The following is a 115,343-nucleotide window of genomic DNA, read 5'->3' on the forward strand; positions in this document are numbered from 1 at the left end:
ACTATCACTTTTACGTCTGCAGTAACAGGAAGTGGAGTTGCACCATCATTAAATTGTACGACTACAGCGGGCATCAATTTTATAGATCCAGCGATAATAGGGATAAGCTGTAACCCAACAGCAGATGATTACCAAGAAGCCTTAGCAAACGATGGAAGTATCGCAACCAATGCCAACCCGTTGGTATATAGCGTAACAGGCGATACCTTTATAGATACAAACAATGATGATATCTTGGATGCAGGCTTTAGCATAAGCAATTTACCATCAGGACTCACAGCACGATTTATATTGAGTAATTCAGATACCACAGCCACATTAGAACTAATCGGAAATGCTATAAATAACAACATTGCTGATAATGTGGGGGCATTAACTATCACTTTTACAGCTGGGGTAACAGGAAGTGGAGTTGCACCAACAGTAAATTGTACGACCACAGCAGGCATCAATTTTATAGATCCAGTAATAGGAATAAGCTGTAACCCAACAGCAAATGATTACCAAGAAGCCGTAGCAAACGATGGAAGTATCGCAACCAATGCCAACCCGTTGGAATACAGTATAACAGGCGGTACCTTTATAGATACAAACAATGATGATATCTTGGATGCAGGCTTTAGCATAAGCAATTTACCATCAGGACTCACAGCACGATTTATATTGAGTAATTCAGATACCACAGCCACATTAGAACTAATCGGAAATGCTATAAATAACAACATTGCTGATAATGTGGGGGCATTAACTATCACTTTTACAGCTGGGGTAACAGGAAGTGGAGTTGTACCAACAGTAAATTGTACGACCACAGCAGGCATCAATTTTATAGGTCCAGTAATAGGAATAAGCTGTAACCCAACAGCAAATGATTACCAAGAAGCCTTAGCAAACGATGGAAGTATCGCAACCAATGCCAACCCGTTGGAATACAGTATAACAGGCGGTACCTTTATAGATACAAACAATGATGATATCTTGGATGCAGGCTTTAGCATAAGCAATTTACCATCAGGACTCACAGCACGATTTATATTGAGTAATTCAGATACCACAGCCACATTAGAACTAATCGGAAATGCTATAAATAACAATAGTGCTGATAATGTGGGGGCATTAACTATCACTTTTACAGCTGGGGTAACAGGAAGTGGAGTTGTACCAACAGTAAATTGTACGACCACAGCAGGCATCAATTTTATAGGTCCAGTAATAGGAATAAGCTGTAACCCAACAGCAAATGATTACCAAGAAGCCTTAGCAAACGATGGAAGTATCGCAACCAATGCCAACCCGTTGGAATACAGTATAACAGGCGGTACCTTTATAGATACAAACAATGATGATATCTTGGATGGAGGCTTTAGCATAAGCAATTTACCATCAGGACTCACAGCACGATTTATATTGAGTAATTCAGATACCACAGCCACATTAGAACTAATCGGAAATGCTACAAATAACAATAGTGCAGATAATGTGGGGGCATTAACTATCACTTTTACAGCTGGGGTAACAGGAAGTGGAGTTGCACCAACAGTAAATTGTACGACCACAGCAGGCATCAATTTTCGAGATAATTTTAATATAGACGCACGGATGCGCCATGGCAAGTTTTTCCTAAATGGTAGCGAACAACCCATGGTAACTGGTACTGGTAGAAATGCGAACTAAAAAACATGGTAAAAGGTTAACATATTATAGGGTGGTATCATTGGTTAGTAGTCAGTAGGTTGCTCTGCTATCTTACTTGTAAAAAGGGAAAGTAGGTTTGTAAGTAAGACCATCCATGGTTAAGGTAGGGGCTCTTAATAGAGAGCAATCAAATACCACCCTTATATTAAGAATAATGAATAATTAAGTAGTACAATATACTAATAAGTAAATATTATGAATATAAAAGCGCAAATAAAGCGATTACCAATATTAGTAATGCTCTTACTAATATTGCAAACACAGGCACAGACGACCAATACTGGAGAGATGGTGATATTGCCAAATACACAAGTGAGCCTTGTTAATAATTTTAATAATACCACAAGTGGAAATATGCTTAATGATGGAGAGCTATTTGTTTACGCGAATTTTAATAACGACGGCGCGGTAGATTTTATAAACGAAGGGCTTACAAGTTTTCAAGGCACCAGCACGCAGCAAATAACAGGCGCTAATGAAAGCTTTTTTTACAATGCCATATTCTCTAATACCAGTGCCATAGCACCGTTTCAATTATCTGGAAAAATAACTATAGATAATGAAAGTGAGTTTGATGAAGGCGTTATTGATAATGCTAATTTTGGAGGCAGCTTTACTTTTTTAAACGATGCAGACCATGTTAGTGCCAGTGATAATAGCCATGTAGATGGTGAAGTGGTAAAAGTAGGAGATACCAGTTTTGAATTTCCTGTAGGCAATGGCGGGTTTTATAACCCGGTAAACATGAACGCGCCAGATTTAGCAACAGACACGTATACAGCACAATACTTTTTAGAAGATAGCAATACCACGGCGACGCCTCATAATTTAGCAGCAGGCATTATAGAACAGATTGATAATACCGAACATTGGGTTGTAAATCGTACCAGTGGAAGTTCGGATGTCCTAATAACCTTAAGATGGGATGCCGATACATCGCCGGCATTTATTAACGATGCAGATCCAGAGGCCATACATATTGTACGTTGGGATGATGCCCAGGGTTTTTGGGTAAACGAAGGGGGCATTCCAGATGCCGCTAACCAAACCATTACAACCATAGCACCAGTAACGGGCTATGGCATATTTACTTTGGGAACAGTAAAAACAGATTTAGTATTACCAGACGATTTGGTTATTTATACAGCAGTATCTCCTAATAGTAATGATAAGAATGACTTTTTCTTTATAGATGGTATTGACCGATACCCAAATAATACCGTTAAGATTTTTAATCGTTGGGGTGTCGAGGTTTTTAAAACAAGTGGTTATAACGAAACAGATAATGTGTTTAAAGGATTTTCAGACGGTCGTATAACGGTTAGTAATTCAAAATTACTACCAACAGGGACTTACTATTATATTTTAGAGTATGAATTTCCAGGTAATGCAACTGTAGCAGCACAACGCGTAAAAAAAGCCGGGTTTCTTTATATAACAACAAATTAACAATTAGAACAATAAGCAAGACAATTTTTAAATAGATAATATATGATCTTTAAGAATAAAAATATAAAATGGGTAGTATTTTTAATGCTACTCTCATTACCAGTGCTAGCGCAACAAGACCCCCAATACACGCAGTATATGTATAATACAGCTGCTATTAACCCGGCGTATGCAGGTAGTAGAGGCATGCTTAGTATCAATGGCATTTACAGAAGTCAATGGGTAGGTTTGGAAGGGGCCCCAAAAACAGCTCAATTTTCTTTAAATACACCAATAGGAGAAAGAGGTGTTGGTTTGGGGTTCTCATTTTATAATGAAGAAATTGGACCATCTATTCAAAACAATTTGGTTGTAGATTATTCATACACCATCCCATTTGCTGGTGATGATACAAAATTTAGTTTTGGACTAAAAACAGGATTTCAATTATTAGATGTAGATTATACTAAATTGTTAATTTATAATCCCACAGAGCCGGTTTTTCAAACCAATATAGACAATAGATTTCAACCTGTTATCGGACTAGGAGGGATGTTGCATACAGATAGGTGGTATGTCGGTGTATCGGTTCCAAATGTTTTATCTACCGAGCATTACAGTAATAATACCATTTCTACAGCATCAAGCCGTCCGCATATTTTTTTAACAGCAGGCTATGTGTTTAATTTAAGTGATACCTGGCAATTTAAACCGGCTTTTTTATCAAGGTATGTATCCGGAGCGCCTTTAGGTATAGATATGTCGGCAAACTTTTGGTATAACCAAACACTTACTTTAGGAGCTGCCTACAGGTTAGATGCAGCAGTAAGTGCTTTAGCTGGGTTTCAGGTAACAGACCAGCTCATGGTTGGCTATGCTTACGATTGGGATACTACAGATTTGGGACGCTATAATGATGGGTCTCATGAAATATTTTTAAGATGGGAACTATTTACCAGAACCCGTAATAAAGTGTCACCAAGGTTCTTTTAAAAACCTGTCATAATAAATGAGTGAAAACAAAAAATATAATATATGAAAATCAAAATAGTTACACTTAAACTTTCTTTAGTACTAGTACTGTTTATGATATATCAGTACAGTCCAGCACAAACTGAGAATAGTAAGCTCATTCGTGCAAATAAAAAATATAATGAGTACGAATATGTTAACGCAACCGATATCTATTTACGCGTTGTAAATTCAGGATACACATCCGAAGAAGTATTTCAAAAACTAGGGAACACCTATTATTTTAATTCAAAATACGAAGACGCATTAAAATGGTATAAGGAATTGATGCAGTTAAATGCCAACCCCGAAGATCCCATTTATTTATTAAGATATTCGCAAACATTAAAAGCTTTAAGCAAACATAAAGAATCTGAAGCCGTGTATAATAGCTTTTTAAAACGCATAGATAATAACGATTCAAAATTCTCTACAACAAAAAGTTATTTAGACATTATAGCAGAAAACTCTAACCGGTATGCAGTAACTCCAGCCTCTATAAACACTTCAGAGAGTGAATATGGAAGCACCATTATGAATAATAAATATATATATGCCACTGCCCAAAGATCTGGTAGCCTTTCAAAGACTATAGATAATTGGACAGGAAAATATTTTTTAGATTTATGGGAAGCCAGCTATAACGAAGATGGTAGTTTAGGAAAAGGAAAGAAGATGAAAAATGGACTTAATTCTAAGTATCATGAGTCGTCTTTAACGTTTACTAAAGATCGTAAAACCGTATATTTTACACGAAGCAGTAACACGTCTAAAACGAGTAAAAAAAAGAAGCAAAGTAGTAACTTAAAAATTTATCGCGCTACAAAACAAGCGAATGGTGACTGGGGAAATATTGAAGATTTATCCATAAATGGGGATAGCTACTCTACCGCACATCCATCATTAAGTCCCGATGAAAAAACATTGTATTATTCATCTAATCAACCAGGGGGCTTAGGAGAAACAGATATATATATGGTTACTATAAATAGTAATGGGTCGTTTAATGTGCCAAAAAATATGGGACCTAGTGTAAACACCAAAGGAAGAGAGGCTTTTCCGTTTATAAGTAAAGATTATGAATTGTATTTTTCTTCAGACGGCCACTATGGTTTAGGAGGCTACGATGTTTTTTATTTAGATCTTAAACAAAAAGTACTACAAATGATAAATGTTGGCGTGCCAATTAATAGCCCGGAAGATGATTTCGCATTCTTTATAAATAATACCACAAAAAAAGGCAGCTTTAGTTCTAATAGACCTGGAGGTCAGGGGGCAGATGATATTTATTTATTTGAAGAACTTAAAACGATTAAAGAAGCCACCAGAGCCATTTTAGTGGGAACTGTAGAAGATGAAGATACGCTAGAACCCTTAGCAAATGTTCTTGTACAGCTTAAAGATGAACAAAATAATATAATAGACGAAATGACGACCACTAGTGGTGGCGTTTATAATTTTGATTATAACCGGTATTACAATCATATAGTAGAAGCTAATAAAACCGATTATGTAGGAACTAACGAATTTGTAAAAGCCAATATTACTGCTAAAAAAGTTGTTAGAGATTTAAAATTAAAACGAAACATTTCAGAAGTTAAAGACAATACAGAAATTACCGATGCGGTAGATTTACAACCTATATACTTTGACTTTAATAAAGCGACCATACAGGAAGATTCAAAAATTGAATTAATGAAAGTGGTTGCCTTTATGAAGGAACAACCAACTGTTAAAATAAAAGTAGGAGCCCATACAGATAGTCGCGGAAATGATGCCTATAATTTAGCATTGTCTGAGCGTAGAGCTAAGTCAACAATAAATTTTATTATAAAACAAGGCATCTCAAAAAACCGTATTATGGGTGAAGGATATGGTGAAAGTCAATTAAAAAATAATTGTACAAATAATTCTAATTGTAGTGAAGAAAAACACCTTCTAAATAGAAGAAGTGAGTTCATTATTGTTAAATAAAAACGAAGTAAACAAACAAAAGAAGAAAGAATTTTTAAAGCAATCATATTCTCTTAAACAATGCACTATATAATAAACTAATTTTTTTTAAGTAAGTAAGGTTAATTTAGTTTGGGTTAGTTTAATGCTAGTTTGTTTAGAGATAAGGCGCACAATTTTTTTGTGCGCTTTTTGTATGTTTTTTAAAAATGATGAGTAAAACTAATTTTTTATTGAACCAACCCCTGTTGCAGAACAAGGATGCTTTTGTAGGAAATCATATAACCTCAAGATGACTTCATTAAAAGAATAGTTAAAAAGTAATGAAAATTATAGTTTTTCATACAGAAAAGTTAATTATTATATGTAGTTTTATACTTATAAATAAACTATTTAGTCTTCAAACAACAATAAATGCTTGTAAGGTCGAGCATTTGTATAAAAATCATGTAAGCCATGATATTTAGAATCAATTTTATTTAGTGTTCTGTTTTTGAGAGATACAGGTTCATCTTAAAAATACATAAAAAACTAAAAACACATTGAATTTATAAGGAATATCAAAAACCTCAATAACCTTTAATTTGAAGTATTTCTTAGTTTAAAAAACGATTAGTTCAACGAAACAAACCGCAAATTTTACTTATGGAAGAATATACCGCCATCGTTATTGACGACCACAATGATTCAATGGAGCTTTTAAGGCTCTGTTTGAAAAAATATTGCCATAATATTAAAGAAACTTATGGCGCTACAGATATACCAGACGCTTTGCTAAAAATACAAAAGTATGAACCAGATATTATTTTTTCAGATATTATGCTAGGTGAAGAGACCGCTTTTAACCTTTTGGATAGATTAGGAAAGGTTGATAGCGAAATTATTTTTACAAGCTCATTTAAAGAGTTTGCTTTAAAAGCTATAGATTATGACGCCTCTAATTATTTATTAAAACCTATAGATGTTAAAGAGTTGGTTGTAGCCGTTAGCAGGGTATCAGAAAAATTAAAGACCAAAACGTACCTGAAGGAATTAGAGCAGAGCAACGGCAAATTAAAAAAATATAGTAACAAAGATATTATTGCTATTCCTTCTACTATGAAGGTAGAGATTATAAAAGTTAATGATATTATTTTTTGTGAAGCCGAGCGTAGTTATACGATGATATACCTTATAGACGGCTCTACTAAAGTGTCCAGTAAAAACTTGTTAGAATACGAAAACTTGCTAGTATCAAGAGGTCCTTTTTTTAGAATCCATCATAAATATCTAGTTAACTTAAATATGGTGGAGAATATTAATAAGGCAGCAGGTAACTATTGTGAGATGATTAATAAAAAATCATTGCCCATTTCGAAACGTAAACGTGAAAAACTATTTAAGTTTTTAGGACTCTCATAAAAGATAAGGTTGTACACATATTCTTCATAACGCCCACTTATCAATTTATATTATCGTTTGTAGGAAATGCTTGTTACTTTTATTTAAGCCAATTAACAAAAATGGTTTATTGGCTTAATTATTACTATACAAAATTTAAGTACAAACATGGAGAATAATATTAATTTAACAAATAATGAAAAGTATTTTTTGAGGTTATTGGTTCATAATTTCGATGATGACTATATTTCTGATTTTCTCAAAATACAAAAAAGCGATTTAGGATATATAAGAGGTAAATTAAAAATAAAATTTAAAACTAAAGATTGGGTTGTTTTAATTAAAAAAGCATTTGCGCTTGGAATTTTAAATAAACAAGATTATATAGATCCAACTATAAATAAAATAGCATTAGGCTATGCATCAAAAATCTTTGACGATTTTAAAAACAGACCCTATGGTTATAAACTGCCGCAAGAGGTTTTATCTGATTTTGATCACTCTTGTAACAACTTTTTGTCTAAAACGGTTAAAATTACTTTAAAATGATGGAACGTTATACAGTAAAACTATTTAATAATAAAGAGCTAGACTATTTACGTTTAACATATAAAGGTGTAGATAAGGAAGAAATAGCTAAAGAATTAGAATTTAAGCACAAAAGAGAGCATAAAGATATGGAACAATTGATCTGGAACAAGCTCTCTGTTAATAATTGGTATAATGCTTATAGGAAAGCATTTCATTTACAGTTGCTAAACAGAAAAGACTTTCTTTTTCTAAATATTAGAGATGAGGCGTCAACATTTTCTACAAAAATTACGAATATTTTATTTTCTGTAGGGCTTAGTGATAAAGAAAAAGAACTTAAAGTGTATTTGGCTTTATTATCCTTTTACATTAGGGTAGAATATAGTTATTTATTAAAAGGAGAAACGCATTGACTTGGTAGGTTCGCTTTTACAAAGCTTATAGTTAGTCTATAACACCCTTAAGAATTACGAAAAATAAACATGACATGACAGTTATTCCTTAAATCGACTACGGTATTGTTTAGGGATCAATTGTCATGTCTTAACTTTTTTGATATTACTTTTAAGATTGTTATTGGCAACTAGCGATGTAACATGCTATGCCTTACCATATTTTCTTATATATAGATGGCATTGAACTATAATAGCCATGGGTTTAAGTTAACGTTGAGGCTAAAAAGGAAGCCTTGTATCTCTCTTTAGTTAGTTTGGGTTTACAGGGCTATCCGCCTCTTCTTTGAGAAATATATTAATATTATAAGCTTACCCATAAAAGAGTACTACGTTAAAGAACACAAACCTTTAACACAAAATATAAATGTATAAATTAAATGAATAAAATGATCATGCACCAATTACAAAAAAAAATACAGGGACTCACCCTGTTGTTATTGTGCTCTATGGGGGCTATGGCACAAGCAGAGTATATTACCACATGGAACACGGAAAACTCTGGAACATCTAATAATAACTCTATAATCATACCAGCTATTGGCCGCTATGATGTGGATATTGGTAATGATGGAAGTTATGAGTTGCTTAATCAAACAGGTACAATTACTATTGATGTTACAACACATGGTTATCTTGGGGGAGAGATACAAATAGCTATGCGTAATGCAATTTCTGGAGCAGGAAATTTAGAGCGCATTTTATTTGGTATTGGTAGTACTGATGCCGAAAAAATAATCTCTATAGATCAATGGGGGAGTAGCATTGCATGGACTAGCATGGAGTCTGCTTATGCAGGATGTATTAATTTGGATGTGCTAGCTAACGATACGCCAAATTTAAGTATAGCAACAGATTTGAATCGTATGTTTTTTGGTTGTAGCTCAATGGTGGGGTCTTCGGTATTTAATTCCTGGGATGTCTCTAATGTGACTATTATGGCTAACATGTTTAATACAACGCCCTTCAATCAGCCTCTAAACAATTGGGATGTCTCTAGTGTTACTACTATGTTAACTATGTTTGAAAGAACTCCTTTCAACCAGCCTCTAAATACTTGGGATGTCTCTAATGTGACAAATATGAGAGGCATGTTTTTTAAAAATACAGCATTTAATCAACCTATAGATACTTGGGATGTCTCTAGTGTTACTAATATGTTAGCTATGTTTCAAGGAACTCCTTTCAACCAGCCTCTAAATACTTGGGATGTCTCTAATGTAACTCTTATGCAAGGTATGTTTCAAGAAACTCCTTTCAACCAGCCTCTAAATAATTGGGATGTCTCTAGTGTGACAAATATGGGAGTGATGTTTTTTAAAAATACTGTATTTAATCAACCTCTAAATACTTGGGATGTCTCTAATGTGACAAATATGAGAGGCATGTTTTTTAAAAATACAGCATTTAATCAACCTATAGATACTTGGGATGTCTCTAGTGTTACCAATATGCAAGTTATGTTTCTAGGAACTCCTTTCAACCAGCCTCTAAATAATTGGGATGTGTCTAGTGTTACCAATATGGAGAGTATGTTTGCTTTTTCTCCATTTAATCAACCTATAGATACTTGGAATGTCTCTAGTGTTACTAATATGGAGAGGATGTTTTCTGGTAATCCATTTAATCAGCCTATCGATGTTTGGGATGTCTCTAATGTGACTAACATGAGAGGCATGTTTTTTACAAATCCAGGATTTAATCAACCTATAGGTACTTGGGATGTGTCTAGTGTTACCGATATGCGAGGTATGTTTAATACAACTTCTTTCAATCAGCCTATAGATGCTTGGGATGTCTCTAACGTGACTAACATGAGTGATATGTTTTTTCAAAATGCTATATTTAATCAACCTCTAGATACTTGGGATGTCTCTAGTGTTACTACTATGGAATCCATGTTTACAGATGCTTCAGTATTTAATCAATCTCTAGATTCTTGGGATGTCTCTAATGTGACTAATATGAGAATCATGTTTCGTGGTGCTTCAGCATTTAACCAAAATCTTGGTAGCTGGGATATAGATAACGTAACTGATGCAAGGGGTTTTTTAAATAACAGTGGTCTTTCAATTGCCAATTGGGATGCCACGTTAACAGGCTGGCATGCACAAGGTTTTAACAATTCTAATGTTGAGGTAGGTGCCAGAAGACTGCAATTTTGTAATGCACAAGCACAGCGTGAAGCTATGGAAACAGTTGGTATATTTACGTTTGTAGACGATGTTTTAAACTGTAGTACACCAATTAATTTGAATGTAGACGCAAGGTTGCGCCATGGGAAACTTTTCTTAAATGGCAAAGAACAACCTATGGTTACTGGTAGAAATACGAACTAAAGGAGATGGTAAGTAGTCTCCTTTTACATTAAGGAGAACATAGTTATTTATTAAAAGGAAAGACTCATTGACTTGGTAGCTTCACTTTTACAAAGCAATATAGTCAGTCCACAACACCCTTAAGAATTACGAAAAACAAACATAACACGACAGTTATTTCTTAAATCGACCACTTATCGTTTAGTATTGTCATGTCTCAACTTTTGATTTTACATTTAGTATTGCTATAGGCAACTAGCTATGGAATATTAAATTATTTAAACCTCAAAACCATTATGGAACGATCCAGAATTATAAAAATAAAAAGAAGTAGAATAGATAGTTTGTTAAACTATATGTTATCTAAAACAAATGACTTTATAAAGAGTTGGTCTATTCATAATGACTATAATGAAAACACCCGTGTTTCTAAGTTTTCAAATACACAAGATGATCTTATAGACACCTATAGTTCTCTACAGATTAAATACCATATTAATACGAGCTGTATTTTAAAGGTCATGGACTATAAATTAATTGAAAATAGTTCATTTAAGTATGAGAAAAGAAATGGTTTTAACGCCATTCCATGTCGATTTTATTATACACTTACAGATCGTAAACAAAAAATTGTAGATAAAGGCGCTTTGTTAGAATTAAGGAATTTTCCTTCTTTAAAAACGACTCTTTTTAATATTGAGATTCCGCTTAGAAACCACGGAAAAAGAATAAATATTTATAGAGATGATACGCTTTTAATATCTCATTTGGTACCAACATCTGAAATGAAAACGAAATTTCACTCATTTATATAAAAGTAGTATCATATTCTTATCATTCATGTTTACTTATACAGATGTGCCTGATCGTTTAAATTCCTCAAAAGGTCTAATATTAGGTTTGAAGTCAGGTCTATATGGTTCACATCGCAACCCCACTAGTAATAGTGGGGTTTCTTTGTTTTTGGCATTTCTTTATATTTTAAAAAAAATTGCTTTTTAGGGTAAAAATGGGTGAAATTACAGTAAGAAATGTACGTAATTTGAAAGCTTCTATTAAATTAATTACTACTGAAAAACCAACTGCAGATGGGTATCCTGTTTATGTAAGGTTAAACAATAAAAGAGTGTCCTTTAAGAGAATCGAAAAGCCTCGTTTAACAAATGAGGATTTTAAAAAGATAGCCACGTTTGATTTAAGAAATAATATTACTTTAGAAGTGTATAGAGATCTTTTTTTATTTCTCTGTTATACGGGGTTAAGTTTTTGTGATGCTATCGATATAAGTATTTACAGAGTAACGTACAGCGATGCAACAATCTCATTAAAGAAATGGATACTAACAATTAACTACCTTAAAACATATAAAAAACTATTCAAAAAAACAGTTTTGTAAAATCCCATAAAACTTCTTTTTAGTCCCTCTTTTAATATGATTCAGCACTTTTTTTATCAAAGTAATCAAATAGGATGAATCTTCGCTTTAAAATTAAGATAAAGATAGAATTGATACGGTTACAAAACATACAAGCAATCCTCTTTTTAGTACTAAGTTTTACCTGTTATGCTCAGGCTCAAATAACTGTAAACACTAATAAAACTGTCGTTGTTATAGCATGAGTTTGTCAGGCAATGAAAACATCATGGCTATAGGAACCCATGAAGCCAATAATAACAGTACAAAATCGTGGCGTATACGCATATATAAAATAATTCAGGAGTATGGGTAGGAGCACATCAAACAAGGAAATGTGTTAACAGGTTATGTAAGCGTGTATAAAAACATATCAGGAAACTGGGAGCAAATAGGAAACGATATTGCAGGAGAACCAAAAGGTAATTTTTTAGGATGGAATATCAGTTTGTCCAATAATGGTACTACTGTGGCTATAGCAGCATATAAGAATAATAAAAAAGGAAAAAGACATGCGTACGTCCGTATGTATCAAACCAAAGGAGGGACTTGGGTTCAAAGAGGTACAGATATAGACGGTAAAACAACGGGCTATGACGTATCAGGCTTTAATAATATAAACTTAGGTAGGGATACAATCACCCTCCTGGGAGCCTATGATAAAGATAGTAGCCTAACATACACCAATTATAAACTATGTACGTGTGTATAAATGTAACAGTTCAGATATATGGAAGCAGATAAATACAAATATATAAACCCTTGGGTGGTATAATTGAGAGTATAGGTTGCTCCGATCTTACTAAATATTGGATTTATTAATTAATTATAATAACTATTAATGGTAAGATAAGAAGATCAAGTTATTGGTTGATTAGCTTTCGAGTCTTTTAGTGAGCAACCTATGTACCACCTGATACATAACAACTGAAAATATAAAAACATGAAAAGACAATTACAATTATCTGAGATTCAGGAATGAAGAGACGCAGAGTTGAGTTTGGCTTAATGCGCCGTAAAGAAGCATTAAAATTCCTATCGAAAAGTCGAAATGAGTTCGTAAACAACATGTAATAATATTATATAATAATGCCCAAAAACTATCGAGACGAAAACGTCTATATCTCAGCTAAAAAGCGTATGCAAGATATATTTAACACCTTTCCAAAGGTATATGTAGCATTTAGTGGCGGTAAAGACAGTACCGTTATGCTACATTTAGCCTTAGAAATAGCCAAATCCGAAAACCGCTTACCACTTGATGTCTTATTTGTTGATTTGGAAGGACAATATGATACCACCATTAAGCATATTGAAGAGGTGGCTGTAAAAAAATCAGAAGAAATTAACCTACATTGGGTTTGTTTACCTTTAAACCTTAGAAATTCGGTGAGTGTTTTTCAACCACATTGGCGCTGTTGGGATCCAGAACAATCTGAAGCATGGATTCGTCCCATGCCACAACATCCTCAGGTAATATCAAACCCAGAACAGTATCCATTTTTTAAATATGGAATGGAATTCGAAGATTTTGTATATCAATGGGGCAATTGGTTTTCAAACGGCGAATTATCCACATGCTTATTGGGAATTCGGTCAGACGAAAGTTTAAATAGATTCTTTTCGGTAACCACCAACGGTTGGCGCAGAAGAAACTGGATGAGTAAAGCGTCAGAAAACCTCATATTTTCATATCCTATTTACGATTGGCGAACCGAGGATGTCTGGCGTTATGTAGGCAAGAAAAAAATAAAGTATAATAAACTCTATGACTATTTTTATTTATGCGGAATCTCCATTCATAAAATGCGTATTTGCCAACCTTATGGAGATGATCAGCGTCAAAGTTTAGTCTATTACCACCAAATTGAGCCAGAAACCTGGAATAAGGTGGTAAGACGTGTTCATGGCGTTAACTTTGGTGCGTATTACAGTAAAACAGCTGTTCTTGGAAGAGTTAAGGTAATACTTCCCGAAGGCCTAACATGGAAAAAGTACGCTTATATTTTACTAGAATCCATGCCGGAAATCACCAGAAAGCATTATACAGGCAAAATCAAAACCTTTCTCAGATGGTGGGAGAATAATGGATTTTCTTTAGAGCTTATCCCAGATCAGGGCAACTTAAAATTAGAAAACTCAGGAAAGTTACCGTCTTGGAGAAGAATATGTAAATGTATCATTAAAAACGATTGGTGGTGTAGAAGTTTAGGCTTTACCCAAACCAAAAATACATATAAAACTCTGTATGCTAAAAAGATAGCCTAATGATCAAGAATATCGAACAAGAGGTCCTCTCTATTCTAAAGGAAAGTCAAGATATCCCAGAAGAAAACAAAACGGAGTTAATAAAGAAGGTCTTAGACGTCTGTAATCAATTTGTAGAACCTGTTTCACAAGTGTTGTGGGTACCCATAAATACCATTATGCCAAATGCTTACAATCCTAATAAAATAGCCATGCCAGAAAAGCGTTTGTTACTCCGTTCTATGCTAGATCATGGCATGACTTTACCCTTAATAGTATCAGTTAAACAACAACAGCACTATATGTTGATTGATGGCTACCACCGTTGGAATCTCATTAAAAAAAGTAAAGTATTGCAGCGTAGATTAAACCATAAAGTACCAGTAGTAATATTAGATCTTCCCAAAACAGAACAAATAGTGGCTAGCATACGGCACAATAGGGCTAGGGGAAAGCATCAAATAGCAGAGATAAGCGAGGTAGTAAAAACATTATCAGTCAATGGGTGGTCGTCAAAAAAAATTATGGAAGCATTAGGGATGGATGCAGATGAGGTACTAAGACTTAAGCAATTCAAAGGTCTTGGAGAATTATTTAAAGACGAAGATTATTCTCAATCATGGTATTGAGTTGTCATCTTATTGACTTTACCAATAAGTATGAATACAAAAGAAAACACATCAGAAGAAATAGATTTAGGACAGTTATTCAAACTTATTGGTAATGCGATAAATACTTTTTTTAATCGTATTGCTTTTATTTTAAAAACGATATTTCATCTTTTCATAGTTACTTTGCTGTTCTTTAAAGGTCATTTTTTAAAGTTTAGTTTGGCGACTTTCTTGGGTGTTGGGGTCGGAGGGTATATAGATTATACAGCATCACCGCTCTATAAATCCGTTATGATTATTCAGTCTAATTTTAATAGTACGAGACAACTTTATAGTAATATTGATTTTTATAATCAGTTAGTAAAAAATCAAGAAACCAAGGAGCTATCTGAAGTATTGCATATATCCCAGTCAATAGCAAAAAGTATAAAAAATATAGAAATAACAGGAGTTTCAGATGAAATACAAAAACTAAAACAATTTGGCGAGTTTATTAAAAACCTAGATTCTGTAACATTAAAGAATGTAGATTATCAAGACTACTTGCAGGAGTTTAATGATATAAATGCAGAATTTCACCAAGAAGTCCAAATAGAAGCTACAGCACCCGAAACGGCTAAACAATGCCAAAAAGGAATCGTTACATCTATAGAGAACAATGAATACTTCAAACTTCAGAAAAAAGTTAATGAAGATAATATCATGGTCATAGACTCCATGATAAAGAAGCAGCAAAGGGAAATCAATAAATTACAATCGTTTTATAAAGAGATAAGACTCTTAGAAGCGCAACAACCGGTAGGAGCAACTAATATTAATTTAACAGATAACAAAATTGAGCGAATATCAGAAATAGAACTATTTAATCAGATAAAAAAATTAAAAGAAGAGGAAGTAAAACTAAACATAGAGAAAGCAAAAACAAAAAGTACTGTTAATATAATTTCAGAATTTCCTGAAAGAGGAATATTGAAAAATGATTTTTTTTCTAAAAAAATAATCCAGATGCCACTCTTTTTTATAAGTGGGTTATTTTTAATATTAATAATGTATGTTTTTAATAAGTACTTGGCCAACTACACTAAATAATAAACCTATCTGTTCACACTCAGCATTATTGCTAAAAACAAAATAAAGTAGCTAGAAAAGCTAGTTGGGGTAGGTTTATTTTGCATCAAGGCTAATGTTTTAGCATTCATTAACTCATATCAATTTTGCTTAAAACACAAACATAAAACACTAATCCCTTAAAACTTATAGTTAATCCCTAGGTTTCCCACTGTCGTAACATTTTATTTTCTTTTTGGTTCAGTTAGGCTTGTTTTGAGATAAAACAAGATAAATGAGAGCACCATGGAAACTATTACTACCGCTATTACTTATAGATTTACTTTCCTGTTCAACAAATGAAATGGAACAAAACCCAACTCAGGAAAAGATTGATTTAGCATTGGTAAATGAGAATGAATGGGACATATCTAATGCCATTTTAGAGGCTATAAATAGGCATCGGGAAAACATGGGAATAAACATATTATTAAAGGATACATCCTATGCAACAGCTTATGCTGTTCGCCATAGTAAGTATATGGAAGCCACCAAAAGTGTAAACCACAACAACTTTTTTATTAGAAGTGCAGCCTTAAAAGAGAAAGGAGCAAAAGAAGTGAGTGAAAATATAGCCTATGGGTATAGCACAGCAGCAACAGTAGTGAACGCTTGGTTAAAAAGTGATGCACACAGGAAAGTTCTAGAAGGTAATTTTTCGCATATAGGATTTGGAGTTATAAAATCGTCAGATGGCAGGTACTATTATACAACCCTATACTATAGTTTTGGCTAGTAAAAAATAAAGGAACGGCAGACTTCCTGCCACCATGGTTCCCGAACAAAAGCAAAAGACCCTTTTTTAATAGAGGTGTTCTATTTACTGACATACCTATTGCTTAATGCCTCTTTTTATCTTTTTTAGAACATTGATGGATTGTTCGATTACCCATTTGATATTCCAACTTATCAATGCCGACACAACTAAAATTATCAATATCATTAGAATCATAAGAATACTAGGGGCTAAAACATTTTGGCTCAAAGCTTCCATGATGTCAGCGGTTATTTAGACATCTTGTAAATGTCAATGGCACATAGTCGGTAACCTCCACGAGTACCGAGTTTCCATTTTCCAAACGTTCCATCATATGTTGTTTTCCCGTTCTTTTGGTTTTCAGGATACTTCTTTTATTCATGTAATATTTTGGTAATATCTTTTTTTCCATTGTTATTTTTTTTTCATAAACGGGTTTACATTGAATTACATTTTGACTTCCTTATATTATTGAATAAACTTCCCGAAGATCAGACAGTACAAGAAGCTATTATTTGGGTCTAAGAGCTGAACTACCAAAAAGAAGCAAGTAGGAACCTAATCAATAGCTTCGTTTCAATGTTTATGGATTCATCTGTTAGCCTTTTTTATATTGATTTGAACCGATCCTCGGTCTTTGAACAATCGTTTGTGCTACCTATAAGGATCACCAAATCCCATCATCACGATTTTTGAAAAGAGCTCTTTACTTTTCTTGTTATTACTACCTATCATTAGGGAAGCGGGAAGATTAATAATTGACATATATCATTTTTGTTTCGTGTCCCAGCTCTGGTTCGTTGTAGTCTATAACACATACATAGGAGCCAACGGGCACCCGTCCGCCTTTATGGGTGCCGTCCCAGGCATCGCCGGGGCCGCCATAATGGGCGCTAAACAGCAACCGCTGGCTTAGGTTATATATTTTCACCACATTGTTTCTATACTTTTCAAGGCCTTCGATCACCAGGGTATCGGCAATGCCATCGCCGTTGGGAGAAAACCCTCTATTGAAATCCGCAAGAGGTTGGTCCTCACAATTGTTGGTAGTTTCTACGGTAACCAGAGCCATCGCTGTGGCTGTATTGCTGCCTTGTTCAGCGGTAAGGGTCACCGTTACCGGGGTACCAACATCGTCACAGGTAAAAGTACTCTTGTCCAGGCTCAATTCCGGGATGTTGCCACAGCCATAATTGGAACCATCGTTCACATCTTCTGGTGAGATGGTCGCCTGCCCGCTGGCATCCAGCTGCACGGTAATATCTTTTGCAATGGCCACTAGATTGTCCAAAGGCACTTCCACGGTCACCAAGGCCCTCGCTGTGGCTGTATTGCTGCCTTGTTCAGCGGTAAGGGTCACCGTTATCGGGGTGCCCACATCATCACAGTCAAAGGTATCCCTGTCCAGGCTCAATTCCGGGATGTTGCCACAGCCATAATTGGAACCATCGTTCACATCTTCTGGTGAGATGGTCGCCAGTCTATCGGCATCCAGCCACACGGTGATATCTTTTGCAATGGCCACCAAGTTGTCCAAATGTTCTTCAATGGTTACCACAGCGGTCGCCGTATCTGAATTATTGCCCTGTGTAGCTGTAAGGGTCACCGTTATCGGGGTACCCACATCATCACAGTCAAAGGTATCCCTGTCAAGGCTCAATTCCGGGATGTTGCCACAGCCATAAGCGGAACCATTGTCCACATCTTCTGGTGAGATCGTGAACTGCCCATTGGGATCCAACTGTACGATTATATCTTTTGCAATGGCTACCAGGTTGTCCAAATGCGCTTCTACGGTTACTGTTGCTGTTGCCGTTGCCGTTTCACTACCCTGTTTGGCCGTAAGCACAACGGTCGCCATGCCCACGTCGTCACAGGTAAAAACGTTCCTGTCCAGACTTAATGAAATGGGGTTGGTGTTGTTACAACCACTCCCGGAACCATTGTCTATTTCCCCGGGGCTGATGGAGGCCTCTCCGTCGGCATTCAATTGAACGGTCATATCTTTGGCCGCTGCCACAAGGTTATTGGTATTATTTTCCACGGTCACCACAGCGGTCGAGATATCCGTTTGATTACCAGAAGTAGCAGTAAGGGTTACGGTTACCGGAGTTCCTACATCGCTACAGGTAAAGGTATCCCTGTCCAGGCTTAGTGTGAGCGCAGCTCCATGGCCGCAGTTATGGCCGGAACCGTCGTTCAGATCCTCTGGTGAGATGGTCGCTAGACCATTGGGAGCCAACTGTACGGTAATGTCCTTGGCGGACGCTACAACCCCGGTGTTGACAACGACCTCCTGCGCTGCTAAATTGGGGATGTTGGAATTTATATCGAATGCCGAACTTGCAGGAATATTAATGGTAATATCGTCATCGTCGCCACATATGGATATAGGTGTAACGGCAACTGTATATGTGGATGCGTTGACGACCGTAAAATTACCAATTGTGGCATTGGTAACAGCAATATCTCCTTCGTTAAAATCGGTAACGCCTCTATCGAAGGTAAAGGTCACTTCAAAAGGATCTGTAGTATTTACTGCTGCCGGTGCGCCCTGTATGGAAACACCAATTTCGCCTATATAGTACATACGTGCCCGACCAATTAACAGATTGTACCCAGTAGTAGTATTAAAACCATGGTCAGAAGCTCCCATGGCTAACACAGCCCCATCTGAAGATAAACTAAGACTGTTACTGCTGCCCAACAGATGCCCTCTATGTTCACCATCAAAATCAGTTACTAACTGCCAGGTATTATAGGAACTATATTTATAAATACTTACTCTGCCCACACTTAATAGATTATTAAGACTGACATGGGGCGTCCCTACCACTAAAGTATTTGCATCATCAGATAATGCTATGCCATATCCAAAAGCCCCTTTTAGTTCATTGCCTTTCTGGGGCCATTTATCATTATTATTGGCACTTCTTTTATACACACGTACAGATCCATCTACAGCTGAAGTTATGGCCAGGGTATTCCCGTCTCTTGTTAGCCGTACATAGCCCCCTCTATCATCACGGGTAACCGTTCCTTGATTACCTGTAAAATCACCTGCCTGAACCCAAGTGCCGTTATCATTTTTATATACTCTTGTTATTAACCCCTTAGAATCCCATCTTGTTCTATTCTCGACAGTATATGGTGATCCAAGATGAAGCGCTACCATGGCCAGGGTGTTACCGTCATTGGATATGCTCACACTTACCCCCAACCGTTCGCCCTCTGACCGCCCTTCAATATCGCTGCCTATTTGTACCCAATTATCATTGGTATCTCTTCTATATACCCGTACCTGGCCAGCATTAGAAAGGCCGTTAACGTCAAAAAACGGAGCTCCTATGGCCACGACATTACCATCTCCGGACAAACTCACATCAAATCCCGATAGGCTCCATGCTTGCGTACCATCAATATCATTGCCTATTTGTACCCAATTATCAAGGGCATCTCTTCTATACACACGTACATGGCCTGCATCTGTACCCGTTCCATCATTACCTCTGGCTCCTATAGCCAGAACAGTACCATTATGCGACAAGCTTATGGTTCTTCCGAATTCTTCTCCTTTACGGGTTCCTAAATTGGTTTCTGATGCTATTGTATCACCTATTTGTTCCCACTTAAAACCACCCGGAGATTGGGTATCTCTTATTTTTCCATAAACACGTACAGTTCCATTATTACTAAATTGATTTACACTCCAGCATCCTATGGCTACGGTATTGCCATCTGCCGACAGACTTGTGGTTTCCCCCAGACCATGATGATCTTGATCCCCTATGATAGGGTGTCCTATTGGTTCCTGGCCATAACTACTTAAGCTTATGAAGCCCAAGAGGATGGCATATCGTTTTAATTGTAATAGTATTTGGGTTTTCATGTTAGTTATTTGTTTTTTAGGTTTATAGTTTTATAATTATCGTCCTGTTTAAGTTTATTTTAACGTAAATTTTCGACTGATAAAGCTTCTCGATACACTACGCTTATGACGTGGCACTACCATTGACGTCATTTACAAGTAGCTGTTTTTCATAGTATTGATAATGTCTCCTCGAGCATTTCGACTTTGCTCAATATAAACTCCGTCGAGAGGTTGTTAATAGTTCCTAATTTAGAAAGGTCTCGACTGCGCTCGACCAGACATACGTCACTATAACCGCTTGATAAAATTTTTGTCCACAAGCTCGAAGTGCATCTTGAACTTTTAAACAATATTCACGTTATTTTATGCTAATTTTTTTAACAGCTTTAGCGCCTGTTTTGGTTGTTACTTCCAGTATATACATCCCGCCGGATAAATGGCTTACATCTAATGGTGAGGTGTGTGTTGTATACAAATGGGCACCTAGCATGTTGTAGATGTTTACTTGCTCTAACGCTTGCCCATCGCTTAATCGGATGTGGATCTTATCTTGTGCCGGATTGGGATAGACTGTAAAATCCCTGAGCTCATTTGTATTATTTAAAGACATTGTCACATCACCATTGATACTTTTAAACCCTCCCCAGAAATCATCATCTCTATAAGCTTGTTCGGCACTTTCAGGTACTATCAAATCTATTTCATGACGACGGTCTAGAAAATTAAGACTATTGTCTGTTAGTGATACTGATCCTGTCGTAAAGACTTGTTGGTTAATATGTCTACCAGGTATTAAACTACCAAGAGTTGTCAAATCTATAATATGTGATGGGGGGGACTCTGCCTTTATCTCCACTTTCACAAGGGCTGGGGCAATCGAAAAAGCCCATGCCCCAATAGTATCTAGTTCTTTTGGTAAGATTACTTCCTTCAATTTGGTCTCAGCAAAAGCTCTGTTTCCGATAACGGTCACATTATCTGGTATCACAACTTTGATAAATTTTGAGTTTGAGTTCTTACTAAACGTACTATTTGGGATAAATTCCATTTTTTCTGGAATGGTAACTTGTTCAAAGTTGTTTTTGCTAAAAACATTTGTCCCCATATGTCCCTTTGTGATATTTTTTGATATGGTAACACTGGTCAATCCGTTTCCTTCAAAAGCAGCAGCTCCAATAGCTGTTACACTGTTGGGTATAACAACATTGGTCAATGCATTAAACTGAAAAGCAGCAGATCCAATACTTGTTACACTGTCTGGTATATCAACGCTCGTTAACCTGACGACAGGAGCGTTAGGATCCTCTGGTTTTTGGAATGCTGCAGGCCCTATAGCAGTTACCTTAAACTCAATTAGGTTGCCTACCGTTCTGTCTTCAGGAATCTCTATATCGGTATTGGTAGCTGAGTCGTCGTATCCAGATACTCTAACCTCATAATAGGGGTTATTATTTAACGATGTGATTTCGTATTCGATGTTTTTATCATCGGTAAAGGTATCTATAACGTTGTTAAAGCCCGTCCAGCCATCTACAAATTTATCTCTATTATCTACACTTATTATTAAATCTATTTGGCTGCGGGCTGCTGCATCGCCAAAGGGGTTTTCTGAGTCATCCATAGATATAGATGGGGCTCTGGTACTTTTTATGTCACCTTCTACTACCACTATGTCAAGGGCGTTATCCTTAAAAGCATTATTACCAATACTGCTCACTCTGTTTGGTATGGTCACACTGGTCAATTGGTTATTAGAAAAGGCGCTTTCCCCAATACTTGTTACATTCTCGGGTATGTCAATACTAGATAATTGTTTACCACTAAAAGTCCCCGGACCGATGCTGGTGACCTTATATTCATATCCTGTTACCTTATATTCCGTAACATCATTAACATCATCATTATTAATATCAATATAATTATATTCAAATACAATATTACTAACTGTTTCAGGGATATTTACATTAGTTAGTTGTCCCTGTCCCTGATACCCCATTACCATAACCTCGCCACCACCGGGAGTTATTTTTGTTATTTTGTACGTGATATCATTAACGGTAAAGCTCTCTTCTCTAATGGTTTTAAAATAGTTTCCAACATACCAATTTCTATAAACAGACGCTTTCCCTTCGGGCACTATCAAATCTATTACACCATTGCGGGGCAGAGGGGGTAGGGGGTCATTTGTCCCTGCAACTACATATTGAGCACGTGTTGTTGTAAATATATCGCTTCCAACAGTATGAATCTCCGGTTTAGTAATCGGCGTACCCGGCGGTTCAATAGGTTTCATAAACACTGTGACAATCCCACGTTTTACTGGTAGTGGTACACCTTGTCCATGATGACTAGGACCTGAGGGGTTATTTGCAAAAGCCCATTCTTTAATAGTTTTTACATTTTCTGGGATGGTCACACTATTGATTAATTCGTTGGTGCCAAAAGCACTATTTCCGATAGTTTCCACACTATTCGGTATCTCAATACTTCTCAATTTATTGTTCTTAAAAATAGAGTCTTCGATGGTTACCAAATCTTCGGACATAGTAACACTGATCAACAGATTATTTTCAAAAGCTTGTTTTCCAATGGTGGTCACGTTCGATAAATCAATACTAGTTAATTCGTTATTAGCAAAAGCCTCTCTTCCAATACTAGTTACAGTAGGTGGTATGGTTATTTCCTTAAGCCTTTCAGAGCTAGAGGCGGTGGTAGGGTTAAAAAAAGCCTTTGCCCCTATAGCGACTACCGTATAGTTATTAACAATTTCGGGGATATCGACTTCTCTTGCCGTACCATCATAGCCTATAACCTTTACCTCAGTAGTCCCAGAAACAACTTCATATTGAATGTTATTATGAGTAAAGTTTTGTTGTCCATAAGTAGCTATTGATAGTAACAACATACTAAAAAACGTAAAACTCCACTTTTTTAATTTTAATTGTCTTTTCATAACTTTTATATTTATTAATTTATACTGCGTCGTTTATTTTATAATGACTCGCTTCACCACTTTCTCTCCTGCTTTGGTTTCTATTTCCAGCATATACATACCGCCAGGTAAATGGCTTATATCTATTTGCAGGGCGTTTGCCGAATACACATGTCTCCCCAGAGTATTGTATAGGTTTACTTGCTGTAACGCTTCACCATCACTTAATGTAATGTGGATATTATCTTGTGCCGGGTTCGGGTAAACTGTAACAATGTTGCCCGCATTACCTTTATTATTATGGGCAGGTGCAAAGGCATCTTCGCGGAGCGATGGAGGAATGGTTCCCTCTGCTACCACTGTGGCAAGACCTGAGTTGTTCCAAAAAGCCCAATCCCAAATATAGACTACACTGTTCGGTATGGTAACCTCGGTCAATTGATTGTCTAGGAAAGCATAACTCCCAATGCTGGTCACACTGGTCAATCGATTATTGGAAAAAAAACACTCCCAAATATTGGTGACACTGTTGGGTATGACGATACTATCCAATTGGTTGACCACAAAAGCATAACTCCCAATATGTGTCACACTGCCCGGTATGATAACCTCGGTTAAATTGTTAGTGGAAAAAGCCCAATCTCTAATATTAATTATACTGTTTGGTAGAGTCACACTGGTCAATCCTTTTTCTTTAAAAGCGTCGTTACCAATAACGGTCACCGTATAGTCCTGAACCGTTTCGGGGATAGTGACTTCTGTTGTTGTACCCATATAATCCGTAGTCTTTACGGTATTAGGGCTCAACGATGTAATTTTATATTCAAGGCCATCAACGGTAAAGGTGTTTCCTAAGTTGTTTTGACCGTAAGTGGTCACTGTTAACACTATAAAAAGAATGGCAAAGCTCCATTTTAATTGTAATTGTTTTTTCATTTGGTTATTCTTTTTTGACTTCTTGAATATTAATTCAAGGCAAAGAATGACCAAACAGAGAAAATATTCAATAATTAGTGTTAAACTCCTTTAAAAATGGGATATTATACGGTATTTTTGGGATAATAGAAATCCAGATAATCCCCTTTGCTGGTTTGTTTGTCCTGGTTTTAATCGATATGGGCACTTTTTATCGTCCACTCCCGTACTAAAACCCCACCTTTGTTTCCAATAAAGGGCTATCCAACAAAATGTATGCGCAGTGAAGTGATGGCATAGAACTAGATCAACCATTGGTTTATAAGAGTAAAGTGTTTATTGAGTTAGATCTTAGTTCAATTGGCAACGGCGGGGATTTGAAACAATAATTAAACCGTTGAAGCTAGCTTCAACGGTTTAATTTAATTTATTTAAAAACTGCCAACCTATTTTAGGACGGCTCACAGGGTTTACTTGCTTTTAAAAAATAATTGCTTTTGTTGGTGAAAAAGGATTGAATTCTTTCTACCTTTTTACTAATGGTATTTAAAATTATGGTTTATTTATAATAAGTAAGAATAAACTTATTTTAATATAAGATCTCTTGTTTGTCTTAAATTTTGATTATTCACTTTCAATCATTTTCTGCCAATTGTCTAATAGTTCTTTACATACTTTTGTGAATTTATACTTCATTAAAGGATGTACAAGAATGTTTTGTATTGCCTTTTTATATTCGAATTCAAAAATCATTGTGATTTCGTTCTCATTACTTGAAATTGTGTCAACGATCCAAGTGCCTTTTAAAGATCTTAGCGGATAAGGGTAATCGGGTGCTTTTGTATTAACTATAAATGAATACTGTTTTTCATCTTCCCATAACGTGCATGTTTCGGTCCAACTATCTTTACCGTGAGAGCAAGAACGTACCATACCTTTTTTCTCTCCTGAGATTACTTTAGAATCATCAATATTTGGAGCTACTTCATGATAGTTTGCTACATCAGAGATTACTTTCCAAACTTTTGATTTACTGCCATGTACCTTTCTTTTAAATTTAAACACTTTTAGACCTTTTTTACTGCCTTCATCCATTCTTGCTAAACCTTTTGCTTGTCCATAACCTAACACAAGTACTACTAATGCAATTAGGGCTATTATTATATTTCCTTCTGCCGATATATAAAAAGGGTTAAACAGTAATAAAATACTACTTGCTATAACCCATAGTGCATCTTGAATGATAATCCATAAAACAGCTAATGCTCTCTGTTTTTTAACCTCAATAATTATCGTTAAAGCAAAGAAAATTAGTAATATGCCAAGTATAAAGAAAAAGTTGCTAGGTTCTATCTTAAATATTTGTTCTACTTTTTTTTGAAATGTTAATAATAGAGCGCCATTTAATATTGAAAATATGGCATTTGCTGTTAAGCTTTTTTGTAATGTATTCATGCGAGTATTCTTTGTTTTAAAGCTCTAAATTAGTATTATCATCATTTGTTTTGTTGATACTTTGCGCCAAACTTTAATATATTTACAATATGAAAATTTTTGCACCATATTTGCTTAGCTTATTAGATTATGCATCGTATTATAATCTTGATGCTTCTATGTTGAAGCGCCTTTTGGCGAACCAAAATATTGATATCAATAATCATGAAGGAATGGTTGATGCTGAAGCGTACTTAGTGGTATTTGATCAAGTCATTCAATTGACTAAAAATGATTATAGTGGTCTGTATTTTGGGAGTTACCTTAATTTAGGAGCCTTAGGATTAGTACTGAACATATCTTTGAATACCTCTAGTATAGAACAAGGCGTTTTAATTCTTCAAAATTTTCTAGATAATAAGTTTCCATTGGTTTCGGTTGAGGTGGTAGATGACTCACAAAATTATATGTTACAATTGGATAGTTCTGTTAAAGATTCAAAACTAAAGAGACATCTTTTAGATATGGTGTTAAGTATTATATATAGAGAATTAAAACTAATGCTTCCTTATCCTTTTGCACCAAAAATCAGGTTACCATATATTGATGATAAGCCTTATAATGATTCACTAAAATTGGAAGTAACTCATCATTCTAACTATCAGATTGTACTACCATTGGAGATTGTAAATACTGAGATTAATAAAAATAAGATTAAAGAGATTGAGCTTTTATTACCAAAGTTTATTGCTATGCTAAATGAAAATAAGGAAGATGATAAGGCTTTCTCGTATTTAATACGAAATATGACCTTGAATATGTGCTCGCCTGAGATTCCAAATTTCGAGCAGGTTCAAAAACAATTTCCTTATAGCAAACGTACAATGCAAAGAAAATTAACTAATGAAGGTATGTCTTTTAGAGGTATTGTTAATACGATTAAAGAGGAACTTTCTAATTATCTAACAAATGAAAAGCATTTAAAAATTAAGGATGTTGCACATATTTTGGGTTATTCGGAATCTAGTGCCTATTTACATGCGGTAAAATCTTGGAAGCATAAAAGAAATTAGTGTTGGAATTTATTCTTTAGTTTTTAGAGTTATAATGAGGTAGGTGAGTTAGGATTTCATGAATAGGCTTACATATTTTAAGACATATAATTTTTATCTGTTAATATTGTAAAAAACAAAATATCAAACCTTATTTTTGCACACATATTAATAAGAAATGGATACTATAAAGCAGTTACAATGGCGTTATGCTACTAAAAAATTTAATAAAAATAAGAAGCTTTCAGGCGAGAATCTTAATATTTTAAAAGAAGCTTTTAATCTAACGGCGACTTCTTTTGGACTGCAAACTATAAAATTAGTAGTTGTTGAAGACGAAGCTAAACGAGTGCCATTGGTTAAACATTCATTTAATCAGAAACAAGTTATAGAAGCATCTCATTTACTTGTGATTTGTATTCAAAATGATATTACTGAAGAAGATATTAATATGTATTACGGTAATATTAAATCGATAAGAGATACATCAGATGCTATTTTAGATCCTTATAGACTAGATCTTATTAATACCATGAAGAACATGTCTATTAAAGAACGTCAACAGTGGTCAAAAAATCAAGCCTATATTGCATTGGGTAATTTAATGACTGTATGTGCTGTAGAAGGGATTGATTCATGTCCTATGGAAGGTTTTTTACCTAAGGAATTTGACGATGTGTTAGGATTAGATGAAATGAATTTAAAATCTGTTTTATTATTGCCTGTTGGTTATAGAGCAGATGATGATATGTTTTCTGAATTTGAAAAAGTTAGAAAGTCAATTGATGACGCAATTATTGAATTATAAATTAAAATACAACTATATTATTTATGCCAGGATTTGAATTATTTGGAGAATTAGAACGTAACGAGGTTAATGACGTTTTAGACAGCGGTGTTTTAATGCGCTATGGATTCGATGGTATGCGGAACGGCCATTGGAAATCAAAAGAATTAGAAGCTGCATTACAAGAATCGTTTAAAACAAATCATGTACAGCTTGTTTCGAGTGGTACCGCTGCCGTTTCTGTAGCGTTGGCGTCAGCTGGAGTAGGAGCAGGAGATGAGGTTATTATGCCTGTATTTACTTTTGTAGCAAGTTTTGAAGCTATAATGATGCTAGGAGCCGTTCCTGTTTTAGTAGATATTGATGAGACACTTGCTGTAGATCCTAAAGCCGTTGAAGCAGCTATTACTCCAAAAACAAAAGCCGTAATGGTGGTGCAAATGTGTGGTAGTATGGGAAATATGAATGCCATACAAGCAGTTTGCGATAAACATAGTTTATTATTAGTTGAAGATGCCTGTCAAGCCATAGGAGGGAGCTATAATGGTAAACCATTAGGGAGTATAGGTGATCTTGGTTGCTTTTCTTTTGATTTTGTAAAAACAATTACCTGTGGTGAAGGTGGAGCTGTTATTACAAATAATAAGGAATATTACATAAATGCAGATCATTACAGTGACCACGGACACGATCATATTGGGATTGATAGAGGAGCTGAAACACATCCTTTTTTAGGATATAATTTTAGAATTTCAGAATTGCACGCTGCAGTTGGGTTAGCGCAAATAAAGCGATTACCTGAGTTCTTAGAGATTCAAAAGAAAAACTATACCATCATTCGAGATGCTCTATCTCAAATTCCAGAAGTTACCTTTAGAACTGTTCCGGAAGGAGGAGAAGAAAGTTATTCGTTTTTAAATTTCTTTTTGCCAGATTTCGAAACAGCAACAAAAGTGTCACAAAGTTTTAAAGAAAATGGTATTGATGCTTGTTGGAATTATTATAACAACAATTGGCACTATATTAGAAAGTGGGATCACCTAAAAGATTTAAAATCATTGTATCCAATTTCAAATGAAGTTAAAGAAAGTATATCTAAGCTTAAAGATAAAGATTTTTCAAAATCAGATCATTATATAGGAAGAAACATATCTTGCTTAATAAAACTATCCTGGACAGAAGAAGAAATAAGAGATAGAGCCAATAAAATGAAAGCATCAATACTTGAATCATTGTAAAAAAATATAAGAGCTTTGGCTATCGTTTAAGGGACAAAACTTAAAAGCAACAATTTACAACCTTGTATAGTTTTTGTTGTGGTTAATTATTTAAGTTTACATAAAGTAATTCATAGTTTTGAAACTAATAAGTTCAAACTATGGATAAACGTCACTTAGAATTATTTTTAATACTATTTTTTATATCAGGCTTAACATTTGGACAACAAATGCCAATTGATTTTTCTGACGATCCTGCAGATAGTTTTATTGCTTTTGGTAATTCCGTTTTTTCAAAACGAAATAATCCGGAAGATTCAAATGATAGCGTCGGACAATTTTTTAATGATGGATCTGATTTTTGGCAAGGTTTTTTTATTGATTTGGCTTCACCTATTGATCTAGATTTACAAAAAACAATACAGCTAGACTTTTATCAGTTTGATCCAGATGCTCATACCATATTATTAAAACTTGAAAATGGAGGCGCTAACCCAGATGTTCAAGTTAATGTAAATACCAATGGTTTTGGTTGGAAAAATGATATTACTTTTGATTTTGCTAATGCGGTTTTAGGTTCAGACGGTACAACAGCAATTAATGCTTCTGGAACATACAGTAGATTAGTAATTTTTATTGACGGAGGAACTAATAAGTCGGGTACTTACTTAATTGATGATATAGAAGATGTTGCTGTGCCACAAAATCCTAATGCAATTGATGTAGAGTATACAGATCTGGTTTGGGCAGATGAATTTGATATAAATGGTGCTGTAAACTCAACTAAGTGGCATCACCAAACCGTTGGTCCAAATGGAGGGAGATGGTATAACAATGAAGAACAGCACTATACAAATAGCCTTACTAACTCTAAAGTTGAAGACGACTGTTTATACATTACTGCTAAAAGTGAGACCATTACTCAAAATGGCGTTGAATTAGATTATACATCTGCTAGGTTAAATTCTAAGTTTGCATTTACTTACGGTCGAATAGATGTTCGAGCAAAATTGCCAGAAGGAGATGGTACATGGCCAGCTATTTGGACTTTAGGTAAAAATATAAATGAACCTGGAGGTTTTTGGCAACCAACTTACGGTACAGTAGGATGGCCTGCTTGTGGGGAGATTGATATTATGGAACATGGATTAGGTGCAATAAACCATGTATCTAGTGCATTACATACGCCTTGTACAGGTTGTAATGGCAATACAATGAACTACAAGTCGAAAGTACTTACAGATGTGGCAAATAATTTCCATGTGTATTCAGTTAACTGGTCACCAGATCAAATCACATTTTTAATTGATAATGTCGGTTATTACACTTACAATCCATCTGTTAAAGATGCTTCAACATGGCCATTTACTCAAGATCAATATATTTTACTTAATGTTGCTATGGGGGGAACTGCAGGAACTATAGATCCTAGTTTTAATCTGAGTAGTATGGTGATTGATTATGTTAGGGTATATCAAAATAATATATTAAATATAGGGGAAAATTCTAAGCAAGAATTTAAAATATATCCAAATCCTATATCTGATATAATAAATATTAAGGAGATTAGAGATATAGATAAAATTGAAATTTATAATCTAATCGGAAATTTAGTGATTGGTAAAGAAAAGCCAAATCATACTATAAATATTTCTAATATAAATTCTGGAATTTATTTGCTGAAAATTTATTCGGATAACGATGTTACAATCAAGAAAATTATAAAACGTTAATATTTAACATAATCTACGATCTCTAAGCCATAACCAATTAAGCCAACGCGCTTGGTTTGTGTTGAATTGGAAATGAGTCTTAGCTTATGGATATTCAAATCATGAAGAATTTGTGCACCAATACCAAAATCTCTCGAATCCATATTTATTCTAGGTGCTTTGTATATGTCACCAGATTTTTGATTTTCTTTTAAAACGGATAGGCGTTTTAAAATATTCATAGATTGAGACTCTTGGTTAATGAAAATAATAGCTCCTTTGCCTTCATCATTAATCACTTTAAACATGTCAACTAATTGTTTATCGACATTATTTGTTAGAGTACCTAAAATATCGTTATTAACTAAAGTTGAATTTATTCTGGTAAGGACTTCTTCATTATCTTTCCATTGCCCTTTTGTTAATGCTATATGTACTTGATTATTAGTAGTTTGTTTGTAAGCTCTTAATCTAAAGCTTCCAAATCGAGTTTCGATTTGAAAATCTTCTTTTTTATCAATTAGAGAATCGTGCTGCATTCTATAAGCCACTAAATCTTCTATTGAAACAATTTTAAGATCTAGTTTTTTAGCAACTTCTATAAGTTCTGGTAACCGTGCCATGGTACCATCTTCATTCATGATCTCTACTATAACACCAGCAGGTTGTAAACCAGCTAATCTGGCAAAGTCAATGGCAGCTTCTGTATGTCCGGTTCTTCTTAGTACACCACCTTCTTTAGCTACTAAAGGAAAAATATGCCCAGGTCTAGCTAATTCAAAGGGTTTAGTGCCTGAGTCTATTAATGCTTTCACGGTTTTTGATCTATCTCCAGCTGAAATACCCGTAGTAACACCGCCTCCTCTTAAATCTACAGAAACTGTAAAGGCTGTTTCCATAGGATCGGTATTGTTACGGACCATCATATTAAGCTCAAGTTCTTTACATCTGTTCTCTGTTAATGGTGTACAGATAAGACCTCTGCCATGAGTTGCCATAAAGTTTATCATTTGCGGTGTTACCTTATCGGCAGCGGCAACAAAATCACCTTCATTTTCACGGTTTTCATCATCAACAACTATAATTACTTTTCCATTTCTAATATCATCAATGGCTTCGTGTATCGTATTTAATTTGAATTTAGAGGGGGTCGTTTTTTGTGTCATTGTATCTGCTATCATAGTGCAAAGATATTGCTATTTTAAAGAATTTAAACAATTTAGCTTTAAGTCTTCCTTAATTTTTACATTTAAAAAAGCATATGAAATCATATATAAAGGAAGTCCTATTAATAAAAAGAAAAAGTTAGGTCTTTTATCTTTCTTTTTAATATGATTATAAAACTTGAAGGTTTTAATTAAAAGCCTTATATAAAACAGCACAAATAAAACAAATGCACCAATACTGACTTTAATTAATACTGCGGCTAATGATGGTAATTTATTATTGTTACATACAAAAAATAAAATGAGTAATATCGCACCTATAGCATATGAAATAATAGCAAATTTAGCTTGACTCTTGTATTTTTTAACGATGTGTTCTGAGACATCATAATCACCATTGATGTTAACTCCTTTTTCTCTAATTTGTTTTATTGAAAGTCCTCTACCGGCTAACAGTTTTATGGCTTCGTAACGAATGTTTTCGTCATGTCCAAGCGACTCGTAGTTATTAATGACATTACAGAGTTCTTCATCTTTATAAGGAGAAAGAAACTTATAATCAATAGCATCTTTTTCTTTAATATTTAAGACCCTCTTTAATGGTTCAATAATATTTCCTAACTCGAATATACCTCTATCTTCTGTGGCTCGTTTAGTTAAGAAAATACCTAGTGGAAGCATCATTAAAGTTGAAAACCAACTAGCTAAAATAGGGTTAAGGTTTCCGCTTTTAGCACTATTAGTGGCAAAAATACCTATAAAATGGTACGTTAAAAATAACAGTATGGCGATAACCATAGGCAAACCAATACCTCCTTTGCGTATTAAAGCTCCTAAAGGTGCTCCAACAAAAAACAAAATGATACAAGCAAAACCTAAAGCAAATTTTTCGTGCAAAGAGATAAGATGTCTGTTAATTAAAATTTTAGAGTTTTTTCTGGTCTTTTCTTTGGAAATAGTGATTTGTTTTGCACTGGTTATTGATTTCTCGACTTTGTCGACTAACTCAGACTTTTTTGCAGGGCTAAAAAGATCAAAAAGGTTTCCTGTATTAATAGAATCATTAATAGCTTTCTTTGTTTTTTTTGTCCTAATAGTTTTGGTTATACCAGATCGTTGAAATAAATTTTTTGAAAACGATTGATAATCAGTCTGTCTTTTTTCGGTAAGAGAATCAATAGTTTTATTTAAACTGCTAATATTTAGCATACTATATTTATCTGTTTGTGATTTTTTGTCAAAATCTACTTTATTGAAATCTGATAAGTCAATATTAATAATATACTTTTCGAAAGTACTTTTAACAAATGGCTTTTTGTTCTTTGCTTTTGTGGTTCTTGGTAAAATATCCTCATAATAATTACCATCAAAGAGTATAAGCTTTAAAGTATTGGAGTTTTTTTCACTCACTAATTCTCCAGTTTTTGACTTTATAGTTTTTAAGTTTAATCTATTACGATTGCCTCCTTTAATATGAATGGTTACATCGTTAAGTATGCGATCATTATCGCCACTTTTTTTTGCTACTTTAATATTAAAGTTTTCTCCAATGGGGTTAAACTGACCTTCGGCAATAGCCATTGCAGGCTTGGTGTTTTTAATGTTTATTCGTAGATTAAGTATATTATATTCGGCCCATGGAATGACATTATTAGAGAATAAAAAAGTAACAAACCCTAATATGACAATAAAGATGCTAAGTCCAGACATGGCGCGTTGTAAAGATATTCCTGTCGATTTCATGGCAGCAAACTCATAGTTTTCTGCAAAAGACCCAAATACCATAATGGATGCAAGTAGTATAGTAAGTGGTAATACCAAAGGGATTAACTTAGGCATGAAGTAAATCAGGAATTTTGCTATAACTCCAATATCTAAATCTTTACCAGCAAGTTCCTTAATATATAACCAAATGGTCTGTAAAATAAATATCAGCATGAGTATAATAAACACACTGATAAAAGTTCTAAGATATGTTGTTAGTATGTATCGGTCTAATATTTTCACATGTTCAAATTTTACTAATCATTTGTTTAACAAGCTAATTATAAAATTAAGAACGTATATAAGTACTTCGTTCTCATATTAAATCTTTAAAACAAGTCTTTATCTAATCTAATTTATTAATGTAATAATCTTCATATTTACTAGCATCAAAGGTAAATAAGGTTTTTGATAAAGGCTCGTTTGTTTTAAAAGAATTAACAGTGAATGTTGTTTTTGTACTATTTTTTCCAAGTTGGATTAAGTTGTATATGTGCTTAGTTTGTGCATCAATTCCTAACAGAATGTATTTTATTTCAGATTTTGAATCTATTGGTATTAATTTGATATACTGTATTTTTCTACCTTTTATATTTTGCTCAATGTCGGTAGAGTAAATATAACCGTCTTCATAAAAAGATAACATTTTACTAGGTGTGATAGCATCTTCTTCGTTATCATTTTCAGATGAAATGGTTACTTCCTCATCTTCAGGACTTATAGTGTAAAGTGTTTTTCCATCAAAAAGACGTACAATTCCAAGAATGTTCAATTTGTACTGATCTCCTTTCATGATAACATCTCCTCTCGTTTCTTGTTTTATATTTTCAGAAGTATTTTCAAGTGTATATTTAAAGTCTATAGCTATATTTTCATAGCTTTTTACTTTCTGGGACACCTCATTTAATAATGCTTTTGCCTTGTTTTGGGCTAAACTTGTGGTTATTGTAAAAGCTATAAGTAAGTATGCAGTAATATGTTTCATTGTCAAATTTAAATTAAATCTCGTTTTCTAAATGTTGATCTAAAGCTGTTAAGTCGGTAATTAAAACTTGTCTAGCTTTACTACCTTCAAAAGGACCTACGATCCCAGCTGCTTCTAATTGATCTATTAATCTTCCAGCTCTATTGTAGCCTAGTTTTAGTTTTCGTTGTAATAAAGATGCTGAACCTTGTTGTGCTGTTACAATAACAACAGCAGCATCTTTAAATAGTTTATCTCTGTCTGATATGTCTATATCAAGACCTGTGCCACTTTCTTCACCAACGTATTCAGGCAATAGGTAAGCGTCTGGATATGCTTTTTGTGAGCCTATGTAATCTGTTATTTTTTCAACTTCAGGCGTGTCTACAAAAGCACATTGTACACGAATTACATCGTTTCCTTGTGTAAATAACATATCACCACGACCAATTAATTGATCCGCTCCAGATCCATCTAAAATAGTTCTTGAGTCAATTTTAGAGGTTACTCTAAATGCGATACGAGCAGGGAAGTTTGCTTTAATGATACCTGTAATAACGTTAACGGAAGGGCGTTGTGTTGCAATAATTAAGTGTATGCCTATAGCTCTGGCTAATTGTGCTAAACGGGCTATAGGTGTTTCAACTTCTTTACCTGCAGTCATAATTAAATCTGCAAACTCATCTACCACCAAGACAATGTATGGTAAAAATTGATGACCGTCATTCGGATTTAATTTACGGTTTTTAAACTTTACATTATATTCTGCAATGTTTCTACACATAGCATTTTTTAACAGTTCGTAACGATTGTCCATTTCAATACATAAAGAGTTTAATGTATTGATAACTTTGGTGTTGTCAGTTATAATGGCATCTTCACTATCTGGTAATTTCGCTAAATAATGACGTTCAATTTTATTAAAAAGCGTTAATTCTACTTTTTTAGGATCGACTAAAATAAATTTAACTTCGGCTGGGTGTTTTTTGTATAACAACGATGTTAAAACGGCGTTCAAACCTACCGATTTACCTTGTCCAGTGGCACCCGCCATTAATAAGTGAGGCATCTTAGCAAGGTCGACTACAAACGTTTCGTTACTAATAGTTTTTCCTAAAGCTATAGGTAGTTGCATGTCTGAAGTTTGAAACTTTTTAGATGCAATTACCGAACGCATGGATACGATCGTAGAGTTTTTATTAGGAACTTCTATACCAATGGTGCCCTTACCAGGAATAGGAGCAATAATACGAATACCTAGTGCAGATAATGATAAGGCAATATCGTCCTCTAAATTTTTAATTTTTGAAATACGAATACCAGCTTCAGGAACTATTTCATATAACGTAACTGTTGGGCCAATAGTCGCTTTAATACTAGCAATACCAATCTTATAGTTACTTAAGGTTTCAACAATTTTATTCTTGTTTTCTTCTAACTCTTCTTGGTTTATGGTAATGCCTTCGGAGTCATATTTTTTTAAAAGATCGAGAGGAGGAAATTGATATTTAGCGAGTTCTAATGTTGGGTCGAATTGCCCAAAATCTTCAACTAGTTTATTTGCTAAATTATTTGTTTCTGAAAGTTCTTCTGCTACTTTTTCAACTTTCATTTCAAGATCAATTTCTTCTTCCTCTTCTTTTGGAGCTACTTTAACTTCTAGAGGCGCTGTCTCTTTAACAGGGTTCGTTTCCTTTTTTAATGTAGATTCATCATTTTGTAAAGGAATTTCGTATGCAGATTTTATAGCTTCGGCTTCTTCAGATAAGTTATTATCTAAAGGAATAATTAAATCATCTTTTAAGTCAGAAATCTCATTTTTAATATCCTTTTTTGCTGACTTAAATATACTGGCTAAGCTTTCAAAAGTGACTCTAAACCGAATGGCTAAATATGTTATTAACCCAAGTAAAAGGAGTAGGGACGTGCCTATTTTTCCAATATAATCTTGCAGGAACGCGTTAACTTCAAAACCTATGGTACCTCCAAGAATATCAGTCTTGTTTCCAAAGAACCCAAAGAGAACAGATAACCAAACAGATATTAAAATGCCCCAAAACCAATGTTTTCTTAATTTAGCTTTATTAAGGTTCATTAAAACATAAATGCCCGATAAAAAAATCAATCCAGAGTATATAAATGAAGCAACGCCAAAACCACGTTGAATAAAAAACTCACCTACCCAGGCTCCAAATTGGCTTACCCAATTTTGAGTTTTAGAAGTTCTGGAAGGAAACGTATTGATGATACTTTGATCTGCTTCTCCTGTAAAAAAATAAGACACTAAGGCTATGCATAACCAAACACCACATATAACAAGTAGAGTACCAAATACCAACTTTTGTTGATTTGATAGTTTAAAACTTGGCTTTTTGATTTTTTGTTTTGGTGGTTTTTTAGTCTTAGTGCTTCTCTTCGCCATTAATGCGTTGTTAGTTTAAACAAAAATACAAATTACTAACGTTTATCCTAAAGTAATAGTATTTTAAAAAATCTTTGGAAAATAAATAATAAAACCAATAATGATGGCAAAGGAGGAAGCAATGAATACGGCTCCAGCTGCTATATCCTTTATTAAACCTATTTTGTTATGATGTTCGGGGTGAATAAAATCGGCTATAGCTTCTATAGCGGTATTCACACCTTCAATACTCATTACTATACCTATGCACAATAGTTGAATAAGCCATTCTGTTGGTGAAATTTTATAATAAAATCCAGCTATTGTAAGTATGATTGCAATAGCAAATTGAATTTTAATACTGGCTTCTGTTTTTAAAAGTAATAAAGCCCCTTTATAGGCATAACCAATACTTTTTAATCGATTTACTATAAAGGAGTCTTTTTTTGTCATACTTATAATGAAACGTATTAACGTTTTTTATAAAGCTTCAAGAGCTGCTTTGTAATTTGGTTCATCTACCGTTTCCGCAACTTGTTCGGTATATTTCACAGTGCCATTCTCATCTACTATGATTACACTTCTAGAATGCAAAGCTTCTAGTGGCCCCGTAATGAAATTCAATCCATAAGCTTTTCCAAAGCTACCATCTTTATAATCAGATAAACTTATAACATTTTCTAAGCCTTCAGCCCCACAAAAACGAGCATGTGCAAATGGTAAATCGTGAGAAATACATAAAACTTTAGTATTTTCTAATTGACTAGCCTCTTTATTGAATTGTCTCACCGATTGCGCACAAGTCCCTGTATCTATACTAGGAAAAATATTTAAAACTAATTTCTGACCTTTAAAATCGTTTAAAGTCTTAGTAGATAAATCGGTTGCTGTTAATGTAAAATCTGGAGCTGAACTCCCAATTTCTGGTAAATTCCCAGATGTTTCTATTGAATTTCCTTTTAAAGTTACTGTTGCCATTTTATTTTTTTTTATTAAACTTTAAAAGTAAGCATATAAAATTGTTTTGAAATGCTAATTATAAAAATTATTAGCACCATTATTAAAAACTATAATTTTTATATGTTAAATAAATTTTGATTATGATTTTATAATTCATAAGTATAAAAAATAGGTTTAACTTTATTATTTAAAAAGTAAATTTGAGTAAATGAACCAAAGAAACTTAAAATAAATATAAATGGATACAAAAGGAGGAGACATAGGCAAATGCCCATTTATGGGTGGAACTCAAAAAGAAACAGCTGGTAGTGGCACTAGAAATAGAGATTGGTGGCCAAATGAACTTAAATTAAACATCCTCCGTCAAAATGGAGTAAAATCAAATCCAATGGGAGACGGTTTTAATTATGCGGAGGCTTTTAATAGTGTTGATTTTCCAGTTTTAAAACAAGAGGTTATTGATTTAATGACAGATTCTCAAGACTGGTGGCCAGCAGATTACGGACATTATGGGCCATTTATGATTCGAATGGCATGGCATAGTGCAGGGACATACCGTGTTGGAGATGGACGTGGAGGCGCAGCAACAGGGAACCAGCGTTTTGCACCGTTAAATAGTTGGCCCGATAATGGCAATTTAGATAAAGCACGTTTGTTACTTTGGCCTATAAAAAAGAAATATGGAAAGAAAATTTCTTGGGCAGATTTATTGATCCTTGCAGGCAATTGTGCTCTAGAATCTATGGGGTTTGAAACATTTGGTTTTGCTGGTGGACGTGAAGATGTTTGGGAGCCAGAACAAGATATATATTGGGGTTCAGAAACAGAATGGTTGGGAAATAAGGAGCGATTTGAAAAAGAAGATACTATAGAGGGGCATTTAGGTGCTGCACATATGGGATTAATTTATGTAAATCCTGAGGGACCCAATGGGGCATCTAATCCAATAGGTACTGCTAAACTCATGAAAGAGACTTTTGGTCGTATGGCTATGAATGATGAAGAAACGGTTGCTCTAACTGCAGGTGGACACACATTTGGAAAAGCACATGGAGCTGCAGATCCAAATAAATATGTGGGAGCTGAACCAGCTGGAGCTTCTATTGAAGAAATGAGTACTGGATGGAAAAACACATTCGGAACAGGGGTTTTAGATGACGCTATTACAAGTGGTCTTGAAGGTGCTTGGACTCCAAACCCATCACAATGGGATCATGACTTTTTTGATGTTTTATTGAATTATGATTGGGAGCTAACTAAAAGTCCGGCAGGAGCAAGTCAATGGACTCCAACAGCAGCATCGCAAGCTAGAATGGCTCCAGCTGCTGGGGATGCTTCCAAGCGTCAAGCTTTAATGATGACGGATGCAGATATGGCTCTAAAAATAGATCCAACTTATCTGGAGATTTCTGAACGTTTCCATAAAGATCCTAAAGCCTTTGAAGATGCATTTGCCCGTGCTTGGTATAAATTAACACATCGTGACATGGGCCCTGTATCTCGTTATTTAGGTCCTGAAGTACCAGATGAAGCGTTGTTATGGCAAGATCCCATACCTACGGTTGATTATAAATTAAGCAAAGATGATGTATCGTCTTTAAAAGAAATGATTCTAGCTTCTGGTTTATCAATCTCACAATTGGTAATAACAGCTTGGGCATCGGCATCTACATTTAGAGGTTCAGATATGCGTGGTGGAGCTAATGGAGGCCGTATTCGTTTAGCGCCTCAAAAAGATTGGGAAGTGAATAATCCAGAAGAATTATCAAAAGTACTTGCAGTATATGAAGGTATTCAGAAAGATTTTAGCGGAACTATATCTATGGCAGATTTAATTGTTTTAGCAGGATCTGTTGGTGTAGAACTAGCTGCTAATAATTCAGGTTATCATATTACTGTCCCTTTTACCGCTGGTAGAGGAGATGCTTCTCAAGAGCAAACCGATATAGAATCCTTCGGTTATTTAGAGCCACAAGCAGATGGTTTTAGAAATTACATAAAATCAAATCTATCTATACCTGCCGAGGATTTATTAATAGATAAGGCTAATTTATTAACGTTGTCTATTCCGGAAATGACTGTATTAATTGGTGGATTACGTGTATTGGAAACAAATTATGATGGTTCAAACCATGGTGTTTTTACAGACAACCCCGGAAGCTTAACCAATGATTTCTTTACTAACCTTTTGGACTTTACGTATACATGGAAAGCAACATCGGATGATGATACATTGTTTGAGGGAAGTGATCGTAGAACAGGTGTTGTAAAGTTTGCAGGAACAAGAGCGGATTTAATTTTTGGTTCAAATACTGAATTAAGAGCGGTTGCAGAAGTTTACGGAGCCGACGATGCTCAAGAAAAGTTTATAAATGACTTTGTTAAAGCTTGGGTAAAGGTCATGAACTTAGACCGTTTTGATTTAGACTAATTTTTAGTTTTTTTGATATTAAAATTGGGATATGTATTTTGTTATGCTTATCCTAATTTTGTTTTAAAGTAACGTCAGTTTTGATGTTTTATAAATTGATAATCAAATACTTAAAATATTTTAAAGAAGGAGGCATGTCATTCCTGACGCTATCGAAAACAAAATATATTTTGTTTGAAGATATCAAGCGGAGCTTTCGAGGAAGAGTCTTATCGTGATGAGATGTCTCGTCACTCATGCTTCGTTCCGTCGACATGACAAACAGTTGTATTTCATTGGATTATATAAGATGTTTTTAATAAAGTTTACGTCGAACTCAGGCTAAAGTAATACTATATGAATGATACAGATATTTTTTTCAGCATAATTCAATCTGGTAATAAGGACCAGGTTGTGGAGCAGCTTAAGTCTTGCCCAAGTTTAGTTGAAGCTAGGGATGCAAGAGGTTTTACACCATTAATTTTTACAGCATACTTTGACAATGCGTCTATAGTTAAAATATTAGTGGAAAATAAAGCGGATATAGATGCTACAGATGCTTCTGGTAATACAGCCTTAATTGGTGTATGTTTTAAAGGAAATGAGGCTTTAGCTGAATATTTAATACAAAACGAAGCAGATATAAATGCTAAAAACTCAAATGGAATGACTCCTCTAATTTTTGCATCTACTTATAATAAACAACATATTGTCGAATTGTTGCTAAAACATGGAGCGGATAAAAGCATTAAAGATAATGACGGTAATACAGCCTTGAATTATGCTGAAGATAAAGGGTTTGAAATTATTGTTGGTCTTTTGAAATAGCGTCCTATTTTTTGATTCTAAAAGAGGGGAGACGACATTTTTAATAAATAACGTGAATCTTGGATAAGAAAATTTATGTCAGTTTGAGTGATTTTTGCAAAAAATCGTATCGAAAACAAGTAAATTTTTGCCCCAAAAAGTTTCTCGATACAAAATTCTTCCAGAATTTCACTACCATTGACGTTATTTTATAAGTGGTTAATTTAAAGCTATTTGTCAGAGCCTTTCGACTTCGCTCAAGACAGGCTAAAGCGAAGAATCTTTGGATAAATTTCTAGAGATTCTTCAGTCGTTCCTCCTTCTAAATGATATCCGATAACGTCATTTTATGCGCTTGATAAACTTTTTTTTTGTCTAATGTCTACCATTGACGTCATTCTGAGGAGCTCCTTAGAGCGACGTGAGAATCTCTTAAATTGAACTATAATTAGACAGATTGTTACGGTCGTTCCTCCCTCACAATGACACATAATAGCGTCATTTTGTACGCTTGATAAAATCTTTTGTCCCCAATCTCGAAGTGACATCTTGAACTCTTAGGCAAAATTCACCTTAAATAATAATAACTTCAATGCAAATAAAAAGCCGCTCTGCTTTCGCAAAGAGGCTTTTTATTGGTCATTTTTCTTTTTCAATTATGTATCTATAGACCCTAAAACACGTTTCATAAAACTATTTAAGGCTTCTTTTTTTTCTGTACCATCTTGTATCATTTTATTGACTTCAACGGCACCATACATATTAGAAATAAGTTCCCCGATAACATCTAGTTCTTCGTCTTTTAAAGAAGGAACTTCTGTTAAAGCTTCAAGGGTTTCGATAGTTTCTATTACAAAATCTTCATCGTTGTCCTCAATAAATTGAGTAAGATGTTTAATTACTGGTAATTTCATTTACTAATTCTTTTAAAGCTTCAAATTTGTTTGTTTGAACTTGTTTTACAAACTCACCACTTTTAAAAGTAGCGAAAGTTGGTAAATTATCAACAGTTGCTAACTTTCTTGATTCTGGAAACTTTTCAGCATCAGCAATAATAAAAGAAACATCTTCGTTTTCTGAAGCTAGTTTCTTAAACTTAGGTTTCATAATACGACAGTTACCACACCATGTTGCAGAATATTGTACAACTACGGTCTTGTTACTAGCAATTAATTCACCTAAATTATCTTGATTTAATTCTTGTACCATTAAATTAGTTTACATGAGCTGCTAAATACTCAGCAGTTCCTTTAGCATTAGGAGCCATAGCTTCTTTTCCTTCTTCCCAGTTAGCTGGACAAACTTCTCCTTTTTCTTGTACATGAGTTAAGGCATCAACAAGACGAATATATTCACCAACATTTCTACCTAAAGGCATGTTATTGATGCTTTCATGTTGTACGATACCATCTTCATCAATAATATAAGTAGCTCTATAAGTTACATTGTCTCCTTCAACTTGAACTGTACCAGTTTCTTCATCGTAAGTTTCATTAGTAATATCTAGAATCCCTAAAATACTTGATAAATTTCTATTGCTATCAGCAAGAAGCGGGTAGGTAACGCCTTCAATTCCTCCATTATCTTTTGTTGCGCTTAACCAAGCAAAATGAACTTCTGGTGTATCACAAGAAGCTCCGATAACGATCGTGTTACGTTTTTCAAATTCTGGTAAAGCAGCTTGAAATGCATGTAATTCTGTTGGACATACAAAAGTGAAATCTTTTGGATACCAGAATAAAACCACTTTTTTCTTGTTATTAACAGCTTCTTCAAGAACGTTTACTTTAAAAGTATCGCCCATATCATTCATTGCGTCAACGTTTAAATCTGGAAATTTTTTTCCTACTAATGCCATGTGTTTTTTATATTTATTATTAATTATTTTCGACGGTGCAAATATAAAATAGAATAGTGATTTTAATAAGAATAGAAATTTTTATTATTTATTTTATTATAGATTTTGTCTATTTTAAAAATAAGTAACAATAACTTAATCTTATTTTTCAGTGAGTTGCTTAATTTTGATTGAAAAGCCTGCGAATAATAATGTAACGAATGGACTAAGAATACTAAAAAAGACATACGGAATGTATGCAGTAGCTCCAGCATATCCAAATAAAACCTTTGAATGATAAGCGCCACAAGTATTCCAAGGAATTAGGACCGAGGTTACGGTACCAGAATCTTCCAACGTTCTACTTAAATTCTCGGGAGCTAACCCTTTATCTTTATAAGCTTGTTTGAACATTTTCCCAGGGACTACTATGGCTAAATATTGATCGGATGCTGTAAGGTTTAAAGCTAAGCAGCTAGCAACAGTACTTGCAAATAAGCCAAATGTAGTGGTCGCTAAGTTTAATAAAGATTTGGTAATTCTAGACAATGCGCCAATGGCATCCATAACACCTCCAAAAACCATAGCACAAACAATTAACCAAATAGTTCCCAGCATGCCTTTCATGCCTCCAGATGTAAATAAGTCATTTAATTCTTTACTTGAAGTTTCAACAGATGTGTCTATTGTTAAAGCATTCATAACACCTTGATAAGCAGATTGAAAGGTTAATGATTCTGCTCCAGCTATCTTTATTATAATATCGGGCTGTGCTATAAGTGCAGTGATACCTCCAAGTAAAGAACCTGTTAACAATGCAATTAAAGGCGGTGTTTTCTTTACAATCATGATAATAACTAAAACAGGAACAACAAATAGCCAAGGACTTATATTAAAGGCACTTTTAATAGCAGATAGTTTATCATCTATTTGTGGTGTGCCGGTTACATCTATATTTAATCCTATTATTATAAAAATGATAAGCGTTACTATTATAGTAGGTACTGTTGTTAATGCCATATACTTTATATGACTAAACAATTCCCCTCCAGCCATGGCTGGTGCAAGGTTTGTAGTGTCGCTAAGAGGCGACATTTTATCTCCAAAATAGGCCCCGGATAAAACAGCTCCAGCAGTCATGCCAACCGAAATACCTAATGTTTCTCCAATGCCCACAAGAGCGATACCTACAGTTGCAGAGGTTGTCCAAGAACTACCAGTGGCTATCGAAATAATAGAACAAATAATGACGCAGGCTGCTAAAAATATTGTTGGGTTTAGTATTTGTAGACCATAGTAAATCATAGTTGGTATAATACCACTAACTAACCAAGTTCCTGCTAATGATCCTACCATTAATAATATAAGCAAAGCTCCAGTGGTAGATTTTATGTTTTCTGCAACTTCCTCAAGCATTCTTTTATAAGAGACTTTGTTTCTAAAACCAACAATCGCAGCAACTGCAGCTCCTAATAATAAAACAAATTGATTGCTTCCGCTTAAAGCATCATCGCCATAAACATATATATTATATGCTAACATTCCAACTAGTGCAATAACAGGAATGAGTGCTTCCCAAATATTAAGCTCTTTATTATCTATTATTTTTTGATCTTCGATTTTTATTTCTGAAAGATTATTATCGTTTTGCATATTTGCAGTTATGTTTTAGTCACGTAATGTTACAATAATACTTGTCTTTTAGCAAATTGCTGAGCTTCGATTTTTAAATATTTATTAAAAATTATTTATAAATGAGTTAAAAGTCAAGTGACTTTTCTGTAGAATTTGTGTCATACAATTAGTACATAGTTAATCTTTGTATTTATAACAAAATCAAACAACTTATAATGTTGACTTTTTACAAGTGTACTACTGATTTTGATACAATTGATTTACAATTTAATTCTCTCCTCTTGAGTTGGTTTTGCCTTCTAACTTATTAGAAAACTCTCTCGCTTAGGCTTAAAATAAATAAACATATATTTAAAAGTAATGGAACATAATGTAGTATCAAGTAAAAAAATAAGACTTAACGTTAAAGATGTAAAGCTAAAACTTGAAAAGCATAATCGGCAATTATATAGAAGTTTAAAAACTCTAGAATATATTTACGTGATAGAAGTTAATTATGAGAAAACGCATAAAAAGAACCAATTTGAAGAGTTTTTAAAATTCAAAACTAATATTCAAAAGCATATTATAAAGACGACTCAGAAAATAAATTATTATAAGTCTTTGCAAAATAAATTAAAATATTAGAGTATGTAATTACATCTTGGATTAAGTTGTATTTTTATTGCGTACTATGGATTCATTAACTCAAATCGTTTTAGGAGCCGCTTGCGGTGAAGCCACTTTAGGAAAGAAAATAGGGAATAAAGCTTTATTATTTGGAGCTATTGGCGGAACGATTCCAGATTTAGATGTATACATTGGTAGTTTACTTTATAATAATGAAATAGATGCTATGCTATTTCACAGAGGCTTTATGCATTCTATCTTTTTTTCGGTGATAGCTGCATTTCTTTTGGGGTGGGGCATTCATAAATTATATAATTCAGGAAGACGTATACATACAACGACTAAAAATGATTGGATTCGTTTGTTCTTTTGGTCTTTGTTCACACATCCTATTTTAGATTGTTTCACGCCTTATGGAACTCAATTGTTTGCACCATTTAGTAATTACCGTGTGGCTTTTAATACTATTGCTGTGGTAGATCCCATTTATACATTACCGTTCCTTATCTGCATGATTGTTCTCATGTTTTTTAATAGAAAGTCTAACAGAAGAAAACTTTGGTTAAAGTTTGGAGTAGGGATTAGTTCTGTATATATGTTGTTAACTATAGGTAATAAGTTTTATATAGATTCAGTGTTTAGAAAATCTATGGAAGAAAACCATATTAAATTTAATCGTTACAGTACACAACCGGCCATATTTAATAATGTATTATGGTATGGAATCGTAGAAACGGATTCTTTATATTTTATTGCTAACTATTCTTTGTTAGATAGCGAGCATAAGTTTTTGAATTTTAAAGAATTACCAAAGCAGCGTGATTTAAAACCTTCTGAATTTAATGATATTAAAGACTTAGCCTGGTTTAGTAATTATTATTATAGCGTTTATAAGATTTCAGACGATCACTATCAATACAACGATTTAAGGTACCCCATTTTAGATGAAAACGATCCCAATTCTTCCGTTTTTAGTTTAACACTCTATAAAGATAATGATCGATTAAATATAAAACCCTTTGAACCTAAATTTGATAATTTTGAATCTGTTATGTCAGATTTATGGGAACGTATTAAAGGGAATTAACAGTTTTTGTTTTAAAATCCAGAATATTAAGTGATTCCATACATGTTCGTATCGTTTTATAGGTGCGTTCAATGTCTGCGTCTAAACCTATAGAAAAACGAATCAATCCATCACTTAATCCCATTTCTTTTTGTTCTTCTTCAGGAATTTCAGATGATGTTGAACTTCCAGGAGCACTAAATAATGTCTTGTAAAAACCAAGGCTTACAGCTAAATACCCTAGGTTTTTATCTTGCATCATTTCCATAAGTTCATTTGCCTTGTCTAAAGAACCTACATCAATAGTTAGCATGCCTCCAAAACCGTATTTTTCATTCATCATACTTTTGAATAATTCATGAGATGGGTGAGACTCTAATCCTGGGTAAACAGTTTTTAATCCGTCTGCTTCAAATTTATTAGCTAAATATGTAGCATTATGGCTATGTTGTTGCATTCTAATGTGTAACGTTCTTAGGTTTTTCAATATAGACGACGCTCTTAAACTATCCATGGTAGAGCCTAATAGCATAGATGCGCCATCATTAACATTACGTAAATCGTTTATAAATTCTTGAGTCCCGCAAACTACACCACCCACTGTATCACTAGATCCATTAATAAATTTTGTTAAACTGTGTATCACTATATCTGCACCTAACATAGCTGGCGATATTGATAATGGAGAAAAAGTATTATCTACTACTAATTTTAGATTATGCCTCTTGGCAATATCTGCTAATCCTTTAATATTGGCAACTTCTAAAAGGGGGTTGCTTACAGATTCGCAATACAACACTTTTGTGTTTTTTGTAATAGCATTTTCTACAATTTCTAAGTTCGTAATATCTACAAAAGAAGTATTTATATTAAATCGAGGCGTGAAATTTTTCAAAAATGCATAAGTACCTCCATAAATAGTTCTACTAGATATAATATGATCTCCCGCACCACATAATTGAAGCAATACAGGTGTAATAGCTCCCATCCCAGATGCAGACACATTAGCGGTTTCTGTACCTTCCATAGCGGCTAATGCCTCTCCCAAATATAAATTTGAAGGTGAAGAATGGCGGGAGTATAAATAACACCCATCAGCATTACCTTCAAAGGTGTCAAACATGGTTTTTGCAGATAAGAATGTGTATGTTGAAGAGTCTGAAATGGAAGGATTTACACCTCCAAATTCACCAAAATATTGTAAGTCTTGTATATTATTTGCTGGTTTAAAGCCCATGGTGTTTTTAGATTTGATTAATTATATAACAAAACTCAATATTATATGACTATAAAACAATGAATATGTATATATTTAGAAAATAAAACTAAATTATGTTTAAAATTTAGATTATTATGTGGCTGATTCATTGTTTTTATATATTTTAATGAAAAATTTTCAATTATGGTTTTTGATGATATTGATAGAAGATTATTGGATTATTTACAAGTAGATAGTAAACAAACCAATAAAGAGCTTTCTAATAAATTAAACCTTTCAGTAACTGCGGTTTATGAGCGTATAAAAAAGCTTGAAAGAGATGGGTATATTAATAGTTATGTGGCGTTAGTAAATAAGGAGCTTGTGGATAAAGCATTTGTAGCATTTTGTCATATTAAGCTCGTAAAGCATAGTCAGGACTATGTTGTGAAATTTGAAAAAGAGGTTACTAATATCAATGAGGTGTTAGAATGTTATCATGTTAGTGGTGATTACGATTATTTATTGAAAGTTTTAGTAAAAGACATGCAAGCTTTTCGTGAGTTTATGGTAGAAAAGTTAACCACGATTAATCATATTGGAAGTACACATAGTATGTTTGTAATAAATGAAGTAAAGCATACAACAGCAATAAATATGTAATTAGGAGTACCACAACCTATAAAGGCATTGAGTTTTTAATTATTTTTATTCTACTGCCAGTTAGTCTTGCTATTAATTTAGGAAATGAAAACCCATTAAGTGCCGCAAGTGTGTTTTAAAATCTTGCTGAAAAATGATGTATAATCCATTTTTTTTCAGTTTCATTTAAAGTCGCACACATTATTGTTTCTCCATCAGTTCTAACATTGACAAGGCCATAATGGTTTTTTTCCATTATTCTAGAACGCCATGCTCTTTTGTCTGTGGTTCTCGTACCAAATGGAACAATAGGCATAGATAAATGGAAATCAACTCTAATATCATTAGAAGCCATTTTTTCTTCAGTATCCCTAACATGATCTTCAATAGAGTCTCTTAATTCTTTGCTCATTTCATCCAAATTTCGACCAAGTACTGAACCATTTGCTAATGAACCGTCTCCATTAGATGGAAATTTTTTGATTTCTATTGTGTTAAGAGCTCCAAGAGAGACACTTCTTTCAATTTCAGTCATGTATACTAGCGGAGTCAATAGTTTGTCGTTATTTCTGTCTATGGAGACAAAACCAGTTAAAGCACTAGCGCTTACTATTTCTGGTTTCGGGTGAGCGTGTCCTTCAGCATCACCAGATGAAATAATGGTTGCCGCTGGTTTTAGTTCTTCTAAGAATCGATAGGAGATATCATCACTACCATGATGACATGCTTTAGCAACATCACACGCCCATTGCCCCATACGATCTCCGTATGATTTCATAAGCCAATCCATACTTGCTTTATTCAGGTCACCAGTTAATAGAATACGTGCATTTTTGTAATCAACCCTTAAGCAAATACTATGGCCATTACTATTTTTGCCTTTATCACCAATGTCCTTTAAGCCTATCTTTTGGTTAACAATTTTAGTTACTGGGCCTAAAACTTTAACAGAATAATCATGTTTAGAAGATTTCCATAGTTCCGGTAAATTTTTACCTGATTTTAAATCTTCTAATTGCACTCCAACCCGTTCAAAATTTGTTCTTTTGCTATTCTTTAAAACATCTTTAATAAAAGACCTCCAAGGGCCAGAAAGTTTTTCTTCAGAATTCCAATTTACTGCCGCCTCTGCATCATCTCTATTACCTAATAATTGAACAAAATAGTTCTCGTCTACCATGCCTAATCCGTCTCTATGGGGGAGTGGTGCATTAGCGTTTTTAGTCCATCTCGAAAGTCCGGGATGATGCAGTGTTTTCACGTCTACACTATCAGAATCTAATTCCCGATCAGCGAGTTCAGATTCTTTTACCAGGTCATGTAAACCACCAAAATGATCTGTATCAGAGTGAGAGGCCATCATACTATCAAGTCGAACTTTAAAATCGCCGTAATCAGAAAAGAATTTCCAATCAACAAAATCGGCGGCATTTTTTCCTGTTTGTTGACTTTTTCTTTGTAGTCCACCATCTATGAGCATATGCTTTTTGTCGGGGGTTATCATTAAAACACCATCACCTTGAGCAACATCAATAAAATAAAATTCCAGAAGGGCGTCTATTGTTAAATCAGATTTTTTAATCTTACCAAAATGCCCTCGTGCCCGAATATCATAGGTAGTGGAGTTTTTCGCAATTATTTGTACTGTATCCCCCCAAAGTAAAGTCTTTTTTCTATTTCTACTAGTGGTAAAAGTGGTGCTAAAAGGATATTTAGCATTTGAGCGTTTTCTGTCTACATAGGCAATTTCTACAACATGATCACTTTTTAGATATCCAATTTTACCATTATATTTAATTCTAGTCCAAGTGGTTTTAGATAACCCATTAGGTAAGTCAACCGTCCTGCCCCAGCCAATTTCTTGTATGGTAGTAGAACTAGTCTTTGCTTCTTCTTTGAATTCGGTTTTAAACTTTTTTCGAAATTCTGCTTGTTGCTGCTTTCTTTTGTAATAATTAGTAGTGTTAATTGCTGCTTTTTCTTCTGAATACGCACGAATCCATCCTGTAGCCATAATTATGAGTTTTATAGTTTAATACTCGTTTAATAAGAATAAAAGAAAGTCCATTGTACACAAAATTATTGGGAGATAAAAATTTATGTACTTACTAACAAAATACACTATCATTAGTTCCACAAATTAAAAAAGGTAGAAAAATGCCTTTTACTTTTAATTTGTAGTGCTTATAAAGATAGTAATCTTTTTAACACAAAGTAAACGTTGAATATAAATTTTAAAGTATGCAGATAAACGTTGTTTTAAAAAGTCTAATGGTAAGACCTCAATATCCCTTTTTTAAAACTCGCCGTCTTAACCCAAAAACCATAAATAAAAAATGCTGCACCTTATCCTTTAATTTACTTCGCAAAATAGAAAAAGCTCTGGCCATATGGCTCTCAACAGTACTTACGGAGATGTTTTGGTATTCAGCGATTTCGGTATAGGTTAAACCTTCTTTTTTGCTTAGTAGAAAAGTTTGTTTACATTTTTTAGGCAGCTTTTCAATTTCCTGCTCTATAATAGTTTTAAGACCTTTGGTATCACGTTTCTCTTGGTTAACATAAACAGTATCTAGACCCTCAATATATTTTTTTTCTAAAGCGGTAACGGCACTATGCTTTCTATAATAAGTTACAAATTCATTATATACCGATTTATAAAGATAATTCTTAATAGAAATTTGAGCATCCAATTTATGTCTACGTTGCCATAATCGTACAATAACATTTTGCACAAAATCCTCACTTTCAACGCTATCTCTCGCTAGGCTACTCGCATAATTACAAAGTTTGTCATAATAAAGGTCAACCAAGAGGGTATAGGCGGCCTCATCACCTTTTATAAGGTATTCCACTAAATTATCCTCATGTAATGTTGTGTTTTTCAAGATATCAATTTGTAATAAATTAATGTAAAGTTAATTTTTTTTTAATGAAAACTAGTGGTATGGAATTTCAGCCTCGTTATAAAAGTATAAAAGTTACCAAAAAATAATGAGTAAAGATATTGAAAAACTTATTGTAAAGTTCTTGCTGAAAGAAGCCAATTTTGATGAACTACGACAATTGGAGCTATGGGTATCAAACACTAAAAATGAAACCTTGTTTTTAGAATATATAAAAACCAACACTTTTATAAATAATGTGATGAATAAGTACGATAGGGATAAGGCCAAAGAAAAGATTTTATACCGAATAGGAATACTTAGAAAATCTGCACCAATATATAAAAAATCATGGTTTAGGTTTACAGCTGCTGCATCCATACTAATTTTAATTGCAGCTGGACTATGGTTCACAAAGTTGGGTAATACTACGGAACCACAATTTATAGAACCAATCATAGTAAACAACCAAATCCAAACAGGTACCGATAAAGCAACCCTAACATTGGAGAGTGGGGAACATATAGCATTAGCCAAGGGTGCTTTGTTCCAAACACAAAATGCCACCAGTAATGGCGAAGAAATCATTTACAACGATGCTTCTAAAAGCCAACAGCCAACAGCCAGTAGCAATATTACCTACAACTACCTAACAATCCCTAGAGGGGGGCAATTCCAACTAACCCTTTCAGATGGGACACAAGTGTGGTTAAATTCAGAAAGTCGATTAAAATATCCAGTAGCATTTAATAAGGGAGAAACAAGGCAAGTAGAACTGGTATACGGCGAAGCCTATTTCGATATATCACCAAGTACAAATCACCATGGTGCAGATTTCAAAGTATACCATAAAGAACAAGAAGTACAAGTATTAGGTACCGAGTTCAACATCAAAGCCTATAAAGATGAGGCTAATATTTACACAACATTAGTAGAAGGTAAAGTGGCCATTAGTGCAGCGAATCAACATAAAACACTAGCACCAACAGAACGAGCAAATTTAGATATCTCTTCCAATATTATTTCTATTAGTAAGGTCGATGTCTATAACGAGGTGTCTTGGAAAGAAGGTGTTTTTAGTTTCGAAGGTAAAACGCTTAAAGACCTTATGCAAGTATTATCTCGCTGGTACGATATGGAAGTACAGTTTGAAAACAAAGACCTCGAAGATCTTCAGTTTTTAGGAAAATTAAAAAAGAGTCAAAGTATCGAAGAAATACTATCAGCAATCAAAAACTCGAGTATAATCAACAATTTCGAAATAAATAGTAGAACAATAATATTAAAGTAATGTGAATTAAAATAATGAAAACGAAACCACGATTTGAAAACTTGGCCTAATAAAATTTTACGTAAAAAATGAATTGAAGTGAAGGGTCAAGTAAAAATAGTGTGACAATTAAATAATCAATTAGTACAAAAGTTTCTAAGCAAAAACATTAATAGCATATGAAGACAACAGACCATTTTACGCCGAAACGAAAGAAATTTTTAGGAAAATATTATTAAGCCTTGATTTTTTTGGTTCGTTTTTTCATCAAGGAAAAAATGAATAATAAGAATTCTGGTTCGTTTTTTTGGAAAGACAAATGCGAAGCATCCATGAATACAGCTTTAAAACAGTATGAATCCATGAATAAAAAGATAGGAAAGAAAAAAAAACATTAATAGCTAAATAACTCAATTATAAACAACAAAAATATATGGAAAAATAAATACTAAAAAAAAAGGGGAATAAAGTTTAGATCTCGCTAAAAATTTAAGACTTCATCCCGGATCAAACGTAAAGAAAATGTCTAGTAGACATTTTTAGTGTAGGTGCCAGAATGCGCACAGGCACTAAAAAAGGAGGAAACAGTTCATACCTGGAAAGTTCAAACTGTAAATCCCCCTAAAGCGTATCAATTAATTAAATGTTTAACTAACTAATAACAAGCAAATTTATGGAAATTAAATTAACTAATGTCGGTTTCTTCTCGATACTAATCGGGATAAGAAAAGGGCTAATAATGATTCTTATGAGAACATTTATCTTCTTATTGTGCACAACACTGTTCAGTATGACGCCCGAGAATACATTCTCACAGTCAAAAGTTGTGATTGATACAGATAAAGAAGTATCAATAGACGAGGTCTTTAAGATTATAAAAGCACAAACCGATTATACCTTCGTATACCAAATGGACATTTTCAAAAATGTTCCAAAAGTACAGCTAAAAAAAGGTTCGATTAGGGTCGATAAACTATTAAACCAAAGTATAATATCAAAAGGGTTTAATGTAATCCTCTCTAATGACAATACAATTATCATCAAGAAAAAATCCAAAAGCCAACAACGCCAAGTTACTGGTAAAGTAATTGGAGAAGATGGCATGTCACTAGCAGGAGTAACGGTCTTGGTAAAGGGAACAACAAGAGGAGTCTCTACAGATTTTGATGGTAAATACACCATTTCGGTTATCGATAACTCCAATGTCTTAATGTTTTCATCTATTGGTTATGCTACTCAAGAGATTGCAGTAGGGAATCAAAGTATCATAGATGTTACTCTTAAAGAGGAAATAAGTGAATTAGACCAGATCACTATAAATGCTGGTTACTACAAGACTTCAAAACGTCAGGCTACAGGCAATATTTCTCGAATTACATCAAAAGAAATTGAACAACAACCTGTTAATAACCCTCTACAAACGCTACAAGGTAGAATGCCAGGGGTATATATTCAACAGAATACTGGAGTGCCAGGTGGGTCATTTGAGATAAGTATTAGAGGACAAAATACATTACGTCAAGATGGTAATGAACCACTTTTTCTTATAGATGGTGTGCCATATCCTACAGAATCTTTAGAAGATGTTTTTACAAGTTTTGCGAATAATGGAGGAAGTCCATTAAGTGCTATAAATCCAAATGATATTGAAAGCATTGAAATTTTAAAGGATGCTGATGCTACGGCCATTTATGGATCTCGAGGTGCTAATGGTGTAGTTGTAATTACAACAAAAAAGGGAAATGTTGGTGAGTCAAAACTAAACATTAGACTCTCTCAAGGTATAGGAAAGGTTAGTCATAAAGTCGATCTTTTAAATTCTGAACAATATTTGTTAATGAGAAATGAGGGGTTTCGTAATGACGGCGTAATATTGCCTCAATTTATTTTGGATTTAGTTGCTCCAGATTTATTCGTATGGGATTCTACCAGAGAAACAGATTGGCAGGAAGAACTTATAGGTGGGACGGCTGAATATACTAATGCTAATATTTCACTTTCTGGAGGGACTAGTCAAACAAATTATTTGATAAGTGGTACTTATTTTAAAGAAACAACAGTTTTTCCAGGCGATGATAGTTTTAAAAGAGTTTCTGGACGTTTCAATTTAAATCATACATCAAAAGATAACAAATTTTCATTTAATCTTTCAACTTTATATACAAATAGCAATAGTGATTTACCGCGTAATGATTTATTTAACCAAGCAATAACTTTGGCGCCTGTAGCTCCAGCATTATATGATGAATTTGGAGAATTAAACTGGGAAAATGGTACCTGGACTAATCCTTTAGCACCAACGAAACAGCGTTCAGAAGATATAACAGATAACTTTATTAGTAATTTAAAAATTAGCTATAAAATAACACCAAAGTTAAAAATAAATACAAGTCTTGGTTATAATAATTTTAGAAATGATGAGATTCTAATAGATCCTCTAGCGGCTATTAATCCTGCTCTATTAACGAGTACAAGTACAGGTTCCTCTAGATTTGCAAATGGAAATGTAAAAACATGGATAATTGAGCCTCAATTCGAGTTTAAAACAAATGTTTCAAAAGGTAGTTTAAATCTTCTTTTGGGAACAACAATACAAGGTACTGTGAGTGAAAGAGAAGCTTTACTTGCAACAGGTTTTTCTAGTGATGTCTTTTTATACAATGTTGAAGCAGCAACAGAAGTTGATGTTACTAATTATGACTTTACAGAGTATAAATACAGTGCTATTTATGGGCGATTAAATTATACTTGGGAAAATAAATATTTATTAAATTTAACAGGGCGGCGAGATGGGTCTTCAAGGTTTGGTCCAAATAAAAGGTTCGGTAATTTTGGTGCAATTGGTGCTGGCTGGGTATTTTCAGAAGAAGACTTCATAAAAAATAAATCGTCTTTTTTTAGTTATGGAAAGTTAAGAGGGAGTTATGGTTCAACTGGTAATGATCAAATACCAGATTATGGATATTTAGATACATTTTCATTTATTGAATCTTACAACGAAATTAGTAGTTTAGAGGTAACAAGATTGAGTAACCCAGATTATTCATGGGAAACAGTTAAAAAGCTAGAGTTTGGATTAGAACTTGGTTTTTGGGAGGATAAATTTATACCTACTATAAGTTGGTATAGGAATAGAACAGAAGATCAGTTAGTGGGGTTGCCTTTGTCTGAAGTGACAGGAGATAGTCAAGTACAATTCAATCGACCTGCTGTCGTTGAAAATCGAGGTTGGGAAATTGAACTTAATGCAACTCCTATTAACACTTCCGATTTCACGTGGTCAACAAATATTAATTTAACAATTCCAAAAAACGAATTGGTTGAGTTTAATAACATTGAGGAGTTTCCTGTATTTGATAATTTATATGAAATTGGTAGACCTATTAATGGCGGGAGTAGAAAGTATTATAAATTTACTGGTATCAACCCAGAAACTGGTAGGTATAGCGTGGTAGATTTTAATGGTGATGGAATTATAAATATCCAAGATAGTCAAAATTTTGTCGAACTCGGTCAAGAATATTTTGGTGGCTTCCAAAATTCTTTTTCGTACAAATCTTTCCAATTAGATTTCACATTTCAATTTGTGAAGCAAAAAGGTGCTTCGATAGCTAGATCCTTTGATATGCCTGGTAAGATGAGTAATCAACCCGCAAGTGTTCTAAGAGATAGGTGGTCTAATCCAGGTGATATAAGTAGTCATGGAGCGCTATCTGCATTTGGTATAGGCGGTACTGAGTATTCTAATTTTATTGATAGTAACAGTAATTTTATAGATACGTCATTTATACGTTTAAATAATATTTCCTTTTCTTTTAGTCTCCCAGAAAAATTCTTAAAACAAGTGAAGCTTAATCAATTTAGACTTTTTATAGAAGGGCAAAATATATTCACTTTAAAAAAATCAGAAGGTAATCCAGAGATAGGATCTTCTTTTTCCATCCCATCATTAAGAAGGTTAACTGCTGGTGTCAATATTGGACTTTAAAAACAAAATCATGAAAAACATAAATATAAAATTAGAATTACGTAGGGTTAAATGTCTAATAATACTCATAATCTTTATTAGCTTTATTTCCTGTGAAAATATTGTGGAAATAGATGCTCCAAGAAATGAAATTGTTAGCGAATTAGTTTTTAGTGAAGACGCTACCGCTGTTGCTGCCATCAGTGGTGTTTATAGTAATATGATTAACGATGTTGGTAGTATGACAAGTGGAGGTATTGAAAAGTATTCTGGTCTATGCAGTGATGAATTCAATTCTGTAGCCTCGTCATTATTTACAGAATTTCAATTTGCTAATAATAGTTTAGAACCTGAGAATAATAGTGTTTTACTTTCATCATTTTGGGCAGATGCTTACAATTTAATTTTAAACGCCAATACAATCCTTGAAGGCTTAGGGTCTTCAAGTAATATTACCGAAAATGTTAAAAATCAAGTAGCAGGAGAAGCAAAACTAGTGAGAGCTTTTTGTCATTTTAATTTGGTTAACTTTTTTGGTGATATACCACTTATAACTACTACTAATGTCGAAAACAATAATACAGCCTCTCGTACATCTGTAGAACAGGTTTATCAGCAAATCATTATGGATTTAAAAGATGCAAGCGATTTAATGACTTCAGATTATTCTTTTGCTTCAGGTGAGCGTGTTAGACCGAACAAGGCTGTTGCTAATGCTTTACTCGCTAGAGTATATTTATACATTGAGGACTGGATCAATGCAGAACAAATGGCGTCCAATGTAATTAATAATTCTGGACTTTATAGTTTAGAATCAAATTTAGATGCTGTTTTTTTAGCTAATAGTACTGAATCCATTTGGCAATTAAAGTTGGTAACTCCTCCTAAGGTTGAGACACCACAACTCCAGTTATTTTTCTTAACATCTGGACCTGGAGGCATAAAAACAACTTTTTTAAATGATAATTTACTTAATGCATTTGAAGCTAATGACAACAGATTTAATACTTGGGTAAGTAATATTGTATTTAATGGTAGTACTTTTTATTTTCCTATTAAATATAATAATATTGCAAATACTCAAGAGGAATATTCTACAATATTACGTTTAGCTGAGCAGTATTTAATTCGTGCAGAGGCAAGAGCCCATCAAGGAGTCTTAAATGATGCAATCCAGGACGTAGATATCATACGTAATCGTGCAGGTCTTCCATTAATTCAGGATACAAATCCAACGATTTCACAGGCAGATTTACTTGATGTTATAGCTAAAGAAAGGCAGATTGAATTGTTTTCAGAGGGGCACCGTTGGTTTGATTTAATACGAACTGATCAAGCAACGAATGTTCTATCATCAATAAAATTCGATTGGCAACCTACAGATGTATTATGGCCTATTCCTGAAATTGAAATTGAAAAGAACCCTAATCTTTTACCTCAAAATCAAGGGTATTAAAATATAATAAAAATGAAAAAGCAAACTATAATAAAAGTATTTGCACTATTGTTATTTGGGATGTCAATATTAGCTTATGCGAGTAGCAATAATAATGGAAAGATAGCTTTTAATGATAATTATTTAAGTGATAGTTTTAGTAAGGAAAAAATTGAAAAATTAAAAGTTGGAGATCCTGCACCTCCAATATCTGCTTTTAAATGGATTAAAGGACAGCCTTATAAAAATGGTAAGTTACCCAAAGGAAAAGTATATATCATTGAGTTTACAGCAACTTGGTGTGCTCCTTGTTTAGCAGCGGTACCGCATGTAACAAATTTGACCAATAAGTATAAAAATAATGATGTTGAGGTTTTGAGTTTTTTTATACTAGAGCAAAACGTTGATAAGGAAGCAAAAGAAAACTCTCCTCATATCAGAACTATAGAAACATTTATTCAGAAGCATGGAGCTAAAATGGATTATAATGTTGCTATCGATGCATTGGATAAAACCATGGAGAAAAATTGGTTTAGAGCATCTGGACGACCTGGGATCCCTACTACTATCATTATAGACAAAGAAGGTCTTGTTTCTTGGGTGGGATCTACTTCTCACCATGAAGAAATAGACCAGTTTATAAGTTATATAATATCAGATAATTATTCTATAGAGGGAGCTATGGGGTATGATCAAAAAGCCAATCCTTCATCTACTTATGATTCATCAAAATTGCTATTATTAAATGGTAATGGGGGTGGTAAGGAAGATGATTTCATGTATAGATCTTTAATTAGAAAATCTATAAGAGATATAGAAGATGGTAGAATGAGAGATTTTGTGTCGAGTAGACATTGGTTTGGGAACTTAACTTCAGAAATAAAAAGTAGGTATAGAAAAGGCAGAATGCAATTTGAAAACATGGGTTTATTTGATTTATACCATTTGGCTTTTGGAGATACACTGGCAAACGCGCCTTTAATTAAATTACCTAACGGACAGTTTGTAGATACAATTACTTACCCATACCTAAAAACATCCTATGCAAAGTTTTGGTATGAGCCAATTTTGGAGGTCGGTGATCCTTCAAAGTTCGAACCAACCAAATGGTCAGATAGAAGGGGTGAAAGTGGTCGTTTAAAGTTTATTAAATTAGGTAAGTTGTATGATTATAGCGTTCAGGTACCAAAAGAAAAAGCTTCAGCAAAATTTATTCAGGAAGTAATGCAAAGAGATTTAAAAAACTATTTTGGATATGATGTTAGTATTGAAATTAGACAAATGCCAGTTTGGAAATTTACTGCAGATGATAGAGTTAGGGTAAAAACACCTGGAGAACAACCCAAGAGTAATTGGAAAGAGAAGAAACCAACAATTACAATAAGCAACTTTTCTCTATTTGATTTTATCCAGCAATTAGCACTTATATATGGCTACCAGTATTATGATTCAGGGCTTCTATCTATTGATGAACAATTTCCTTTTGTCAATGCTACGGGATTAAAAGAGGTGGATATTTCAATACCAAGTAATTGGCAGAAAGATTTTCATGGCTTACGAAAGCATTTGAGAGAAGAAGGCTTGTATTTGGAGAAATCTACTCACCCTATGAAAGTTATAGTAATTAGAGACCCTAAAGTAGAATAATTAAAAATAAAAAAATGAAATTAAATAATATTAAATGTATAATTATACTAGCAGTTTTTATAGTATCCTGCCAAGTAGAAGACCAACCGATAAGTACTGAATCCTCTTTAAGAGTATTACATGCCTCACCGAATGTATCAGGCATACACGTTGACTATTTTCAGCAAGAAATAAACTTGGCTACTAATCCAGCTTTGTTTTATCAAGAAAATATTCGTTTTACTCTTCCAGCCAATGAAGATAGAAATGTTCTGGTTATTCCATCAAATGATACTTTATCAATTGCTTATCAAAAATCAGTAAATTTCAGGAGAGGCGAATCGCATACATTGGCTTTAACTGGTAATGTAGATTCAATAGAGGGTATTTTATTTAAAGACGAATTATTAAAAATAACCGATAGTATTGTAGGAGTTCGTTTTATTAACTTGGCTAGTAATATTGGTAGTATATCTGTTGGAACAAGTGGAGGCTCCAGTAACATCGTAGAATCTATCAATTTTGGAGAGGCTTCAGTATTTAATGAAGTCACAGCAACACAAGCATCTGGCTCTTACTTATTTCAGTTTAAGGATACTAATAATAATGTGCTGGCAAGTACATTTTTAAATCCTTTACCTCCTTTTGGCATAAAACCAATTTTTAAAAATTTCACTTATGCTTTAGTTGGTAATTCAGGTAACTTATCAGTAGTTAAAATTGATCATTTCTAATAAGTTAACTTTTATGTTTAAGAAAGTTACTCAACTATAAGTCAAGATAGGTTTTTAAGTAACAAGCTTATAAAATGGAGTCAGTGGTAATGTCTAAAAATGAGTGTTAATATTACAATTCACTTTTTTGTAAGATATTTAAGATAGCTAATCAAAATAATCTTGCATCAATCAATTATGTAAAATTTGTTTCATAGTATTTTTTGAATTAGTCATTCAAGTTTATGAAATAATTATTTTGAGATTGTTTGCTCGGTATAATGGCATAGTGAAGCCTTATTGGTAGAAGGTAATGCTTTTTATAAAGTAAACAAAGAAGGTTACTATTTAAATCAGAAAAAGAATAATTATGCGAATAAAATTAAGAACCTTTATTTTGGGGATAATACTACTGGGTGTTTTCTCATTGCATGCCCAAATCCTAGAACCAGCCAAATGGTCTTATACAATTCAGGAAAACTCAAGCCAAGAGATAGAATTAACGTTTAAGGTCAAATTGGATGATACTTGGTATGTGTATGCTACAGACCAAAACCCAGATTTAGGTCCCATATGTTCCATGGAAACTGTACAATGTGTATTCGGTGAGCAAGAATTTGATATTAATCTTAATCAGAGCAAATAAAAAATGTCTACTCGGAAACGGTTATTGTTCATGAACTGTTTATAGCTTATTTTTTTAGTTGAAGCTCCCGTTCCCTTTTAGGCCAAAAGTAGTAATACCAAAATAATACGCCCTATAACTTAAGTTTTTTTCATTGTAATAGTTGTTTTTTGAATTAGTCACTCATAGCAGATTATTTTGAGTTAGTTGCGCACGACATCTCGTTTGACTACTTGGTGTTGTGCTTTTTTGTTGTCCGCCAGACCCAATAGAATAACGCTTCAAATCCAAAATATTATATTTACAATGCATCAGATAATTAAAGGACAAATTTACTACACCCCATATAGAGACAAAACAGTGCGGCCAACGAGAGTCAAAAAAATTTAAAACAGAACGATAGCAAAACACAATAGTATAAATAATTAAAGCTTATGTAAGTTAGCTTTTAATGAGCTAAAAGAAATGTCAAACAGATTTAGACAATTTTCGGTCTCCAAACAATAAAAACAATAAAAGCTTTATTTTTTTGCCAACACCTTCACGAAGCAAATAATATGCTTTGCTAATATGTCCTTCTACTGTTTTGGTCGAGATATTCAAATACTCGGCAATTTCAATATTGGTAAGCCCTTCTTTCTTGCTCAATAAGAAGGCTTCTTTACATTTTTTTGGTAAATCGTTAATCCCTTCTACAATTAAAGCAATTTTTCGTTCGAGTAATTCGGTATTGCTATCATCAAAAGTTTCATCCAGAGCGTCCATGTAAGCACGTTCAAGAATAGAGATAGCACGATGTTTATGATATTGATTAATAAACTTATGGTAAGCTATTTTATACATGTAATTTTTTAAAGAACGTTTTACGTTTAACTTCTTTCGGTCTTTCCAAATATCCAGAAAAACGTCCTGTATAATGTCTTGAGCCTGATCTCTATCATTGGTCAAACTCATGGTATAAGTAAATAATAATTTATGGTGTGCATTGATAAGATATACATAGGCTTTTTCGTCACCATTTCTAAGGTGAGTAATCAAATCTTCAAGATGTTCAAATTTCGAGGACATATATCTTAAGATAATTAAATCGAACCAAATATTATGTAAATGTGATAATAAATTTAATAAAAAGTAAAAAAACTTATTAAAAAAAGCAAGGGTATTTAATTTTTGCTTTGCTATTAATAAAACGAACATCAAGAAATATGGCTCAAAACATTGAGAAATTAATAGTAAAGTATCTAACTAATTCAGCAACTTCAACGGATTTAGATACGCTTTCTGAATGGGTTGAAAAGCGAACAAACAGACCTCTATTTAAAGAGTACATACAAACACATGTAGCGATTAACCATAACATGAATGAACCAGAAACCAAAAAAGTTATTGATCAATTCTTAAGTAGAATAAGGAAAGAAAGATCTTTGGGGTATAAAATTAGAAAACAACCTATTTATAGATATATGGCAGCAGCATCTATAGCAATTTTAATTGCAGCTGGACTATGGTTCACAAAGTTGGGTAATACTACAGAACCACAATTTATAGAACCAATTATAGTAAATAACCAAATCCAAACAGGTACCGATAAAGCAACCCTAACATTGGAGGGTGGGGAACAAATAGCATTAGCCAAGGGTGCTTTGTTCCAAACACAAAATGCCACCAGTAACGGCGAAGAAATCATTTACAACGATGCTTCTAAAAGCCAGCAGCCAGCAGCCAATAGCAATATTGCCTACAACTACCTAACAATCCCTAGAGGTGGTCAATTCCAACTAACCCTTTCAGATGGGACACAAGTGTGGTTAAATTCAGAAAGTCGATTAAAATATCCAGTAGCATTTAATAAGGGAGAAACAAGGCAAGTAGAACTGGTATACGGCGAAGCCTATTTCGATGTATCACCAAGTACAGAACATGGAGGAGCATCTTTTAAAGTGATTTCTCCCAACAACCAACAACCAACAACTAGCAACCAAATAATAGAAGTACTAGGTACCGAGTTCAATATCAAAGGATATAAAGATGAGACTAATGTGTACACTACGTTAGTAGAAGGAAAAGTGACTATTTATGCCGAGAACCAAAACAAAATATTAGCACCTAATCAGCAATCAAATTTAGATACTACAACTAATGATCTATCAATTAGTAACGTCAATGTAAAAGGAGAGATTGCTTGGGTAAATGGTGAATTCATAATACAAGGTAAAACCCTAAAAGAGATCATAAAAGTATTGTCACGTTGGTACGATATGGATGTAACCTTTGCTAATAGAGATTTAGAAGAAGCAAGGTTTGTTGGGATATTACGTAAAGATCAAAATATCGTAGACATACTAAACATGATCAAAAATTTCGGAGTCATAAACACTTACGAAATCAATAATAAAACGATAACACTCAAATAAATTGTCATTGCGAGAAGCGCAGCAAGCTTGTATTGAGCATAGCCGAAATATGGCAATCTTATGAATATAAACTAGAAACAAAAAAAGAGAGCGAAGTTCAAACATTTCGACGTGAATAAACTTAACTCCCTAAAACATGAAAATTAAACGAATGTTTAATCTAATTACATGCCCGAACGTAAAAATAGTCCACTGGATCGATACAGGTGACTTACAGATGTGCTATTTAGTTTAAAGCAAGATGAAAGCGAAAACCAAATATGTTAATATATTAAATATTAGAAATAACAATTAATCTAAAGTTTAACAAACACTAAAACAGTATGAACAAATAAATACATTTTAAAAAAGAAGGGGAACAAGGTTTAAACCCGCAAAAGTTCAAAAACCACGTCCCCTCGATAACATTATTAATTAATTAAAAATTAACTAACTAATAACACGCAAATTTATGGAAATTAAATCAATTAAAATCCATGCAGTCCCTATGAAAATAGAGATCGGCAAAAGGATATTATTAATGATTATGAGAACATTCATTTTCTTACTTTGTACAACAGTTTTCAGTTTAAATACCGAAATAGGATTGGCACAAGAAAAAGTCACAATCGATATTGATAAAGAAGTTACAATCGATGAGGTGTTCCAAATTATTATGGACCAAACTAAATTCAACTTTTTATATCCCGAAAACTTGTTTAAGGATATGCCCAAAGTACAACTAAAAAAAGGAGTAATAAGGGCAGATAGACTCATTAGTAAAAGCATAGCATCAGGAAAGTTTAATGTAATACTTACAGAAAACAATAACATTCTTATAAAAAAGAAAACTAGGAAACAACAACGCCAAATTACAGGAAAAGTTACTGGAGAAGATGGCATGTCACTAGCAGGTGTAACAGTCTTGGTAAAAGGAACTACAAGAGGGGTCTCTACAAATTTTGACGGGCAATACACCATTACAGTAGCAGATATAGCAAACGTTTTAATGTTTTCTTCTATTGGTTATGCCTCTCAGGAAATCACCGTTGGTAATCAAAACACGATAGATGTGGTAATGAAAGAAGAGATTAGTGAACTTGATGTTGTAGAGATTAATGCGGGGTATTATAAAACTTCTCAACGCAAAGCAACAGGTAATATCTCTAGAGTAGAATCAAAGGATATAGAACTACAACCAATATCCAACCCATTACAAGCTATACAAGGAAGAATTGCTGGAGTTTCGATAACTCAAGTCTCGGGTGTAGCTGGAGGAAGGGTAGATATTCAAATAAGAGGTCGTAATAGTTTGAGAGAGGATGGCAACAACCCCTTATATGTCATAGATGGTGTACCATACCCTTCTAATACTTTATTAGATGGAAATCAAGTTGGTATTGGTGGTACGAATCAAACTGGTAGCCCATTATCTTATATTAATCCAAACGATATAGAATCATTTCAAATATTAAAAGATGCCGATGCTACAGCAATATATGGCTCCCTGGGAGCTAATGGAGTGGTGTTGATAACAACCAAAAAAGGAACAAAGGGAAAAACTAGTGTAAGTATTAATTTAGCTTCAGGTTTTTCAACGGCAAGCAAAAAATTAGACCTTTTAAATACTGAACAATATTTAGAAATGCGTTTTGAAGGTAATCCAAATGCTGTTGTCTTTCCACCTTTCTTACAAGAACGTTTTTTTCCAGATTTATATCTATGGGATCAAAATAGAGAAACTGATTGGCAAGATGAGCTTTTAGGGGGGACAGCAGAACAAACAACGGCTAATATTTCAGTTTCAGGAGGCAATGAGAAAACTCAATTCAATTTTGGAGCTGGTTATTTTAAGGAAACCACAATATTCCCTACAGATGAAGGTTTTAAGAGAATTTCAAGTTTGCTAAGTGTAAATCATACGTCCTTAAATAATAAATTTAATGCACACGCTTCTTTAAGTTTTTCTAATACAAAAAATACACTTCCTAGTGCTGACCTAGCGAGATCTGCATTGACAACAGCACCTAACGCACCAGCATTATATGACGAAAATGGTGAAATTAATTGGGAAAATGGTTTCGATAATCCTATAGCATTACTTCACAGAGAATATAGTGACGAAACTCAAAATATTATTTTAAATACAAATCTCAATTATGAAATTTTCAAAAACTTAAAATTAGGAGTCTCATTTGGCTATAATTCCCAGCATACAAATGCAAATCAAATAACACCTTTAAATACGATCAATCCAACTTTTAGATCATCTTTTGGTAGGGAAAGTAGTTTTGTTAAAGGTGAATTCAAATCCTGGTTGATGGAACCAAAATTAGAGTTTAATAAGACGTATAACAAATTAAAACTATCGACGTTAATTGGTATGACTTTCCGAGAGGATATTCTTCAATCTGAAAGCACAAATGCCACAGGATTTAGTAGCGACTTATTTCTTTTAAACTCGAGCGCTGCTTCGGTATTAGAAGTTAGAGGGACTTCTTTTTCACAATATAGATATAATGCAATATATGGAAGAGTTAATTTAGATTGGGCAGACAAATACATTTTAAATTTAACTGTTCGTAGAGATGGCTCATCAAGGTTTGGCCCTAACAAGAGATTTGGAAATTTTGGTGCAGTGGGTGCGGCTTGGTTATTTTCAAGAGAAAATCTTTTAAACGATTCCTCATGGTTAAGTTTTGGAAAACTTCGTGCGAGCTATGGTATTACCGGTAATGATCAAATTCCTGACTATGGTTATTTAGATTCGTTCGCTTTTTCAAATTTGCCTTATAATAACGTTGTTGGCTTTGAGGTGTCAAGATTGGCAAATAATAATTATTCATGGGAGTCTGTTAAAAAAATTGAAGTTGGTCTAGAGTTTGGCTTGTTTAAAGACAAAATATATACAAATATAAATTGGTACAGTAATCGTGCTACTGATCAGTTAGTTGGACTCCCGTTATCCCAAGTAACGGGGGATAACAATATCCAATTTAATATACCTACTGTAGTAGAAAACCGAGGGTTGGAGTTAGTTATCAACACAACAAATATTAACACTAAAAATTTTAAATGGAATACAAATTTTAATTTAACCGTTCCTCAAAACGAGCTTTTAGAATTCGATGACATTGAAAAATTCCCTTTCTTTAATAATAAATGGGTTGTTGGCGAGTCTATTAATGGTGGTATTGGTACAGTTATTAATAGTGGAAAAGTTTTTGAATTTATTGGATTAAATAGCGATACTGGCGATTATGAATTTACAGATTATAACAATGATGGTAGTATAACTGTTGAGGATCGTCAAAAATATGTAGAGATTGGTCAAAAATATTTTGGTGGTATTCAAAATACCATTACTTACAAAGGATTTGAGTTAGATTTTTTGTTCCAGTTTGTTAAACAAAAAGGGTATGATGTATATTTTCCATTTAGCTCACCAGGTGCTTTTGCCCCAATATCTAATCAACCCGTACAAGTATTAGACCGTTGGCAACAATCAGGAGACCTAGCAACGTTTCAAAGATTTGGATCATCTGCCTTGTATAATAGGTATATATCTTCTGATGCTATTATTACAGATACTTCTTTTATTAGATTGAATAACTTATCACTTTCTTATAATTTATCAAATGAAATTTTGGAAAAACTAAAATTACAGAGGATAAAGGTTTATGCGCAAGGGCAGAATTTGTTCACTATTACAAATTATAAAGGATTAAATCCAGAAATAGGAGGAATAGCATTTTCCCCTCCTTTACGCACTATATCTTTAGGAATGGAAATAACTTTTTAAAAACAAAATGATGAAGAATATTAAAAACGATATAAAAAGAGGTTTGCAAAAAGTTATATTTGCAAATTCACACTCAAAATTAGCTTTAATTTTAATACTATTTATTTCATTTATAACTTCTTGTGAGGATTTTGTTGAAATAGATGCGCCACGCAATGAAATTGTAAGAGAAACTGCAATAGTAGATGATGAAACGGCAATTGCAGCTGTAAGTGGTATTTATAGTAAAATGATGTCAGGGTCATCTTTTAATCTACCTACTGGTGGTCTTGAAAGACTTATGGGTTTATATTCAGATGAGTTCTTAAGTGCATCAATAGATGAAAATATCTTTGAATATGTAGAAAGTAACTTGATTGCTTCCAATAATAATTCTGGTGGATTTTGGGGAACATCATTTGAAGTTTTGTTAAATATAAACTCACTTATTGAAATACTTCAAGATAATGAAAATGTTACTCAAGGGACTAAAAATCAAATTATTGGAGAGGCTAAATTTTTACGAGCTTTTTATCATTTCTACTTAACTAACCTTTATGGTCCAATCCCAATTGTTACCTCATCAAATGTTGAGTTAAACAATACCATTTCTCGTAGTTCCGAAGAAGCTGTCTATAATCAAATAACATTAGATTTAACAGAGGCTTTAGAATTAATGGCAAATAATTTCGATTTTATTAGTGGCAAAAGAATACGCCCTAACAGAGATGCAGCTATCGCTCTATTGGCTAGAGTGTATTTGTATGCGGGTGATTGGCAAAAGGCAGAGGATAATGCTACGCTATTAATTAACAACAATTTGTATAATCTAGAATCAGATTTAAATAACACATTTTTAGCCACAAGTAATGAAGCCATTTGGCAATTACAGCCTGTGTTACCAGATATGTTGGTTCCTCAAGCCAAATTCTTATTGCTAACCACTGCTCCAACAGGTAATAACATTTTTTTTAGAGAAACTTTTCACGATGAGTTCGAAATTAATGATCAAAGATTTACAAACTGGGTTGGGCTATTTTCAGATGTTACTACAGGAGCGGATTATTATTTTTCATTTAAGTATAAAAACAATGCAAATGTCACAAACACGACACAAGAATATCTAATTATGTTTAGGCTGGCAGAGCAATATTTAATTCGTGCAGAGGCGAGAGCACAGTTAGGAGATATCTCAGGTTCACAATCCGATTTAAATGTCATTAGAGGTCGTGCCAGTTTAAACGATACATCAGCAGTAACGGCTAATGATTTATTAGATGATATTTTCCAAGAACGGCAATTAGAATTGTTTGCAGAATGGGGGCATCGTTGGTTTGATATGAAAAGGACAGGGCGAGCTGATGAAATTTTAAGCCCATTAAAAACAACATGGAAATCAACAAACATAATATTACCAATTCCAGAGATTGAAATTACTAACAATCCTAACTTATTACCACAAAATTCTGGATATTAAAACTAAATAAGTATAGATATATCCCTCTGTTAATAGAGGGATTATCCAATTAGAAATTATTCTCAACAAGTAAAAATCACATTACTTTTAATTTTAATAATATCAGATAATGTTAAAAAATCATGTTATGAAGAAAAAAAAATATAAAATAGCAACAATTATTTTACTGTTTGCTCTATCAATATGTCTTAAAGTTTCAGGCCAAAAAGTAGAGTTAAAAGTTGGCGATAAAGCTCCTCCAATAAATGTATTCAAGTGGTTAAAGGGTAATGAAGTTAAAGAGTTTCAAAAAGGGAAAGTTTACATGGTAGAGTTTAGCGCTACTTGGTGTGTGCCCTGTAAAAAAGTCATTCCACACTTATCAACCTTGTCCAATATGTATAAAAACGAGGCTGAAGTATTAAGTTTTTATGTAATGGAAATGAATACAGAGCCATTAGACACTAAACAACCTAAGTATGTTCAAAAAGTTGAAAACTTTATCAAAAAACAAGGTAATAATATTCAATACAACATAGCAGTTGACACACCTGATAGTTTTATGCAAAGTAATTGGTTAAGACCAGCAGGAATATCTGGAGTTCCACATGCTTTTATTGTAGACAAAGAGGGCTATATAGCGTGGATAGATGTTAGTACTGCAGGTAAGGGGTTAGGTGCCTTGAAGCAAGCTATGGATTATGCATTATCATATGATTACAAATTAAATCATATGATAAATCAGGCTAAACAGCGAGAAGCAATTGAGGCTAAATTTAATCCAAATACTGTATTAGCTGATAAAATTAAAGAGGATGAAGAACAATTTTTGTTTCGTTCAGCAATTAAGAAATCAAACAAAAATGTTCCTGTTGCTCAAAACATGCATTTTGATACAAGACCTTGGCATGATAGTTCATTACCAGAAAAATATAGACGCGAAAAGGGTAAAATGAAATGGTTTAATATGTTGCCCATAGATTTATATCGTTTAGCCTATGGAGATACTTTACCCTGTATCCTACCTGATCACAGACGTCCAGAACATCATGGTAAGTTTTTTTCAAAAGTGCATCCATATGCAGGAGGTACTGTTTATGGTGAGATCTGGCATACACCAATTTTGGAAGTGGAAAACCCTAAATTAGTTGGAGAAACAATTTGGAAAAACCGAAAGTTTAAATCTGCAGACAACAAGTATCATTATAGTATTCAAGTTCCTAAAGAACAAGCAAATGTGAAATTTTTGCAACAGACAATGCAAAATGATTTGAAGAATTATTTTGGATATGATGTATCGGTTCAAATCAGAGAAATGCCATGCTGGAAAATAAAAATAAAAGATAAAGCAATTGTAAGACAAAATTTGAGAACAAAAACAATTGGCCAGAACTGGAGATATGACTACAAAGACGGTGAGATTAATTATAATAATACTACAATTGAATCTTTAGTTTATGTATTAGCTTTTAATTTTGGTTATAGAACTTCTGATTATGGACTTATAGATCTTGAAGACCAAGCACCGTTTATTGATGAAACAGGTATAGATTATGAAATTGACCTATTCATCCCTAAACAGGCAAAAACAAGTTTTCAGGCATTCAATACTTACTTAGAAAGTATTGGCTTGTATCTAGAAAAGTCCACAAAGCACATGAAGGTCATTGTAATTAGAGATAGTGAACGAACCCTTAACCAGTAGTTATGAAGGTAAAAAAAACAATGCTTCTATATGCTTTATTTGTATTAAGTATAACCTACTTACAGGCCCAAATCCTAGAACCAGCCAAATGGTCATATACAATTCAGGAAAATTCAAGCCAAGAGTTAGAATTAACGTTTAAGGTGAGCCTGGATGATACTTGGTACGTATATGCAACAGACCAAAACCCAGATTTAGGACCTATTCCAACAACAATAAACTTAGAAGGTTCAGGTTTTAAAATTATAGGAGAACCAAAACCAATAAAAGTAAAAACCAAATACGATGAAATTTGGGAAGGAGATACTCGGGTTATTACAGAGTCAGGTGGTGGTTTTACACAACGCATCAAAGTTTTAGAACCTAATCCTAAAATAAAGGCAACCATAAACTACACAGTGTGCTCCATGGAAACAGGCCAATGTGTATTCGGTGAGCAAGAGTTTGATATTAATCTTAATCAGAGCAAATAAAAAATGTCTACTCGGAAACGGTTATTGTTCATGAACTGTTTATAGCTTGGTTTTATTAGTTGAAGCCCCGTTCTCTTTTAGACCAAAAACATAAAGGTCAAAATAATACGCCCTTCAACTTAAGTTTTTTTTCATTGTAATAGTTGTTTTTTGAATTAGTCACTCATAGCAGATTATTTTGAGTTAATTGCGCACGACATCTTCTTTAGTTATTTAGAGATAGGTGTCGTGTTTTTTGTTGTCATCCTGAACTTGCCAGTGCTGAACTTGTTTCAGTATTTCAGGATCTCATCATGTCACTTCGAGACCTTAGAAAAAAAATTTATAAAGCGTATGAAATGACGTTATCGGATGTCAGAAGGAGGAACAACTGAAGAATCTCTAGAAATTTATCCAAAGATTCTTCGCTTTAGCCTGTCTTGAGCGAAGTCGAAAGGCTCTGACAAATAGCTTTAAATTAACCACTTATAAAATAACGTCAATGGTAGTATCTCGCTGTTTTGTAAGATGTATCGAGACCAATTTCATAAGATAACCAGCATACTATTCTGTTTTTTGTCTAATGCCTGATGGATCAAAGACAAGTAGCTTTTGCACAGCAGTCATGGAGTAAATACCTTTTCCAATACTACCCAAATAAGTAACTGGAGCAGCACTGAACTTACAACAAAAAGACGGATAATTTAAACCTAAGTAATAACATAACTACCATAAAGTACAAACATAGGTTAGTATGAAATCCTATATGAAAAGTAATCAGATTAAACCTACAAGATATATAAACAGCATCAATCTGTATGGGTAATTCATATTAATTTGTTTAATTTACAACGTGTAAATTGTTTATTAATAACATTATTTTTTTTTGAAAGCTAATAGCAAAGTGCTTCCTAAAAGCGATTTAAGAAAAACTTTCGATACATATTACGATGCACTCGTACAATATGCAAATCGCTTTTTGGTGTCAAAAGACGAATGCGAAGATCTCATACAAGATATTTTTGTCGACCTATGGGAAAAAGAAAACACGTTTCCAGACGAGCCATCATTAAGAGCATATCTATATAAAGCCGCTCGAAATAAATGTTATAATGTTATTAAGCACAATAAGGTAAAAAATAAATATGCTGCTAGCACCATTCAAGAGTTAGAAGACGATAATTTATTCCTTAAGCAAATCCTTGAAGAAGAAATCGTAAGGCAATTGCATAAAGCCATAGACGTCCTTCCAGAGCGTAAAAAAGAAATTATCAAGTTAAGTCTTAAAGGGATAAAAAATAATGAAATTGCAGAGACCCTAGGTATAAAATTACAAACCGTAAAAACGTTAAAATCGCAATCTTATAAAATTTTAAGAGACCAGTTTAAAGATTTAAGCACAATAATTTACTTCTTATTAGCATAACAACAGGCTTTATCTCATAGTCTTTTAACAATAATTTTACCATTTCTTAAAAAAAGTATAAACTTTAGTAGTACCTTTTTAATTAATAGTTGTTCTATACATAAATGCACCAATATAATGAACGATATTTTTCACATATCAAAGCTAGTAATCAAAAAGAAGTTAAAGGTTTTAACCGATGCCGAGAAATCGCAATTAAAGCAATTTAAGAGAAACTATCCATTTTCTAAAGGCATTAATTTCGAATATATAACTCAAAGAATATCAGAGCACATAGCATTAGATAAACAAAAAGCTTGGGAGGCGGTAGTTATAAAAGCACAGCAAGGACAAAACACACCAGTGATTCCTATCTACAGAAAGCCTTGGTTTAAATACACAGCTGCAGCATCAGTAGTATTCGTTTTGGCACTAACGGTATTCTTAAATAAAGATAACAACCAACAACAATTTACAGAGCCTATCATAGTGAACAACCAAATAGAGAAAGGAACCGACAAGGCAACCCTTACGTTGGAGAATGGAGAACAAGTTACTTTAACTAAAGGCGATACCTACCAAACACAAGATGCTACCAGTAACGGAGAAGAGATCATTTACGATAGTAGCAGTACTTCAAGCGAATTAGTCTATAACCATCTAACAATCCCTAGAGGGGGGCAATTCCATTTAATCCTTTCAGATGGTACACAGGTATGGTTAAATTCCGAGAGCCAATTAAAATACCCGGTAGCATTTAATAAGGGAGAAACAAGGCAAGTAGAGCTGGTATATGGGGAAGCCTATTTCGATGTGTCACCAAGTACCAATCACAATGGTGCCGACTTCAAAGTATATCATAAAGATCAGGAGGTGCAGGTGCTAGGTACCGAGTTTAACATTAAGGCATATAAAGATGAGGTTAATGTATATACCACATTAGTAGAAGGTAAGGTGGCTGTTAGTTATTTAGATCAAAGTCAAAATTTAAACCCAGGGCAACAAGCCGCTTTATATACAGTACAAAACAAACTGGAGATAAGTAATGTAAATGCAATTCGCGAAATCGCTTGGATAAATGGGGAGTTCATGCTAGAACATAAAACATTAACAGAGATTATGCAAGTATTATCGCGGTGGTACGATATGGATGTAATCTTCGAGACAGAAAAATTAAGAGATGTGCGCTTTGTAGGAGTTCTAGGTAAAGATCAAAGCATTATCGAAATACTTGAAACAATCAAAAATTTCGGAGTCATAACTAATTACGAAATCAATAATAAAACCATAACACTCAAATAAGTGAAACTCAACATTGAAGTCCGAAGGAAAATTCAATGTTGTAAGTTGAACTTATCCCGACGAATATCGGTATCTATAAAAAAGTATTAAAAAAACATAAAAAAAGGGAGCGAAGTTCAACCATTTCGACGTGACAGAAACTCCGTCCCTAATACCAATTTAATTAAAACTAATGTCTAACTAAATCAATACAAATTTATGGAAATTAAATTAACTGTGGTTCATTCCTTTTTTAGGAAACGGACTCTAATGATGCTCATGAGAACATTTATTTTCTTATTCTGCACAACGGTCTTCAGTTTAAACACTGATATTACCAATGCACAAGAAAAAATCAAAATCGATCAAGACAAAGTCATGACCGTCGATGAGGTGTTCGATATGATTATAGACCAAACCAAATACCGTTTTATGTATCCTGAAGATTTATTCAAGGGTATCCCTAATGTACAGCTCAAAAAAGGAGTACTAAGCGTTGGCAAGCTACTCCAAAAAACATTACCTAAAGGCAAATTCAATGTCATTTTAGGTGTAGATAACAGGATAACTATAAAAGAGAGGTCTCTAATCATACAACGCCAAGTCACTGGCAAAGTCACTGGAGAAGATGGCATACCCTTAGCAGGAGTAACGGTCTTGGTAAAGGGAACAACAAGAGGAGTCTCTACAGATTTTGATGGTCAATATGGAATTGTAATAGTAGATGACTCCAATGTACTTATTTTCTCTTCTATTGGTTATGCAACCCAAGAGATTGCGGTAGGAACACAGTCAACTATTAATGTGATGTTGAAAGAGGAGGTAAGTCAATTGGATGCAATTGAAATTAATGCGGGTTACTATAAAACTTCTAAAAGACAAGCAACAGGAAACATTTCGCGTATTACATCAAAAGATATAGAAAACCAACCCGTAAATAATCCGTTAGTAGCTATTCAAGGCCAGATAGCAGGATTACAAATCCAACAAACTTCAGGTACACCTGGTGCGGGTATTAATGTCAATATTCGTGGATTAAATAGTTTAAATAATGGCCAATTACTTAATGACGGAGAGACAAGCTTACCAAATGCTAATAGACCTTTTTACATTGTAGATGGAGTTCCATTTATATCCGAATCAATAAACTCTGGATTTCTTCCATTAGGCGGTGGCAATCCTCTAGTTTCAATTTCACCTTCAGATATTGAAAGTATTGAGGTGTTAAAAGATGCTGATGCTACTGCTATATATGGATCAAGAGGAGCTAATGGTGTAATATTAATTACAACGAAAAAAGGTGAAACAGGAAAAACAAACGTTACTTTAGACTATTCCCATGGACTCGTTCAAGTCAATAACAGGGTAGATTTATTAAATACACAACAGTATATAGAAATGCGTAGTGAAGCCTTTAATAATGATGTTTTCACACCTAATGAAAACAATGCTCCAGATTTATTGTTATGGAATCAAAATAGGTATACCGATTGGCAAGAAGAATTATTGAGTGGGACTGGAGAACAGACTAATACATCAGCATCAATTTCAGGCGGTAATTTAAACACGAATTTTGTGTTACGTTTTAATGCCATAAAACAGACTAATGTTTTTAATTATGATGATTCTGCATTTAAATCAGGTTCAGGACATTTAAGTATTAATCATAATTCTTCGAATGGTCGATTTAATGTGGTTTTTTCATCAACTTATTCTTCAATAGAAAACCAACAGAATGCTACAGATATAACCAATCAAGCTTTAACACTGGCACCTAATGCACCTGCTTTATTTGATGAAAATGGTAATTTGAATTGGGAAAACAATTTTAGAAACCCAATTGGCTTCATAAGAGAAAAATATACTAATAAAACTCATCTTTTTAACATGAACATAACCCCTTCATATAAAATAGTTAAGGGATTGAGATTAAAAACTGCGTTTGGGTTTAATAATACACAAGTTGATGAAACTCAAATAAGGCCACTTTCATCAAAGCCACCAGAAGAGCAATTTGGCGACAATAGAATAGCCGATAGTAGAAATAATACATGGATAGTTGAGCCTCAATTAGATTTTTCTACATCTATTGGCGAATTAGGAGAAATATCGATTCTGTTAGGAGCAACATTTCAAAAATCAACAATTGAAGGAAAAACACTTTTTGGTAGAGAATATACTTCAGATGCCTTAATTAATGATATTCAGGCTGCTGGAGATATAACTGTACCTTCAACAAGATTTAGTGAATATAAATATAATGCGGTTTATGCCCGAGTAAATTATAATTATGACGGGAAATATGTTTTAAATTTAACAGGAAGAAGAGATGGCTCAAGTAGGTTCGGTCCAGGTAAACAGTTTGGAAATTTTGGTGCGCTTGGTGCAGCATGGTTATTTTCCGAAGAGAAATTTTTTAAAAGTTCTTCTTGGTTAAATTTAGGTAAACTTCGTGGTAGTTATGGTGTGACAGGTAATGATCAAATTAATGATTATGGTTTCTTAAACACTTTCAGAACAGTAAATGCTTATAATAACACTTCTTCTTTGGAACTTGCCAGAGCTAGTAATCCGAATTATTCATGGGAAACCACTAAAAAATTAGAATTTGCTTTAGAGTTAGGGTTTTTTAGCAATCGCTTAAACCTTGAAACAAGTTGGTATCGTAATCGTACATCAGACATGCTAATTGGTAGACCGTTACCAGGAACTACAGGTTTCTCATCACTGCAATTTAACTTGCCTGCAACTATTGAAAATAGAGGATGGGAGTTTACATTAAATTCAACAAATATTTCGAATAGAAACCTCAAATGGCTAACATCTGCAAATTTTACTTTCTTCGATAATGAGTTGTTAGAATTTTCAGAAATAGAAAAGTTCCCTGGTTTTAATGATACATATGTGATTGGAGAATCAATATTTGGTGCAAAACAATTCAAAACATTGGGAGTAGATTCTCAAACTGGAGAATATCTTTTTGAAGATTTCAATAATGATAGCGAAATTGATAGACTTGACAGACAAGATTATGTTGAATTAAAGCAAGACTTTTACGGAGGTATCACTAATAGTCTTAACTATAAAGGCTTTCATCTAAACATATTTTTTCAATTTGTTAAACAGAATGGTATAGCGTTTTCTTCAGAGTTTGGTCAACCTGGTGCACAAAGCAATCAATTTATAGAGGTTTTGGATAGATGGCAGAATCAAGGAGATAATGTCAGTTTTAAATCTTATAGTGTTTCATCTTTAGGAAGAACAAATTATGGAAGATACCGTACTTCTAGTGACGCCATCGTCGATGCATCCTATATCCGTTTAAAAAATTTATCACTATCGTGGTCATTGCCTAGTAGATTAACAGATAAGTTACATTTAGGAGGTGCAAAAATATTCATCCAAGGTCAAAATTTGTTAACCATTACACCTTACAAAGGGTTGGATCCAGAAACTCGGGGTACTGGATTACCTCCAGCTAGAATTATTACAACGGGTTTACAATTAACATTTTAATAAAAGTTTAATCATGAAATATTTAGTAAAAAATAAGAACAATTATTTAAAACTTAATATAAGTTGCAGTTTACTGGTTTTTTTAACGGTAATTACATTTCTTTCTTGTGAAGATTTTGTCGATATCGATGCGCCAAAAGATCAAGTGGTAACAGAAGAGGTGTTTAGTACTGATGAAACTGTGACAGCTGCTATAAGTGGAGTTTATAGCTTAATGACTTCTAATTTTGATAATATTTTTAACACAAGTTTAGAAGTATATACAGGAATCGCATCTGATGAATTTACCAATCACAATACTGCCATTTCACAAGAACAGTATTATACAAATGAATTGCAGTCAGATAATACTCTATTGTACACACAATTTTGGGGAATCCCTTATAACGTTATCGCTAACGTAAATGTAATAGCGGAAAATTTAGAAAACAACACAAATGTTAGTGCCGAATTACGTGATCAAGTTTTAGGTGAGGCATTATTTGTAAGAGCATTTACTCACTTTTATTTGACAAATTTGTTCGGTGATATACCATATGTTGATACATCTGATGTCGAAATTAATGCTTCAATTTCTAGATCTTCTCAAAGTGAAGTCTATAATTTTATAATAGAGGATTTGCTACGGGCTCAAAATTTAATGATTGATGGATTTGAGTATTCCAGTGAACAAAAAGTACGCCCAAACAAATCTGCTGTTACAGCCTTTTTAGCAAGAGTGTATTTATATGTTGAAGATTGGGAAAATGCGGAAATCCAAGCCACCAATATAATAAGTCAGTCTGGTGTTTATAATTTGGAAAATAATTTAGATAATGTCTTTTTGCCTGATAGTAATGAGGTAATATGGCAGCTAAAATCTGTTTTTTTTGAAAATAGAACAAGGCAGGGTGATATTTTTGTACTGGGCTTTCCACCCGGTAACTTTTTATTTACAACATCTTTGTCTCATTCATTAGTCAATGCTTTCGAGTTAGGTGATAGTCGCAGATCTCAATGGGTAGGGTTATTAGATTTTGGTTTTGCATCTTGGCATTATCCTTTTAAATACAAGAATGGTATTTTTAATCAACCAAATGCTGCAGAATATTCTGTTGTATTGAGATTAGCGGAGCAATTTTTAATAAGAGCAGAAGCTAGAGCTCAACAAGGAGATCAGGCAGGTGCTGTTTCGGATCTTGATGAGATACGTAATAGAGCTAACTTACCTTTAATTCAAGTTACAAATCCTGGTATATCACTTCCAAATTTGCTGTTAGCTATTGAACAAGAGAGACGTGTGGAACTTTTTGCAGAATTTGGTCATCGCTGGTTGGATTTAAAACGTACTAGTCGTATCGATGAAGTTTTAGGAGCAATTAAGACTAATTGGGAATCAACAGATGCATTTTTTCCTATACCTGAACAAGAAATTATAAATAACCCTAATCTATTACCACAAAACGAGGGGTATTAGGTAGTTATTTCATTTTACATACAAGTTTAGGTTAACCTTCCTTTATAATAGACTAATTCCAAAAAGAAAGGTTAGCCTAGTTGTAAGTGATTTTTAATTAATTAAGTTTTTATAAACGAAATTATACTCAAATGAATTGTGATAAATATAATATAACAAGCAGATTTAGTAATACTAGTTTTTTTCTTCTATTAATATCAATGTTATTATTTAGTTTTAAATCTAATGCCCAGCAGGAATATTTAAAAATAGGAGATAAAGCACCACCTATTAATGTACATTCTTGGCTGAAAAACAAACCTATTACTGAATTTCAAAGAGGGAAAGCCTATATAGTAGAATTTGGTGCCACTTGGTGCAGAGGCTGTACAGAAATGATTCCTTATTTAACACATTTCTCAGATAAGTATTCTGAAGAGTTAGAAGTTATGGGGGTATTTGTTAAGGAAACAAATATGATTCCTGAAACGGTACCTAATAAAAAACCAAAGTACATAGATCGGGTAAATCAGTATATCGAAAGGCAAGGAGATAGAATGCAATATAGTGTTGCTGTAGACGGTCCTGAAAAGTATATGGAAAACTACTGGATCAATGCTAGCGGGTTTTCTGGTCTTCCAAAAACATTTATCATCGATAAAGAGGGTTATATTGCCGCAATGGGAATTATGCAACCAAAAACTATAGATAGTATAATCTCTCAAATTACACTAGATAAATACAATAGAGAAACTGTAATGAAAAAAGCATCAAAAGTCCAGGCAATGCCTTTTGATAGTAATAAATTATTGTACTTAGATAATAATGGAGGAGAAAATCCACATTTCGAGTTTAGGTCAGTATTAGCTAAAAGTAAAGGTGAGATCATTGCAGGTAATATTCCTTACGTCACTAGTAATGTTTGGATGTCTGAGGATAACGAGAGTTTAAAAGGAAGAGTGCAAGCTATTAATGTTCCTCTTGAACAGTTATACTATTTAGCTTATGCAGATACATTGCGTAATGTTATGAATACTAGATTATATGGTACTAATAAGTACTTTGATACTATAGTTAATCCCTATCGTAAATCATCATATGGCAAATACTGGCAGAAACCTATCCTTGAAGTTACAGATAAATCTTTATTTATTTGGGATAAGAATAACTACAATAGCCCAAAAAATAAATGGCATTATAGTTTAAAGGTTCCTAAAGAAAAAAATACCGCTAGATTTTTACAAAAAGTGATGCGAAGTGATTTGCGAAATTATTTTGGTTATGATGTGACTGTTGAAACGAGGGAAATGCCTTGTTGGTATTTAAAGGCAGAATTTGGTGCTGCTCAAAACTTAAAAACTAAAACCCCTGGTAGGGATTATGAATCTACTTCAATATCCAAAACAAGTTATAAATTCACTAATGCGGAAATCAGGGACATACTCTCTAGGTTTTACTTTAGTTATCATAATAACAAGAAGAGTAACCCAGAAATGTATATGGTACCATTTATTGATGCTACGGCTATAACTACAGAGATTGATTATGACATTACGAGTGAGGAATTTCAAAATTTTAAAAAAGATTTTAATTCGGCAAAAGCTTATATAAAGAGATTTGGATTATATCTTGAAAAAGGCACTAAAACCATGAAAGTAGTAGTAATTAGAGACCCTAAAGAACTAGATAAATAGTATGAACAATAGATTTAATATATGTGCTGTTGTTGCAACTTGTTACTTTCTATTACTTGCCACTGGTTGTAAAACGATACAGTCCACAACAAGTAATTTAGTACCTACCCCAATAGTTAACAATGGAGCATTAACTTTTAAACAAACTGCTCTACCAGAAGATGTATTGCCAATATGGTCATACTTGGATCTTGTTTCAGATTCCATTTCGGGAATGAGTTTGGATAAAGCAAAACAAATTGTAGCAAATAAAAAGGTTAAGCCACTAATAGTAGCGGTTATAGATTCGGGTACAGACTTAGAACACGAAGTATTACAAGGTTTGGTATGGAGCAATCCAAAAGAGGTAGTAGGAAACCAAAAGGACGATGATAGTAACGGCTATATAGACGATATCAATGGTTGGAACTTTTTAGCAGACGCCTATGGCGCACCATTGGCGATCACGCGTTTAGTAGCTAAATGTGAAGAATTGTGCACAGAAGAAAATAGAAAAGATACATTTTGTAGCCGATGTGAACCACTGCAAAAGGAGTATGACGTAGCTTCAGAAAAAGCCAGTGAGGCTTATTCAAATACTGTTCATTGGTATAATGAAGCTACGACTTCAGAGGCACATAAATTAGCCTATGATCATATTCTGGCATTAAACCAGTATCATTATAACCCTTTGTATAACCCAAGAGAAATAATTGGAGATAACGTAAACGATTTAAATGATAAGTACTATGGAAATAACAGTGTATTACCGCAGGAAAAAAGTGAAACTCACGGTACACATGTAGCTGGTATCGCCGTAAAAATAACAAGGCAATTTACCGATGCAATTAAATATTTACCAATTCGTGCGATCCCTAATGGTGACGAATACGATAAAGACGTAGCGTTGGCCATCCGATATGCAGTAGATAGTGGAGCTAAAGTCATTAACATGAGCTTTGGTAAAGCCTATTCAGAACATCCAGACTGGGTACAAGAGGCGATAAAATATGCTGCATCCAAAGATGTACTAATGGTTCATGCAGCTGGAAATAATTCAAAAAACATAGATGAGTCGAAAGTATTTCCTAACGATCAGAATGCCAATGACAATGAGATAGCCGATAACATGATTACCGTTGGTGCCATTACTAGGTATTTTAACGAAGCTTTAGTATCGGAGTTCTCCAATTATGGAGAAAAGAATGTGGACATTTTTGCACCGGGGTCAAAAATCTATTCCGCATTACCAAATAACGAATACGGTTATCAACAAGGTACATCTATGGCGGCTCCAGCTGTGGCTGCAGTAGCAGGATTGGTACGCTCGTATTATCCAAAGCTATCCGCAAGTCAGGTAAAACACATTCTTATGAATTCTGGTATTGAAGTCCCCTTTGAAGTTTATGTTCCAGGAAAACCAGGTGAGAAACAACCCTTTTCAGAACTCTGTAAATCGGGTCGTATTTTAAATGCTTACAATGCCCTATTAATGGCAGAAAAAATGTCAAAAAATAAATAGAAATGAAAAGAAAGAATTTGATAATGCTGTTAATAGTGATTTGTTCCTTCAGTATAAAAGCACAAATCCTAGAACCTGCCAAATGGTTTTATACGGTTCAGGAAAACTCAAATCAAGAGTTAGAATTAACGTTTAAGGTGAATCTGGATGATACTTGGTACGTATACGCCACAGATCAAAACCCAGATTTAGGCCCTATACCAACATCACTTGAGTTAAAAGGCGAAGGCTTTAAAACAATAGGAGAACCAAAACCAATAAAAGTAAAAATCAAATACGATGCCATTTGGGAAGGAGACACCCGTGTTATTACAGAGTCAGGTGGTGGTTTTACACAACGCATTAAAGTTTTAGAACCTAACCCTAAAATAAAGGCAACCATAAACTACACAGTCTGTTCCATGGAAACAGGCCAATGTGTATTCGGTGAGCAAGAATTTGATATTAATCTTAATCAGAGCAAATAAAAAATGTCTACTCGGAAACGGTTATTGTTCATGAACTGTTTATAGCTTATTTTTTTAGTTGAAGCTCCCGTTCCCTTTTAGGCCAAAAGTAGTAATACCAAAATAATACGCCCTACAACTTAAGTTTTTTTCATTCTAATAGTTGTTTTTTTGAATTAGTCACTCATAGCAGATTATTTTGAGTTAGTTGCGCACGACATCTCGTTTTACTACTTGGTGTTGTGCTTTTTTGTTGTCCGCCAGACCCAATAGAATAACACTTCAAATCCAAAATATTAAATTTACAATACCTCAAGTATTTAAAGGGAGCATATACTGCATGCCTTACACCGCTAAAATAGCACGACCAACAATGGTCAAAAAGATTAAAATAAGGTGAGTTCGATTTAACTTAAATTATTTAACTTCATTGTAAGGTTTTGTTTGTATTTAAAAACACCCTCCTTAATCCTCCCTCGAGGGAGGAATCTCACTCGGTAAAATTGTCCCCTTGAGGGGACTTAGGGGTGTTTTTCTGTAACTAATTGAAAATCAATAACTATTAAGTCGAATTCACCTTTAAAATAGAACTACAGTAAAATGTAATTAATGTAAGTAAGGTCTATAGAAGCTAATTTTTAGTCCTCTAAAAAGAAATCTTAAACAGATTTAGATAATTTTCCTGAACCAAACAACAAAAATACGACCGAGATCGGAATGTAACGATTTACATTTCGAGTGAGGTGCGAGTTGATGTGGCTGGAGAGTAGTTCTTTTAATGAGTTAGTTTTTTGCTAAATAGTAGAAACAATAAACTTTCCATCCTATCGCCCAATTTTTCACGCATAATTTCAAAGGCTCGAGCCATATGCATTTCAACAGTTCTAACGGCAATTTTGTTATGTTCAGCAATCTCGTTATAAGTCAAACCTTCCAGTTTGCTCATAACAAAAACAGCTTTACATTTAGGAGGCAAATTTTGTATTTCACTTTTTACCAGTTCAATCAATCGGGTAATTTCAGTGACATCCTTCTCTTGGGTAATGGCATTGAGCTGCTTAATATGCTCCTCTTCAAGAGACGTTAACAGTTTATTTTTTCTATACTGGTCAATAAACTCATGATAAACAGAACGGTACAGATAATTATTTATAGAATAATTTGTTTTCAATTTTTTGTGCATTTCCCAAATCCTTAAAAAAACATTTTGCACAATATCTTGGGCAGTGTAGGGGTCATTGGTAAGATTGGTAGCATAAACACAAAGTTTATCGTAGTGGGTATCCATAATATAAGCAAAAGCATTAGCGTCACCTTTTTTAAGGTGTTTTAAGAGGGTTTCATTATTTAAATACCTGTTTTTCAATAGTAAATTGTATTAAATCAATTTAAAATTTATGTAAACTTAAGTAAAAAAATATTCAAAAAAACATGTGGGGTTTAAAATATCATCCGTATTAATAGTATAAGCTTAGACAAAAATGAAGAAAGACATAAAAAATATTTGTGTTAAATATTTGATGAATGAGGCCAATGCGCAAGAGTTGGAAAACCTAGAGGCTTGGTTAAAAAAGGGGAAGAACAAGGAGACTTTTGCTACTTATATTAAGATCAACTACGCCATGGACGTAAATATGAATCCGTTTGATAAGGAAACCGCTAAAAAGGAGTATTTAGAAAGAATCTGGAAAGACAAGCGCTCCCATAAAAAACTAAGACGCATCAAAACCTTTAGTTACGCAGCAGCATCCATAGTCGTTTTAATAGCGGCGAGCTTTTGGTTCACAAAGATGGGTAATACTATTATAGAACCACAATTTACGGAACCAATCATAGTAAACAACCAAATCCAAACAGGAACAGACAAAGCAACTTTAACATTAGAGAATGGTGAGCAGATAGCGTTAACCAAGGGTGCTTCGTTCCAAACACAAAATGCCACTAGTAATGGTGAAGAAATCGTCTATATAACAGCCAACAGTCAACAGCCAATAGTTAAAGACAGCGTATCCCACAACACTTTAACAATCCCTAGAGGCGGTCAGTTCCAGTTAACCCTTACAGATGGTACACAAGTATGGTTAAATTCAGAAAGTCAATTAAAATATCCAGTAGTATTTAATAAGGGAGAAACAAGGCAAGTAGAGCTGGTTTATGGAGAAGCTTATTTTGATGTGTCACCAAGTAACAATCATAAAGGGGCAGACTTTAAAGTATATCACAAACAACAAGAAGTTCAAGTCTTAGGTACTGAGTTCAATATAAAAGCTTACAAGGATGAGACAAATGTGTATACTACATTAGTAGAAGGAAAAGTATCTGTAACAACAGGAAGTAAAACTAAAATACTCTTGCCAGCTCAACAATCCAATTTAGATATAGTGGTCAATAGTTTAGGAATAGCAAATGTAGAAGTCTATGATATAGTATCTTGGAAGGAAGGCATCTTTAGTTTTGAGCGTAAACCTTTAAAAGAAATAATGACCACCCTATCACGCTGGTATGATATGGATGTGATATTTGCTAATAAAGACCTTGAAACTATACGCTTTATGGGCTCTCTAAATAAAGGGCAGAATATTGTAGATGTATTAAACGATATCAAAAATTTCGGAGTCATTAACACTTACGAAATCAATAATAAAACCATAACACTTAAATAAGTGAAACTCAACATTGAAGTCCGCAGGAAAATTCAATGTTGTAAGTTGAACTTATCCCGATGAATATCGGGAACTAAAAAAAGTATTAAATATCAATAACAATAAAGTATAACTAACAAAAAACCTAAAACAATATGAAATAACACTACCAAACAAAAAAATGGGGCGGAGCTTAAAAAATATCCAGTGGATATTTTTGGCGAACCTGTCTACCGACAGGTAGGCGAGCCAGAATACGCGCAGGCCTCTAAAGTAAAGGGAACAATGTTTAAACCCGGAAAAGTTCAAAAACAATGTCCCCCTATAGCATTATTAACTAATTAAATGATTAACTAACTAATAACACGCAAATTTATGGAAATTAAACAAACCAAAGCTTGGTTTGTCCCGACATTTATCGTCGGGATCCCAAGGAGGATACTCTTAATAATGATGAGAACATTCATTTTCTTACTCTGTTCAACACTTATGGCGCTTTCACCAGGGAATTCATTTTCTCAGGAAAAGGTCAAGATTAATGCAGATAAACAAATCTCGGTCGATGAGGTTTTTAAACTCATAAAAACCCAAACCAAATACACGTTTATATATCCCGAAAGTTTATTTGAGGATGCCCCAAAAGTAGAGTTAAAAAAGGGAGTTTTAAGTGTGGGCAAGCTACTCCAAAAAACATTACCAAAAGGAAAATTCAATGTCATTTTAGGAGCCGATAACAGGATAACTATTAAACAAAAATCCCAATCTCAACAACGCCAAATCACGGGTAAAGTAACGGGAGAAGATGGCATGCCACTAGCTGGAGTAACAGTTTTGGTAAAGGGCACAACTAGAGGTGTGGCAACCAACTTTGATGGGCAATACACCGTTACAGTGATTGATAATTCTAATGTTATAATATTCTCTTATGTAGGTTATACAATTCAAGAAATCACTGTAGGTAAACAAACTAAGATAGATATTGTAATGAAAGAAGAGGTCAGTGAACTTGATGAAGTAGTTGTAAGTACAGGTTATTGGAAAGAATCAAAAAAAGTATCTACTTCCAGTATTGGTAAGATTGAAGCCAAAACGATTGAGCAGCAGCCCATAGTAAACCCTATTATGGCACTTCAAGGACAAATTGCAGGAGTGCAGATTAATCAAACCTCTGGTGTGCCAGGTACAGCAATAGATATTAATATCCGGGGATTAAATAGTTTAAATAATGGGCAAGACGATCGTCCAAACGCCAACTTACCCTTTTATGTGATTGATGGCGTGCCCTTTCCCTCCTCTTCACCAAGCTCTCTACAAGGAATATTTTCAAATAGCAATCCATTAGCAAACATACGTCCTGATGATATTGAAAGTATTGAGGTCTTAAAAGATGCAGATGCTACAGCCATTTATGGCTCGCGTGGTGCCAATGGGGTTATTTTAATTACTACCAAAAAAGGGAAACCAGGAAAAATGAAAATTGATTTGGATGTGTCACGAGGCTTTGGCACAACCAATTCCAGAGTAGATTTATTAAATACAGCGCAATATCTTGAACTCCGTAGAGAAGCCTTTGCCAATGATGGACTAACACCAACTGAAACCAATGCTCCAGATTTAATGCTTTGGGATCAAAATCGCTATACGGATTGGCAAAAAGAATTGTTAGGTGGTACTGCAGAACAAGCTAATACAAGTGTCTCATTTTCTGGAGGTACGGAACAGACCCAATATCTAATTCGAGGAAATTTTATAAGGCAAACCAATGTGTTTAATTATGATGACTCAGAGTTTAAATCAGGATCTGGTCATTTTAATTTAAACCATACCTCAAAAGACAGCCGTTTTAATATTAATTTATCAGCAACCTATACCATAACAGATAATATACAGAATTCATTTGATTTAGTAGGAGATGCTTTACGTTTAGCACCCAATGCACCTAGGTTATTTGATGACAATGGAAACATCAATTTTGCAGATAGTTTTGATAATCCCTTAAGTAATTTAGAGAGGACTAATATTCTGCAAAGTAATAATCTGGTTTCTAACCTTAACCTAAATTATGAATTTACCAGAGGTTTAAGCTTTAAAGCCTTATTAGGTTTTAACAATATTACTTCAGATCAATCTTCAATTAATCCTTTATCCTCTCGCTCAATTAGCAATCAGGGTACTGGTGCGTCTTCTTTAAAAGAGAATTCAGGGGTTGAATCTTATATTATTGAGCCTCAACTTGAATTTACGCATAAACTCGGAAAGGGAGGAATTAATGTACTCTTGGGAGCCACATTTCAAGAATCTACTAGCGAGACTTTAAGTATTGGCGGATTTGGATATGATTCAGATGCACTACTGGGTAACTTACAAGCTGCGCCTAATACTTCAATATTTAATGATGCATATTCGGAATACCGTTATAATGCGATATATGCACGTTTAAATTATAACTGGCAAAGGAAATATATTTTAAATTTAACAGGAAGGCGAGATGGATCTTCTCGCTTTGGTCCCAATAAGCGATTTGGGAATTTTGGAGCTATTGGTGTAGCCTGGGTGTTTTCAGAAGAAACCTTTATAAGAGATAAAAACTCTTTTATTAGCTTCGGGAAGCTTAGAGCTAGTTATGGATTAACTGGAAATGATCAAATAGGAGATTACGGGTTTCTAAGTTCATACTCAGTTGGTGATGAAGATGGATACAACGGTAGTACAGCGTTGATAATTACACGAGCTGCAAATCCAAGTTTTTCTTGGGAAACCAATAAGAAATTGGAAGTTGGTCTAGAGTTGGGATTACTTAAAAATTCTATTAATGCAGAAATCAGTATGTTTCGCAACCGCTCGTCAAATCAATTGATAGGTCGACCATTATCTGCAGTGACTGGTTTTAATACGGTACAGTTTAACTTACCAGCTTTGGTTGAGAATCGCGGTGTGGAGATTACATTAAATACTACCAATATAACCACGGATGATTTTAATTGGAGTACATCAATTAATTTTACAAGTTATCGGAACGAGCTCGTGGAATTTCCAAATATTGAAGATTTTTCAGCATTTGACAACCGCTATGTGGTAGGCGAATCCATTTTTGGGAGCAAACAATTTAAAACATTAGGAGTAAACCCAGAAACAGGAATTTTCGATTTTGTAGATTACAATAACGATGGCCTTATTACAGCATCAGATAGTCAGGACTTTGTGGATCAAGCACAAGACTTTTTTGGAGGCATTAGCAATAGTATACGTTTTAAAGGCTTTCAATTAGATTTTTTATTCCGTTTTGCTAAACAAGAAGCCACAGACTTTAAGTTTATTACGTCATCAGGAGGTTTTAATCTAAGTCCAATATCTATATATTCACAAGATCGTTGGCAAAACCCTGGTGACACAGCGATTATAGGAAGAGCAACAACACTAAGTAACACCAATGGTAGTGGTACTGTCTCAGGCTCTAATTCTTCTAGAGTTGATGCCTCTTTTATACGTCTTCAAAATGTGTCTTTAGCTTGGTACTTTCCAGAGGCTATATTAAATAACCTAAAACTAGAGCAAGCAAGACTATATTTTCAAGGACAAAATTTATGGACCATTACTAAATTTGATGGTTTGGATCCTGAAACAGGTAATCGCAGTTTACCCCCTTTAGAATTTTTAACCTTTGGATTACAACTAACCTTTTAAAAAAATAATTATGAGAAATAGATTTATATATTGCTTTGAAAATATTACTCTTTTATTCATATTAAATATCACATTTTTTGGTTGTGAGGATTATATAGAAATTGATCCGCCGCAAACAGAAATAGTCTCTGAAATTATTTTTTCGGATGATATTTCAGCGACTTTTGCCATGAATGGGGTTTATGTGTTAATGAGAAATAATGATGCGATCTTTAATTCTGGACTGGAGATTTTTACGGGATTAACATCAGATGAGTTGAATAATGAATCCTCAAGCATAATAGACTATATAGAGTTTAATGCTAATGAAATACAACCCGATAATACCAGTATCTTTAACCGTTTTTGGCAAAACGCATACCAGATTATCAACAACGCCAATGGTATTATTGAAGGTGTTATTGATAATGATCAATTGACACCCGAAGTACGTGACCAGCTATTAGGTGAAGCCTTATTTATTAGAGCTTACACTCATTTTTATTTAGTAAACTTGTTTGATGAGGTGCCTTTTGTAGAAACAACTGACTTGGAAGTCAATGCCAATACCTCAAAGCAATCTGTAACCAACATTTATAATCGTTTAATAGAAGATTTAATTCAAGCCAAAACCTTGATGGCAGATGGCTTTGAGTTTGCAGGTGGAACCCGTGTACGTGCCAATAAAGATGCAGCCACCGCTTTATTGGCACGCATTTATTTATATACAGAGAATTGGGTTTTAGCCGAACAGAATGCTACGCAAGTTATAAATACAGGTTTGTTTGGTTTAGAGACAGATCTGAACAATGTATTTATAGCGACTTCTAACGAAGCCATTTGGCAATTGGGGTCTGAAGATGATGGACAAACAAGATTGGGGTTGATTTTTCCAATTACTATTTTTGGAGCAGGTAACTTTGTAAATTTGGGAGCCACATCTTTAACGGATGAATTTTTAATGGCGTTTGAGGAAAACGATTTAAGATTTCAAAATTGGATTGGCGCAAATTCAAGTAATCAAAGTTACCCGGTCAAATATAAAAACTCGACAAGTCTGTCTATTGGTAACACGGGAATACCCGAAAATATTATCTTGTTACGCTTAGCCGAACAATATTTAATAAGAGCTGAGGCACTAGCTCAACAAAATGATATTACGGGCGCACAAGCAGATATCAATGCCATTCGTAATCGTGCTGGGTTATCAGATACTACTGCAAACACACAGCAAACCATATTGGACGCCATAATGCAAGAACGTCGTATTGAACTCTTTGCAGAAGGTGGCCACCGTTGGTTAGATTTGATTAGAACAGAGAAAGCTACGGAGGTATTGAGTCCCTTAAAGCCTCTTTGGGATAACACAGATGTATTTTGGCCTATCCCAGAGATAGAACTTTTGAATAATTCAAATTTAGAACCACAAAACCCAGGCTACTAATTTTTTATTTCTAAACAAGTGTCATTGCAACCTTTTTTATGCTCTTTAGAAGCAGAGAAGTAAAGCAATCCTATTATATAAACACGTTGAATAATGATACATATTACGAATTATCTAAAAAGAAAACAATTATTATCGTTGATCTTATTGTTTTGCTGTACAGGTCTAATAGCCCAAAAATCTTCTCTAGAACTGGGTTATCCAGCACCACCTTTAAAGCCCTATGAATGGATTAAAGGCAAGCCTATTATGGAGTTCAAAAAAGGCACGGTCTATGTGGTGGAAATGGGTGCTACTTGGTGTAAGCCTTGTGGGGAAGTCATTTCCAAATTGACCAAATTAGCAAAAACATATCAAGGAAAAGTTGAGGTTATTGGTGTGTTTGTTCAAGAAGTTAATAGAGAACCCTTGGATATCAAAAGTCCACAATACGTCGAACGAGTAAAAGATTATGTCCATAAAAAAGGTGATCAGATGAACTATAGTGTCGCCGTGGATGATCCTCAAAAAACCATTGAAAAAGTCTGGATTGATGGGTACGGAAAAAGCAGAGGTGTACCACAAACCTTTGTGATTGATAAAAAAGGAAGACTAGTTAGTCATTTTAATGGTCTTGATGAAACAAGATTGATAAATACTATAGAAAGCTTGTTGGATGATAGCTTTTCACTGGAAAAAGAGATAAAAGAAAAAGAGAAAGCAGCTAAAGGTATCTTAAAATTCAATATTAAGAAGCCTCTTTATATAGATAACAATGGTGGAGAAGATGAAGATTTCATGTTTCGATCCATTATAGGTAAATATCCTGAAAATATCAGAGCCACCAGTCCAGTCTATTATGTAAGAAGTTTTAAGGCGTTGAATGAAGTACGTCCGAAAAATGAAACAGAGAAAAAAGAGGTCGAAGACTTTAAATTATCACGCCAAGGTAGAATCTTTGGTTTAGGGGCACCCTTATCCAATTTATATTACGCTGCTTACGCAGATACCTTATCTAATAGTGCAAATGTCCGTCATCCTTTTACAAAGGAATGGCCAGATTTAGACTCGTTATGGTGGTTTAAAAAATCCTATGGCAAATATTGGCCAAAACCTGTTTTAGAAGTAAAAGATACATTGCCATTTGAGTTTGATTCGAAGTCCACTAAAAACAGATGGAATTACGAATTGAAAGTACCTGATAGAAAAAAGGCAACAGCTGCTTATTTGCAACGCTTAATGCGTGAGGATTTGCAACGATACTTTGGGTATAACGCAATTGTAGAAACTAGGGATATGCCTGTTTGGTATTTAAAGTCAAAGCCAATAGCAAAAAATATATTGAAGTCGAAAAAACTAAACGCTAAATATAACCAAAAGGATATTACCAATAAGTATGGCGGGTTTACAAGAGAGTATAGGAATGCGGATATTAGAGATGTTATTTACATATTATGTGATTACTTGAATAATGGTTATAATATATGGCTAAAAGGAAATATTGACGAACCCTTTATAAATAAAACAGATATTAAAGATGGTGATTTTATAGATTTTGATATAGCGGATAACGAATTGAAGTATTTTGAAAATATGAATTTAGAAAAAGTACAAGAGTACCTAAATAAGATTGGCTTGTATCTAGAAAAAGGTACGCAACCTATGAAAGTAGTAGTCATTAGAGATCCTAAAGAATAATATGATGAGATCCATTATAAAATTTATATGTATTACTTTTTTAGTACAAAACCTAATTGCTCAAAATGTTGTTTCTGATGGTCCTTATTTGTTTAACGAAGACGGCAAACAAATGATCTATTCTATTATTGATGGTCAACTTAGTAAAGAGACATTACCAGAAAACCGAATAATGACAAGTTTTCAGGTTGCTACCGACATAAAGGGAGAGAGTTTTCAGGTATGGTTAAAACCTGGATTGTCCTATGAACTGGCAACTTACCATATGCCTAATAAACTAGTAGCCATTTCCGATATTGAGGGCAACTTTGCACCATTACGTTTACTATTGCAGTCTACTGGAGTTATCGACAATGATCTAAAATGGAGTTTTGGTTCTGGCCATCTAGTTTTAACTGGCGATTTCTTTGACCGCGGCAACCAAGTAACTGAAGTGCTATGGCTTATCTATAAACTAGAATGGGAAGCACAAGAAGCTGGTGGACACGTCCACTTTATCTTGGGCAATCATGAGATCATGAACCTAAGGGGCGATCTTCGATATGTCCACGACAAATACCAACAGTCTGCAAAATTAATGGGTAAAGAACTCATAGACTTGTATGGTGCTAATACAGAGCTGGGGCAATGGCTACGCACCAAGAACATTGCAGAAAAAATTGGTAACCATTTGTTTGTCCATGGAGGTATTTCTGAGACTATAAACAAATTAGATGTTTCCTTAATGTCTATGAGTAATTTGGCACGTCCATTTTACGATAGGGAAACAGGATATGACAAAATAGAAGAAATACTCTTATCTGGTCAAGGACCATTATGGTATCGTAGGTATTACAATACTTACAAGGGTAAACCAATTACTGAAGACATTATTGATTGCACATTAAAAAAATTCGAAGTCTCTAAAATCATTACCGGTCATACGGTAATAGACAAAGGAGAAAAAATAACCACACATTATAGCGGTAAGGTTATCAATATAGATACCCATCACGCTGCTGGAAAATCGGAGGCTCTTTTAATTCAGAGCGGTAACTATTATAGACTGAATATCAACGGCGAAAAGCAAGCACTATTCAAAAAATAAAACATTCAAATCATTAAAAAATTAAAATTATGAAATCATTTAATATACTAATTATTCTACTTCTTATTTGTAGTATCTGTTTTGTCTCTTGTGAGACTAGTGATGATAGCGAATTTCCACAAGCTGCATCACTAAAAGTAGTTCACGCCATTAATGGTGCGCCAGGCATTTATGTTGAAAATTCTATGAGCGAAGACACGCCTTTTACCAATTTACCAACCTTGGATTTTTCTGAATTTAGAAGGTTTACCTTGCCCGCAAGGGAATCTATAGACATAGATGTTATTTTTGAAACGGATACAACGAGTCAGGTAGCCTCGGAACAGTTCAATTTGGGAGCAGGTAAAATCCAAACTTATTTTTTATATGGCGATGAAGCTAACGTGTCTTCAACATTGGTCGAGGATATTGGCCTAAGAACAATTACAGATAGTACCAATGTAGTTCGTTTTGTAAACCTAACCAAAGATGTTAATACATTTAGTGTTGATGCTGGCGGTATAGATAATCTAGTCTCAAGCATTGAGATAGCTGAAGCTTCAGAATTTGTTACGATAGATGCTACATTAGAAAATTTGGAATATACCTTTTCTTTCAAAGATGAACAGGGTAACGAATTATCAAATTTCTTTTACAGACAATGGTTCTTTTTTCCAGGCTTTGGTGCTTTTGTGCAATCATTTCAGGATACAATAACATTTGCACTTGTTGGAGCTTTGGATGATGGGCAAGGAAACAATACTCTTAATGTGATACAGATAGATCAGTAGTGGAGTAATTACTGCAAAGAAATAATAGTAAAAATAACTCATGAAATATATTTTAACCTATCTAATAGCATTATTTCTGTTATCAGTTAGCAATGCCCAAATACTGAATCCCGCTGATTGGACATACCAATTATCAAAAGAAGATCACGAACTGGAACTGCAATTTAAAGTAAAGTTAGACGATACATGGTACGTATATGCCACAGACCAAGATCCAGATCTAGGGCCAATACCAACATCACTGGAGTTAAAAGGAGAAGGCTTTAAAAAAGTAGGTGCGCCAAAACCCATTAAAGTAAAAACCAAATACGATGCCATTTGGGAGGGAGACACACGTTTAATCACAGAGTCAGGTGGCGGTTTTACTCAGCGTATTAAACTCTTAGAAGCTAATCCTAAAATTAATGCAACTATAAACTACACGGTCTGTTCCATGAAAACAGGCCAATGTGTATTCGGTGAGCAAGAATTTAATATCAAATTAAATCAGAGCAAATAAAACGTCTAGTTGGGAACGGTAATAGTTTAGTTTATAGAAGTAAGTAGTTATGAACTGTATATAGCTTAGTTTTATTTAGTTGAAGCCCGTTCCCTTTTAGGCTAATAATAGTAACACCAAAATAATACGCCCTACAACTTAAGTTTTTTTCATTGTAATAGTTGTTTTTTTGAATTAGTCACTCATAGCAGATTATTTTGAGTTAGTTGCGCACGACATCTCGTTTGACTACTTGGTGTTGTGCTTTTTTGTTGTCCGCCAGACCCAATAGAATAACACTTCAAATCCAAAATATTAAATTTACAATACCTCAAGTATTTAAAGGGAGCATATACAGCATACCTTACACCGCTAAAATAGCACGACCAACAATGGTCAAAAAGATTAAAATAACGTGAGTTCGATTTAACTTAAATTATTTAACTTCATTGTAAGGTTCTGTTTGTATTTAAAAACACCCTCCTTAATCCTCCCTCGAGGGAGGAATCTCACTCGGTAAAATTGTCCCCTTGAGGGGATTTAGGGGTGTTTTTTATGTAACTAATTGAAAATCAATGACTATTAAGTCGAATTCACCTTTAAAATAGAACTACAGTAAAACGTAATAATGTAAGTAAGATCTATAGAAGCTAATTTTTAGTCCTCTAAAAAGAAATCTTAAACAGATCTAGACAATTTTCTTGAACCAAACAACAAAAACAAAATAGCATGCATTTTATCACCAACCTTTTCTCGTATTAAGGTAAATGCTTTACTCATTTGGTTCTCTACGGTTCTAAAAGAAATGCCTAAATGCTCAGCAATTTCAGCATAAGTCAAGCCTTCGTGTTTGGCCAGAGTAAATACCGATTTGCATTTAGGGGGTAAGTTTTGTATTTCTTGTTTTACAAGAGCAATTAATTTGGGCAGCTCATTAGTGTCTTCTTCCTCAAGAATAGTATTAAGCGTGCTAATATATTCTTTCTCTAAACTTAACAGATTCTTCTTTTTACGGTGTTGGTTGATAAACTCATTATACACAGATTGATAGAGATAGCTTTTTAAAGAATAAATATCCTTAAGCTTTTGGCGCCGTTCCCAAACCATCATAAATATATTTTGTACAATATCTTCAGCTAGGTAAACATCACGACAAAGACTTTTTACATAAACACAAAGCTTTTGGTGGTAAGTATCCATCAAATAAGCATAAGCATTTTCATCACCCTGCTTCAAGTGAGTAATAAGTATTTTGTTATTAGAATAATCTGGATGCACCTATTAAGATGTATTAAAATTACTTTATTAAACTGTAAAATTAAGTAAATATTTTTTAGTGGATTTTGTGGGTGGTTACATTTGGGAAACGTAATAGTAACAAAGCGCCTGTTTAAAATGAATCAAAATATCGAAAAAATATTGACTAAATTCTTGATGAATGCCGCCAATATAGACGAATTAGAAATACTAGCTAATTGGTTAAAAAAGGACGAGCATAAACAAATTTTCAAGAGTTATATAAAGACCAACTATGCTATGGATATTAATACCAACGAGTTTGATACCGAAAATGCTAAAAAAGAATATTTACGAAAAATTAGGTTGTCCAAAAAAACAACTTATAAATTTAAGATATATAAAGTCCTTAAATATGCAGCTGCAGCTGTCATTATTTTTGGTATGGGCTATTTCTTTCAGCAAAAGGGAAATACGGGTTCTATAGAAATCACTGAACCAATCATTGTCAATAACCAAATAGAAACTGGGACCGACAAAGCAACCTTAACGTTGGAGAATGGAGATCGGATAGCTTTAGTAAAAGGCGATACCTACCAAACGCAAAATGTTACCAGTAACGGAGAAAAAGTCATTTATAATAGTAGCAATACTTCACGCGAATTAGTCTATAACCATCTTACAATTCCTAGAGGGGGTCAGTTCCAATTAACCCTTTCAGATGGTACCAAAGTGTGGTTAAATTCCGAAAGTCAATTAAAATACCCCGTAGCATTTAATGAGGGCGAAACAAGGGAAGTAGAGCTGGTTTATGGAGAAGCATATTTTGATGTGTCACCAAGTTCAGAACATGAAGGCGCAAAGTTTAAGGTGTTTAATAACAGCCAAGAAGTAGAAGTATTAGGCACCGAGTTCAATATTAAAGCCTATAAAGATGAAACCAATATTTACACCACATTGGTAGAAGGCAAGGTTGAGGTAACAGCAGGTAATACTGTCAAGATACTGTCACAATCCCAACAAACCAATTTAAATATCGTAACCAAAAATGTGAGCGTACAAGAGGTAAGTGTTCGTTCTCAAATATCATGGAAAGAAGGTTTGTATATGTTCAAGGACAAATCATTAAAAGAGATCATGACTACCCTATCACGTTGGTACGATATGGAGGTTGTCTTTGCAGATGAGAATTTAGAAGGTATACCATTCAACGGAGCATTATATAAAGACCAAAGTATCATAGATATCTTAAACGATATCAAAAATTTCGGAGTCATCAAAAACTACGAAATCAATAACAAAACTATAACACTTAAGTGATGAAAACGAAATCATTAATTGAAGGCAAACGGCCTCAATATTAATTCAGTAGTAAAATCAAATTACTGATTAGATAGGGCAGAGGAGCATCGCCGAAGCGCAGCGGTTGCGATGCACATGAAAAATCAGTAATGCTGATTTTCAAAGAATTAATATGCAGCCTAGATTTTTTGAATACTTTTTCATCAATGGAAAAAGTATTAGATGTGAATAAAGCTTTAAAACAGTATAAATTAATTAATAAAAAAGATAAAGACTTAAAGCAATTAACTAAACCTAAAACAATATGAAATAACACTACGAAACAAAAAAAGGGAGAAAAGTTTATCCGTCGAAAGTCAAACCTTATCCCCCTATAGCATTATTAACTAATTAAATTTTAACTAACTAATAACACAGCAAATTTATGGAAATTAAATCAATTAAAATCCATGCAATTCCTATGAAAATAGGAATCAGCAAACGGATACTCTTAATGATGATGAGAACATTCATTTTCTTACTATGCACAACGGTTTTCAGTTTAAATACTGATATCACGAACGCACAAGAAAAGGTCAAAATAGATCGGGATAAGGTCATGACCGTCGATGAAGTCTTCGATATGATTATTGACCAAACAAAATACAGCTTTCTATATCCAACCAATTTATTTGAGAATACCCCAAATGTAGAAGTGAAAAAAGGTGTGATGAGCGTTGGTAAACTCTTACAACAAACACTGCCCAAAGGCAAATTCAATGTCATCTTAGGAGCCGATAACAGAATTACTATTAAACAGAAATCCCAATCTCAACAGCGTCAAATCACAGGTAAGGTTACTGGAGAAGATGGCATGCCACTAGCTGGAGTAACAGTAATTGTAAAAGGGACTCAACGAGGAGTAGCAACCGACTTCGATGGGCAATACACTATTACTGTCATTGACAATTCTAATGTCCTAATGTTTTCATCTATCGGATACGCAAGTCAAGAAATTACAGTAGGAAATCAAAAAACTATAGATGTTGTATTAAAGGAAGAGATAAGCGAATTAGATGTTATCGAGATTAACGCTGGTTACTACAAAACCTCTCAACGAAAAGCAACAGGTAATATTTCTAGGGTAGAAGCGAAAGATATCGAGTTACAGCCAGTTACAAATCCATTACAGGCAGTACAAGGAAGAATGAGTGGGGTATCCATTGTACAAAATACTGGTGTTCCTGGAGGTGGTATTAGTATCCAGATTCGTGGTAGAAACAGCTTACGTAGAGATGGTAATGATGCCTTATATGTAATTGATGGTGTGCCTTATCCAATAAGGGGATTTACAAATGGGTCTATTGGAAGTGCTCTAAGCGCAGGAAACCCACTTGCATTCATAAATCCCAATGATATAGAATCTTTTCAAGTTTTAAAAGATGCGGATGCCACTGCTATTTATGGTTCTTTAGGAGCTAATGGTGTTGTTCTAATAACAACGAAAAAAGGAAAAGTAGGCAGAACCTCAGTTAGTGCAAATATAACTACTGGTTTTGGTGAAGTCAGTAAAAAACTAGATTTGTTAAATACAGAACAATACTTAGAAATGCGTTTAGAAGGGAATCCAAATTTACCTAATTTCCCACCATTTATTCAAGAACGATTTGCACCAGATGTTTTTGTCTGGGATCAAAGCAGGTATACAGATTGGCAAGAGGAGTTAATTGGCGGTACTGCTATGCAAACAAATGCAAACGTTTCTGTTTCCGGTGGTAATGAAAACACTCAATTTAATTTCTCAACAGGTTATTTTAAAGAAACTACGGTGTTTCCTACAGATGAAGGTTTTAGAAGGGTTTCGGGCTTATTAAATGTAGTTCATACTTCTAACAACAATAGATTTAATATAAATGCATCAGTAAAGTATTCTAATAGTAGAAATGCATTGCCTGTTATTGATTTAACGAGAACAGCAGTAACGTTACCACCTAATGCACCTGAATTATACGATGCTAATGGAGGCATTAATTGGGAGAATAATTCATTTAATAACCCATTAGCGTTTCTTGAAGGAGATTATAATGATCAAACAGAGAGTATAATAGCAAATGCAGATTTAGGATATCAACTGTTTAACGGTTTTAAAGTAAAAGCATCAATAGGTTACAATTTTCTAGATTTTAATGGTAATAGTATTCGTCCTTTATCGGCCATAAGACCAGATAGTAGATTATTTTCACAAAGAAGTAGTCGGTTTAATCAAGGAAATAATAAATTCTGGATATTTGAACCTCAATTAGAATATAATAAGAATTTCGGGAAGCTAAGATTAACTACGTTATTTGGGACTACTTTTCGAGAAGATATTAGAGAAACAACGGATATAAGAGCCGAAGGGTTTTCAAGAGATGAATTTTTACTTAATGTTGACGCAGCTACATCAACAGAGGTGTCTTCAACGTATACACAATATAAATATAATGCTTTTTTTGCCAGAATTAATCTAGACTGGGGAAATAAGTATTTGTTAAATTTAACGGCTCGTAGAGATGGTTCTTCACGTTTTGGTCCAAATAAAAAGTTTGGAAATTTCGGAGCAATTGGTGGAGCATGGATTTTTACAGAAGAAGATTTTACTAAAAATATTTCTTGGTTAACTTTTGGGAAGTTTCGTGGGAGTTATGGAATTACAGGAAATGACCAAATCGGAGATTATAATTTTTTAGACACTTATTCATTTGTTGATAATCCATATAATAACATTACTGGTTTTAATGTTACGCGATTGGCTAATCCAGATTTTTCATGGGAATCAGTAAAAAAGTTAGAGTTTGGTTTAGAATTAGGATTCTTTAATGAAAAAATATTAACAAATATTAGTTGGTATCAAAACAGGGCGTCAGATCAGTTGATTGGTCTACCCTTATCTACTGTAACTGGTGCTAGCTCTTTACAATTTAATTTGCCAACAGTTGTAGAAAACACGGGGCTAGAAATAGAACTTAGTACAGCTAACATAAATAACAAAAATTTTAATTGGTCAACCAACTTTAACTTAACCATTCCAAGAAACAAGTTACTTGAGTTTCAAAATATCGAGGATTTTCCAACTTTTGATAATGTATGGGTAGTAGGCGAATCAATTAATGGAAATAGTGGTAAGTATTTTGAGTTTATGGGTATAAATGATAATAATGGAACTTATGACTTTACAGATTTTGACAATAATGGTTCAATAAGTGAAACTGATAACCAGAAATATATTGAAGTCGGTCAGAAGTATTTTGGTGGAATTCAAAACATTATTAGTTATAAAGGCTTTACTTTGGATTTTTTGTTTCAGTTTGTAAAACAGACTGGACGTGATGTGTATTTTGGATTTGCCTCCCCAGGTGCTCTTACAGCAAGCAATCAACCAGCACAGGTTATAGATCGCTGGCAACAAGCGGGTGATCTAGCAAGGTTTCAAAAATATGGAAATAACAGCAATTATTTTCGTTATATACAATCAGATGCCATTATAACAGATACTTCATTCATTCGTTTAAATAATCTTTCATTATCATATAGTCTACCTAATACGGTATTGGAAACTCTAAAGATGCAAAATTTAAGGGTGTTTGTACAGGGGCAAAATTTGTTTACTATTACAGATTTTAAAGGATTAAACCCTGAAGTAGGCGGTTCTTCTGTCGCTTTACCTCCTTTACGTATAATAAGTTTAGGACTAGATTTATCATTTTAAAAAAACAAATTATGAATAATAAAATATATAAGTTAAATACATGCTTAATATGCATATTAATAGGAACTTTATTGTGGAGTTGCGAAGATTTTGTTGAAGTCGATGCACCAAGAAATGAAATCATAAGAGAAACAGCTATTACCGATGATGAGTCAGCGGTTGCAGCCATAAGTGGTATTTATAGTGAATTTGAATCAAACGGAAGCTTTACAAATAGTGATTTAGATAGACTTATGGGACTGTATTCAGATGAACTATTAGCTTCACCAAATAGTGAAACTGAACTTGAATATTTTCAAAGCAATCTAACTGTAGAAAACGGTCATTCAGATATTTTTTGGTCTAGTAGCTTTAATTCTTTGCTAAATATCAACTCCCTTTTAGAGATATTAGAGGATAATAACCAAGTAACTCAAGAATTAAAAAATCAAATTGAAGGAGAGGCTAAGTTCCTACGTGCATTTAGTCATTTTTATTTAACAAATTTATTTGGTAGGTCTCCTATTATCACATCATCAGATGTAGTAACAAATAATACCATTTCGCGGAGTGATGAACAGATGGTATATCAGCAAATCATTTTAGATTTGGAAGATGCTATCGGTTTAATGGCAGCCGATTTCAGTTTTATAGAAGGTAAAAGAATTCGTCCAAATAGAGATGCAGCCATAGCTTTGTTAGCGAGAACATATTTGTACATTGAAGATTGGGAAAAAGCTGAAGAACAAGCAACACTTTTGATAAATAATAATTTATACACTCTAGAAACTGATTTAAATGATGTGTTTTTAGCTGCAAATGATGAGGCCATTTGGCAAATTGAACCCTCTCAAATAAGTACAAACTTTACTGTACTACAGGCGAATAGATTTGTTATTCAACAAACAGCAATAGGCCTTGGTAGTCGCTCCGTTTTTAGAAATGAACTTATCAATTCTTTTGAAGTTGGAGATAGAAGGTTTACAGATTGGGTAGGTAGTTTTAATGACCCTGGAACAGGAATAAATTATTATTTTCCTTATAAATATAAAAATGTTACGAACAATATAGTTAGAGATCAAGAATATTTATCGGTTTTCCGTTTAGCCGAACAGTATTTAATCAGAGCTGAAGCTCGAGCCAAACAAGGTAATATAATAGGTGCTCAATCAGATGTTAACAGCATTCGGAATAGGGCAGGTTTAGCAAATACTACTGCAAATACCCAAGTAGATCTATTGATGGCAGTGGAACAAGAGCGAAAAGTTGAGTTGTTTACAGAATTTGCTCATAGATGGCTTGATATTAAGCGTACAGGTAAGGCGGATGCAGTTTTAAGTCCTATTAAAACCGATAGTTGGAGGTCAACAAATACACTTCTTCCTATTTCATTATCAGAAATTGAAATTAATCCCAATTTATTACCTCAAAATCAAGGATACTAAGATCAACTAATATTTTAAACAAACCCCTCCTGCTAGAGGAGGGGGTATCCAATCATGTAAGGTGTTAAATATCTCTACATAGAATACTTATAATTCAATATAAAAAATAAACATATGAAAAGAGTCAATATTTACAAAGAAATCGTAATAATGTTCATGATTTTAATGTGCGGTTTTTGTACAGATGCTCAAGGGCAACAACCTACCTTGAAAGTAGGCGATAAGGCACCCGAAATATCTATTTTTAAGTGGATCAAAGGCAATGAGGTCAAAAATTTTGAAAAAGGTAAGGTGTATGTATTGGAATTTGGAGCTACTTGGTGTACTGGCTGTATAAAAATGATTCCTTTTTTATCATATTTGGCAGAAAAGTATAAAGACGAGGTAGAGGTGCTTGACTTTTTTGTGATGGAAGCCAATAATGAACCCATAGGAACTAAAAATCCAAACTACGTGCAACGTGTAGAACGCTTTGTTACAAAAAAAACAGATGAAATAAGCTATAGAGTAGCTGTGGATACAGAAGATGAGCGTATGCGGAATGATTGGTTAAAAGCTGCTGGACTATCTGGATTACCTCAGTCTTTCGTAATTGATAAAAATGGATTTATTGCTTGGATTGGAATAGGGAAAAAGAGTCTAGAAGAAGCGGTTAAATTTGCTTCATCCAAAGATTATCAACTAAAAAAAGCCATTGAGAATTATAAAATAGAGCAAAACCGTATTGTAAAAATTGATATGGATAAACCTTTATTTGTCCATGAAGGTAAAGGTGATAATAATGACTTTATGTACAGGTCGGTTTTAAAAAAAGCAAAATCAATCCTACCAGTAGAGAACCAGGAGTATTACTTATATACTCGTACTTGGTTCGACAAAAAGACTCAAAACGATTCATCTTTAAGCCGTCCAGGATTAGCGCAATGGGTCAATATGGAACCTATTGATTTGTATAGAATAGCTTATGGAGACACCTTAATCAATCAAGCAATGCCTTTCAGACACCCGTTTAAAAAAAAACAAATCTGGGTGGATGAATGGTCTCCATTTTTTAAATCAGCTTATGGAATGTCTTGGCATACACCCATTATAGAAGTTAAAACCAATCCAGAATTAGTCGGCACTGACCTTTGGAAAAACAAAAACTTTAAGTCGGTCAAAAATAAATACCATTATAGTGTGCAAGTACCAGAAGAAAAGGCATCGGGTCTATTTGTACAAGAGGTCATGCAACGTGACTTAAAAAACTATTTTGGGTATGATGTTTCTGTAGAAATAAGAGAGATGCCCATATGGAAATTAAAAGCAACCCCAAATGCTATGGGGTTGTTAAAAACTAAAACACCAAATCAGAAATATAGAGAGGAATTTCCTGCAGATGGGTCATGGAATTATAAAAATGCCATTATGAGAGACATGGTTCGTTTACTTGGAAACTCACTTTTTGGTTGTCGTCAATATAGTCAAGGTCGAATCAAGGTACAGGAAGAAGTTCCATTTATTGATGAAACTGGTTTCGGAGATTATCACATAGATTTTGAGGCTACTGAAGCTGACAGAAAATCATTTAATAGCTATGGTAAATATCTAGAATCAAAAGGTCTTTATTTAGAAAAATCTACCAAGCCTATGAAAGTTATAATTATCAGAGACCCAAAAAGTAGATTATAAATTAGTTTTGCTTAATAAATATTATGGTAAATAGCATATTAAAAGTACAGAACCTCACACACTATTATGGAAATAAAGTTGCAGTTAACGATATATCATTAGAAATTAAGAGTAATGGAGTACTTGGTTTATTGGGATCTAATGGTGCAGGTAAATCTACTACTATAAATATTTTGTGCGGTGTTTTAAGCCCTACAAAAGGAGATGTTTTTATTAATGGAATTAATATTCGCAATAATCAAATAGCAAGTAAAAAATTAATAGGGTTTTTACCTCAAAAGGCACCATTGTATTTTGATTTAACAGTTAATGAATATTTAGAGTATTGCGCTAAAATAAGACTAATACCAAATGTAAAAATTAGAAATGCTGTAGAAAGAGTAAAGCAGTTATGTAATATATCTCACTTCAGTAAAGCTCTAATACGCAGTTTGTCTGGTGGCTATCAACAAAGAGTTGGTATTGCACAAGCTATTATTCACGATCCAAAATTAGTAGTTTTTGATGAGCCTACAAATGGTCTAGATCCAGTACAGGTACTTGAAGTTAGGAAACTTATTCAGACTATAAGTAAAGATAGGGCTGTTTTGTTGTCTACTCATATTCTTTCAGAAGTACAAGCCACTTGTTCTAATATCATTATGATTGAAAAGGGAAATAAGGTGTTTTCTGGTAGTATAGAAGATTTTAATAATTATGTAGCGCCCAATACTTTATCCATAAAAATGATATTACCTCCAGAATTAGAGGAGTTTCTTCTAATATGTGGTGTTGAAGAGGTAGATTTTAAAAATGAAATAATTCTTGTTAAAACCAATGACATTATAAAAACTTCAAAAGCGATTATTGAGAGAAGTATTAAAAGTAATTGGGGGCTAATAGAGATTTTTCCATTAAAAAATTCATTAGATGATGTATTTGCAGAGTTATCTTCATCAATAAATTAAGACAAATTATGATTATAATAAAAATAGCATTACTTGAATTAAGGAAGTTCTTTTATTCACCAATAGCTTGGTTGTTAGCAATTATATTCATTGTTCAAGCTGGAGTTTCATTTATTGATTTGTTAGAGACCTACGAAAGTTACCTCCAAAGAGGCACTTACCAAATTACAGATTTAACTTATAGAATTTTCTCTAACGAGCTAGCGTTATTCAATAATATTGTAAAAAATGCATTCATATATATCCCTCTTTTAACAATGGGTATTATTAGTAATGAATTAAATACTGGTTCAATAAAGTTATTATTTTCATCTCCAATCTCAATTAAACAAATTGTTCTTGGTAAATATTTAGCCTTGTTATGCTATTGCTTAATGCTATTAGGTCTTCTTTTTTTGGTCAGCATTATTGGTATTTACTCAATACAGTTTGCTGATGTAGGGTTAATAATTTCAGGGTTATTAGGAATATATTTCCTTTTGGCAACCTATACAGCTATTGGTCTATTTATTTCAAGTTTATCTTCTTATCAAGTAGTAACGGCTATAATAACATTTGGTGTTATAGCTTTTCTAAATATTGTAGGCGTTACTTGGCAGGAAACACCTGTAATTAACGAAATTAATTACTGGCTTTCTATACCTGAAAGAACAGAACAACTAATAAATGGTCTAATGACTAGTGAAGGCATTTTTTATTTTATAATAATCATAGTAATGTTTTTAGTCCTTACTATTTTAAGGTTGTCATTTAAAAAGAATGACAAACCTTGGTATTATAAGTCGTCACTATACTTGTGTACTATAGTTTTGTCATTTGGGTTAGGTCACTTAACAAGCAAGCCAGAAAACAAGTTTTATTGGGATATGTCGAGAAATAAAAGAAATACTCTTTCTAATGAATCATTAGAAATTGTTAAACAATTAAAAGATCGCCCTTTAAAGATGGTATCCTTTGTAAATCTATTTAGTGAAAATACAATTATTAGTGGTCTTCCAAGACACCATAATAGAAATGCCAGATGGTTTGAGAAATTTACTAGATTTTTACCTCAATTAGAAATGGAGTATGTGTATTTCTATGATATTATTTCAAATGCAAATGATAGTATATTTGAAAAGTATCCAGATCATTCATTAGAGGAAATTGCAAGAATTTATGCTAAATCATATGGTTTAAATTTTGAAGATGTTTTAGGACCTTCTGAAATCAAAAAATTAATAGATTTAAGTGATGAAGATAATGAGTACGTAAGAATGTTTCAATTAAACAATGATGTAAGATCTTTTGTTCGCATATTTTATGACACACAACATTTTCCATTAGAAGCAGAAAATGCAGCATCCTTAAAACAACTGTTGGGCAATGAGGTTAAAGTAAAGTTTATTCAGGGGCATCTTGAACGCGGATTTAACGAATTTGATTCAGGTTACGGTCATATGATAAAGGGTTCCAAACAAAGAAGCTCATTAAGAAATGCAGGTTTTAAATTTGGTTTAACTTATTTAGAAAGAGACACCTTAAATATAAATCATGACATTCTTGTATGGGCAGCTCCTAATGATTCTCTATCAGAAAAAGAGCTTAATCTATTTAGAAAATATATTAATGATGGCGGGAACGCATTATTTTTAATAGAGCCAAAAAGAAGCAGTCAGAATATCGAATCCATTAATAGTTTGCTAGGTGTAAATTTTAAATCAAAAATAATAAGACAGGATATTAAAGATATGGAAGACGGTTTTGTTATTGGTAAGGTAACAGAAGCCGGTAAGCATTTAAATAAAAATAATGGTTATAGACAATCACCAAATCATTTAGCTAATGATAAAGAACTTACATTCAACGGTGCTCTTGGTTTATATCTGTTAGATGAAAATAATTTTAAGGTAACATCTGTTATAGAAACTACTAGTTCAACTTATACAATTGTAGATAGCACTCAAACCCCTATTGATAAACCAATACCATTGGTTATTGCTCTCGAGAGAACTGTAAATCAAAAGAAACAAAAGATTATGATTGCAGGCGATGCTGACTTCTTAAGTAATAGAGAATTAAGAAGTAGAGTTGGTGTGGGTATAAGAATGGCTTTTAATAGGGGTTATATAAAAGACATATTTAGATGGTTGTCAGATGGGGTATATCCAATAGATACATTTAATAACAGACTTAAAAATTTCAAGGATTCAGATACAAAATTCAATGTAAATAGTCAACAAATAAAAGTATTAAATCTATTGTTAGTCGTTGTGATTCCATCAATTATTTTCTTAATTGGCTCAATAATATTAATTATAAGAAAGAAGAGATGAAAAGAAAATTCATTAAAAAATTAATAGTACTATGTGTATCTATTATGATGGTTTTAGGTCTTAACGCTCAAAGTTTGGTATCCGCCCACTGGTCATTAGAAAAATCAATAACCCTTATAGAGCCAGGGCAAGAGCTAGAACTAACGTTTAAGGTGAATCTGGATGATACGTGGTACATATACGCCACAGACCAAGATCCAGACTTAGGACCAATACCAACGTCTGTAACGCTAGAGGGTCAAGGTTTCAAATTAATAGGAAATCCAAAACCAATAAAAGCAAAAACCAAATACGATGAGGTCTGGGAAGGCGATACACGAGTAATCACAGAATCAGGTGGTGGTTTTATACAACGCATCAAAGTTTTAGAACCTAATCCTAAAATAAAGGCAACCATAAACTACACAGTGTGCTCCATGGAAACAGGCCAATGTGTATTCGGTGAGCAAGAATTTATTATCAAGCTAAATCAGAGCAAATAGAATGTCTAGTTGGGAACGGTTGTAGTTAAGTTTTATAGAAGTAAGTAGTCATGAACTGTTTATTATAGCATAATTTTTTTAATTGAAGAGTCCGTTCCCTCTTAGACCAATAGTAGCAATACCAAAATAATACGCCCTACAACTTAAGTTTTTTTCATTATAATAGTTGTTTTTTGAATTGGTCACTCATAGCATATTATTTTGGTTTAGCTCGCACGACATTATTAGTTTCCTTAAAACATGCCATTTATGGTTGTTGGCTATTTACAGTAGGAATGGGAGGTATGTTGGGTTTTCCTGCATAATTTTTATAAACGCTTAGGAATTGTATAAAAAGACTACGTTCTTAAATCTTTTTCTTATTTTTAACCCCTAACTTTATTAACCATATAACCATACTAAAACATGAAAAAACTAAGTTACATTATTTTGGGACTTATTATCGGAGCTTTACTAACTTATTTCTTTTGTCCAAGAAATCCTGAATTGGATTCTATGCAAACAAAACTGGAAACAGCAGAAAAATTTGAACTCCCAAAAGGGCTTCTTAAGCAAGATTATGCCAAGGAATTAAACAATAATTGGACTAAATACAGAAAACCAGCAGTAGACTCTTGTGCAGCAATGGGAGGGCATAAAGAGGACGATCGTTCTGTATGGTGGTCTTCTAAAGAAATTAGAAATTATATAAAATACGCTAAAAAGCAAGCTGATAGTTTAGATTATAAAATTACTGGCTACCGAGTTTATTTAGGTGTTTATGGACAAGAAGCGGGTCCTGAAAAATGTGATTTAACGACTATGTTTCTTGTACCTACAGGCAAAAAAAGACATGCTGAAGCTAGTGTGAGCCCGTTTAACTTTAGAGGAAATGATCAAGATCTTCCTATTCCTCCTTTAAATAGAGGCGGAGGAGGTTCAGGAGGCTATCCTAACTAATTTTTTTGTGGAAGAATTTATTGGAAAAAATTATCTTTTACTTACAACTATAACTGAATCATTAGCAGCTGTAACTGGTTTGTTGCTTTATAAAAAATACAAACTTACAGCTGCTAAATATTTTATATATTTTTTAGTATATCTAACTATTTGTGATTTTGCCAGCTTTTATGCAAGGTATGTATCTCCTGGGAAATTTTTTGATTTTCTTATGGGCACTGTTTTAGAAAAGAACCATTGGTGGGCAACACTCTATTGGCAAATTGGTGCTATCCTGTTTTTTTCTTTTTATTATCGTAAAATATTAAAAATTAAGGTGTTTAGAGAGCTTATCAAGCTTTTTACATATGCTTTTTTCTTTTTTTCTATTACTTATATTGTTTTAAACTGGGAAGTGTTTTTTTATAAGTTTTTTCCAGTAATAAATATTATTGGTGCTATTATCATATTGTTGTGTACAGTATTTTATTTCATAGAAGTGTTATTAAGTGATAAAATCTTAACTTTTTACAGATCCATAAATTTCTATATTAGTTTTGCAATATTTATCTGGTGGCTCATCATTACACCTTTAGATTTTTACGAAGCTTATTTTGCTTATGAAGCAGGGAACCCCAATCGAGACTGGAGTTTTATTTTTTTGCAATGGGAAATTTTCTTATTTGCTAATATATTTATGTATTCAACCTTTACATTTGCTTTAATATGGTGCAAACCGGAGAACAATTAGCGAGTACAGCTGCCGAACGCTATCTACTAATATATATGATTACTGTTTTAGTAATTGTTACATTCTTAGTTGTAATCTTTTTTATTGTATTTCAAAAGAGAAAGAATAAACTACTGTTGGATAAAATCAAGCAGAAACAAGCTTTTGAAGAAGAAATAGCACAGGCACAAACCGAAATACAGGAGCAAACACTCAAAAATATAGGATGGGAATTACATGATAATGTGGGGCAATTATTATCCTTTGCAAATATGCAGTTAAGTATTTTAAAAATGCAAGTAGCAGATGATATAAAGGAGAAGTTTAAAGATACGAGCGATGCGCTTAAAAATAGTTTATCTGAAGTACGGGCACTTTCTAAAACATTAAATAATGAGGTTGTTTTAAATATTGGTTTTGAAAAGTCTATTACCAATGAATTAAATCGACTTAAAAAGATGAAATTCGCTTCTGCTGAGCTTAAAACAGTAGGGGAGAGAATTGACTTTGCAAATAGCAAACACGAAATCATTATTTTTAGAATCATACAAGAATTTTTGTCTAATTCTGTAAAATATTCTGAAGCTGAAAATCTGGAGATTACTATAGAGTATCAGACAAAAAAACTAAAAATAACTGCCAAGGATGATGGTAAAGGATTTGATATGAACGATACAGAAAAAGGATCTGGATTGATAAATATGAAAAGTAGAGCCTTTTTAATTCATGCAGAATTTAAATTGTCATCTAAGCCAAACAAAGGTGTACAATTAGTATTAGACTATCCAATCGCTAATTAAGAGAAATATTTAAACATTTTTTTTAAAAGATTAAACTTTCCCTTGTAGGGTGCATATCTTACACCAGGATCAATCCAATTTCCCCGCTTGGATATGGATTTATTATGAGAAAATGTATCGAAGCCAGTTTTTCCATGATAGGCTCCCATACCACTAGCTCCAATACCTCCAAAAGGCAATCTAGAGTTTCCAAAATGAATTAATAAATCATTTACTACACCGCCTCCAAAACTATATTTTTTGATTATTTGCTCAACGAAAATACTATTATTTGAAAATACATAAAAAGCTAAAGGTTTTTCGTAATTCCAAATAATATTTTCTATATCCTGGTTATTATTATAAGTTAAAATAGGTAAAACTGGTCCAAAAATCTCCTCGTTCATTATCCTACTATTCAAATTTGGAGAATCAATAATTGTAGGTTCTATATAACAATCTTCTATATCCACATGCCCCCCAAAAACTACGTGAACATCTTTCAACATGTCTGCTATTCTTAACACATTTTTCTTATTGATGATTCTTGGTAGATCGGGAGATTCTTTTGGATTAACACCATACCTTTTAATGATTTCGGTTTTTAAAATATCTATAAAAGCATCTTTAATATTAGATTTTATAATGATATAATCTGCAGAAATACATGTTTGTCCGGCATTTAAAAACTTCCCCCAGGATATCCGTCTAGCGACTAGTTTTAGATTAACGGTTTCATCAATAATACAAGGAGACTTGCCTCCTAATTCTAAAGTAACTGGAGTTAAATGATTAGCAGCAGCACGAGCAACAATTTTTCCAACAGGAACGCTGCCAGTAAAAAATATATAGTCCCATTTTTGAATTAATAATTCTGTAGCAGTCTCAACACCGCCTTCAATGGAAGTTGCAACTGTGTTAGGAAATACTTTTTGAATAATACTAGTAATGAGTTGTGAAGTGTGCTTAGTTAGTTCGCTAGGTTTTAAAACTACTGTGTTTCCAGCTGCAATGGCCATAACTAAAGGCTCGATTGCTAATAAGAAAGGGTAGTTCCAAGGAGCGATAACCAACACATTCCCGTAAGGTTCTTTATAAATATAATCTCGAGATGGAAATGTTAACATTGACGATTTTACTCGTTCTGGTTTTGTCCATTTTTTAAGGCTCTTAATGGCTAAATTTAGTTCAGAAATAACTAGACCGAATTCGCTAATAAATGTTTCGAATTCAGGTTTTTTGAAATCTTTTTTTAAAGCATCGTAAATGGCTTGTTCTCTAGCCATTATTTCTTGTTTTAAAGCCTTTAAAAGAGATACTCTATAAAAAATATCTTTGGTTTTTTGAGATTTAAAAAAATCTCTCTGCTTGGCAAGTATTTCGGGTATAGTATCCAAAACGTGTTTTTTATAAAGATATTCAAATTATGGGAAACAAGCATCCCAGATAGCATCTTTTGGCAGTGGTGTAGAAATAGTTATCGGTTCTTTTTTTACTGGATGGATAAACTCTATATGCCTTGCATGTAAATGGATACTGGCGTCTTTATTACTTCTATCGAAGCCATATTTTAAATCTCCTTTGATAGGGCATCCAATATTAGATAATTGAGATCGTATTTGGTGATGTCTGCCAGTTTCTAAATTAATTTCAAGCAAATAATAGTTGTCTAACTTTTTTAATATTTTATAATGAAGGATTGCTTTTTTACTGTCTTTAACCTCTTTTATATATGCGGTTGATTTATTGTTTTTTGGATTCTTTTTTAACCAATTTATTAAAGAGTCTTCAGTCTTTAAAGGCTTGTTTTTTACAATGGCCCAATATGTTTTTTTTATATCTTTTGAAAGGAATAGTTTATTGAGCCTAGGTAATACTTTACTAGTTTTGGCAAATATAACAAGACCAGTTGTTGGTCTGTCTAAACGATGCACAACCCCTAAGTATACATTTCCGGGTTTGTTGTATTTATCTTTAATATACTCTTTTACGACGTCGCTTAATGGTTTGTCTCCTGTTTTGTCTCCTTGCACAATATCTCCTGCACGTTTATTTACAACAATGATGTGATTGTCTTCGTAAAGGACTTGTAAATTAGATTTGTTGGAAATAACTTTAGACATGTTGGATGTTTGGATCAATCGATTATTGGGTTGTTTTTTAGAAAGAAATTTTTAGCCACTAATACACGAATAATTTAATTTCGCCTACTGCCTACTGCCTACTGCCTACTGCCTACTGCCTACTGAGATTAATATTGCTCACTATCATTTGGGAAATCGTGAGTTTTCACATCATCGACATATTGAGAAATCGCATTGGTCATATCTTCATATAAATTCATATAACGACGTAAAAAACGAGGGTTGAATTCATGAGTCATTCCTAGCATATCGTGTAGTACCAATACTTGGCCATCTACACCATTACCAGCTCCAATACCTATGATTGGAATACTCACACTGTCTGCTACTTCCTTAGCTAGTTTGGCAGGTATTTTTTCAAGTACAATTGCAAAACAGCCAATACGTTCAAGCATTTTAGCATCCTCAATAAGTCTTTTCGCTTCTTCCTCTTCTTTAGCTCTTACTGTATAAGTTCCAAACTTGTATATAGATTGTGGTGTTAAACCTAAATGTCCCATCACAGGAATTCCAGCATTTAATATACGTTTAATGGAGTCTTTTATTTCTTTACCGCCTTCTAGTTTAACTGAATGCGCTCCGCTTTCTTTCATAATTCTAATCGCAGATCGTAAGGCCTCTTTAGGATCACTTTGGTAGCTTCCAAAAGGTAAATCTACAACAACTAGAGCACGATATATAGCACGAATTACAGAAGAAGCATGGTATATCATCTGGTCTAAAGTAATGGGCAATGTGGTTTCATGCCCAGCCATGACATTACTGGCAGAATCGCCAACAAGAATAACATCGATACCTGCACCATCAACTATTTTTGCCATAGTATAATCGTAAGCAGTTAACATGGATATTTTTTCACCATTAGTTTTCATATCTACTAATGATTTAACTGTTATACGCTTATATTCTTTTTTAGCTACAGACATATTTTTTCTAATTTTTAAAAAGTATGTAAAAGTAATGAATTAAGTATATATGTTAAACTTTTCTTTAAGGGGACGCATCATTACGTATCTTATTTTACTTTAGTTAAAATTTAAATATTATGGCACGAACTATATTCTATTTATTTGTTTTAATTACATCTACTATATATTCTCAAAGTGATGAGCAAGCTGAAGTAAAAACAGCAGTAGATACCTTTTTTGAAGGATTCCATAAAGGAGATACAACTCTTATGAAATCTGTTATAGCGGATAAAATAATTATGCAAACAGCTTACAGAAATAAAGAGGGAAAAGATATTTTAGTAACAGGTGAACCTGGAAAACTTATTAATGCCATTGCAAATAGGCCAGCTGACCAGAAATGGGACGAACGCTTATTGGATTATAGTATTCAAGTAGATGGTAATATGGCTAATGTCTGGACACCTTATGAGTTTTGGTATAATGATACATTTAGTCATTGTGGGGTTAATTCATTTCAATTATTCAAGGCTGGAGACCAGTGGAAAATTATTTATTTGATCGATACTCGTAGAAAATCTACTTGTGATAGGTAGGTTTTTTTGATATTGGGATATTTTTTCGCAAAGTAGCTAATGAGGAGTTATATGTGTTTTTCTCTCTAAGAAACAGAGCTGCAAAGTTTTTTTTGATTGAACTCATTTTATTTACTATCGTTCTGCGCAAGGGATAGGAAAGGAAAGCCCACAGAGAGGAACGAACGAGGACTTGTATTGTATAGCCCGACCTTGTGAGGATGCGCCCAAAAAAATAATTTAACAATCAGACATATTTACTCCAACAGCTAAGCCACCTTCAGATGTTTCTTTATATTTTGTGTGCATATCTTTTGCTGTTTCCCACATAGTAGCGACCACTTTATCTAGAGGGACTTTTGCATTTTTAGGATCAGTATCCAAAGCCATTTCAGCAGCATTTATAGCTTTAATAGCCCCCATAGCATTGCGCTCAATACATGGTATTTGTACCAGTCCACCAATAGGGTCGCAGGTTAATCCTAAATGGTGCTCCATAGCAATTTCAGCGGCTACTAGTACCTGTTCTGGAGTACCTCCTAAAAGTTCACAAAGCGCTCCAGAAGCCATAGCCGATGATACGCCTATCTCTGCTTGGCAGCCTCCCATAGCAGCACTAATAGTAGCTCCTTTTTTAAAGATGCTGCCTATTTCGCCAGCAACTAATAGAAAACGTTTAATATCTTCAAAGTTAGCGTCATGATTTTCAATGACTAAATAGTACAGTAATACAGATGGAATAACTCCGGCACTTCCATTGGTAGGCGCTGTAACAACACGTCCTAAAGAGGCATTAACTTCGTTTACAGCTAGTGCAAAACAACTAACCCATTTTAATATTTGTCTAAATTTTACTTCGGTATCTCTTATAGCGTATACCCATTCAACTGGATTGGTATAAGGTGTTTGTCCTTTTAAACTTTCGTGCATGTCGAATGCACGACGTCTTACATTTAAACCTCCGGGAAGATTTCCTTCGGTATGACAACCAATATATATGCATTCAAGCATAGTGTCCCAAATGCGTTTCAACTCTTTATCTATGTCTTTTTCCGATCGAATTGATTTTTCATTTTCTAAAACAACTTCAGATATAGGTTTATTTAAAACCTCGCAAAACTTAAGAAGCTCGGTGCCTTTATTAATAGGATATGGGAATGAGCATTTAATTTCAAAATTTTTCTTAGAGTTCTCAAGCGCTTCTTTAACCACAAAACCGCCACCAATAGAATAAAAAGTTGACTTAATACTTTTTCCATTTATGTTAGCAGTAAAAGTTAACCCGTTAGAATGAAATGGTAAAAACTCTCTGTTGAAAATAATATCAGTTTCTGTATTAAACGCTACAGGCTTTTCATTATTAAAGTGTAATATGTTAGTTTTTTTGATTTTAGAAACAATATCGGGAATCGTTTCTGTAGGAATAATTTCGGGGTCAGAACCGTTTAATCCAAGTATGACAGCATAATCTGTTGCATGTCCTTTTCCTGTTAAGGATAAAGAACCGTAAAGATCTACAGATATTTGTTCGACTTTATCAAAATTATTTGAGTCTTTTAGCTCTTTTATCCACCTTTCAGCAGCTCTCCAAGGCCCCAATGTATGCGAACTCGATGGTCCTATACCAATCTTTAACATATCAAAAACAGAAATACATTCCATGCAACTATATCGTTTTAGTAGAGCAAATATAAATTGTTTTGTTACATATAAAGTTATTCTTTTAAATATATACTAGGGAATGACAGCTTGTCAGTATTTTTCATATGGCATAATGATTGACTATTACAAATCGAGTTTAAAAATAACATTGAACACAAATAAAGTATAAAATATTATGAGTAAAATTATTGGAATCGATTTAGGAACAACCAACTCTTGCGTTTCTGTAATGGAAGGAAACGAACCTGTTGTTATCCCAAACGCAGAAGGTAAGCGTACTACACCATCTGTAATTGCTTTTGTAGAAGGAGGGGAGATTAAAGTTGGTGATCCAGCAAAACGTCAAGCAGTAACAAACCCAACAAAAACAGTTTATTCTATTAAACGTTTTATGGGAAATAAATATTCTGAATCTAAAAAGGAAGCAGAACGTGTACCATATACAGTAGTAAAAGGTGATAATGATACACCTCGTGTAGATATTGATGGTCGTCTATATACCCCACAAGAATTATCTGCTATGATTCTTCAAAAAATGAAGAAAACCGCTGAAGATTATTTAGGTACAGATGTAAGTGAAGCTGTCATTACAGTACCAGCTTACTTTAATGATTCACAACGTCAAGCTACTAAAGAAGCAGGAGAAATCGCAGGTTTAAAAGTTCGTAGAATTATCAACGAACCAACTGCCGCTGCTTTAGCTTATGGTTTAGATAAAAAAGGACAAGACCAAAAAATAGTTGTTTTTGATTTTGGAGGAGGAACACATGATGTATCTATTTTAGAATTAGGTGATGGTGTCTTTGAAGTACTTTCTACAGATGGAGATACACATTTAGGTGGTGACGATGTAGATGAAAAAATCATCAACTGGTTAGCAGATGAGTTTAACG

At 33.7% G+C, this 115,343-nt stretch carries 84 protein-coding genes (1 of these 84 running past the window's edge); 60 read left to right on the plus strand and 24 right to left on the minus strand.

The genetic code is table 11. The features are described from left to right. The 15 genes from Q4Q39_RS08705 to Q4Q39_RS08775 form a co-directional block, all read left to right on the plus strand. On the plus strand, positions 1-1,674 hold a 1,674-nt coding region (locus Q4Q39_RS08705), incomplete at its 5' end, for a hypothetical protein (RefSeq protein WP_303282035.1). Positions 1,675-1,890: 216 nt separating this feature from the next. After that, positions 1,891-3,144, plus strand: a complete 1,254-nt coding sequence (locus Q4Q39_RS08710) for a T9SS type B sorting domain-containing protein (protein WP_303282036.1) — start codon at positions 1,891-1,893, stop codon at positions 3,142-3,144. 42 nt (positions 3,145-3,186) lie between these two features. Further along, positions 3,187-4,116 carry a PorP/SprF family type IX secretion system membrane protein gene (locus Q4Q39_RS08715; protein ID WP_303282037.1) on the plus strand — a complete coding sequence of 310 codons (930 nt, stop codon included), beginning with the start codon at positions 3,187-3,189 and terminating at the stop codon, positions 4,114-4,116. Between the two features lie 42 nt (positions 4,117-4,158). Further along, a complete protein-coding gene (locus tag Q4Q39_RS08720; RefSeq protein WP_303282038.1) occupies positions 4,159-6,108 on the plus strand; it encodes an OmpA family protein in 1,950 nt (649 codons plus the stop codon). Positions 6,109-6,732: 624 nt separating this feature from the next. Next, a complete protein-coding gene (locus Q4Q39_RS08725) occupies positions 6,733-7,488 on the plus strand; it encodes a LytR/AlgR family response regulator transcription factor (protein ID WP_303282039.1) in 756 nt (251 codons plus the stop codon). A gap of 147 nt (positions 7,489-7,635) precedes the next feature. After that, positions 7,636-8,016 carry a hypothetical protein gene (locus Q4Q39_RS08730; protein ID WP_303282040.1) on the plus strand — a complete coding sequence of 127 codons (381 nt, stop codon included), beginning with the start codon at positions 7,636-7,638 and terminating at the stop codon, positions 8,014-8,016. Then, entirely contained in the window at positions 8,013-8,411 is a 399-nt protein-coding gene (locus Q4Q39_RS08735; protein WP_303282041.1) for a hypothetical protein, read from the plus strand. The genes Q4Q39_RS08730 and Q4Q39_RS08735 overlap by 4 nt, the downstream gene beginning before the upstream one ends. A gap of 419 nt (positions 8,412-8,830) precedes the next feature. Further along, on the plus strand, positions 8,831-10,789 hold the full coding sequence (locus tag Q4Q39_RS08740; RefSeq protein ID WP_303282042.1) for a BspA family leucine-rich repeat surface protein: 1,959 nt from the start codon (positions 8,831-8,833) through the stop codon (positions 10,787-10,789). A 275-nt stretch (positions 10,790-11,064) separates the two neighbouring features. Then, entirely contained in the window at positions 11,065-11,583 is a 519-nt protein-coding gene (locus Q4Q39_RS08745) for a hypothetical protein (RefSeq protein WP_303282043.1), read from the plus strand. A gap of 194 nt (positions 11,584-11,777) precedes the next feature. Beyond that, positions 11,778-12,164 carry a site-specific integrase gene (locus tag Q4Q39_RS08750; RefSeq protein ID WP_303282044.1) on the plus strand — a complete coding sequence of 129 codons (387 nt, stop codon included), beginning with the start codon at positions 11,778-11,780 and terminating at the stop codon, positions 12,162-12,164. A gap of 355 nt (positions 12,165-12,519) precedes the next feature. After that, positions 12,520-12,894, plus strand: coding sequence for a hypothetical protein (locus Q4Q39_RS08755; protein ID WP_303282045.1), 375 nt, complete (start codon positions 12,520-12,522; stop codon positions 12,892-12,894). 377 nt (positions 12,895-13,271) lie between these two features. After that, positions 13,272-14,450, plus strand: a complete 1,179-nt coding sequence (locus tag Q4Q39_RS08760; RefSeq protein WP_303282046.1) for a DUF3440 domain-containing protein — start codon at positions 13,272-13,274, stop codon at positions 14,448-14,450. Further along, positions 14,450-15,058 (plus strand): ParB N-terminal domain-containing protein, encoded by a 609-nt coding sequence (locus tag Q4Q39_RS08765; RefSeq protein WP_303282047.1) that lies wholly within the window; start codon positions 14,450-14,452, stop codon positions 15,056-15,058. Before Q4Q39_RS08760 ends, Q4Q39_RS08765 begins: the two co-directional genes overlap by 1 nt. Positions 15,059-15,088: 30 nt before the next feature. Beyond that, on the plus strand, positions 15,089-16,129 hold the full coding sequence (locus Q4Q39_RS08770; RefSeq protein ID WP_303282048.1) for a hypothetical protein: 1,041 nt from the start codon (positions 15,089-15,091) through the stop codon (positions 16,127-16,129). 253 nt (positions 16,130-16,382) lie between these two features. Next, the gene (locus Q4Q39_RS08775; protein WP_303282049.1) at positions 16,383-16,883 is read left to right on the plus strand and encodes a CAP domain-containing protein; all 501 of its coding nucleotides are present in this window, start codon (positions 16,383-16,385) and stop codon (positions 16,881-16,883) included. Positions 16,884-17,655: 772 nt separating this feature from the next. Here Q4Q39_RS08775 and Q4Q39_RS08780 read toward each other — a convergent pair. The 4 genes from Q4Q39_RS08780 to Q4Q39_RS08795 form a co-directional block, all read right to left on the minus strand. Further along, positions 17,656-20,793 carry a T9SS type B sorting domain-containing protein gene (locus Q4Q39_RS08780; RefSeq protein WP_303282050.1) on the minus strand — a complete coding sequence of 1,046 codons (3,138 nt, stop codon included), beginning with the start codon at positions 20,791-20,793 and terminating at the stop codon, positions 17,656-17,658. A 340-nt stretch (positions 20,794-21,133) separates the two neighbouring features. Then, the gene (locus tag Q4Q39_RS08785; RefSeq protein WP_303282051.1) at positions 21,134-23,728 is read right to left on the minus strand and encodes a leucine-rich repeat domain-containing protein; all 2,595 of its coding nucleotides are present in this window, start codon (positions 23,726-23,728) and stop codon (positions 21,134-21,136) included. A gap of 33 nt (positions 23,729-23,761) precedes the next feature. Further along, positions 23,762-24,643: a leucine-rich repeat domain-containing protein gene (locus Q4Q39_RS08790; RefSeq protein ID WP_303282052.1), complete on the minus strand. Its 882-nt coding sequence runs from the start codon at positions 24,641-24,643 to the stop codon at positions 23,762-23,764. Positions 24,644-25,246: 603 nt separating this feature from the next. Next, a complete protein-coding gene (locus Q4Q39_RS08795) occupies positions 25,247-26,077 on the minus strand; it encodes a type II toxin-antitoxin system RatA family toxin (protein ID WP_303282053.1) in 831 nt (276 codons plus the stop codon). Positions 26,078-26,166: 89 nt separating this feature from the next. On the opposite strand from Q4Q39_RS08795, the gene Q4Q39_RS08800 reads away from it, so the two are divergent. The 4 genes from Q4Q39_RS08800 (at position 26,167) to Q4Q39_RS08815 (ending at position 30,845) form a co-directional block, all read left to right on the plus strand. Next, entirely contained in the window at positions 26,167-27,129 is a 963-nt protein-coding gene (locus Q4Q39_RS08800) for a helix-turn-helix transcriptional regulator (RefSeq protein WP_303282054.1), read from the plus strand. A gap of 157 nt (positions 27,130-27,286) precedes the next feature. Continuing rightward, complete coding sequence (locus tag Q4Q39_RS08805; protein WP_303282055.1) at positions 27,287-27,916, plus strand: NAD(P)H-dependent oxidoreductase; 630 nt, start codon at positions 27,287-27,289, stop codon at positions 27,914-27,916. 23 nt (positions 27,917-27,939) lie between these two features. Continuing rightward, positions 27,940-29,133 carry a DegT/DnrJ/EryC1/StrS family aminotransferase gene (locus Q4Q39_RS08810; protein WP_303282056.1) on the plus strand — a complete coding sequence of 398 codons (1,194 nt, stop codon included), beginning with the start codon at positions 27,940-27,942 and terminating at the stop codon, positions 29,131-29,133. 140 nt (positions 29,134-29,273) lie between these two features. Then, the gene (locus Q4Q39_RS08815) at positions 29,274-30,845 is read left to right on the plus strand and encodes a family 16 glycosylhydrolase (protein ID WP_303282057.1); all 1,572 of its coding nucleotides are present in this window, start codon (positions 29,274-29,276) and stop codon (positions 30,843-30,845) included. On the opposite strand, the gene ribB is transcribed toward Q4Q39_RS08815, so the two are convergent. The 6 genes from ribB to tpx all read right to left on the minus strand — a co-directional run bounded on the left by ribB (position 30,842) and on the right by tpx (position 38,097). After that, positions 30,842-32,005: a 3,4-dihydroxy-2-butanone-4-phosphate synthase gene (gene ribB / locus Q4Q39_RS08820; protein ID WP_303282058.1), complete on the minus strand. Its 1,164-nt coding sequence runs from the start codon at positions 32,003-32,005 to the stop codon at positions 30,842-30,844. The genes Q4Q39_RS08815 and ribB overlap by 4 nt on opposite strands. A 15-nt stretch (positions 32,006-32,020) precedes the next feature. Continuing rightward, on the minus strand, positions 32,021-33,997 hold the full coding sequence (locus Q4Q39_RS08825; protein WP_303282059.1) for an LptF/LptG family permease: 1,977 nt from the start codon (positions 33,995-33,997) through the stop codon (positions 32,021-32,023). A 103-nt stretch (positions 33,998-34,100) separates the two neighbouring features. Then, complete coding sequence (gene lolA1, locus Q4Q39_RS08830; RefSeq protein ID WP_303282060.1) at positions 34,101-34,739, minus strand: outer membrane lipoprotein periplasmic chaperone LolA1; 639 nt, start codon at positions 34,737-34,739, stop codon at positions 34,101-34,103. A gap of 13 nt (positions 34,740-34,752) precedes the next feature. Further along, the gene (locus Q4Q39_RS08835; RefSeq protein WP_303282061.1) at positions 34,753-37,140 is read right to left on the minus strand and encodes an FtsK/SpoIIIE family DNA translocase; all 2,388 of its coding nucleotides are present in this window, start codon (positions 37,138-37,140) and stop codon (positions 34,753-34,755) included. Between the two features lie 63 nt (positions 37,141-37,203). Then, positions 37,204-37,572, minus strand: coding sequence for a diacylglycerol kinase (locus Q4Q39_RS08840; protein ID WP_303282062.1), 369 nt, complete (start codon positions 37,570-37,572; stop codon positions 37,204-37,206). A 27-nt stretch (positions 37,573-37,599) separates the two neighbouring features. Then, positions 37,600-38,097, minus strand: a complete 498-nt coding sequence (tpx, locus tag Q4Q39_RS08845; protein ID WP_303282063.1) for a thiol peroxidase — start codon at positions 38,095-38,097, stop codon at positions 37,600-37,602. Between the two features lie 220 nt (positions 38,098-38,317). On the opposite strand from tpx, the gene katG reads away from it, so the two are divergent. Further along, complete coding sequence (katG, locus tag Q4Q39_RS08850; protein WP_303282064.1) at positions 38,318-40,510, plus strand: catalase/peroxidase HPI; 2,193 nt, start codon at positions 38,318-38,320, stop codon at positions 40,508-40,510. Between the two features lie 336 nt (positions 40,511-40,846). After that, positions 40,847-41,317, plus strand: a complete 471-nt coding sequence (locus Q4Q39_RS08855; protein ID WP_303282065.1) for an ankyrin repeat domain-containing protein — start codon at positions 40,847-40,849, stop codon at positions 41,315-41,317. A 635-nt stretch (positions 41,318-41,952) separates the two neighbouring features. Here the strand turns inward: Q4Q39_RS08855 and Q4Q39_RS08860 are convergent. From Q4Q39_RS08860 to nhaC, 4 genes are all read right to left on the minus strand, one after another. Continuing rightward, positions 41,953-42,210, minus strand: a complete 258-nt coding sequence (locus tag Q4Q39_RS08860) for a DUF6952 family protein (protein ID WP_303282066.1) — start codon at positions 42,208-42,210, stop codon at positions 41,953-41,955. Then, entirely contained in the window at positions 42,191-42,505 is a 315-nt protein-coding gene (locus Q4Q39_RS08865; protein ID WP_303282067.1) for a thioredoxin family protein, read from the minus strand. Before Q4Q39_RS08865 ends, Q4Q39_RS08860 begins: the two co-directional genes overlap by 20 nt. 4 nt (positions 42,506-42,509) lie before the next feature. Next, complete coding sequence (locus Q4Q39_RS08870; RefSeq protein WP_303282069.1) at positions 42,510-43,154, minus strand: peroxiredoxin; 645 nt, start codon at positions 43,152-43,154, stop codon at positions 42,510-42,512. Positions 43,155-43,295: 141 nt separating this feature from the next. Next, a complete protein-coding gene (gene nhaC / locus Q4Q39_RS08875) occupies positions 43,296-44,786 on the minus strand; it encodes a Na+/H+ antiporter NhaC (protein WP_303282070.1) in 1,491 nt (496 codons plus the stop codon). A gap of 655 nt (positions 44,787-45,441) precedes the next feature. On the opposite strand from nhaC, the gene Q4Q39_RS08880 reads away from it, so the two are divergent. Continuing rightward, a complete protein-coding gene (locus Q4Q39_RS08880) occupies positions 45,442-46,464 on the plus strand; it encodes a metal-dependent hydrolase (RefSeq protein ID WP_303282071.1) in 1,023 nt (340 codons plus the stop codon). Here Q4Q39_RS08880 and Q4Q39_RS08885 read toward each other — a convergent pair. After that, positions 46,451-47,680: an aminotransferase class I/II-fold pyridoxal phosphate-dependent enzyme gene (locus tag Q4Q39_RS08885; protein ID WP_303282072.1), complete on the minus strand. Its 1,230-nt coding sequence runs from the start codon at positions 47,678-47,680 to the stop codon at positions 46,451-46,453. The genes Q4Q39_RS08880 and Q4Q39_RS08885 overlap by 14 nt on opposite strands. A 165-nt stretch (positions 47,681-47,845) precedes the next feature. Between Q4Q39_RS08885 and Q4Q39_RS08890 the strand changes: the two genes are divergently transcribed. Further along, positions 47,846-48,304 carry an Lrp/AsnC family transcriptional regulator gene (locus Q4Q39_RS08890; RefSeq protein WP_303282073.1) on the plus strand — a complete coding sequence of 153 codons (459 nt, stop codon included), beginning with the start codon at positions 47,846-47,848 and terminating at the stop codon, positions 48,302-48,304. A 115-nt stretch (positions 48,305-48,419) separates the two neighbouring features. Here the strand turns inward: Q4Q39_RS08890 and Q4Q39_RS08895 are convergent, their stop codons facing one another. Together Q4Q39_RS08895 and Q4Q39_RS08900 are read right to left on the minus strand one after the other, a co-directional pair. After that, on the minus strand, positions 48,420-50,297 hold the full coding sequence (locus Q4Q39_RS08895; protein WP_303282074.1) for a ComEC/Rec2 family competence protein: 1,878 nt from the start codon (positions 50,295-50,297) through the stop codon (positions 48,420-48,422). A gap of 268 nt (positions 50,298-50,565) precedes the next feature. Further along, positions 50,566-51,171: an RNA polymerase sigma factor gene (locus tag Q4Q39_RS08900; protein ID WP_303282075.1), complete on the minus strand. Its 606-nt coding sequence runs from the start codon at positions 51,169-51,171 to the stop codon at positions 50,566-50,568. A 106-nt stretch (positions 51,172-51,277) separates the two neighbouring features. On the opposite strand from Q4Q39_RS08900, the gene Q4Q39_RS08905 reads away from it, so the two are divergent. The 6 genes from Q4Q39_RS08905 (at position 51,278) to Q4Q39_RS08930 (ending at position 60,825) form a co-directional block, all read left to right on the plus strand. Beyond that, on the plus strand, positions 51,278-52,459 hold the full coding sequence (locus Q4Q39_RS08905) for a FecR family protein (protein ID WP_303282076.1): 1,182 nt from the start codon (positions 51,278-51,280) through the stop codon (positions 52,457-52,459). Between the two features lie 727 nt (positions 52,460-53,186). Beyond that, positions 53,187-56,426 carry a SusC/RagA family TonB-linked outer membrane protein gene (locus Q4Q39_RS08910; RefSeq protein WP_303282077.1) on the plus strand — a complete coding sequence of 1,080 codons (3,240 nt, stop codon included), beginning with the start codon at positions 53,187-53,189 and terminating at the stop codon, positions 56,424-56,426. A 10-nt stretch (positions 56,427-56,436) separates the two neighbouring features. Further along, a complete protein-coding gene (locus Q4Q39_RS08915; RefSeq protein ID WP_303282078.1) occupies positions 56,437-57,861 on the plus strand; it encodes a RagB/SusD family nutrient uptake outer membrane protein in 1,425 nt (474 codons plus the stop codon). Between the two features lie 12 nt (positions 57,862-57,873). Next, a complete protein-coding gene (locus Q4Q39_RS08920; protein ID WP_303282079.1) occupies positions 57,874-59,487 on the plus strand; it encodes a TlpA family protein disulfide reductase in 1,614 nt (537 codons plus the stop codon). Positions 59,488-59,501: 14 nt separating this feature from the next. Further along, positions 59,502-60,200, plus strand: coding sequence for a DUF4397 domain-containing protein (locus tag Q4Q39_RS08925; protein WP_303282080.1), 699 nt, complete (start codon positions 59,502-59,504; stop codon positions 60,198-60,200). Positions 60,201-60,549: 349 nt separating this feature from the next. Beyond that, positions 60,550-60,825 carry a hypothetical protein gene (locus Q4Q39_RS08930; protein WP_303282081.1) on the plus strand — a complete coding sequence of 92 codons (276 nt, stop codon included), beginning with the start codon at positions 60,550-60,552 and terminating at the stop codon, positions 60,823-60,825. A gap of 447 nt (positions 60,826-61,272) precedes the next feature. Here the strand turns inward: Q4Q39_RS08930 and Q4Q39_RS08935 are convergent, their stop codons facing one another. After that, positions 61,273-61,872 (minus strand): RNA polymerase sigma factor, encoded by a 600-nt coding sequence (locus tag Q4Q39_RS08935; RefSeq protein ID WP_303282082.1) that lies wholly within the window; start codon positions 61,870-61,872, stop codon positions 61,273-61,275. Positions 61,873-62,009: 137 nt separating this feature from the next. Here Q4Q39_RS08935 and Q4Q39_RS08940 point away from each other — a divergent pair, with 137 nt between their 5' ends. The 12 genes from Q4Q39_RS08940 (at position 62,010) to Q4Q39_RS08995 (ending at position 81,890) form a co-directional block, all read left to right on the plus strand. After that, positions 62,010-63,218, plus strand: coding sequence for a FecR family protein (locus Q4Q39_RS08940; protein WP_303282083.1), 1,209 nt, complete (start codon positions 62,010-62,012; stop codon positions 63,216-63,218). 451 nt (positions 63,219-63,669) lie between these two features. Continuing rightward, the gene (locus Q4Q39_RS08945) at positions 63,670-66,999 is read left to right on the plus strand and encodes a SusC/RagA family TonB-linked outer membrane protein (protein ID WP_303282084.1); all 3,330 of its coding nucleotides are present in this window, start codon (positions 63,670-63,672) and stop codon (positions 66,997-66,999) included. 7 nt (positions 67,000-67,006) lie between these two features. Continuing rightward, positions 67,007-68,455, plus strand: coding sequence for a RagB/SusD family nutrient uptake outer membrane protein (locus Q4Q39_RS08950; RefSeq protein ID WP_303282085.1), 1,449 nt, complete (start codon positions 67,007-67,009; stop codon positions 68,453-68,455). A 127-nt stretch (positions 68,456-68,582) separates the two neighbouring features. Then, on the plus strand, positions 68,583-70,139 hold the full coding sequence (locus tag Q4Q39_RS08955; protein WP_303282086.1) for a TlpA family protein disulfide reductase: 1,557 nt from the start codon (positions 68,583-68,585) through the stop codon (positions 70,137-70,139). Positions 70,140-70,141: 2 nt separating this feature from the next. Further along, positions 70,142-70,612, plus strand: coding sequence for a protein-disulfide reductase DsbD domain-containing protein (locus Q4Q39_RS08960; protein ID WP_303282087.1), 471 nt, complete (start codon positions 70,142-70,144; stop codon positions 70,610-70,612). Positions 70,613-71,477: 865 nt separating this feature from the next. Further along, positions 71,478-72,017, plus strand: a complete 540-nt coding sequence (locus Q4Q39_RS08965; RefSeq protein ID WP_303282088.1) for an RNA polymerase sigma-70 factor — start codon at positions 71,478-71,480, stop codon at positions 72,015-72,017. Positions 72,018-72,134: 117 nt separating this feature from the next. Next, positions 72,135-73,298, plus strand: a complete 1,164-nt coding sequence (locus Q4Q39_RS08970; RefSeq protein ID WP_303282089.1) for a FecR family protein — start codon at positions 72,135-72,137, stop codon at positions 73,296-73,298. Positions 73,299-73,556: 258 nt separating this feature from the next. Further along, complete coding sequence (locus Q4Q39_RS08975) at positions 73,557-76,793, plus strand: SusC/RagA family TonB-linked outer membrane protein (RefSeq protein WP_303282090.1); 3,237 nt, start codon at positions 73,557-73,559, stop codon at positions 76,791-76,793. A gap of 13 nt (positions 76,794-76,806) precedes the next feature. Next, positions 76,807-78,249 carry a RagB/SusD family nutrient uptake outer membrane protein gene (locus tag Q4Q39_RS08980; protein WP_303282091.1) on the plus strand — a complete coding sequence of 481 codons (1,443 nt, stop codon included), beginning with the start codon at positions 76,807-76,809 and terminating at the stop codon, positions 78,247-78,249. 200 nt (positions 78,250-78,449) lie between these two features. Continuing rightward, positions 78,450-79,922, plus strand: coding sequence for a TlpA family protein disulfide reductase (locus Q4Q39_RS08985; RefSeq protein WP_303282092.1), 1,473 nt, complete (start codon positions 78,450-78,452; stop codon positions 79,920-79,922). Between the two features lies 1 nt (position 79,923). Then, complete coding sequence (locus tag Q4Q39_RS08990; RefSeq protein WP_303282093.1) at positions 79,924-81,423, plus strand: S8 family peptidase; 1,500 nt, start codon at positions 79,924-79,926, stop codon at positions 81,421-81,423. Between the two features lie 2 nt (positions 81,424-81,425). Continuing rightward, positions 81,426-81,890, plus strand: coding sequence for a protein-disulfide reductase DsbD domain-containing protein (locus Q4Q39_RS08995; RefSeq protein WP_303282094.1), 465 nt, complete (start codon positions 81,426-81,428; stop codon positions 81,888-81,890). Between the two features lie 754 nt (positions 81,891-82,644). Here Q4Q39_RS08995 and Q4Q39_RS09000 read toward each other — a convergent pair. Further along, the gene (locus Q4Q39_RS09000) at positions 82,645-83,235 is read right to left on the minus strand and encodes an RNA polymerase sigma factor (RefSeq protein ID WP_303282095.1); all 591 of its coding nucleotides are present in this window, start codon (positions 83,233-83,235) and stop codon (positions 82,645-82,647) included. Positions 83,236-83,350: 115 nt separating this feature from the next. Between Q4Q39_RS09000 and Q4Q39_RS09005 the strand changes: the two genes are divergently transcribed. The 7 genes from Q4Q39_RS09005 to Q4Q39_RS09035 all read left to right on the plus strand — a co-directional run bounded on the left by Q4Q39_RS09005 (position 83,351) and on the right by Q4Q39_RS09035 (position 93,651). Next, complete coding sequence (locus Q4Q39_RS09005; RefSeq protein WP_303282096.1) at positions 83,351-84,532, plus strand: FecR family protein; 1,182 nt, start codon at positions 83,351-83,353, stop codon at positions 84,530-84,532. 429 nt (positions 84,533-84,961) lie between these two features. Then, a complete protein-coding gene (locus Q4Q39_RS09010) occupies positions 84,962-88,195 on the plus strand; it encodes a SusC/RagA family TonB-linked outer membrane protein (protein WP_303282097.1) in 3,234 nt (1,077 codons plus the stop codon). A 10-nt stretch (positions 88,196-88,205) separates the two neighbouring features. Next, positions 88,206-89,618, plus strand: a complete 1,413-nt coding sequence (locus Q4Q39_RS09015; RefSeq protein WP_303282098.1) for a RagB/SusD family nutrient uptake outer membrane protein — start codon at positions 88,206-88,208, stop codon at positions 89,616-89,618. A 93-nt stretch (positions 89,619-89,711) separates the two neighbouring features. Then, positions 89,712-91,295, plus strand: a complete 1,584-nt coding sequence (locus tag Q4Q39_RS09020; protein ID WP_303282099.1) for a TlpA family protein disulfide reductase — start codon at positions 89,712-89,714, stop codon at positions 91,293-91,295. A gap of 1 nt (position 91,296) precedes the next feature. Continuing rightward, complete coding sequence (locus Q4Q39_RS09025) at positions 91,297-92,382, plus strand: metallophosphoesterase (RefSeq protein ID WP_303282100.1); 1,086 nt, start codon at positions 91,297-91,299, stop codon at positions 92,380-92,382. Positions 92,383-92,411: 29 nt separating this feature from the next. Then, positions 92,412-93,152, plus strand: a complete 741-nt coding sequence (locus tag Q4Q39_RS09030) for a DUF4397 domain-containing protein (RefSeq protein WP_303282101.1) — start codon at positions 92,412-92,414, stop codon at positions 93,150-93,152. Positions 93,153-93,192: 40 nt separating this feature from the next. Continuing rightward, positions 93,193-93,651 carry a protein-disulfide reductase DsbD domain-containing protein gene (locus Q4Q39_RS09035; protein ID WP_303282102.1) on the plus strand — a complete coding sequence of 153 codons (459 nt, stop codon included), beginning with the start codon at positions 93,193-93,195 and terminating at the stop codon, positions 93,649-93,651. A gap of 657 nt (positions 93,652-94,308) precedes the next feature. Here Q4Q39_RS09035 and Q4Q39_RS09040 read toward each other — a convergent pair. Then, positions 94,309-94,908 (minus strand): RNA polymerase sigma factor, encoded by a 600-nt coding sequence (locus Q4Q39_RS09040; protein ID WP_303282103.1) that lies wholly within the window; start codon positions 94,906-94,908, stop codon positions 94,309-94,311. Between the two features lie 117 nt (positions 94,909-95,025). On the opposite strand from Q4Q39_RS09040, the gene Q4Q39_RS09045 reads away from it, so the two are divergent. From Q4Q39_RS09045 to Q4Q39_RS09090, 10 genes are all read left to right on the plus strand, one after another. Further along, positions 95,026-96,186, plus strand: coding sequence for a FecR family protein (locus tag Q4Q39_RS09045; protein ID WP_303282104.1), 1,161 nt, complete (start codon positions 95,026-95,028; stop codon positions 96,184-96,186). A gap of 406 nt (positions 96,187-96,592) precedes the next feature. After that, on the plus strand, positions 96,593-99,895 hold the full coding sequence (locus tag Q4Q39_RS09050; RefSeq protein ID WP_303282105.1) for a SusC/RagA family TonB-linked outer membrane protein: 3,303 nt from the start codon (positions 96,593-96,595) through the stop codon (positions 99,893-99,895). 11 nt (positions 99,896-99,906) lie between these two features. Further along, positions 99,907-101,319: a RagB/SusD family nutrient uptake outer membrane protein gene (locus Q4Q39_RS09055; RefSeq protein WP_303282106.1), complete on the plus strand. Its 1,413-nt coding sequence runs from the start codon at positions 99,907-99,909 to the stop codon at positions 101,317-101,319. A gap of 114 nt (positions 101,320-101,433) precedes the next feature. Next, positions 101,434-102,990 (plus strand): TlpA family protein disulfide reductase, encoded by a 1,557-nt coding sequence (locus Q4Q39_RS09060; RefSeq protein ID WP_303282107.1) that lies wholly within the window; start codon positions 101,434-101,436, stop codon positions 102,988-102,990. Positions 102,991-103,013: 23 nt separating this feature from the next. Continuing rightward, positions 103,014-103,937 carry an ABC transporter ATP-binding protein gene (locus tag Q4Q39_RS09065; RefSeq protein WP_303282108.1) on the plus strand — a complete coding sequence of 308 codons (924 nt, stop codon included), beginning with the start codon at positions 103,014-103,016 and terminating at the stop codon, positions 103,935-103,937. Positions 103,938-103,945: 8 nt separating this feature from the next. Next, positions 103,946-106,252: an ABC transporter permease subunit gene (locus Q4Q39_RS09070; RefSeq protein ID WP_303282109.1), complete on the plus strand. Its 2,307-nt coding sequence runs from the start codon at positions 103,946-103,948 to the stop codon at positions 106,250-106,252. Beyond that, on the plus strand, positions 106,249-106,734 hold the full coding sequence (locus Q4Q39_RS09075) for a protein-disulfide reductase DsbD domain-containing protein (RefSeq protein ID WP_303282110.1): 486 nt from the start codon (positions 106,249-106,251) through the stop codon (positions 106,732-106,734). The genes Q4Q39_RS09070 and Q4Q39_RS09075 overlap by 4 nt, the downstream gene beginning before the upstream one ends. Positions 106,735-107,139: 405 nt before the next feature. Continuing rightward, positions 107,140-107,673, plus strand: a complete 534-nt coding sequence (locus Q4Q39_RS09080) for a hypothetical protein (protein WP_303282111.1) — start codon at positions 107,140-107,142, stop codon at positions 107,671-107,673. Between the two features lie 7 nt (positions 107,674-107,680). Next, positions 107,681-108,403, plus strand: a complete 723-nt coding sequence (locus Q4Q39_RS09085; protein WP_303282112.1) for a hypothetical protein — start codon at positions 107,681-107,683, stop codon at positions 108,401-108,403. Beyond that, on the plus strand, positions 108,379-109,182 hold the full coding sequence (locus tag Q4Q39_RS09090; RefSeq protein ID WP_303282113.1) for a sensor histidine kinase: 804 nt from the start codon (positions 108,379-108,381) through the stop codon (positions 109,180-109,182). Before Q4Q39_RS09085 ends, Q4Q39_RS09090 begins: the two co-directional genes overlap by 25 nt. Here the strand turns inward: Q4Q39_RS09090 and Q4Q39_RS09095 are convergent. From Q4Q39_RS09095 to panB, 3 genes are all read right to left on the minus strand, one after another. Next, positions 109,179-110,549: an aldehyde dehydrogenase gene (locus Q4Q39_RS09095; RefSeq protein ID WP_425555621.1), complete on the minus strand. Its 1,371-nt coding sequence runs from the start codon at positions 110,547-110,549 to the stop codon at positions 109,179-109,181. The two genes, Q4Q39_RS09090 and Q4Q39_RS09095, sit on opposite strands and share 4 nt — an antisense overlap. A 36-nt stretch (positions 110,550-110,585) precedes the next feature. Beyond that, entirely contained in the window at positions 110,586-111,284 is a 699-nt protein-coding gene (locus tag Q4Q39_RS09100; protein ID WP_303282115.1) for an RluA family pseudouridine synthase, read from the minus strand. A 128-nt stretch (positions 111,285-111,412) separates the two neighbouring features. Next, positions 111,413-112,231: a 3-methyl-2-oxobutanoate hydroxymethyltransferase gene (gene panB / locus Q4Q39_RS09105; RefSeq protein WP_303282116.1), complete on the minus strand. Its 819-nt coding sequence runs from the start codon at positions 112,229-112,231 to the stop codon at positions 111,413-111,415. A gap of 119 nt (positions 112,232-112,350) precedes the next feature. Here panB and Q4Q39_RS09110 point away from each other — a divergent pair, with 119 nt between their 5' ends. After that, positions 112,351-112,809 carry a nuclear transport factor 2 family protein gene (locus Q4Q39_RS09110; RefSeq protein WP_303282117.1) on the plus strand — a complete coding sequence of 153 codons (459 nt, stop codon included), beginning with the start codon at positions 112,351-112,353 and terminating at the stop codon, positions 112,807-112,809. Between the two features lie 219 nt (positions 112,810-113,028). On the opposite strand, the gene Q4Q39_RS09115 is transcribed toward Q4Q39_RS09110, so the two are convergent. Further along, positions 113,029-114,450, minus strand: a complete 1,422-nt coding sequence (locus Q4Q39_RS09115) for an L-serine ammonia-lyase (RefSeq protein WP_303282118.1) — start codon at positions 114,448-114,450, stop codon at positions 113,029-113,031. A 175-nt stretch (positions 114,451-114,625) separates the two neighbouring features. Here Q4Q39_RS09115 and dnaK point away from each other — a divergent pair, with 175 nt between their 5' ends. Then, positions 114,626-115,343, plus strand: the 5' end (the start) of a protein-coding gene (gene dnaK, locus Q4Q39_RS09120; RefSeq protein WP_303282119.1) for a molecular chaperone DnaK. The gene runs 1,190 nt beyond the window's last position; the window shows 718 of its 1,908 coding nt (coding positions 1-718); it begins with the start codon at positions 114,626-114,628; its stop codon lies beyond the right edge, outside the window.

Origin of the sequence: Flavivirga amylovorans, assembly GCF_030540875.1 — a bacterium.
Lineage (GTDB): Bacteria > Bacteroidota > Bacteroidia > Flavobacteriales > Flavobacteriaceae > Flavivirga > Flavivirga amylovorans.

What these genes read in the sequence shown, in the direction of transcription:
- Q4Q39_RS08710 (WP_303282036.1), top strand. Translation starts at nt 1,891, where the DNA reads ATGAATATAAAAGCGCAAATAAAGCGATTACCAATATTAGTAATGCTC.
- Q4Q39_RS08715 (WP_303282037.1), top strand. Translation starts at nt 3,187, where the DNA reads ATGATCTTTAAGAATAAAAATATAAAATGGGTAGTATTTTTAATGCTA.
- Q4Q39_RS08720 (WP_303282038.1), top strand. Translation starts at nt 4,159, where the DNA reads ATGAAAATCAAAATAGTTACACTTAAACTTTCTTTAGTACTAGTACTG.
- Q4Q39_RS08725 (WP_303282039.1), top strand. Translation starts at nt 6,733, where the DNA reads ATGGAAGAATATACCGCCATCGTTATTGACGACCACAATGATTCAATG.
- Q4Q39_RS08730 (WP_303282040.1), top strand. Translation starts at nt 7,636, where the DNA reads ATGGAGAATAATATTAATTTAACAAATAATGAAAAGTATTTTTTGAGG.
- Q4Q39_RS08735 (WP_303282041.1), top strand. Translation starts at nt 8,013, where the DNA reads ATGATGGAACGTTATACAGTAAAACTATTTAATAATAAAGAGCTAGAC.
- Q4Q39_RS08740 (WP_303282042.1), top strand. Translation starts at nt 8,831, where the DNA reads ATGAATAAAATGATCATGCACCAATTACAAAAAAAAATACAGGGACTC.
- Q4Q39_RS08745 (WP_303282043.1), top strand. Translation starts at nt 11,065, where the DNA reads ATGGAACGATCCAGAATTATAAAAATAAAAAGAAGTAGAATAGATAGT.
- Q4Q39_RS08750 (WP_303282044.1), top strand. Translation starts at nt 11,778, where the DNA reads ATGGGTGAAATTACAGTAAGAAATGTACGTAATTTGAAAGCTTCTATT.
- Q4Q39_RS08760 (WP_303282046.1), top strand. Translation starts at nt 13,272, where the DNA reads ATGCCCAAAAACTATCGAGACGAAAACGTCTATATCTCAGCTAAAAAG.
- Q4Q39_RS08765 (WP_303282047.1), top strand. Translation starts at nt 14,450, where the DNA reads ATGATCAAGAATATCGAACAAGAGGTCCTCTCTATTCTAAAGGAAAGT.
- Q4Q39_RS08770 (WP_303282048.1), top strand. Translation starts at nt 15,089, where the DNA reads ATGAATACAAAAGAAAACACATCAGAAGAAATAGATTTAGGACAGTTA.
- Q4Q39_RS08775 (WP_303282049.1), top strand. Translation starts at nt 16,383, where the DNA reads ATGAGAGCACCATGGAAACTATTACTACCGCTATTACTTATAGATTTA.
- Q4Q39_RS08780 (WP_303282050.1), bottom strand. Translation starts at nt 20,793, where the DNA reads ATGAAAACCCAAATACTATTACAATTAAAACGATATGCCATCCTCTTG.
- Q4Q39_RS08785 (WP_303282051.1), bottom strand. Translation starts at nt 23,728, where the DNA reads ATGAAAAGACAATTAAAATTAAAAAAGTGGAGTTTTACGTTTTTTAGT.
- Q4Q39_RS08790 (WP_303282052.1), bottom strand. Translation starts at nt 24,643, where the DNA reads ATGAAAAAACAATTACAATTAAAATGGAGCTTTGCCATTCTTTTTATA.
- Q4Q39_RS08795 (WP_303282053.1), bottom strand. Translation starts at nt 26,077, where the DNA reads ATGAATACATTACAAAAAAGCTTAACAGCAAATGCCATATTTTCAATA.
- Q4Q39_RS08800 (WP_303282054.1), top strand. Translation starts at nt 26,167, where the DNA reads ATGAAAATTTTTGCACCATATTTGCTTAGCTTATTAGATTATGCATCG.
- Q4Q39_RS08805 (WP_303282055.1), top strand. Translation starts at nt 27,287, where the DNA reads ATGGATACTATAAAGCAGTTACAATGGCGTTATGCTACTAAAAAATTT.
- Q4Q39_RS08810 (WP_303282056.1), top strand. Translation starts at nt 27,940, where the DNA reads ATGCCAGGATTTGAATTATTTGGAGAATTAGAACGTAACGAGGTTAAT.
- Q4Q39_RS08815 (WP_303282057.1), top strand. Translation starts at nt 29,274, where the DNA reads ATGGATAAACGTCACTTAGAATTATTTTTAATACTATTTTTTATATCA.
- ribB (WP_303282058.1), bottom strand. Translation starts at nt 32,005, where the DNA reads ATGATAGCAGATACAATGACACAAAAAACGACCCCCTCTAAATTCAAA.
- lolA1 (WP_303282060.1), bottom strand. Translation starts at nt 34,739, where the DNA reads ATGAAACATATTACTGCATACTTACTTATAGCTTTTACAATAACCACA.
- Q4Q39_RS08835 (WP_303282061.1), bottom strand. Translation starts at nt 37,140, where the DNA reads ATGGCGAAGAGAAGCACTAAGACTAAAAAACCACCAAAACAAAAAATC.
- Q4Q39_RS08840 (WP_303282062.1), bottom strand. Translation starts at nt 37,572, where the DNA reads ATGACAAAAAAAGACTCCTTTATAGTAAATCGATTAAAAAGTATTGGT.
- tpx (WP_303282063.1), bottom strand. Translation starts at nt 38,097, where the DNA reads ATGGCAACAGTAACTTTAAAAGGAAATTCAATAGAAACATCTGGGAAT.
- katG (WP_303282064.1), top strand. Translation starts at nt 38,318, where the DNA reads ATGGATACAAAAGGAGGAGACATAGGCAAATGCCCATTTATGGGTGGA.
- Q4Q39_RS08855 (WP_303282065.1), top strand. Translation starts at nt 40,847, where the DNA reads ATGAATGATACAGATATTTTTTTCAGCATAATTCAATCTGGTAATAAG.
- Q4Q39_RS08860 (WP_303282066.1), bottom strand. Translation starts at nt 42,210, where the DNA reads ATGAAATTACCAGTAATTAAACATCTTACTCAATTTATTGAGGACAAC.
- Q4Q39_RS08865 (WP_303282067.1), bottom strand. Translation starts at nt 42,505, where the DNA reads ATGGTACAAGAATTAAATCAAGATAATTTAGGTGAATTAATTGCTAGT.
- Q4Q39_RS08870 (WP_303282069.1), bottom strand. Translation starts at nt 43,154, where the DNA reads ATGGCATTAGTAGGAAAAAAATTTCCAGATTTAAACGTTGACGCAATG.
- nhaC (WP_303282070.1), bottom strand. Translation starts at nt 44,786, where the DNA reads ATGCAAAACGATAATAATCTTTCAGAAATAAAAATCGAAGATCAAAAA.
- Q4Q39_RS08880 (WP_303282071.1), top strand. Translation starts at nt 45,442, where the DNA reads ATGGATTCATTAACTCAAATCGTTTTAGGAGCCGCTTGCGGTGAAGCC.
- Q4Q39_RS08885 (WP_303282072.1), bottom strand. Translation starts at nt 47,680, where the DNA reads ATGGGCTTTAAACCAGCAAATAATATACAAGACTTACAATATTTTGGT.
- Q4Q39_RS08890 (WP_303282073.1), top strand. Translation starts at nt 47,846, where the DNA reads ATGGTTTTTGATGATATTGATAGAAGATTATTGGATTATTTACAAGTA.
- Q4Q39_RS08895 (WP_303282074.1), bottom strand. Translation starts at nt 50,297, where the DNA reads ATGGCTACAGGATGGATTCGTGCGTATTCAGAAGAAAAAGCAGCAATT.
- Q4Q39_RS08905 (WP_303282076.1), top strand. Translation starts at nt 51,278, where the DNA reads ATGAGTAAAGATATTGAAAAACTTATTGTAAAGTTCTTGCTGAAAGAA.
- Q4Q39_RS08910 (WP_303282077.1), top strand. Translation starts at nt 53,187, where the DNA reads ATGAGAACATTTATCTTCTTATTGTGCACAACACTGTTCAGTATGACG.
- Q4Q39_RS08915 (WP_303282078.1), top strand. Translation starts at nt 56,437, where the DNA reads ATGAAAAACATAAATATAAAATTAGAATTACGTAGGGTTAAATGTCTA.
- Q4Q39_RS08920 (WP_303282079.1), top strand. Translation starts at nt 57,874, where the DNA reads ATGAAAAAGCAAACTATAATAAAAGTATTTGCACTATTGTTATTTGGG.
- Q4Q39_RS08925 (WP_303282080.1), top strand. Translation starts at nt 59,502, where the DNA reads ATGAAATTAAATAATATTAAATGTATAATTATACTAGCAGTTTTTATA.
- Q4Q39_RS08930 (WP_303282081.1), top strand. Translation starts at nt 60,550, where the DNA reads ATGCGAATAAAATTAAGAACCTTTATTTTGGGGATAATACTACTGGGT.
- Q4Q39_RS08935 (WP_303282082.1), bottom strand. Translation starts at nt 61,872, where the DNA reads ATGTCCTCGAAATTTGAACATCTTGAAGATTTGATTACTCACCTTAGA.
- Q4Q39_RS08940 (WP_303282083.1), top strand. Translation starts at nt 62,010, where the DNA reads ATGGCTCAAAACATTGAGAAATTAATAGTAAAGTATCTAACTAATTCA.
- Q4Q39_RS08945 (WP_303282084.1), top strand. Translation starts at nt 63,670, where the DNA reads ATGGAAATTAAATCAATTAAAATCCATGCAGTCCCTATGAAAATAGAG.
- Q4Q39_RS08950 (WP_303282085.1), top strand. Translation starts at nt 67,007, where the DNA reads ATGATGAAGAATATTAAAAACGATATAAAAAGAGGTTTGCAAAAAGTT.
- Q4Q39_RS08955 (WP_303282086.1), top strand. Translation starts at nt 68,583, where the DNA reads ATGAAGAAAAAAAAATATAAAATAGCAACAATTATTTTACTGTTTGCT.
- Q4Q39_RS08960 (WP_303282087.1), top strand. Translation starts at nt 70,142, where the DNA reads ATGAAGGTAAAAAAAACAATGCTTCTATATGCTTTATTTGTATTAAGT.
- Q4Q39_RS08970 (WP_303282089.1), top strand. Translation starts at nt 72,135, where the DNA reads ATGAACGATATTTTTCACATATCAAAGCTAGTAATCAAAAAGAAGTTA.
- Q4Q39_RS08975 (WP_303282090.1), top strand. Translation starts at nt 73,557, where the DNA reads ATGAGAACATTTATTTTCTTATTCTGCACAACGGTCTTCAGTTTAAAC.
- Q4Q39_RS08980 (WP_303282091.1), top strand. Translation starts at nt 76,807, where the DNA reads ATGAAATATTTAGTAAAAAATAAGAACAATTATTTAAAACTTAATATA.
- Q4Q39_RS08985 (WP_303282092.1), top strand. Translation starts at nt 78,450, where the DNA reads ATGTTATTATTTAGTTTTAAATCTAATGCCCAGCAGGAATATTTAAAA.
- Q4Q39_RS08990 (WP_303282093.1), top strand. Translation starts at nt 79,924, where the DNA reads ATGAACAATAGATTTAATATATGTGCTGTTGTTGCAACTTGTTACTTT.
- Q4Q39_RS08995 (WP_303282094.1), top strand. Translation starts at nt 81,426, where the DNA reads ATGAAAAGAAAGAATTTGATAATGCTGTTAATAGTGATTTGTTCCTTC.
- Q4Q39_RS09005 (WP_303282096.1), top strand. Translation starts at nt 83,351, where the DNA reads ATGAAGAAAGACATAAAAAATATTTGTGTTAAATATTTGATGAATGAG.
- Q4Q39_RS09010 (WP_303282097.1), top strand. Translation starts at nt 84,962, where the DNA reads ATGATGAGAACATTCATTTTCTTACTCTGTTCAACACTTATGGCGCTT.
- Q4Q39_RS09015 (WP_303282098.1), top strand. Translation starts at nt 88,206, where the DNA reads ATGAGAAATAGATTTATATATTGCTTTGAAAATATTACTCTTTTATTC.
- Q4Q39_RS09020 (WP_303282099.1), top strand. Translation starts at nt 89,712, where the DNA reads ATGATACATATTACGAATTATCTAAAAAGAAAACAATTATTATCGTTG.
- Q4Q39_RS09025 (WP_303282100.1), top strand. Translation starts at nt 91,297, where the DNA reads ATGATGAGATCCATTATAAAATTTATATGTATTACTTTTTTAGTACAA.
- Q4Q39_RS09030 (WP_303282101.1), top strand. Translation starts at nt 92,412, where the DNA reads ATGAAATCATTTAATATACTAATTATTCTACTTCTTATTTGTAGTATC.
- Q4Q39_RS09035 (WP_303282102.1), top strand. Translation starts at nt 93,193, where the DNA reads ATGAAATATATTTTAACCTATCTAATAGCATTATTTCTGTTATCAGTT.
- Q4Q39_RS09045 (WP_303282104.1), top strand. Translation starts at nt 95,026, where the DNA reads ATGAATCAAAATATCGAAAAAATATTGACTAAATTCTTGATGAATGCC.
- Q4Q39_RS09050 (WP_303282105.1), top strand. Translation starts at nt 96,593, where the DNA reads ATGGAAATTAAATCAATTAAAATCCATGCAATTCCTATGAAAATAGGA.
- Q4Q39_RS09055 (WP_303282106.1), top strand. Translation starts at nt 99,907, where the DNA reads ATGAATAATAAAATATATAAGTTAAATACATGCTTAATATGCATATTA.
- Q4Q39_RS09060 (WP_303282107.1), top strand. Translation starts at nt 101,434, where the DNA reads ATGAAAAGAGTCAATATTTACAAAGAAATCGTAATAATGTTCATGATT.
- Q4Q39_RS09065 (WP_303282108.1), top strand. Translation starts at nt 103,014, where the DNA reads ATGGTAAATAGCATATTAAAAGTACAGAACCTCACACACTATTATGGA.
- Q4Q39_RS09070 (WP_303282109.1), top strand. Translation starts at nt 103,946, where the DNA reads ATGATTATAATAAAAATAGCATTACTTGAATTAAGGAAGTTCTTTTAT.
- Q4Q39_RS09075 (WP_303282110.1), top strand. Translation starts at nt 106,249, where the DNA reads ATGAAAAGAAAATTCATTAAAAAATTAATAGTACTATGTGTATCTATT.
- Q4Q39_RS09080 (WP_303282111.1), top strand. Translation starts at nt 107,140, where the DNA reads ATGAAAAAACTAAGTTACATTATTTTGGGACTTATTATCGGAGCTTTA.
- Q4Q39_RS09090 (WP_303282113.1), top strand. Translation starts at nt 108,379, where the DNA reads ATGGTGCAAACCGGAGAACAATTAGCGAGTACAGCTGCCGAACGCTAT.
- Q4Q39_RS09100 (WP_303282115.1), bottom strand. Translation starts at nt 111,284, where the DNA reads ATGTCTAAAGTTATTTCCAACAAATCTAATTTACAAGTCCTTTACGAA.
- panB (WP_303282116.1), bottom strand. Translation starts at nt 112,231, where the DNA reads ATGTCTGTAGCTAAAAAAGAATATAAGCGTATAACAGTTAAATCATTA.
- Q4Q39_RS09110 (WP_303282117.1), top strand. Translation starts at nt 112,351, where the DNA reads ATGGCACGAACTATATTCTATTTATTTGTTTTAATTACATCTACTATA.
- Q4Q39_RS09115 (WP_303282118.1), bottom strand. Translation starts at nt 114,450, where the DNA reads ATGGAATGTATTTCTGTTTTTGATATGTTAAAGATTGGTATAGGACCA.